The 115,343-nt window shown below is 59.6% G+C and carries 111 protein-coding genes (2 of these 111 only partly in view); 54 read left to right on the top strand and 57 right to left on the bottom strand.

Annotated features, from left to right (window positions below):
* On the bottom strand, positions 1-140 hold the start of the coding sequence (locus tag Q0864_RS02445; protein ID WP_298565795.1) for a UbiA family prenyltransferase. Its footprint begins 1,318 nt before the window's first position; 140 of the gene's 1,458 nt are visible here — the first part of the coding sequence; it begins with the start codon at positions 138-140; its stop codon lies beyond the left edge, outside the window.
* Between the two features lie 4 nt (positions 141-144).
* On the bottom strand, positions 145-954 hold the full coding sequence (locus Q0864_RS02440; RefSeq protein ID WP_298566174.1) for a lytic transglycosylase domain-containing protein: 810 nt from the start codon (positions 952-954) through the stop codon (positions 145-147).
* A gap of 378 nt (positions 955-1,332) precedes the next feature.
* On the opposite strand from Q0864_RS02440, the gene Q0864_RS02435 reads away from it, so the two are divergent.
* From Q0864_RS02435 to Q0864_RS02380, 12 genes are all read left to right on the top strand, one after another.
* Entirely contained in the window at positions 1,333-1,524 is a 192-nt protein-coding gene (locus tag Q0864_RS02435) for a hypothetical protein (RefSeq protein WP_298565791.1), read from the top strand.
* A 34-nt stretch (positions 1,525-1,558) separates the two neighbouring features.
* The gene (locus Q0864_RS02430; protein ID WP_298565788.1) at positions 1,559-1,750 is read left to right on the top strand and encodes a hypothetical protein; all 192 of its coding nucleotides are present in this window, start codon (positions 1,559-1,561) and stop codon (positions 1,748-1,750) included.
* A 245-nt stretch (positions 1,751-1,995) separates the two neighbouring features.
* Positions 1,996-2,832 (top strand): Flp pilus assembly protein CpaB, encoded by an 837-nt coding sequence (gene cpaB, locus Q0864_RS02425; protein WP_298565785.1) that lies wholly within the window; start codon positions 1,996-1,998, stop codon positions 2,830-2,832.
* A gap of 214 nt (positions 2,833-3,046) precedes the next feature.
* A complete protein-coding gene (locus tag Q0864_RS02420; RefSeq protein ID WP_298565782.1) occupies positions 3,047-4,456 on the top strand; it encodes a type II and III secretion system protein family protein in 1,410 nt (469 codons plus the stop codon).
* A gap of 1 nt (position 4,457) precedes the next feature.
* Positions 4,458-5,135 (top strand): OmpA family protein, encoded by a 678-nt coding sequence (locus Q0864_RS02415; RefSeq protein ID WP_298565779.1) that lies wholly within the window; start codon positions 4,458-4,460, stop codon positions 5,133-5,135.
* Between the two features lie 445 nt (positions 5,136-5,580).
* Positions 5,581-6,831: an AAA family ATPase gene (locus Q0864_RS02410; RefSeq protein ID WP_298565776.1), complete on the top strand. Its 1,251-nt coding sequence runs from the start codon at positions 5,581-5,583 to the stop codon at positions 6,829-6,831.
* A 14-nt stretch (positions 6,832-6,845) separates the two neighbouring features.
* On the top strand, positions 6,846-8,324 hold the full coding sequence (locus Q0864_RS02405) for a CpaF family protein (RefSeq protein ID WP_298565773.1): 1,479 nt from the start codon (positions 6,846-6,848) through the stop codon (positions 8,322-8,324).
* A gap of 3 nt (positions 8,325-8,327) precedes the next feature.
* Positions 8,328-9,296 carry a type II secretion system F family protein gene (locus Q0864_RS02400; RefSeq protein WP_298565771.1) on the top strand — a complete coding sequence of 323 codons (969 nt, stop codon included), beginning with the start codon at positions 8,328-8,330 and terminating at the stop codon, positions 9,294-9,296.
* A 15-nt stretch (positions 9,297-9,311) separates the two neighbouring features.
* Entirely contained in the window at positions 9,312-10,286 is a 975-nt protein-coding gene (locus tag Q0864_RS02395; protein WP_298565768.1) for a type II secretion system F family protein, read from the top strand.
* A gap of 131 nt (positions 10,287-10,417) precedes the next feature.
* Positions 10,418-10,957, top strand: coding sequence for a tetratricopeptide repeat protein (locus tag Q0864_RS02390; RefSeq protein ID WP_298566173.1), 540 nt, complete (start codon positions 10,418-10,420; stop codon positions 10,955-10,957).
* A gap of 31 nt (positions 10,958-10,988) precedes the next feature.
* The gene (locus Q0864_RS02385; RefSeq protein WP_298565765.1) at positions 10,989-11,855 is read left to right on the top strand and encodes a tetratricopeptide repeat protein; all 867 of its coding nucleotides are present in this window, start codon (positions 10,989-10,991) and stop codon (positions 11,853-11,855) included.
* A 7-nt stretch (positions 11,856-11,862) separates the two neighbouring features.
* Entirely contained in the window at positions 11,863-12,363 is a 501-nt protein-coding gene (locus Q0864_RS02380; RefSeq protein WP_298565762.1) for a prepilin peptidase, read from the top strand.
* Positions 12,364-12,435: 72 nt separating this feature from the next.
* Here the strand turns inward: Q0864_RS02380 and Q0864_RS02375 are convergent, their stop codons facing one another.
* Positions 12,436-14,130 (bottom strand): hypothetical protein, encoded by a 1,695-nt coding sequence (locus Q0864_RS02375; protein WP_298565759.1) that lies wholly within the window; start codon positions 14,128-14,130, stop codon positions 12,436-12,438.
* Positions 14,131-14,252: 122 nt separating this feature from the next.
* Here Q0864_RS02375 and Q0864_RS02370 point away from each other — a divergent pair, with 122 nt between their 5' ends.
* From Q0864_RS02370 to Q0864_RS02350, 5 genes are all read left to right on the top strand, one after another.
* Positions 14,253-15,566, top strand: a complete 1,314-nt coding sequence (locus tag Q0864_RS02370; protein WP_298566172.1) for an ATPase — start codon at positions 14,253-14,255, stop codon at positions 15,564-15,566.
* A 116-nt stretch (positions 15,567-15,682) separates the two neighbouring features.
* Positions 15,683-18,097: a ligase-associated DNA damage response DEXH box helicase gene (locus Q0864_RS02365; RefSeq protein WP_298565757.1), complete on the top strand. Its 2,415-nt coding sequence runs from the start codon at positions 15,683-15,685 to the stop codon at positions 18,095-18,097.
* A gap of 56 nt (positions 18,098-18,153) precedes the next feature.
* On the top strand, positions 18,154-18,816 hold the full coding sequence (gene pdeM, locus Q0864_RS02360; protein WP_298565755.1) for a ligase-associated DNA damage response endonuclease PdeM: 663 nt from the start codon (positions 18,154-18,156) through the stop codon (positions 18,814-18,816).
* Between the two features lie 73 nt (positions 18,817-18,889).
* On the top strand, positions 18,890-19,333 hold the full coding sequence (locus Q0864_RS02355; protein ID WP_298565752.1) for a PaaI family thioesterase: 444 nt from the start codon (positions 18,890-18,892) through the stop codon (positions 19,331-19,333).
* A 60-nt stretch (positions 19,334-19,393) separates the two neighbouring features.
* Positions 19,394-20,188 carry a crotonase/enoyl-CoA hydratase family protein gene (locus Q0864_RS02350; RefSeq protein WP_298565750.1) on the top strand — a complete coding sequence of 265 codons (795 nt, stop codon included), beginning with the start codon at positions 19,394-19,396 and terminating at the stop codon, positions 20,186-20,188.
* Positions 20,189-20,216: 28 nt separating this feature from the next.
* Here Q0864_RS02350 and Q0864_RS02345 read toward each other — a convergent pair whose 3' ends face one another.
* The 19 genes from Q0864_RS02345 to ruvC form a co-directional block, all read right to left on the bottom strand.
* Positions 20,217-21,266 carry a Hint domain-containing protein gene (locus Q0864_RS02345; RefSeq protein ID WP_298565748.1) on the bottom strand — a complete coding sequence of 350 codons (1,050 nt, stop codon included), beginning with the start codon at positions 21,264-21,266 and terminating at the stop codon, positions 20,217-20,219.
* 198 nt (positions 21,267-21,464) lie between these two features.
* Positions 21,465-22,367: a bifunctional methylenetetrahydrofolate dehydrogenase/methenyltetrahydrofolate cyclohydrolase FolD gene (gene folD / locus Q0864_RS02340; protein WP_298565746.1), complete on the bottom strand. Its 903-nt coding sequence runs from the start codon at positions 22,365-22,367 to the stop codon at positions 21,465-21,467.
* A gap of 104 nt (positions 22,368-22,471) precedes the next feature.
* On the bottom strand, positions 22,472-24,148 hold the full coding sequence (locus tag Q0864_RS02335; RefSeq protein ID WP_298565744.1) for a formate--tetrahydrofolate ligase: 1,677 nt from the start codon (positions 24,146-24,148) through the stop codon (positions 22,472-22,474).
* Positions 24,149-24,348: 200 nt separating this feature from the next.
* The gene (locus Q0864_RS02330; RefSeq protein WP_298565742.1) at positions 24,349-24,933 is read right to left on the bottom strand and encodes an MOSC domain-containing protein; all 585 of its coding nucleotides are present in this window, start codon (positions 24,931-24,933) and stop codon (positions 24,349-24,351) included.
* Positions 24,934-25,020: 87 nt separating this feature from the next.
* Complete coding sequence (locus tag Q0864_RS02325; protein ID WP_298565740.1) at positions 25,021-25,938, bottom strand: DMT family transporter; 918 nt, start codon at positions 25,936-25,938, stop codon at positions 25,021-25,023.
* A gap of 140 nt (positions 25,939-26,078) precedes the next feature.
* Entirely contained in the window at positions 26,079-27,998 is a 1,920-nt protein-coding gene (gene ftsH / locus Q0864_RS02320) for an ATP-dependent zinc metalloprotease FtsH (RefSeq protein ID WP_298565738.1), read from the bottom strand.
* 86 nt (positions 27,999-28,084) lie between these two features.
* A complete protein-coding gene (gene tilS / locus Q0864_RS02315) occupies positions 28,085-29,332 on the bottom strand; it encodes a tRNA lysidine(34) synthetase TilS (protein ID WP_298565736.1) in 1,248 nt (415 codons plus the stop codon).
* A complete protein-coding gene (gene ybgF / locus Q0864_RS02310; RefSeq protein WP_298565735.1) occupies positions 29,329-30,162 on the bottom strand; it encodes a tol-pal system protein YbgF in 834 nt (277 codons plus the stop codon). The genes tilS and ybgF overlap by 4 nt, the downstream gene beginning before the upstream one ends.
* Before the next feature lie 26 nt (positions 30,163-30,188).
* Positions 30,189-30,695, bottom strand: coding sequence for a peptidoglycan-associated lipoprotein Pal (gene pal / locus Q0864_RS02305; protein WP_298565733.1), 507 nt, complete (start codon positions 30,693-30,695; stop codon positions 30,189-30,191).
* A 149-nt stretch (positions 30,696-30,844) separates the two neighbouring features.
* Positions 30,845-32,176 carry a Tol-Pal system beta propeller repeat protein TolB gene (tolB, locus tag Q0864_RS02300; RefSeq protein ID WP_298565732.1) on the bottom strand — a complete coding sequence of 444 codons (1,332 nt, stop codon included), beginning with the start codon at positions 32,174-32,176 and terminating at the stop codon, positions 30,845-30,847.
* Positions 32,173-33,270, bottom strand: coding sequence for a hypothetical protein (locus Q0864_RS02295; RefSeq protein ID WP_298565730.1), 1,098 nt, complete (start codon positions 33,268-33,270; stop codon positions 32,173-32,175). The genes tolB and Q0864_RS02295 overlap by 4 nt, the downstream gene beginning before the upstream one ends.
* Positions 33,271-33,280: 10 nt before the next feature.
* Positions 33,281-33,763 carry an ExbD/TolR family protein gene (locus Q0864_RS02290; RefSeq protein ID WP_298565728.1) on the bottom strand — a complete coding sequence of 161 codons (483 nt, stop codon included), beginning with the start codon at positions 33,761-33,763 and terminating at the stop codon, positions 33,281-33,283.
* 1 nt (position 33,764) lies between these two features.
* The gene (gene tolQ, locus Q0864_RS02285) at positions 33,765-34,460 is read right to left on the bottom strand and encodes a protein TolQ (RefSeq protein ID WP_298565726.1); all 696 of its coding nucleotides are present in this window, start codon (positions 34,458-34,460) and stop codon (positions 33,765-33,767) included.
* A gap of 111 nt (positions 34,461-34,571) precedes the next feature.
* Positions 34,572-34,955, bottom strand: coding sequence for a tol-pal system-associated acyl-CoA thioesterase (gene ybgC / locus Q0864_RS02280; protein ID WP_298565725.1), 384 nt, complete (start codon positions 34,953-34,955; stop codon positions 34,572-34,574).
* Positions 34,956-34,985: 30 nt separating this feature from the next.
* The gene (gene thpR, locus Q0864_RS02275) at positions 34,986-35,522 is read right to left on the bottom strand and encodes an RNA 2',3'-cyclic phosphodiesterase (protein ID WP_298565724.1); all 537 of its coding nucleotides are present in this window, start codon (positions 35,520-35,522) and stop codon (positions 34,986-34,988) included.
* Complete coding sequence (locus Q0864_RS02270; RefSeq protein ID WP_298565722.1) at positions 35,523-36,185, bottom strand: hypothetical protein; 663 nt, start codon at positions 36,183-36,185, stop codon at positions 35,523-35,525.
* A 56-nt stretch (positions 36,186-36,241) separates the two neighbouring features.
* Positions 36,242-37,291 (bottom strand): Holliday junction branch migration DNA helicase RuvB, encoded by a 1,050-nt coding sequence (ruvB, locus tag Q0864_RS02265; protein WP_298566171.1) that lies wholly within the window; start codon positions 37,289-37,291, stop codon positions 36,242-36,244.
* A 35-nt stretch (positions 37,292-37,326) separates the two neighbouring features.
* Entirely contained in the window at positions 37,327-38,004 is a 678-nt protein-coding gene (gene ruvA / locus Q0864_RS02260; protein ID WP_298565720.1) for a Holliday junction branch migration protein RuvA, read from the bottom strand.
* The gene (gene ruvC / locus Q0864_RS02255; RefSeq protein WP_298565719.1) at positions 38,001-38,507 is read right to left on the bottom strand and encodes a crossover junction endodeoxyribonuclease RuvC; all 507 of its coding nucleotides are present in this window, start codon (positions 38,505-38,507) and stop codon (positions 38,001-38,003) included. Before ruvC ends, ruvA begins: the two co-directional genes overlap by 4 nt.
* 269 nt (positions 38,508-38,776) lie before the next feature.
* Here ruvC and Q0864_RS02250 point away from each other — a divergent pair, with 269 nt between their 5' ends.
* The gene (locus tag Q0864_RS02250; protein ID WP_363317593.1) at positions 38,777-39,079 is read left to right on the top strand and encodes a DUF1127 domain-containing protein; all 303 of its coding nucleotides are present in this window, start codon (positions 38,777-38,779) and stop codon (positions 39,077-39,079) included.
* Positions 39,080-39,166: 87 nt separating this feature from the next.
* Here Q0864_RS02250 and Q0864_RS02245 read toward each other — a convergent pair whose 3' ends face one another.
* The 7 genes from Q0864_RS02245 to rpiA form a co-directional block, all read right to left on the bottom strand.
* Entirely contained in the window at positions 39,167-40,615 is a 1,449-nt protein-coding gene (locus Q0864_RS02245; protein ID WP_298566169.1) for a Do family serine endopeptidase, read from the bottom strand.
* A 226-nt stretch (positions 40,616-40,841) separates the two neighbouring features.
* Positions 40,842-41,876, bottom strand: a complete 1,035-nt coding sequence (locus Q0864_RS02240; RefSeq protein ID WP_298565717.1) for a fatty acid desaturase — start codon at positions 41,874-41,876, stop codon at positions 40,842-40,844.
* Positions 41,877-41,989: 113 nt separating this feature from the next.
* A complete protein-coding gene (locus Q0864_RS02235; protein ID WP_298565715.1) occupies positions 41,990-42,175 on the bottom strand; it encodes a DUF2065 domain-containing protein in 186 nt (61 codons plus the stop codon).
* On the bottom strand, positions 42,175-43,044 hold the full coding sequence (gene hflC / locus Q0864_RS02230; RefSeq protein ID WP_298565713.1) for a protease modulator HflC: 870 nt from the start codon (positions 43,042-43,044) through the stop codon (positions 42,175-42,177). Before hflC ends, Q0864_RS02235 begins: the two co-directional genes overlap by 1 nt.
* Complete coding sequence (gene hflK / locus Q0864_RS02225; protein ID WP_298565711.1) at positions 43,044-44,189, bottom strand: FtsH protease activity modulator HflK; 1,146 nt, start codon at positions 44,187-44,189, stop codon at positions 43,044-43,046. Before hflK ends, hflC begins: the two co-directional genes overlap by 1 nt.
* A gap of 143 nt (positions 44,190-44,332) precedes the next feature.
* The gene (gor, locus tag Q0864_RS02220; RefSeq protein ID WP_298565710.1) at positions 44,333-45,706 is read right to left on the bottom strand and encodes a glutathione-disulfide reductase; all 1,374 of its coding nucleotides are present in this window, start codon (positions 45,704-45,706) and stop codon (positions 44,333-44,335) included.
* Positions 45,707-45,873: 167 nt separating this feature from the next.
* The gene (rpiA, locus tag Q0864_RS02215) at positions 45,874-46,656 is read right to left on the bottom strand and encodes a ribose-5-phosphate isomerase RpiA (protein ID WP_298565709.1); all 783 of its coding nucleotides are present in this window, start codon (positions 46,654-46,656) and stop codon (positions 45,874-45,876) included.
* A 169-nt stretch (positions 46,657-46,825) separates the two neighbouring features.
* Between rpiA and Q0864_RS02210 the strand changes: the two genes are divergently transcribed.
* Together Q0864_RS02210 and Q0864_RS02205 are read left to right on the top strand one after the other, a co-directional pair.
* Positions 46,826-47,227 (top strand): YbaN family protein, encoded by a 402-nt coding sequence (locus Q0864_RS02210; RefSeq protein ID WP_363317592.1) that lies wholly within the window; start codon positions 46,826-46,828, stop codon positions 47,225-47,227.
* 80 nt (positions 47,228-47,307) lie between these two features.
* Positions 47,308-48,687 carry an L-serine ammonia-lyase gene (locus tag Q0864_RS02205; protein ID WP_298565708.1) on the top strand — a complete coding sequence of 460 codons (1,380 nt, stop codon included), beginning with the start codon at positions 47,308-47,310 and terminating at the stop codon, positions 48,685-48,687.
* A gap of 3 nt (positions 48,688-48,690) precedes the next feature.
* Here the strand turns inward: Q0864_RS02205 and Q0864_RS02200 are convergent, their stop codons facing one another.
* Positions 48,691-49,353 (bottom strand): thiamine diphosphokinase, encoded by a 663-nt coding sequence (locus Q0864_RS02200; protein WP_298565706.1) that lies wholly within the window; start codon positions 49,351-49,353, stop codon positions 48,691-48,693.
* A 145-nt stretch (positions 49,354-49,498) separates the two neighbouring features.
* Between Q0864_RS02200 and Q0864_RS02195 the strand changes: the two genes are divergently transcribed.
* Positions 49,499-51,724: a hypothetical protein gene (locus Q0864_RS02195; RefSeq protein ID WP_298565704.1), complete on the top strand. Its 2,226-nt coding sequence runs from the start codon at positions 49,499-49,501 to the stop codon at positions 51,722-51,724.
* Positions 51,725-51,831: 107 nt separating this feature from the next.
* Here the strand turns inward: Q0864_RS02195 and Q0864_RS02190 are convergent, their stop codons facing one another.
* Together Q0864_RS02190 and Q0864_RS02185 are read right to left on the bottom strand one after the other, a co-directional pair.
* The gene (locus tag Q0864_RS02190; RefSeq protein WP_298565703.1) at positions 51,832-52,104 is read right to left on the bottom strand and encodes a DUF2842 domain-containing protein; all 273 of its coding nucleotides are present in this window, start codon (positions 52,102-52,104) and stop codon (positions 51,832-51,834) included.
* A 14-nt stretch (positions 52,105-52,118) separates the two neighbouring features.
* Complete coding sequence (locus Q0864_RS02185) at positions 52,119-53,414, bottom strand: adenylosuccinate synthase (RefSeq protein ID WP_298565701.1); 1,296 nt, start codon at positions 53,412-53,414, stop codon at positions 52,119-52,121.
* Positions 53,415-53,609: 195 nt separating this feature from the next.
* Between Q0864_RS02185 and secG the strand changes: the two genes are divergently transcribed.
* From secG to Q0864_RS02130, 11 genes are all read left to right on the top strand, one after another.
* Positions 53,610-53,984 carry a preprotein translocase subunit SecG gene (gene secG / locus Q0864_RS02180; protein WP_298565699.1) on the top strand — a complete coding sequence of 125 codons (375 nt, stop codon included), beginning with the start codon at positions 53,610-53,612 and terminating at the stop codon, positions 53,982-53,984.
* Between the two features lie 247 nt (positions 53,985-54,231).
* The gene (locus tag Q0864_RS02175; protein ID WP_298565698.1) at positions 54,232-55,875 is read left to right on the top strand and encodes a CTP synthase; all 1,644 of its coding nucleotides are present in this window, start codon (positions 54,232-54,234) and stop codon (positions 55,873-55,875) included.
* Positions 55,872-56,549, top strand: coding sequence for a hypothetical protein (locus Q0864_RS02170; protein ID WP_298565697.1), 678 nt, complete (start codon positions 55,872-55,874; stop codon positions 56,547-56,549). The genes Q0864_RS02175 and Q0864_RS02170 overlap by 4 nt, the downstream gene beginning before the upstream one ends.
* A gap of 101 nt (positions 56,550-56,650) precedes the next feature.
* Positions 56,651-57,106, top strand: coding sequence for a TerB family tellurite resistance protein (locus Q0864_RS02165; RefSeq protein ID WP_298565696.1), 456 nt, complete (start codon positions 56,651-56,653; stop codon positions 57,104-57,106).
* A 258-nt stretch (positions 57,107-57,364) separates the two neighbouring features.
* A complete protein-coding gene (locus Q0864_RS02160; protein ID WP_298565694.1) occupies positions 57,365-58,168 on the top strand; it encodes an amino acid ABC transporter ATP-binding protein in 804 nt (267 codons plus the stop codon).
* A gap of 49 nt (positions 58,169-58,217) precedes the next feature.
* Positions 58,218-58,940 carry a transporter substrate-binding domain-containing protein gene (locus Q0864_RS02155; RefSeq protein ID WP_298565692.1) on the top strand — a complete coding sequence of 241 codons (723 nt, stop codon included), beginning with the start codon at positions 58,218-58,220 and terminating at the stop codon, positions 58,938-58,940.
* 101 nt (positions 58,941-59,041) lie between these two features.
* The gene (locus tag Q0864_RS02150; protein ID WP_298565691.1) at positions 59,042-59,926 is read left to right on the top strand and encodes an ABC transporter permease subunit; all 885 of its coding nucleotides are present in this window, start codon (positions 59,042-59,044) and stop codon (positions 59,924-59,926) included.
* The gene (locus tag Q0864_RS02145; RefSeq protein WP_298565690.1) at positions 59,923-60,729 is read left to right on the top strand and encodes an ABC transporter permease subunit; all 807 of its coding nucleotides are present in this window, start codon (positions 59,923-59,925) and stop codon (positions 60,727-60,729) included. Before Q0864_RS02150 ends, Q0864_RS02145 begins: the two co-directional genes overlap by 4 nt.
* Before the next feature lie 146 nt (positions 60,730-60,875).
* Positions 60,876-61,556: a type 1 glutamine amidotransferase gene (locus tag Q0864_RS02140; RefSeq protein ID WP_298565689.1), complete on the top strand. Its 681-nt coding sequence runs from the start codon at positions 60,876-60,878 to the stop codon at positions 61,554-61,556.
* Positions 61,556-62,935 carry a glutamine synthetase family protein gene (locus tag Q0864_RS02135; RefSeq protein ID WP_298565687.1) on the top strand — a complete coding sequence of 460 codons (1,380 nt, stop codon included), beginning with the start codon at positions 61,556-61,558 and terminating at the stop codon, positions 62,933-62,935. The genes Q0864_RS02140 and Q0864_RS02135 overlap by 1 nt, the downstream gene beginning before the upstream one ends.
* A 298-nt stretch (positions 62,936-63,233) precedes the next feature.
* Positions 63,234-64,451, top strand: coding sequence for an aminotransferase class I/II-fold pyridoxal phosphate-dependent enzyme (locus Q0864_RS02130; RefSeq protein WP_298565686.1), 1,218 nt, complete (start codon positions 63,234-63,236; stop codon positions 64,449-64,451).
* Positions 64,452-64,479: 28 nt separating this feature from the next.
* On the opposite strand, the gene Q0864_RS02125 is transcribed toward Q0864_RS02130, so the two are convergent.
* Entirely contained in the window at positions 64,480-65,454 is a 975-nt protein-coding gene (locus tag Q0864_RS02125) for a LysR family transcriptional regulator (protein ID WP_298565685.1), read from the bottom strand.
* Positions 65,455-65,515: 61 nt separating this feature from the next.
* On the bottom strand, positions 65,516-67,567 hold the full coding sequence (locus Q0864_RS02120) for a ComEC/Rec2 family competence protein (RefSeq protein WP_298565684.1): 2,052 nt from the start codon (positions 67,565-67,567) through the stop codon (positions 65,516-65,518).
* Between the two features lie 183 nt (positions 67,568-67,750).
* Here Q0864_RS02120 and gltX point away from each other — a divergent pair, with 183 nt between their 5' ends.
* From gltX to Q0864_RS02105, 3 genes are all read left to right on the top strand, one after another.
* Positions 67,751-69,157, top strand: a complete 1,407-nt coding sequence (gene gltX, locus Q0864_RS02115; RefSeq protein WP_298565682.1) for a glutamate--tRNA ligase — start codon at positions 67,751-67,753, stop codon at positions 69,155-69,157.
* Positions 69,158-69,225: 68 nt separating this feature from the next.
* Positions 69,226-70,521 carry a citrate synthase gene (gene gltA, locus Q0864_RS02110; protein ID WP_298565681.1) on the top strand — a complete coding sequence of 432 codons (1,296 nt, stop codon included), beginning with the start codon at positions 69,226-69,228 and terminating at the stop codon, positions 70,519-70,521.
* A 107-nt stretch (positions 70,522-70,628) separates the two neighbouring features.
* On the top strand, positions 70,629-71,003 hold the full coding sequence (locus tag Q0864_RS02105; RefSeq protein ID WP_298565680.1) for a GFA family protein: 375 nt from the start codon (positions 70,629-70,631) through the stop codon (positions 71,001-71,003).
* Between the two features lie 3 nt (positions 71,004-71,006).
* On the opposite strand, the gene Q0864_RS02100 is transcribed toward Q0864_RS02105, so the two are convergent.
* From Q0864_RS02100 to Q0864_RS02050, 11 genes are all read right to left on the bottom strand, one after another.
* Positions 71,007-71,783 carry an enoyl-CoA hydratase-related protein gene (locus tag Q0864_RS02100; RefSeq protein ID WP_298565679.1) on the bottom strand — a complete coding sequence of 259 codons (777 nt, stop codon included), beginning with the start codon at positions 71,781-71,783 and terminating at the stop codon, positions 71,007-71,009.
* Positions 71,784-71,891: 108 nt separating this feature from the next.
* Positions 71,892-72,353, bottom strand: coding sequence for a cytochrome c-type biogenesis protein (locus Q0864_RS02095; RefSeq protein ID WP_298565678.1), 462 nt, complete (start codon positions 72,351-72,353; stop codon positions 71,892-71,894).
* On the bottom strand, positions 72,350-74,320 hold the full coding sequence (locus Q0864_RS02090) for a heme lyase CcmF/NrfE family subunit (RefSeq protein WP_298565677.1): 1,971 nt from the start codon (positions 74,318-74,320) through the stop codon (positions 72,350-72,352). The genes Q0864_RS02095 and Q0864_RS02090 overlap by 4 nt, the downstream gene beginning before the upstream one ends.
* Before the next feature lie 70 nt (positions 74,321-74,390).
* Entirely contained in the window at positions 74,391-74,813 is a 423-nt protein-coding gene (locus Q0864_RS02085) for a hypothetical protein (protein ID WP_298565675.1), read from the bottom strand.
* A 127-nt stretch (positions 74,814-74,940) separates the two neighbouring features.
* Positions 74,941-75,138 (bottom strand): hypothetical protein, encoded by a 198-nt coding sequence (locus Q0864_RS02080; protein WP_298565674.1) that lies wholly within the window; start codon positions 75,136-75,138, stop codon positions 74,941-74,943.
* Positions 75,128-75,742, bottom strand: coding sequence for a holin family protein (locus tag Q0864_RS02075; protein WP_298565672.1), 615 nt, complete (start codon positions 75,740-75,742; stop codon positions 75,128-75,130). The genes Q0864_RS02080 and Q0864_RS02075 overlap by 11 nt, the downstream gene beginning before the upstream one ends.
* Positions 75,733-76,344 (bottom strand): holin-associated N-acetylmuramidase, encoded by a 612-nt coding sequence (locus Q0864_RS02070; RefSeq protein WP_298565671.1) that lies wholly within the window; start codon positions 76,342-76,344, stop codon positions 75,733-75,735. The genes Q0864_RS02075 and Q0864_RS02070 overlap by 10 nt, the downstream gene beginning before the upstream one ends.
* 67 nt (positions 76,345-76,411) lie before the next feature.
* Complete coding sequence (ccmE, locus tag Q0864_RS02065) at positions 76,412-76,855, bottom strand: cytochrome c maturation protein CcmE (RefSeq protein WP_248369537.1); 444 nt, start codon at positions 76,853-76,855, stop codon at positions 76,412-76,414.
* 30 nt (positions 76,856-76,885) lie between these two features.
* On the bottom strand, positions 76,886-77,914 hold the full coding sequence (argC, locus tag Q0864_RS02060) for an N-acetyl-gamma-glutamyl-phosphate reductase (RefSeq protein WP_298565670.1): 1,029 nt from the start codon (positions 77,912-77,914) through the stop codon (positions 76,886-76,888).
* A gap of 54 nt (positions 77,915-77,968) precedes the next feature.
* Complete coding sequence (murI, locus tag Q0864_RS02055) at positions 77,969-78,781, bottom strand: glutamate racemase (protein ID WP_298565668.1); 813 nt, start codon at positions 78,779-78,781, stop codon at positions 77,969-77,971.
* 148 nt (positions 78,782-78,929) lie between these two features.
* Entirely contained in the window at positions 78,930-82,346 is a 3,417-nt protein-coding gene (locus tag Q0864_RS02050) for an indolepyruvate ferredoxin oxidoreductase family protein (protein ID WP_298565667.1), read from the bottom strand.
* Between the two features lie 166 nt (positions 82,347-82,512).
* On the opposite strand from Q0864_RS02050, the gene Q0864_RS02045 reads away from it, so the two are divergent.
* From Q0864_RS02045 to grxD, 5 genes are all read left to right on the top strand, one after another.
* Positions 82,513-83,406 carry a LysR family transcriptional regulator gene (locus Q0864_RS02045; protein ID WP_298565665.1) on the top strand — a complete coding sequence of 298 codons (894 nt, stop codon included), beginning with the start codon at positions 82,513-82,515 and terminating at the stop codon, positions 83,404-83,406.
* Positions 83,407-83,847: 441 nt separating this feature from the next.
* Positions 83,848-86,007, top strand: coding sequence for a phosphoribosylformylglycinamidine synthase subunit PurL (gene purL / locus Q0864_RS02040; protein ID WP_298565663.1), 2,160 nt, complete (start codon positions 83,848-83,850; stop codon positions 86,005-86,007).
* 4 nt (positions 86,008-86,011) lie between these two features.
* Complete coding sequence (locus Q0864_RS02035; protein WP_298565661.1) at positions 86,012-86,548, top strand: hypothetical protein; 537 nt, start codon at positions 86,012-86,014, stop codon at positions 86,546-86,548.
* Between the two features lie 60 nt (positions 86,549-86,608).
* Positions 86,609-86,851: a BolA family transcriptional regulator gene (locus Q0864_RS02030; RefSeq protein ID WP_298565659.1), complete on the top strand. Its 243-nt coding sequence runs from the start codon at positions 86,609-86,611 to the stop codon at positions 86,849-86,851.
* A gap of 45 nt (positions 86,852-86,896) precedes the next feature.
* Positions 86,897-87,259 carry a Grx4 family monothiol glutaredoxin gene (gene grxD / locus Q0864_RS02025; RefSeq protein ID WP_248369356.1) on the top strand — a complete coding sequence of 121 codons (363 nt, stop codon included), beginning with the start codon at positions 86,897-86,899 and terminating at the stop codon, positions 87,257-87,259.
* A 20-nt stretch (positions 87,260-87,279) separates the two neighbouring features.
* Here grxD and Q0864_RS02020 read toward each other — a convergent pair whose 3' ends face one another.
* From Q0864_RS02020 to Q0864_RS02010, 3 genes are read right to left on the bottom strand one after another with little or no spacing between them, the layout of a single operon-like run.
* Complete coding sequence (locus Q0864_RS02020; RefSeq protein ID WP_298565656.1) at positions 87,280-87,639, bottom strand: MliC family protein; 360 nt, start codon at positions 87,637-87,639, stop codon at positions 87,280-87,282.
* Position 87,640: 1 nt separating this feature from the next.
* Complete coding sequence (locus Q0864_RS02015) at positions 87,641-88,024, bottom strand: cell division protein ZapA (protein WP_298565655.1); 384 nt, start codon at positions 88,022-88,024, stop codon at positions 87,641-87,643.
* Positions 88,017-88,547: a hypothetical protein gene (locus tag Q0864_RS02010; protein WP_298565653.1), complete on the bottom strand. Its 531-nt coding sequence runs from the start codon at positions 88,545-88,547 to the stop codon at positions 88,017-88,019. The genes Q0864_RS02015 and Q0864_RS02010 overlap by 8 nt, the downstream gene beginning before the upstream one ends.
* Before the next feature lie 240 nt (positions 88,548-88,787).
* Here Q0864_RS02010 and tkt point away from each other — a divergent pair, with 240 nt between their 5' ends.
* Positions 88,788-90,812: a transketolase gene (gene tkt, locus Q0864_RS02005; protein ID WP_298565651.1), complete on the top strand. Its 2,025-nt coding sequence runs from the start codon at positions 88,788-88,790 to the stop codon at positions 90,810-90,812.
* A gap of 97 nt (positions 90,813-90,909) precedes the next feature.
* On the opposite strand, the gene Q0864_RS02000 is transcribed toward tkt, so the two are convergent.
* Together Q0864_RS02000 and Q0864_RS01995 are read right to left on the bottom strand one after the other, a co-directional pair.
* A complete protein-coding gene (locus Q0864_RS02000) occupies positions 90,910-91,464 on the bottom strand; it encodes a CIA30 family protein (RefSeq protein WP_298565649.1) in 555 nt (184 codons plus the stop codon).
* Between the two features lie 132 nt (positions 91,465-91,596).
* Positions 91,597-92,559 (bottom strand): DUF808 domain-containing protein, encoded by a 963-nt coding sequence (locus tag Q0864_RS01995; protein ID WP_298565648.1) that lies wholly within the window; start codon positions 92,557-92,559, stop codon positions 91,597-91,599.
* 246 nt (positions 92,560-92,805) lie between these two features.
* Between Q0864_RS01995 and gap (Q0864_RS01990) the strand changes: the two genes are divergently transcribed.
* The 3 genes from gap (Q0864_RS01990) (at position 92,806) to gap (Q0864_RS01980) (ending at position 95,190) form a co-directional block, all read left to right on the top strand.
* Positions 92,806-93,804: a type I glyceraldehyde-3-phosphate dehydrogenase gene (gap, locus tag Q0864_RS01990; RefSeq protein ID WP_298565647.1), complete on the top strand. Its 999-nt coding sequence runs from the start codon at positions 92,806-92,808 to the stop codon at positions 93,802-93,804.
* A 117-nt stretch (positions 93,805-93,921) separates the two neighbouring features.
* On the top strand, positions 93,922-94,065 hold the full coding sequence (locus Q0864_RS01985; RefSeq protein WP_248369338.1) for a hypothetical protein: 144 nt from the start codon (positions 93,922-93,924) through the stop codon (positions 94,063-94,065).
* 126 nt (positions 94,066-94,191) lie between these two features.
* Complete coding sequence (gap, locus tag Q0864_RS01980; protein ID WP_298565644.1) at positions 94,192-95,190, top strand: type I glyceraldehyde-3-phosphate dehydrogenase; 999 nt, start codon at positions 94,192-94,194, stop codon at positions 95,188-95,190.
* Between the two features lie 990 nt (positions 95,191-96,180).
* On the opposite strand, the gene Q0864_RS01975 is transcribed toward gap (Q0864_RS01980), so the two are convergent.
* From Q0864_RS01975 to xdhA, 6 genes are all read right to left on the bottom strand, one after another.
* Complete coding sequence (locus Q0864_RS01975) at positions 96,181-96,603, bottom strand: heme-binding protein (RefSeq protein WP_298565642.1); 423 nt, start codon at positions 96,601-96,603, stop codon at positions 96,181-96,183.
* A complete protein-coding gene (gene guaD / locus Q0864_RS01970) occupies positions 96,600-97,901 on the bottom strand; it encodes a guanine deaminase (protein ID WP_298565640.1) in 1,302 nt (433 codons plus the stop codon). Before guaD ends, Q0864_RS01975 begins: the two co-directional genes overlap by 4 nt.
* Positions 97,902-97,973: 72 nt before the next feature.
* Positions 97,974-99,578 (bottom strand): xanthine/uracil/vitamin C permease, encoded by a 1,605-nt coding sequence (locus tag Q0864_RS01965; protein ID WP_298565638.1) that lies wholly within the window; start codon positions 99,576-99,578, stop codon positions 97,974-97,976.
* Positions 99,571-100,464 (bottom strand): xanthine dehydrogenase accessory protein XdhC, encoded by an 894-nt coding sequence (gene xdhC / locus Q0864_RS01960; protein WP_298565636.1) that lies wholly within the window; start codon positions 100,462-100,464, stop codon positions 99,571-99,573. Before xdhC ends, Q0864_RS01965 begins: the two co-directional genes overlap by 8 nt.
* 4 nt (positions 100,465-100,468) lie before the next feature.
* Positions 100,469-102,793: a xanthine dehydrogenase molybdopterin binding subunit gene (gene xdhB / locus Q0864_RS01955; protein WP_298565634.1), complete on the bottom strand. Its 2,325-nt coding sequence runs from the start codon at positions 102,791-102,793 to the stop codon at positions 100,469-100,471.
* Positions 102,794-102,807: 14 nt separating this feature from the next.
* Positions 102,808-104,265, bottom strand: a complete 1,458-nt coding sequence (gene xdhA / locus Q0864_RS01950) for a xanthine dehydrogenase small subunit (protein ID WP_298565632.1) — start codon at positions 104,263-104,265, stop codon at positions 102,808-102,810.
* Between the two features lie 122 nt (positions 104,266-104,387).
* Between xdhA and Q0864_RS01945 the strand changes: the two genes are divergently transcribed.
* Complete coding sequence (locus tag Q0864_RS01945) at positions 104,388-105,290, top strand: LysR family transcriptional regulator (protein ID WP_248363161.1); 903 nt, start codon at positions 104,388-104,390, stop codon at positions 105,288-105,290.
* A 435-nt stretch (positions 105,291-105,725) separates the two neighbouring features.
* On the opposite strand, the gene Q0864_RS01940 is transcribed toward Q0864_RS01945, so the two are convergent.
* Positions 105,726-107,981 (bottom strand): adenosylcobalamin-dependent ribonucleoside-diphosphate reductase, encoded by a 2,256-nt coding sequence (locus tag Q0864_RS01940; RefSeq protein ID WP_298565631.1) that lies wholly within the window; start codon positions 107,979-107,981, stop codon positions 105,726-105,728.
* A gap of 125 nt (positions 107,982-108,106) precedes the next feature.
* On the opposite strand from Q0864_RS01940, the gene Q0864_RS01935 reads away from it, so the two are divergent.
* The 9 genes from Q0864_RS01935 to Q0864_RS01895 form a co-directional block, all read left to right on the top strand.
* Entirely contained in the window at positions 108,107-108,544 is a 438-nt protein-coding gene (locus Q0864_RS01935; RefSeq protein WP_298565629.1) for a DUF1489 domain-containing protein, read from the top strand.
* A gap of 91 nt (positions 108,545-108,635) precedes the next feature.
* Positions 108,636-109,499 (top strand): branched-chain amino acid aminotransferase, encoded by an 864-nt coding sequence (locus Q0864_RS01930; RefSeq protein WP_298565627.1) that lies wholly within the window; start codon positions 108,636-108,638, stop codon positions 109,497-109,499.
* A complete protein-coding gene (locus tag Q0864_RS01925) occupies positions 109,492-110,526 on the top strand; it encodes an AbrB family transcriptional regulator (protein ID WP_298565625.1) in 1,035 nt (344 codons plus the stop codon). The genes Q0864_RS01930 and Q0864_RS01925 overlap by 8 nt, the downstream gene beginning before the upstream one ends.
* Before the next feature lie 58 nt (positions 110,527-110,584).
* A complete protein-coding gene (locus tag Q0864_RS01920) occupies positions 110,585-111,040 on the top strand; it encodes a universal stress protein (RefSeq protein WP_298565623.1) in 456 nt (151 codons plus the stop codon).
* A 72-nt stretch (positions 111,041-111,112) separates the two neighbouring features.
* Positions 111,113-111,676 carry a NifU family protein gene (locus Q0864_RS01915; RefSeq protein WP_298565621.1) on the top strand — a complete coding sequence of 188 codons (564 nt, stop codon included), beginning with the start codon at positions 111,113-111,115 and terminating at the stop codon, positions 111,674-111,676.
* Complete coding sequence (tsaB, locus tag Q0864_RS01910) at positions 111,666-112,286, top strand: tRNA (adenosine(37)-N6)-threonylcarbamoyltransferase complex dimerization subunit type 1 TsaB (protein ID WP_298565620.1); 621 nt, start codon at positions 111,666-111,668, stop codon at positions 112,284-112,286. The genes Q0864_RS01915 and tsaB overlap by 11 nt, the downstream gene beginning before the upstream one ends.
* 15 nt (positions 112,287-112,301) lie before the next feature.
* On the top strand, positions 112,302-112,724 hold the full coding sequence (locus tag Q0864_RS01905; protein ID WP_298565618.1) for a GNAT family N-acetyltransferase: 423 nt from the start codon (positions 112,302-112,304) through the stop codon (positions 112,722-112,724).
* Positions 112,725-112,901: 177 nt separating this feature from the next.
* Complete coding sequence (locus Q0864_RS01900; protein ID WP_298565616.1) at positions 112,902-113,897, top strand: BMP family ABC transporter substrate-binding protein; 996 nt, start codon at positions 112,902-112,904, stop codon at positions 113,895-113,897.
* 7 nt (positions 113,898-113,904) lie between these two features.
* Positions 113,905-115,343, top strand: partial view of an ABC transporter ATP-binding protein gene (locus tag Q0864_RS01895; RefSeq protein WP_298565615.1) — the 5' portion only. Its footprint extends 133 nt past the window's final position; only the first 1,439 of its 1,572 coding nucleotides appear in the window; it begins with the start codon at positions 113,905-113,907; the stop codon falls past the right edge of the window.

Here is a 115,343-nt window from a genome sequence, read left to right as displayed (position 1 = left end):
CTGGTCTTCAGCGTGGCAAACGGGTTCTTTCCCAAGCCCGCCCAAAAGCATTCGAACAACATGTCGGTGCGCAGAAATGTGCCATCGACATCCAGCACCAAAGGCTTGCGGGCGGGTTTGTTGGCAGAATTGTCAGCCATTGGTCTACACTCCGTTCACGGCAAAAACACAGCCGTCAGACAAAAGCTCTGGCGGGGTCAGGCACAGGCCACGCGCCACTTGCCATGCCGCCAGAACCTTGGGCACATAAGCACGCGTCTCCGCATAAGGAGGCACACCGCCATTGTCGGTCACTGCGTTTTCGCCCGCATTATATCCGGCAAGGGCCAAAATGGGGTCGCCCTGAAAATGGGTCAGCAGCCACTGCAAATAGGCCACGCCACCTTTGATGTTCTGCGTGGGGTCACCGCTATCTGCCACACCAAAGCGTTCAGCCGTCGCCGGAATCAATTGCATGAGCCCCTGCGCCCCTGCCCCGCTTTCAGCGTCAACGCGCCCTGCACTTTCGACCGAGATCAGCGCAAGCACCAGTGCCGGAGATACAGGCGTGCCGATCGTCGCGCTCAGGATATCCTTGCCATACGCCTGCGCGATGCCCTGCAGATGTTGCAGGCGCGGCTGCGGCATACCTTCTTGCGTTGCGACAAGATCCAGCGCCGCGCGCACATTGGCGGGGCCTGCCTTGTCTAGGCGCGGCGAAACGGCGGTCCAGAACCAGTCCCATTCAGGCGAGATCGGCGCGACGCTTGCCACGACCGCGTCCCCGTCACCCGGTTCGGCGCTGTCGGTCTGGTCTGGCGATGTGCGGGGTTTTACGGCAAGAGCTGCGGCTTGAGCAGCCGGGTCGATCTGGATGGTGATCCGTTTGGCCCCAGCATCCGGCACGCCGACTCGCTTGAAGGTAAAGTCAGCAAAGGGCGCCGGCGCGTCATCCGCCTGCACCTGAGACCCCATTACAAGGGTCAGAAATATGCTTATGTTTACGAAGCGCCGCATTTGCGGTTCACTGCTCTGCCTCGGATTGTTTTGCCTTTTGTCGCAGATTTGTGTCTACAGAGCCAGAATTACCTTGAATCGTTTCCAAAACTGATGTCAGAAAGCCCACAAAATTAAGGACTATAAGATTATTTCAATTTTTTTCTCTATGTTTTTCAAAGCATTAAATAGTAAATACATTAAAAAATCGTTAAGCCATAAAAGGTACGAAACCCGCCCAACTCTCGCCCCAATCAAGGGGTTAATTAGCTACATGCCAAGCAGCGCTGCGGACGGCAAACAGTTCAGGCGCCAAGGTGAAAGAAACGAAACAACACCTTTTCGGAGTGACACAAAATGAAACTTTATAACCTGATCAAGACCTTCAAAGCCGACGAAGACGGCGCCGTAACCGTAGACTGGGTCGTTCTGACCGCAGCTATCGTGGGCCTGGGTATCGCAGTTCTGACTTCGGTTTCGGGCGGCACCAAATCGCTGGCCAACAAGATCTCGTCGAACCTGTCGACAATGACCATCATGACGCACTAAGCGTCGCATTAACCAGTAACCAAGGAGTATTACTATGAAACTTTTCAACCTGATCAAGACTTTCAAGGCCGACGAAGACGGCGCCGTGACCGTAGACTGGGTCGTTCTGACCGCAGCTATCGTGGGCCTGGGCATCGCAGTTCTGACATCGGTTTCGGGCGGCACCAAATCGCTGGCCAACAAGATCTCGTCGAACCTGTCGACCATGACCATCATGACGCACTAAGCCCAAAGCTTGTGCAAGAAAGGCCGCGCCCCTCCGGCGCGGCCTTTTTCGTTGTGCATTCTGGTTTTGGTCGATATGCAACAACAACACATCAAATCGGCGAGCTCTAGTATTGTTGCCGCATTTGATGAAATTCACCCTTAATTCATGCTTTGTGCTTCAAATTGCCTCAATTCACGAAGACATATATATCAATTAGTTCGTTTTGGGGATGCTCTCCATTCGGTTGAGGGAAAGGATTCAAGATGCGTTTGGTTTTTGGACTGGTCCTGGTCGTAGGCGTCGGCCTTGCAGGCTTCGCAGTCTATATGGCGCAGGGATTTATCGGCGACTATCAAGCCCAGCTTGAAGCAGAACGCGCCGCGCGCGCAAATGCAGTGCCGACGGTCGAAGTTTTTGTCGTAAATCGCGGTCTGCGATATGGCGAGCAACTGACCGAGGAAGACATTCGCCCGGTGAACTGGCCAGAGAATGCGATCCCCGAAGGCACGTTCCGCGCGATTGACGAGATTTTCCCGGACGGCGAAAAGAAATTCCGCACCGTTTTGCGGGCGATGGAAAAAGACGAAGCCCTGATGACCATTAAGGTCACCAAGCCGGGCGCCGATGCCGGTGTGGCGTCGCGCCTGTCTGCGGGTATGCGGGCATTTGCGATCAATGTTGATGTCAGCTCTGGCGTGTCGGGCTTTTTGCGCCCCGGAGACCGGGTCGATGTCTACTGGACCGGTCGCGGCGTGGATGACCTGGGCAACAACCAGGCGGTGACAAAGCTGATCCTTGCCGGTGTGACCCTGATCGCGGTCGACCAAATCGCGGACAGTGACCGCGCTGCGCCCTCAATTGCGCGCACCGTCACGGTCGAAGTCACGCCCCGTCAGGTGGCCGCGCTTGCGCAGGCCCAATCAAGCGGTCGCCTTTCTCTGTCGCTTGTCGGCGCAAAAGACGAAACCGTTTCGACGGCTGTCGAAGTCGGTCAAGACGAGTTGATTGGTGAGGTTGTCGGTCCGAAAAAAGAGATCTGCACGATCAAAACGCGCCGTGGCGCGGACATCATCGAGACCCCGATCGACTGTCCTGAATGACAATTTCCCTTTGCGGGCCGGCCCCCGGCCCGCAGACTGTTGCGACTTATCCACATGAATAGGAGGCAACAAGGCATTGATTCTTGCATTTTTTCAATTTCTAACGCAGTCTGCGTTTTAATTGGGCAAAAACCCATCACCGGACGTGAAGATCCGGAGCAGTCAAAAGGGGTCGCCCCCTTCTATCGAGACGTGATCAGAGAGGCAGGATCACATGAAATATGATCGTTTTATCAAGGCGGCCCTTTTGGGCCTGACGCTGGGCTTAGGCGCTCCCATGGGGGCATCCGCTGAAACCTTACGCGTCATGAGTGGCGCCCCATCGGGCGCACTAAAGGTTCCCATGAACCGTGCAGTGGTCGTCGAAAGTGACGCACCATTCGCCGAGCTTTCCATCGCAAACCCGGGCATTGCCGACATTTCGACGCTGTCGGACCGCACCATTTACGTGCTGGGCAAGACACCGGGACGCACGACGCTGACGCTGCTGGGTGCTGATGGCAAGCTGCTTACCAATGTCGAGGTGCACGTCGCCCCCGACATCGCAGAATTCAAAGAACGCCTGCGGCAAATCCTGCCCGGCGAACAGATCGAAGTGCGCACCGCTAATGACGGGATCGTCCTGTCGGGTATGGTCAGTTCGATCCAGCGCATGGACCGCGCGCTTGATCTGGCGCAGCGCTATGCGCCTGAACGTGTCTCGAACCTTATGTCCGTCGGCGGCACCCAGCAGGTCATGCTGAAGGTGCGCTTTGCTGAAATGGGCCGCTCGGTGCGTAAAGCGCTGTCCAGCTCTGTCGGGTTCAGTGGTGGGATCAACCAGACCATCGCTGCTGAAACCGGCACATGGCTGCAGAACGGCAACAACGCCGGCAGCTTCCCCGTCATTGTCGATGGCGATCAGGAAGGTGTCTTTGGCCTGAGCTTTGGCGCCGGCAGCCTGCAAGTGGGGATCCTTCTGGAAGCCCTTGAAAGCAAAGGCGTCGTTCGCACACTGGCCGAACCCAACCTGACCGCGTTGTCAGGTCAGGAAGCCTCGTTCCTGGCAGGTGGCGAATATCCGATCCCGGTCAGTTCCGGCGAAGATCGCATCACAGTCAGCTACAAACCTTTCGGGGTCGAGCTGACCTTTACACCAACGGTGCTTGCCGATGATGTGATCAATCTTCAACTGAACGCCGCCGTTTCAGGCATCGACAGCTCGATCAGCTATAACAACGGTGGTCTGACGCTGAATTCGTTCCGCCGCCGCGAAACCTCGACCACGGTCGAAATGCGGGATGGCGAAAGCTTTGCCATCGCGGGCTTGATCGAAGACGACTTTCAGGACGTGATCGGATCGGTGCCTTGGTTGGGTGACCTTCCGGTGCTGGGCGCGCTGTTCAGATCCACGGAATACGAACGCAAGCAATCCGAGCTTGTCATCATCGTGACCGCGCATCTTGTCAGCCCGACGCGCGGCGAAGTTCTGGCAGTTCCGACTGACCGCATTCGCCCGCCTTCCGAAAAAGACCTGTTCCTGTTTGGCAAGACCTCTGCCCCGAACAAACCGCGCACGGGCGCGGCGGGCGAAGTCGCGCAACAGGATTTCTCGGGTTCCTATGGCTATGTAATGGAGGACTGAGATGTCTCTCGCACGGATCAAACCCCTTCTCGCGGCGACGTCAATCATGGCCTTGCTGGCTGGTTGCGCCGACAACAAAACCGCCTTGGCGTTCTGGCACGGCGAAGCTGGTGCCCAAATCGACGAAGGCAATTTCGGCGTGCCCACCGCCTATAACCAAGGGGTGCAAACGGGCAAGATCGACGCTGTCGTCAGCATGGCGCATCGATTCAACCAGGAAACCGCAGACACGGTGAATTTTGAATTCAACCGCGCCAATCTTGATGATCAGGCCCGCAACATCCTGCGCAAGCAGGCCCATTGGATCAACCAATTCCCTGAATTGCGGTTCCGCGTTTATGGGCACACCGACCTTGTCGGGTCGAACGCCTATAACAAGCGTCTTGGTATGCGCCGCGCCCGCGCGGTTGTGAATTACCTTGTTGCCCAAGGCATCAGCCGTTCGCGTCTGGAAGCCGTGGTCAGCTATGGCGAAACACAGCCTCTGATCCCGACGCAACAGCCCGAGCTTCGCAACCGTCGCACGGTGACCGAAGTGACCGGCTTTGTTGGCCGTCACCCTACGGTTCTGGACGGCAAATACGCCGAAGTTATCTATCGCGAATATATCAGAAGCGCAGTTCCGGTGCCGATCATCTCGGCTGGCACGGCTGGCACGGTCGAAGGTGGTGGTGGCTGACGCCGCTAAGCCCTCGGACAAGTTTCAAAAAGGCGCGACACGGTCGCGCCTTTTTGCGTCTTGGTGCCGGTTTGCCGCTCAAATCCGCCCGCGGACCACATTTTTGCCACATTCAAGGGAAGTTGGCGTAATCTTTCCCCCTGTAGGACATCGTGATTTGCCTTATTAATATAGCCAACACACCATATATTGGTCGTCGGTTCCCGTTTAACACGAATGACTTTGCCGTTCCTCAGGTCGAAACAGATGCCATGCCCAGCACAAGATCGTCCCAAAAGAACGAATAATTTGGCCGTTTCAGCCGCAATCTTGCCCAGATTGGCTGGCACTTCTTGGGCCTGCCGGGAGCAGTCCGTGCGCAAATCCGACTCGCGCACCTTCTCCTGGAAAGAGGCCCCGACGGCAGAATGCTTGAATGCGGGCTCGAACTGGAAGGAATGAGTCAATGAGTGGCAGTGTTGCGCTACAGACAGACCCCGAACCGATCGTCGCGTGCACGATCTCTAGGGATGTTCAGAATTTCGATCTTCTGATCGAAGACATGGAGGCCGAACTGGGCGAAGCCTGGGGCGACCTGACGATGGAAGATGCCATCACTTTCTTTGCGCAACCCGATGCGGATGCCTTGGAATTTGTGGCCATCGCGCTGGACGAACAGGACGAAGCTGATCTGTCAAAGGTCGCAGGGGTCATCAAGGCCGCCGTCGAAAAAGATATCAAGGTCATCGTGATTGCCGAAGAGGTAAGCCCGATCGCCTTGCACCAGCTTTTGAAGCTGGGGGCCGAGGAATTCGTCCCCTACCCGCTTCCCGAAGGGGCGTTGCACGATGCGATCACGCGTTTGCGCGCCGCCGCATCCACCCAGCAAACCGATGTGGACGCAGGCGATCATGCCACGACGCTCAAGCCCAAGGGGGACCGCGAAGCTGTTATTTTGGCAGTGCACCCGATGGCTGGCGGCACCGGTGCGACGACACTTGCGGTTAACTTGGCGTGGGAGCTGACCCAAACCAATAAGAAAGACCCACCGCGCGTGTGCCTTTTGGATTTCGGTCTGCAATTCGGGTCCGCCGCCACCTATCTGGACCTGCCCCGTCGCGATGCGGTTTATGAACTGCTGTCCGACACCGAGATGATGGATCAGGACATCTTCATGCAAGCGTTGCTGACATATGGCGACCAGTTGCAGGTTCTGACCGCGCCATCTGACATGCTGCCTTTGGATCTGGTGACAAGTGAAGATATCCAGCGGGTTGTCGAAATGGCGCGTTGCAATTTCGATTATGTCATAATCGACATGCCCAATACGCTGGTTCAGTGGACGGAAACGGTCCTGCACGCGTCCCATGTCTATTTTGCTACGCTTGAGCTTGATTTGCGCTCGGCGCAGAACACGTTGCGGATGATCAAGGCCCTGAAAGCCGAAGAGCTGCCCGTCGACAAGCTTCGCTATGTGCTTAATCGCGCACCGAAGTTCACAGATCTGGCTGGCAAATCGCGGGTCAAGCGTCTGGCGGAAAGTCTGGATATCTCGATCGAGGTTCAGCTGCCCGATGGTGGCAAGCCCGTGACCCAGGCAGGCGACCATGGTGCACCCCTTGCATCGGCGGCGGCGAAAAATCCGTTGCGCAAGGAAATCCAGAAACTGGCCAAGTCTGTTTACGATGTTAATCAGGCCGAAGCGACAGCCAACTGACCCCCGGAGGCACGATGTTTTCCCGCTACAAAAAACCCGCCAAGACACCCGCCAAAGGCACCCCGCAACTGAAAGCGGTGGACGGTGGACGTTCGGCAGAGGCGACGCCTGAAAAGGCGAAGTCGCCCAGCGCGGCGGATTCCGCGGCAAAGCATTCCGTCACGCGCCGTCAACTACCGGCACAAGACGCCAAACCGGTCGCCGGCGACAAGGAACGCAAACGCAAAGAGCGGTTGGGCGACATCAAGACCGAGCTTCACAAAGAGCTTCTGGACAACCTGAACCTTGGTGCGCTGGAATCCGCTTCGGAAAAAGACCTGCGTTCGGAAATCACTGATATCACGTCAGAATTCCTGACCACACGCGACGTTGTTTTGACCCGCGACGAACGTTTGATGCTCAATCAGGAGCTCTACGACGAAGTGAAGGGCCTTGGCCCCCTTGAGCCGCTTTTGCAAGACGACACCGTCAACGATATTCTGGTGAACGGACCGCAGCAGGTCTTTGTCGAACGCGATGGTCGGCTTCAACTGACCGACGTGACCTTCAAGGATGAACGCCACCTTCTGCGCATCATCGACAAGATCGTATCGGCGGTTGGTCGTCGCGTGGATGAAAGCAACCCGCATGTCGACGCCCGTCTTGCGGATGGTTCGCGCTTCAACGCGATGGTGCCGCCGATTGCGGTGGACGGATCGCTTGTTTCAATTCGTAAATTCAAGAAAGACAAGCTGGGCATCGACGAACTGGTGAATTTCGGCGCGTTCTCGGAAGAGATGGCCGCCTATCTTCAGGCCGCCGTCGCCACCCGGCTGAATATCATCGTATCGGGCGGGACCGGTTCTGGTAAAACGACGACGCTGAACGCGCTCTCGTCTTTCATCGACAATTCGGAACGCATTCTGACGATCGAAGACACGGCCGAACTTCAACTCCAGCAGACCCATGTCGGCCGGATGGAAAGCCGCCCCTCGAACGTCGAGGGCAAGGGCGCGGTCAGCCAACGCGACTGTCTGAAAAACGCCCTGCGGATGCGTCCTGACCGGATCATCGTGGGGGAAACCCGCGGCGAAGAAGTCATCGACATGCTACAGGCCATGAACACCGGCCACGATGGGTCAATGACGACGATCCACGCCAACTCGGCCCGTGATGCGGTGTCGCGTCTGGAAAACATGGTCGCCATGGCCGGGATCGAGATGCCGCTGAAAGCGGTGCGCAGCCAGATCGCTTCGGCTGTGAACCTGATCGTTCAGGCCAGCCGCTTGCAAGATGGCTCGCGCCGTATGGTGTCGATCACCGAGATCACCGGCATGGAAGGCGAAGTCATCTCGATGCAGGAGGTGTTCCGCTATGAACGTCTGGGCCTTGCGCCCGACGGCAAGATCATCGGACGCTTCAACGCGACCGGCGTGCGGTCGCATTATTCTGATCGCTTCCGTCAGTGGGGCTATGATCTGCCCGCATCCATTTACGAACCCTGGAGCGAATGATCCATGTCCATTTCCATTGAGCCGATCCTTTATGGTCTGATCTTCCTGGCAGTGCTGCTGTTGGTCGAAGGCATCTATTTGACCGTGTTCGGCAAGTCGATCAGCCTGAACAACCGCGTGAACCGGCGCCTCGATATGCTCGAAAAAGGCGCGGCGCGCGAAGAGGTTCTGGAAAAGCTGCGCAAGGAAATGGGCCAGCACGTTCGCGCGCAGGGTATTCCGTTTTATTCCTTGCTTGCCACCAAAGCCCAGAAAGCCGCAATTGCGTTCACACCGGGTCAGTTGGTGATGATCATGGGGCTGTTGACGGTCTTTGCCTATGTCGGGCTCAGCGTCGCCACTGCGGCGTCGCCACCCGTGCGCATCGGTGTGTCGATCGTGATGGGCATCGGTGGTGTCTACATGTGGATCAACAACAAGGCCAAGAAGCGCACATCGATGATTGAAGAACAGCTGCCCGACGCCGTCGAACTGATGGTGCGCAGCTTGCGCGTCGGACACCCGTTTTCGTCGGCCGTGCAGATCGTCGCAAAAGAGGTTCCCGACCCGCTTGGCACCGAAATGGGCCTGATCGCTGACGAAAGCGCCTATGGCCGTGACGTGGGCGAAGCCCTGTCTTCGATGGCGGAACGCCTTGATAATCAGGACATGCGATTTCTGGCCGTTGCGGTGACCATTCAACAGACCTCGGGCGGCAATCTTGCCGAAATTCTGGACGGTCTGGCCAAGGTGATCCGGTCGCGCTTCAAGCTGTTTCGCCGGGTCCGCGCCATCACCGCCGAGGCGAAATGGTCCGGCAACTTCCTGTCGGGCTTCCCGGTTCTGGCGTTGGTGATGATCAACCTGATCCAGCCCAACTATTACGACAAGGTGCGTGACACGCCTTATTTCATCCCGGCCTGTCTGGTTGTTGCCGGCTTTCTTGTGGCGAACATCTTCGTCATGCGCATGCTTGTAAACATCAAGGTCTGAGGGGGTCAGACGGACATGGAACAGATCAACACTATTCTGACAGACCTGATGGGCCCGATGGGTCCGATGATCGCCGTCGGTGGGGTGGGGCTGTTGTTTATCGTCTTCGCTCTGCCCTTCTTGTTGAAGCGCACCGTTGATCCGCTGGACAAGCTGCGCCAAACCCGTGAACGCGGTGCGAAGGCCGGGCAAAAAGCCGACCTGCGTGTCGCATCCGGCTCCAATAAGCTTGAGAAATACTCGGCCTTTTTGGAACCGCAGGACGCGGAAGAATATTCAGCCATACAGTTGAAACTGCTTCAGGCGGGTTATCCCGGCAAGAACGCCGTGCGGACGTTCCACTTTTCCCAGTTTGCACTTGGCATCGGGTTGCTGATCTTTGGCGTCTTTCTGACCATCCTGAAAACCGCCAACGAACAGGAAATGTCGACACAAGCCCGGATGTTGTGGATCCTCGTGCCAGGTGTCTGTGGCTATCTGTTGCCGAAATACTGGGTCACGCGCCGGGTCGAAGAGCGCAAGGAAGAGATCACCAACGGTTTCCCCGACGCGCTGGACATGATGCTAACCTGTGTTGAGGCCGGCCAATCGCTGGACCAGTCGATCTTGCGCGTCTCCAAGGAAATTCGCGCCTCCTATCCGGCGCTGGCGGATGAATTCACCATCGTCTCGAACGAAATGAAGGCTGGTAAAGACCGCATTCAGGTGCTCCGTGACATGTCTGAACGCTCGGGCGTGCCAGATGTGGCCAGCTTTGTGACCGTGATGATCCAGTCTGCGACCTTTGGCACCTCGATCGCGGATGCGTTGCGGGTCTATGCCGCGGAAATGCGCGACAAACGGGTTATGCGGGCGGAAGAGAAGGCAAATACCTTGCCCACCAAGATGACACTTGCCACAATGATGCTGACAGTTCCGCCGCTTCTGATCATCCTGATCGGTCCGTCGATCTATGACATCTATCTGACCCTCAAGCAGGTCCGGTTCTGACGCCGGCATCGGGCCGCGCGAAGGAGAGCACTTTGACCACGCGCCGCCCTGCCCCACCGGCTTTCATTCGACCGGCCCTTTTCCTGGCATCAACCACAGACCGGCTGCGCGTGCGTGGCGGTCTTGGTGTTTTGATTGTGCTCGCGCTGGCAAGCTGCCAGACGCCCAACGGGTTTCCGGCAAAAGACGGCAATCCCTATGCCCCGACGGCCCTGAAGCGCGGCGAAGAATCCATTGACGGCTTGACCGTTGGCCACCGCCTGACGGCTGCGGGCGAACATGAACTGGCCCTGAAGGCCTATCTGCGTGCCGCCAGCGAACAGGGCATCACCGTCGATGTGCTGTCTGCCATCGGGTCAGCCAACCTCCAGCTGGGCCGTTTGGGACAGGCGGAACGGCTTCTCAGAAAGGCCACGCAAACGGACAGCACCTTCGTTCCCGCATGGAACAATTTGGGCGTTGTGCTGATGGAAACCGGCCAAACGGGCGAAGCGGCCCGTGTCTTTCGGATCGCGTTTGGGCTGGATCGTGGCCAATCTGCCCAAATTCGCGAGAATTTACGCTTGGCGCTCGCAAAAATGGAAAATCCCGACTATGATGAAGCGCATAATGATACATTCGCGCTGGTTCGGCGAGGAACGGGAGATTACCTGCTTCTGTCCGAAATCTAAGCGAAGACACGAGCAGTAAAAGGACGCAAACATGCGCCATCCCATCTTTTTGTCGCTCTGCCTCGGCAGCGCGGTCGCACTTTCGGCCTGTGATAAGTCGAAATCCGGCGGCGAAGACGTCGAACGCGCTATGGCTGATGTCAACGTGATCGACGAAAGCAACCTCAATGACATCATGTTGACCGTGGGCGACCCGAACGAGGCCGCCGCCTATTTCCAACGTGCCGTAAAGGGTGCGCCGGATCGGATCGACCTGAAACGCGGTTTGGCCCAATCGCTGGTGCGCGCCAAGCGCCCGGCAGAAGCGATTCCGGTCTGGAAAGCGATCGTAGCGAGCGCCGAGGGCACGCAAACCGACAGTGTCAGTCTGGCAGATGCCTATATCCGGGCTGGCGACTGGGATCAGGCCGAAGCGGTTCTGGACAAGGTGCCGCCCACCCACGAAACCTATCGCCGTTACCGGCTTGAGGCGATGATCGCCGACAGCAATGAAGAATGGAAGAAGTCTGACAGCTACTATGAAACGGCGGTTGGGCTGACAACGCAGCCCGGTTCGGTTCTGAACAACTGGGGTTATTCCAAACTGACTCGCGCCGATTTCAGCGGGGCGGAAAAGCTGTTCGCGCAGGCGCTGGACTATGACAACAAGATGTTCACAGCCAAGAACAACCTTGTTCTGGCGCGCGGTGCGCAGCGCAAATACGACCTGCCGGTCATTCCCATGACCCAGATCGAACGCGCGCAGCTTTTGCACACCTTGGCGCTGTCGGCTATTAAGCAAGGCGATGTAGCGACCGGAAAAGGGCTGCTGCAAGAAGCCATCGACACGCACCCACAGCATTTCGAAGCCGCGACGCGCGCGCTGGAAGCGCTGGAAAACAACGTCTCGAACGGGTGAGCGGCACATGACGACCGCGTTGACAAGTTGGGCAGCGACCTTGTTTCTGCCCTTCGCCGTTCCGATTTCCTTGTGGGTTGCCTGGTCTGATCTGTCGCGAATGAAGATCCCCAACAAGGCCGTCATGGCACTGACGGTGGTGTTTGCGATCGTCGGGCTGATTGCCTTCGACCTGAACGAATATCTGTGGCGCTGGCTGCACCTCGTGGTGATCCTGGTGATCGGTTTCGTGATGAATATGGGGCGGATGCTGGGCGCAGGCGATGCCAAATTCGCCGCCGCCATGGCGCCGTTCGTCGCACTTTCAGATGCGTATTTCGTGCTGATGTTGTTTGCGGTGATGATTGTGGTGGGCTTCGTGCTGCACCGCATGGCCAAGAAAATCACGCCATTGCGCAACGCGACGCCAAACTGGGAAAGCTGGACGCGGCGAGATTACCCGATGGGGCTAAGCCTTGGCGCGACGCTGATTTTTTATCTTGTGATTGCAGCCTTCGCCGGCGCCTGAGCGCGCCACGATCGAACAAAGCCAAAGCCCCCGCAAGCATCGCTTGGCGGGGGCTTTTTCGTGGGGCCACGCTCAGTCTTGTGCAGAGGTTTCTTCATCCGGTTCTTTCGGTGGCGCGACCTTGATCGGGCGTTCACCGGGCAGGCTATAGAGCGTGTATAGCTCGGTGCGCCGCACCTCTTTCACTGCATCGAACCAAGGCTGGCCGGTGACCTCATCAAGGATTTTCTTGCTGGTGTCAGGTGACAGCGGGCAATGCGGCAACAACAGGTAATCGGCATTCTCGATCCCGGTCAGGTCCCCGTAATACCACGGCGCGCCACCTTCAAGCGGCTTCAGGTCGCCATACATCCAATAGCTGGACAACAGGTCCGCCGTGAACAGCGACTTGTCGCGCCCCTGATCCCATTCAGCGATGTCATCGGCAAGGGTCTTGAACCACGCGACCATGCCAAGCTCCAGTGAACAGAACTCTAACGTGCGGCCCTTGAACGTGACGGTCGTATCTTCGCGCGCCTTTTCATCGTAGTAGGCGGCAAAAGGTGTGTCCGGACCATCCAATGCGCGGCGCACATCGACGCGATAGGCGCGTGGCGCGAAGGTTTGCAGATCCTCGTGCACCCCCGTGCCAGGCATCAAGGCAGCGTAGTCCTCGACGTCCGTGGCAAGGTGGCGGAACGGGCTTGCCGCCATGTTCAAGAAACTTGGCGTGCCAAAACACAACGCCGCCAGCGCCACCGCGGAAATCGCTTTTTGCATATCCCAGCCAAAGCCGCTGAAGACAGGGCCGTTCGGCCGCATGGAAAACAGCAAAATGCCCAGAAGCCAAAGCCATTGCGGATCATTTCCGAAGTTTTGATACGTGACATAGAAGAATGCGGGCACAAGCAGCAAAAGCGTCAGCCCCTCGGCCTTGCGCCCGGCTTGGCGCAGAAAAATCACGGCAAGGACGGCCACCAGCGATCCGCCCAGATAGGCAGGCGCGCTGACCACATCACCGAAGGCGCGACCCGGTTGCGGGCGCACGTCCGACGCCGCCACGTTCAGCAGATCGCGCAGATAGGCCAGCCAGAACAGCGGCGTGCCCGCCCAAAGCGTGACGACAACAGCCGCCACAGCGCCGGTCAGAGCCGCCCACAACACCGTGCGCCACGCCCCCCGCGCCAAAAGCCCAACAAGGATCGGTATGAAAAAGGCTGCGAAATAGGTCACCTTAATCAATGCCATCGCGGCCATCGCCAATCCGACCACCACCCCATCGATGCGCGGATTGTCGCCTTCGCGCCCCGGCAGTATCGTGGTTGTGATCGCCAAAAACGCCGCCGCCCAGGCCCAACGGTTGTAATGCATCGAGATCGAGACGGAATCATGCGCCTCGCCATGCACCAACGCCACCGCGTAAACAAGGATCGTGGCTGCGAAAAGCAGCGCCCATCCCCCCTCGAACCGCGACTTTGCAACCCACCAGGCTACTGGAAAAAACACAATGGCAACAAGGAATTGGCCTGCCAGAATGGCCTGACCGACGCCATAACCTGCCTCAAGAAACACGGTGATCGGCGCAAAGGCCAGAACCCCGATCGGGGTGACAAAATCGAGGTGCGGCCAGTCGCCATCCCCCATCCGCAACAACATCTGAAGCAGATGCAGCGTGTCGCCTTCATGCTTGCCGATGAAGAAACCGCCCTTCGAAAAGGTCACAATGGCAAAGAGCCCCAACAGCCCTGCCATAAAGGCTGCCAAAATCTTTCCTTTATTTGCGCTCATACCTGCCCTCATTCTTTTGTAGCCAAATTAGCGCCAATATGGTGATACGCAACGCTTTGTAATTGTTCGGCCAAGTTAATGGTTGGGCGATTCAAAACCGCAACATAAGATCGAGCATGCCTATGAATGTGCAGAACACGGACATCATCGCCCCCCCGCCCGCCATGAGCTTGGCCGAGACGGGACTGACCAACGTGATGATGCGGGATATCCTGCTGAAAACCATGTTCCGAACCAATCTGGAACAGATCTCTGACCTTGAACGCGTTCTGTGCCTGCCGGCACGCGTCGTGCAGGAACTGATCGACATGAGCCGGGATGGCGGTCTGGTCGAAGCAATGGGCACGCTTCATGCAGGATCGAAATCTTCTGAAATGGGCTATCGGCTGTCTGACTCGGGTAAGGCGCGCGCGCTTGATGCGCTGTCGCAGTCCGAATATTTCGGCGCCATGCCGGTGCCAATGTCGGTCTATGCCAAACAGGTCAAGCGTCAGTCGATCCGCAACATCCACATGTCGCGTGATCAGTTGACCGGTGCGATGGGACATCTGATCTTGCCGCCTGACCTGCTGGACCAGTTGGGCCCGGCGGTCGGATCGGGTCGGTCGATCCTGATGTATGGCCCTCCGGGTAACGGGAAGTCCTCGATCTCGAACGGGATCCGTGACGCACTTGGCGACCGGATCTATGTCCCGCGCGCGATTGAGTATTCTGGTCAGGTGATCACGGTCTATGACCCGATTGTGCATACCGCGGCCGAGGAAACCGCCGATGATCCCGCCGCGCTGCGCCGGACCTCGAAAAAGCACGACCGTCGCTATGTGCTGTGCGACCGTCCCACCGTGATCACCGGGGGTGAATTGACGCTGGACATGCTGGATCTGGTCTATAACCCGACCGCGCGGACCTATACGGCGTCTTTGCAGCTGAAATCTTCGGGCGGCGTCTTCATCGTCGACGACCTTGGCCGCCAAGCTGATCCGCCCCAGGCGCTGATCAACCGCTGGATTGTGCCATTGGAAGAAAACAAAGATATTCTGGCCCTGCAATCGGGTGAGAAATTCGAGGTGCCGTTCGACACGCTGGTCATCTTCTCGACCAACTTCCACCCGAACAAGATCTTCGACAAAGCGGCATTGCGCCGGATCTTTTACAAGATCAAGATCGACGGCCCGGATCAGGAAGGCTTTCTGAAAATCTTTGCGATGGTGGCAAAGAAGAAGGGCTTGCCGCTTAATCAAGATGCGTTGATCCACCTTTTGAAGAACAAGTATCCGACGATTGACAATATCTATGCAAACTACCAGCCGGTCTTCCTGATCGACCAGATCTTGTCAATTTGCAGCTTCGAAAAAATTCCGCCGCAAATGACGCCTGAACTGATCGACCGGGCATGGGAAAACATGTTCGTGAAAGAAGAAGAAATCGTGCACTAGCACGCTGTTCCAGCACGCATTCAGGGGCGACTTGCGGATGGCCGCACGTCGCCCTTTTTTGTGCCCAACCCATTTGCGGCATGTTCACGGCGCAGCGCTTTGCTTATCCTGCCCACATGACCACCCTGCCCCCTCATGTCGACCGCTGGTTCACCCAGCGCGGTTGGACCCCGCATCCGCATCAACGCGGGATGCTGGAACAAGCGAACGACCCGGCCTTGATGCTGATCGCGCCCACAGGGGGCGGCAAAACGCTTGCTGGGTTTCTGCCGACGCTGGTCGAACTGGGCGAGGCCCCCGGTCCGGGATTGCACACGCTCTATATCTCGCCTCTAAAGGCGCTGGCCGCCGACATGCGGCGCAACCTGATGACGCCCATCGAGGATATGGAGCTGGCGATCCGGGTCGAGGATCGCTCAGGTGACACCACCCAAACCCGCAAGAAGGCCCAACGCGCCGACCCGCCGCACATCCTGCTGACCACGCCCGAGAGCCTCGCGCTGTTGCTGAGCTACGAGGATGCGCCGCACATTTTTGCGGGCCTGAGGCGCGTGGTGGTGGACGAGCTGCACGCCTTGGCGGAAAGCAAACGCGGCGATCAACTGATGTTGTGTCTGTCGCGGTTGCAGGCGCTCTGCCCCGACCTCAAACGCGTCGGGCTGTCGGCCACGGTCGAAGACCCGCCTGCGCTGGCTCAATTCCTTGCCCCGCACCCAACCCGGTGCGAAATTATCGAAGCCGACCCCGGCCCCGATCCCGACATCGCAATGCTAACCACCGACACCCCGCCCCCGTGGTCGGGCGGCGGCGGGCGCTATGCGATCCGCGAAGTATTGGACGAGGTCGCAAAACACAAGACCACCCTGATCTTCCACAACACCCGTGCGCAGGCCGAGATTTTCTTTCACGAACTCTGGATGGCCAATGACGCCGCCCTGCCCGTCGGCATCCACCACGGCTCGCTGGCGCTGGAACAACGCAAGAAGGTCGAGGCCGCGATGGTTGCGGGCCAATTGCGCGCCGTGGTCTGCACGGGGTCGCTGGATCTTGGGCTTGATTGGGGCGATGTCGATCTGGTCATTCAAGTGGGCGCGCCTAAGAACGTCAAACGGCTGGTGCAGAGGATCGGGCGGGCCAATCACCGATACAATGCGCCGTCAAAAGCGCTGATCCTGCCCGCTAACCGGTGGGAAGTCATCGAATGTCACGCCGCGATCGAGGCTGTGCTGGCCCACGACCTTGACGGCGATCCGCGCGGCCCCGGCCCGCGTGATGTGCTGTGCCAGCATATCCTGATCACCGCCTGCGCCGCGCCTTTCGATGCCGACGCCCTTTTCGCCGAGGTGACGACCGCCGGCCCCTATGCGGATCTCACCCGTGCCGATTTCGATGCCTGCCTCGATTTCGTGGCAACCGGAGGTTACGCTCTGCGCGCCTATGACCGCTGGCAGCGGCTGATGCAACGCGCCGATGGGCAATGGCAGTTGCGCGACCCGCGGCTGGCCCAACAGGTGCGGATGAATGTCGGCACGATCATCGACACCGATACGCTGAAGGTGCGGTTGAAGGGGCGGTCGCGCGCCTCGGTCGGCAAGCCTTTGGGCGAGGTCGAAGAAAGCTTCGCTGCCTCGCTGGTGCCCGGCGACACGTTCCTGATGGGCGGCCAGATCGTCCGCTTTGAAACCCTGCGCGAGATGGAGGTGCAAGTCAGCCGCGACCGGGGCCGCAAGCCAAAGCTCGCGGTGTTCTCCGGCACCAAGTTTTCGACCTCGACGCAGCTGTCGGAGCGCATCCTTGACCTGCTGCAGCGCACCCCCCTGCCCGACCTGCCCCGCCACACGCTGGACTGGATCGAACTGCAGCGCGAGGTCAGCCAGCTGCCCCGCTCAGGCCGCATCCTTGTCGAAAGCTTCGACCACGAAGACCGGCCCCATACCTGCATCTATGGCTTTGCGGGCAAGAACGCGCAGCAGACGCTGGGCCTGATGGTCACCCGCCGGATGGAGGATATGGGACTTGGCCCGCTGGGCTTTGTCGCCACCGACTATGCCACGCTGATTTGGTCCGTGTCGCATCTGGACAACCCGGCGCAGGCGCTGGACGCCACAGGCCTGCGTGACGGGTTGGACGGATGGCTTGCGGAAAACGCCCTGATGAAACGCAGCTTCAAGGGTGCGGCCACCATCGCCGGGCTGATCACCCGCAACCTGCCGGGCAAGCGATCTTCGGGGCGGCAGGCCACGTTCTCGGCCGACATCCTTTACGACACGCTCCGGAAATACGACCCGGACCACCTGTTGCTGTCGATCACGCGCGACGAGGCGATGCGCGGGCTGATCGGCTTTGGCCGGATTGACGAAATGCTGGCACGCACCGGCGGGCTGATCGACCATGTTCATCCGGGTCGCGTGACGCCCTTCGCCGCCCCTCTGTTCCTTGAGGTCGGCAAGGTGCCGGTGGACGGCGCCGGGGCAGACGCCCTAATGCGCGCCGAAGCAGATCGCCTTATGATGGAAGCCGGGCTGGTATAGCGCACCACGCGTCGTAATAGCTTGCAATAACGCGGGAAATCGACTTTCTAGACTATATGAAGGGGTACGACTTTAATTTGGCTGGGGTGAAGCTGACCTTGCTGCCATCCGGTGCGTTGTGGTGGCCGGACGAGTGGCTTTTGTGCGTGTCCGACCTGCATCTTGGCAAATCGGAACGCATGGCGCGCAAGGGCGACGCGATCCTTCCCCCTTACGAAACGCGCGACACGTTGCACCGTCTTCAAACCGATATCGAGGCATCTGGCGCACGCACCGTGGTCTGTCTGGGCGACAGTTTCGATGACCTTGAGGCGTCCGACAACCTTCCCGAGGTTGAAGCGCAGTGGTTGAACCGCCTCATGGCCGGGCGCCGCTGGGTTTGGATCGAAGGCAACCATGATCCCGGCCCGATTGAGTTCGCGGGCACCCATCTGGCCGAGCTGTTGCACCCTCCGCTGCACTTTCGCCATATCGCACGGGTGGGCGCGGCGGGCGAGATCACCGGGCATTTCCACCCCAAGGCGCGACTGCACATCAAGGGGCGCACGGTCAGCAGGCCTTGTATGTTGTTCGACGGCGACCGGGTGATCATGCCGTCCTATGGCACCTATACGGGTGGGTTGCGGTCCGACCACTCTGTCCTGTCGCGCCTGATGCGGCCAGAGGCCATCGCGGTCCTTCTGGGTGACCCGCCGCAGCCAATCCCGATGCCGCGTTAACCGGGTTTGACGCCGCGTTCCGGGTTCACAATGCGCGGGTTATGTTAGTCTTGGCTGACGCAAAGGATTGCTCATGACCGACATACCCCAAGACACCGTAACAAAAATCCGCGACAGCTTTGCGGCACAGAACCTGATGACGTTGATCGGCGCTGACATAACCGATCTGCGGTATGGCTTTTGTCAGATCACCGCACCGATCCCGGACACGATGCGCCAACAGCACGGGTTTGGTCACGCGGCCCTGACCTTTGCGTTGGGCGACACAGCGGCGGGCTATGCGGCGCTGTCCGTCATGCCCGACGGTCACGAGGTTCTGACCTCGGAAATCAAGATCAACCTGCTTGCGCCCGCCAAGGGTGACAGGCTGGTCGCCGAAGGGTGCGTGTTGCGCATTGGCCGCCGTCTGATCCCGGTCGAAGCCGATGTCTGGGCCGAACAGGACGGCCAGCGCACGCTGATCGCCAAACTTCTGGGCACGATGGTTCCCGTGTCCACACCACCTGCCGCAACGTGACAGTTGGCCCGGCTGCCGACAAACGGCACACTCGCGCCTAAGCCCAATCAGGAGATCCCCATGTCCGACCGCGTCCGCATCACTGAAGACAACCAAGTGGCCACCGTCACCCTGACCCGCGCCGACAAGCGCAACGCGCTGGACCTTGAAATGATCCGCGCCATCGTGGCCGCAGGCGAAACCCTTGCTGCGCGCAAAGACATTCGCGCCGTGGTTCTGGCGGGCGACGGGCCTGCGTTTTCAGCCGGGTTGGATCTGGCCGCGATGCCAGAAATCGCGCAGTTCGCCATGCAGGGCGGCGTGTTTCTGGAGCGCACGCATGGCAATTCGAACCTGTTCCAAGCTGCCGCGATGGTTTGGGCAGAGATGCCACAACCCGTGATCGCAGCCGTGCATGGCTATGCGTTCGGCGGCGCGTTCCAGATCATGCTGGGTGCGGACATGCGTATCGCCGCGCCGGATACGCGCTTTTCGATCATGGAAGGCCGCTGGGGCATCATCCCCGACATGGGGGGCATGGTCCTGATGCGGCGCTTGGCGCGCGGGGATGTGATCCGCAAGCTGACCTATTCGGCTGAACAGTTCGAGGCACAACAGGCGCTGGACTGGGGGTTTGTGACGGAACTCTCCGACACCCCGCAGGCGCGCGCGCAAGCGATAGCCGCCGAGATTGCGCAGAAATCCCCCGACGCCATCCGCGCAGCCAAGGCGCTGATCCGCGACACCGAGTTGATGGGCTGGAAAGACACGTTGCTTGCCGAAAGCCGCGCGCAGGAAGCCTTGATGGGCAAGCCCAACCAGATGGAAGCGGTGATGGCTGGCATGCAAAAACGCGCGCCGAAGTTCAAAGATTAAGGTCGAGCAGCAGCAAAGCTGCCCCTTGTCAGGGATGCGCCACCAACGGCTTTCCATTGTCGACATGGCGCCTGACCAGCGTGTCGATCTGTTTGGCCTTGGTCGGACTGCGGCGCGCCATGGCGGGGGCGTGGGCATCTGTGGCAAGCTCAGGGAACAAGGTCATAATCTCCTCATAGGCTGCACGACCCACGCTTTTGAGCGCCTCCTGCCCGGCAAACAGGCTTTCCGCCGGCGCGCCTTCAGCAAACACCACCTCGTGACTGTCAAAGAGCATGTGGAAATAGGTGACCGGTTCCGCGACGGTGTCAACGGCGATACCCGGCATGCCAACCAGCTTCTTGGCCGCGATCAGCACCTCGTCACCACCAAACATTCTTGCCGCAATCGGCGAACGCACCAACATGCGGTGCTGCGGGGACACCAAAAGGTCACGCTTGGGCAACCCGTCGCCCAAAGCCCCGGCGCAGATCCTGATCGGGTGCAGCTTCGGCGCCAAGGCCAAAGCCCGCAGATCCAACGCGCTGGCACCAATCCAACGTATCGGCTGCGCCCCATTGTCAGCAGTCAACACCATATCACCGACCTGCAACTGCTCGACCTTGCACGCGCCTTCGGGCGTGTCGATCAGCGTGCCAGAAGCAAAGCAGATCACGACGCTGTCTGCTGGGATTGAGGGGCCGTTATTGGTCACCGAGCTAACGGTCAGCGTGGTGTTCAACGGCGGTATGTCACCGATGAAGGCTATGAAATATCCTTGCTCGGGACCGGGCCATTGCATTGTGCCGTTTCCGTTAAGGTCATAGTCCATCACACCAACCTCATAGGTGTTGGTGCCGTCCGTGACCTCGATCGTATAGTCCCAAGTGATCGCACTGCCGCCCAAGGTCTGGGTTGGATCATTGGGGGTTTCGTTGGTGCTGCTGTCACCTGAGATGATCGTGGGATCGGCGCCATCAGTGATGGTGATCTTGCTGTAGGAGCTGATCTGAAACGTCGATCCTATGGTCGCATAGGTCGCCGTGTTGTTTGACATCGTGGTGTCAGTGCGAAAAGCACCATAGATCGAAATAGACATTGCATTCCCGTTGCGGTCTGGCGACAGCGCAACACGTGGCCCTCACAAAAACAGCAGGTCCACGCACGGTGTCACAGGGTCAAGGCCCGAACAGGCCAAGCTTTCAAACCAAGTATACCACAAAGACCAAGGCGCGCGCCGATCAAATCTCTGACATCCGGGGACCGAGTTGTCTGCGCGCAACACTGCGGTCAGGTGTTAAGCCGTCAGGCCTTCGGGTTCGACCAGCCCGTTTGCACGGCAGCACGCCGTCAGGGTGTTGGCCAGCAGGCAGGCGATCGTCATCGGGCCAACGCCACCCGGCACGGGGGTAATCGCACCGGCAACTTTGGCCGCACTTTCGAAATGCACGTCGCCCACAAGGCGGGTCTTGCCCTCGCCCTTTTCGGGCGCGTCGATGCGGTTGATGCCAACATCAATCACGGTCGCACCGGGTTTGATCCAGTCACCCGGCACCATCTCGGCGCGACCGACGGCGGCCACGACGATATCGGCGCGGCCCACAACGTCGGGTAAGTCCTTGGTCCGGCTGTGCGCGATGGTGACGGTGCAGCTATCGCCCAGCAGCAATTGCGCCATCGGTTTGCCGACGATGTTGGACCGGCCAATCACCACCGCATCCAGACCCGTCAGCGACCCGTGATGGTCGCGCAGCATCATCAGGCAGCCCAGCGGCGTGCAGGGCACCATGGACTTCTGACCCGTGCCCAACAGGCCGACATTCGAGATGTGGAACCCGTCCACGTCTTTTGCCGGGTCGATAGAGTTGATGACGAGATCTTCGTTCAGATGGCCGGGCAATGGCAATTGCACAAGAATACCGTGCACAGCCGGGTCATTGTTCAGCTTGTCGATCAGCGCCAGAAGGTCGGCTTCGGACGTGTCCGCCTCCAACTTGTGCTCATAGCTGTTCATGCCAACTTCGACGGTCTGTTTCCCTTTCGAGCGGACATAGACCTGGCTGGCAGGGTCTTCACCCACCAGCACGACGGCCAGACCGGGTGTGATCCCGCTTTCGTCTTTCACCCGTGCCACATGGGCGGCGACCTTTTCGCGCACCGTGGCCGCGAAGGCTTTGCCATCAATGATCTGAGCTGTCATCGCCCACTCTCCTTGTATCGTGTAAATGGGTCTTTGGGCTGACCGGTATCAGAACAGGCCGGGGCGCGGCAACAGGTAAGCCCCGCGCCGCGCCCCATCCTTGTTCAGAACAGACCTTCAATCTCGCCCTCGGCATTCAAACCGATGGACAGCGCCGCGGGATTGCGCGGCAGGCCCGGCATGGTCATGATCTCGCCGCAGACAACGACGATGAAACCCGCGCCCGCCGACAGCCGCACTTCGCGCACCGGGACCGAATGGCCGGTGGGCGCGCCACGCAGGGTCGGGTCGGTCGAGAAGCTGTATTGCGTCTTCGCCATACAGACCGGCAGGTTGCCATATCCGGCGTCTTCCCAGTCACGCAACTGGTTGCGCACTTTGTTGTCGGCCAAAACTTCGTCCGCGCGATAGATGCGCTTGGCGATGGTTTCGATTTTCTCCATCAGTGGCATCTCGTCGGGATAGATCGGCGCGAAGCTGGCGACATCTGCGTCGGCCACCTCGGCCACGCGACGCGCCAGCGCCTCCGACCCTTCCGAGCCAAGTTCCCAATGGCGCGACAGGATCGCCTCGGACCCGTGGCTATCCACATAATCCTTCACCGCCTGCACCTCGGCATCGGTGTCCGTGACAAAGTGGTTGATCGCCACCACAACCGGCACGCCAAAGGATTTGAGGTTCTCGATGTGACGACCAAGGTTCGGGCAGCCAGCCTGAACAGCCGCGACGTTTTCCGCGCCCAGATCGGCCTTGGCCACGCCGCCATTCATCTTCATCGCGCGCACTGTGGCAACCAGCACCACGACAGACGGCGCAATGCCAGCCTTGCGACACTTGATGTTCATGAACTTCTCGGCACCCAGATCGGCCCCGAAACCGGCTTCGGTCACGACATAGTCGGTCAGTTTCATCGCGGTTTTCGTCGCAATGACCGAGTTACAGCCATGCGCGATGTTGGCAAACGGGCCACCATGCACAAAGGCCGGGTTGTTTTCCAGCGTCTGCACAAGGTTGGGCTGCATCGCGTCCTTCAACAGCACCGTCATTGCGCCGTCTGCGCCAATGTCGCGGCAATAGATCGGGGTGCGTTCGCGGGTATAGGCCACGATGATGTCGCCCAGACGCTTTTGCAGGTCTTCCAGATTGTTGGACAAACACAGGATCGCCATCACTTCCGAGGCGACGGTGATGTCATATCCGGTCTGGCGCGGGAACCCGTTCGATACGCCACCAAGTGACACCACGATGTCGCGCAGCGCACGGTCGTTCATGTCGACCACGCGACGCCACGCCACGCGGCGTTCGTCGATCGCAAGCTCATTGCCCCAATAGATGTGGTTGTCGATCATCGCCGACAGAAGCGAATGCGCCGAGGTGATGGCATGAAAGTCGCCGGTGAAATGAAGGTTCATATCCTCCATCGGCACGACCTGCGCGTAACCGCCGCCAGCCGCACCACCCTTCATCCCGAAGTTCGGCCCAAGTGACGCTTCGCGAATGCACACCATCGCTTTTTTGCCAATCCGGTTCAACCCATCGCCCAGACCCACGGTCGTCGTCGTCTTGCCTTCGCCCGCTGGCGTCGGGTTGATCGCGGTCACAAGGATCAGCTTGCCATCTTCGCGGTCCTGCACCGAGTTGATGAAATCCTGACTGACCTTTGCCTTGTCATGTCCGAAAGGCAGCAGATGTTCGGTCGGAATACCCAGTTTGTCGCCAATTTCTTGGATCGGGCGTTTCTTGGCTTCGCGGGCAATTTCGATGTCGGATTTATAGCTCATAGCAGATCCTTCAGATTCGTGCGCTTTTGTTCAGGTCAGGTCGCAGCCCTGTTGATACCGCGATCCTTTTCTTCTCGATACATATCTGCACTGACGGCCCCCCATAGGGTGGAATCCGACATGTTTGCCGCAGAATTCGTCGGAAAGCCCGGCGGCCCTTCTGCGCCAAGGTTGGTTGGGTCAACGGCGAAGCGCCGGTGCTACCCCTTGGGCTGCCACGCCCTTTGGCCGGGAATATACAGACGCAACTGATCCCCCAGCTTCAGCGTGCCCGGATGCTCGACCCAGACCGTGACACCGCGTCTGCCCTTGGCGGCAGGCTTGAAACCAAGGCCGTGGCCTGGCCGCACACGTTCCAATTCGCGGCTGACGTAATTGCAGGGGCGGTTTTCCATATCCACCACCAATGCCGCGCCGTTATCCGCCTGAAGTCGCGCCGAGGGCGGCAAGTGCGTGAAGTCAGGCAGCCCCTTGACCACCATCGACGCGCCCAACCATGCTGGGTCGATCTGGTCTAAATCCAGCGCGCTTGCGATTTCGGCTAGCTCTTCTGCGGACAGAACCGAGATCTGTCGGACATTGCGAATTTCGGTATCAAGCGGATACTGGTTGGTCACGCGCGGGCACGAGGATCGGGTGATGCCAGACCGTGCCTCGCCAATGATGCCCTCGTAATTCAGCTCGACCGCATCGCAGGCGACCGAGGTCAGCGTCGCGTCGCGGTCAGCGGTCTTGCCAAGCCACGTGATCGTGGCCCTGTGGTCGGTGGGGATAAGGGCGGGCATGGAGGCTCCTTGTCTTGTGTTGCGCCTATCCTGACGGGAAGAACATGCTGGCGCAAACCAAAAGCAGTGACGCTACCTTGCGTCGGCTCACCAACGACCGTGCAGCACGGCCAGCAGGCGACCGTCCGTCACTGCAAACCCAATGGCAATGACACCAAAGCCCAGATAGGCGCTGGCTTGCAGACTTTCCCCAAGAAACATCACGCCAAGCGCGATGGCAAAGGGCGGGATCAGCAGCGTGACCAACATCAGGTTGGCCGCGCCCGCCCGCGCAAGGATGGCGAAATACAGCACATATGCCAGCGAGGTGGAAAGGGCCGCGATGCCAAACACCGCCCCCCAGACCGGCAGCGACAGATGCACATTTGGCATCCCATCGACCAGAAGGACAACCGGCACCATCAGAACAACGCTGCCCACCACCATACCCAACGCATTCATCAACGGGGGCTGTCGTGCAAGCTGCGTCTTTCCCCAGACACTGGCGAAGGCATAGGACAGGGCGGCTGCCAGCACCGCAAGCTGCGCCAGATTTGTCAGGTTGAAATCGGACATTGCATCGCGCCCCATGATGATGCCAACCCCGGCGACACCCAACGTGGCCCCTGTGAGTTTGGGCAAGGTGAGCGGCTCGTCTTTCAACAAAAGCCCGGCCACAACCGCACCGAACACTGCCGTCGTGGCGTTCAGAATGGACGCCATACCGCTTTCAATTTCGCGCTGCCCCCAGAATATCAGCGTGAACGGGATCGCGTTGTTCAACGCGCCCATCACCAGATAGCTGCCCCAGATCCGCGGAGATCTTGGTAGCGTGATGCCTTTGGCGCGCACAACATACCACAAGATCGGCGTGGCCCAGAACACCCGATGAAGGGTGATCGTCAGGGGCGACAGCTCGCGCAGAGCGATTTCTGCGAAGAAGAATGACCCACCCCAAATGGCGGCCAGCAAAAAAAGCAGCGCAAAACTAAGGACGTCCAAAGACGGTGCGGTCGCTCGTGTCAAATGTCATTTCCCCCGGTCCAATTCTTGACCTTGCTGCCAGACGTATCTGGCGACAGCGACCCGGTTCTTGCGCGAAAAGCCCGTCACAAAAGAAAACCCCCGGCGCCATTGCTGGGCCGGGGGTTTTTGGCATGCGTTTCTTAGGTTGTCGGCTCGGGTTCCAGCCCGGAGTCACCCGAAGGCTTCGCGCGCGGCTTGGTTTTGGGAATGGCCGCCAGCGACGGGGCGTCACCCTCGTCCGAGGTATCATCCTCGTCATCGCCCTTGGTCGGTGGGTCGCCCTTCATGACGCGCTCGATCTCGGGCCCGGTCAGGGTCTCAAACTCCAGCAAGCCTTGGGCAAGGTTTTCCCATTCTTCCTTCTTCTCAGACAAGATCTTGAAGGCCGTGTCATAGCCGTTCTGAATGAAGCGCTTCACTTCTTCCTCGATCAGCTCTTTGGTGTGCGCCGAAACCGAGAAACCCGCCGTGTTGCCCGAATATCCTTCGGCCGCCTCGGCATAGTCGATATTGCCGACCTTCTCGGACATGCCCCAGCGCATCACCATGGCGCGCGCCAGACCCGAGGCCTGCTGGATGTCACCCGCAGGTCCATTGGACACATTTCCTTCGCCATACTTGATGATCTCGGCTGCCTTGCCCGCCATGGTCATGGCCAGCTTTTCTTCGCATTCCGACTTGTGCCAGTTCAGGCGGTCGATCTCGGGCAGGGATACAACCATACCCAGCGCGCCTCCGCGCGGGATGATCGTCGCCTTGTAGACCGGATCGCACTGCGGCAGCGACATGCCAACCACCGCGTGGCCGGCCTCGTGATAGGCGGTTTTTTCCTTCTGATCGTCCGTCAGAACCATCGAGCGGCGTTCAGCCCCCATCATCACCTTGTCTTTCGCGTTCTCGAAATCTTCCATGGTGACGAATCGGCGACCAATGCGCGCGGCCATCAGAGCGGCTTCGTTCACAAGGTTCGCCAGATCAGCACCCGAGAACCCCGGCGTGCCGCGCGCGATGATGCGCATATCGGCGTCGGGACCCAGCGGCACCTTGCGGGCGTGCACGCCCAGGATCTTCTCGCGACCTTTGATGTCGGGGTTTGGCACGGTGACCTGGCGGTCAAAGCGGCCCGGACGCAGAAGTGCTGGGTCCAGAACGTCACGACGGTTGGTGGCGGCCAGGATGATCACACCCTCGTTCGCTTCAAAGCCGTCCATTTCGACCAGAAGCTGGTTCAGCGTCTGTTCGCGTTCGTCGTTGCCACCGCCATAGCCTGCGCCACGCGACCGGCCCACCGCGTCGATCTCGTCAATAAAGACGATGCAGGGCGCGTTTTTCTTGGCCTGTTCGAACATATCGCGGACACGGCTTGCGCCGACACCCACGAACATCTCGACGAAATCAGAGCCGGAGATGGTGAAGAACGGCACGCCGGCCTCGCCAGCAATGGCACGGGCCAGCAGCGTTTTACCGGTGCCGGGAGGGCCAACAAGAAGCGCCCCTTTGGGGATCTGCCCGCCCAAGCGGCTGAATTTCTGCGGGTTGCGCAGGAATTCCACGATCTCTTCCAGCTCTTCCTTGGCTTCATCAATGCCCGCCACGTCGTCAAAGGTCACACGACCTTCGCGTTCGGTCAGCATCTTGGCCTTGGATTTGCCAAAGCCCATGGCACCGCCGCCCCCGCGGCCCTGCATCCGGTTCATCATGAAGAACCAGAAACCGATCAGCAGAATCACCGGCAGCAGCAAGGACATGAGGCTCATGAACCCTGATTGCTGTTGTGCTTCGGCTTTGACCTCGACACCTTTGGAGATCAACTGGTCGGTCACCTTGGCATCACGCGGCACGATGGTTTGATACATCTTGCCATCTGAACCCTGATAAACGACTTGCTCACCATCAATGGTGGCGGTCTTGACCTGGTCACCATCTACAGCGGCCACGAACTCGGAATAGCTGACCTGCGATGCAGCCAGCCCGGCCTGCCCGTTCGAAAACAGGTTGAACAAGGCCAGGATCAGCAGAAAGAGCACGATCCAGAAGGCGAAATTTCTCGCGTTGCCCAAGGGGGATCTCCTTTGAATGCCATGACGACGAGGCGCAAGCCGGACGGCACAGCGCTGTCTCTAAAATAGGGATGATCTTGGTATGTTCAATGCGATAAAATGGACAGAAGGAAATCTTCCTTCTCGGGTGCCGTCGAAAGGCTCCATCCGTTGGCGTATTCTGCCAAAGGTGCCGCGATCAAACCGGCCTTGGTCCAGACCGCAGGTGAGGCCAAAACCGTCTGGCGCGACAGCCCTGACGCCCGCCAGTTCGGGCAGTCCGAAATCCCCTGCCCCAATGCCGCAATCCACGCATTTTCAATAGGTTGCGCACTTTCTAGCCGCCAGCGACCGTCCCAAAGCGCGTCAGATTCAGCCCTTTGATTATGCACCGCCTCGTATTCGCGCACGACCTCGATCACATCTTTATGCAACGTCACCAGGCAGCCCTGAAGGGTGCGCGCAGTGCCAGACAGAACGTCGGTCTCTAATGCGCAAAGGGCGTCAAAGCGCGGCCGATAAACCGTTGAAGACACGAACATAAGGGCGTGCGCCAGCAACCGATGGCGGGTTTCAGCCGGCAATTGCCGAAACGCGACAGCGTCAAAAAGCACCGCACCCCCTTCGACACGCGCAATGCGCACGGCAGTTTCGTGGGCGAAATATGACAGCGCGCTGCGCGCCTCGCGCATGTGGCGCGCCGTTTCGACCAGACGGGAGCGATCAAGGCCCAGTTTCGCAAGATCCTGCATGGCTTGGCGGACGCGAACCCGGTCAAAGCGCGGATCGTCGTTCGAGGGGTCATCGACCCAGCCATGCCCGCGGTCCTGCAGCCAACCTCGCAGCGCATCGCGTTCAGCCGAAAGAATAGGGCGAAGCCAACGCACCCCCCTGTCCACCCAATCGTCGCGCATTTGCGAAAGCCCATCCACACCCGATCCGCGCGCAAGCCGCATCAAGAACGTCTCGGCCTGATCGTCGGCTGTGTGCCCAAGTGCGACGGCGTCCAGCGCCTGCGCCTTGGACCAACCCGCCAGCAGGTCATAGCGTGCATGGCGGGCCGCGTGTTGCAGATTGCCCGTGACATCCGGCGACCAGCGCAGGATGTCGTGCGGCACGCCAAGCCGGTCGCAGGTATCGGCAACCCGGCGGGCTTCCGCCTCGGCTTCGGGGCGCAAGCCGTGATCGACGGTGGCCGCGCCAAGCGCCACGCCCTGCGCCGCACTCCACCCGTGCGCCATGTTCAACAGCGCCATGCTGTCGCTTCCGCCAGACACCGCCACCCCCAAACGCAGAACGGGCCCGCGCGCGCGGGCCCGGTTCAGGGCATCAGCCAGTGTCTTTTCAAGCGTCATTGGCACCCAAGGCTGGTCCGTGCGGCCTGCGCATCTTCAACGGCGGGTGTGCCGGGGAAACGTTTGCCGACTTCGGTCAGCGTCGCGCAGGCTTCTGAAATCTGGCCAAGCGCACCAAGGGCATTGCCCAACCGGAACAGCGCGTCTGGGGCACGGTCGCTGTTGGGCGCCCCTGAGAAAGCGTTCAGATAGGCGCGGGCGGCGGATTTGACATCGCCCTGACCGGTCAACGCTTCGCCGCGTTGAAAATGCGCCTCGGCGGTGAGCGGCCCACCGGGATAGGCATCAATGAACGCCTCATACATGGTCGCGGCCTGTTCAAAGTCGCCCGCTTCCAACGCCGCACCGGCGGCATCGAAATCCTCTTTCTCCGACACGGCGAGTTCGGTCGTCAGGGGTTGGGCGGGCTCTGGGGCCGCGATGGGGGCGGTTGGCGCGGCGCCCCCGCCCAGCGTCGTGGTTTCGCTCAGCTTGCTGACATCGCCGCCTTCAAGTTCGACCAGACGAAATTCCAGATCACCGATCCGGTTGGTGCCATCCTGCACGATCGAATTGATGCGGAACTCCAGCTGTTCCGTCTTGCCGGTCAGCCGCGACAGCTCGCCTTCCAGCGTTGCCATGCGTTCGTTGAGACCGCCCGCACCCGCCTGCACCGATGCAGCCCCCGTGGTGGACAGTTCGGTCTTGAGCTTCTGAATCTCGACATAAAGCATCGTCAGCTCTTGCCGGATGTCCGCCAACGATTGCGCCCGATCTTGGGCGAATGATGGAGTGACAAGCGTGATGGAAAGACTAAGTGCGACGGCACCTAACCGGGGAAAACGCGGCATCGGGAACCTCCTTGTCCGGTGGGGGATCAGCTGACCAAACCGCCTGCGGCCAGAACGGTCACAGCGCGGCGGTTCTTGGCATAGCAGCTTTCTTCCGAACAGATCTCAAGCGGCCGTTCCTTGCCATAGCTCACAGTTTGCAGCCGGTTCGGGGCGACGCCGCGTTCGATCAGGAAGTTTTGCACAGCCGAGGCGCGGCGGGCGCCCAGTGCAAGGTTGTATTCGCGCGTGCCTTGTTCGTCGGCGTGGCCTTCGATCACGGCGGTGTAGGCGGTGTTTTCCATCAGCCAAGCCGCTTGTTTGGTCAACAGCTCGATGCCCTCGGCGCTCAGCGAAGACTGGTCCACGGCAAACAGCACGCGATCCCCAATCGTCTGTTGGAAATAGGCTGGTGATTTCGGGTCGGACGGGCTGCCCGCCACGAAATCCCCACCCAGCGCACCTGCGCCATATTCATTGTCCAACCGGTTTTTTGAACAGGCCGAAAGTGTCAAAGCGCCCACAACCAGCGCAGCGATTGCAAAAGTTCTCATTGGTCGTTCCTGTGTCCATTCTGAGCCTGCATTATCAGGTGACAGGCTGTTTTGTTGCTCGTTGGCGCAAGTTTAACAGTTTGCGCACCATTTGGAAACGGATCGGAAAACAGCGCCAAAGCTGCCCCGATCCGTGGGCGTGAAAGCGCCTATTTCAAAAGCGGTGACCAAGCTGGGTCAGACGCGGCCCCCTCTGTCACCACACGACGCAGATTGCGCCCCGAAATGTCAACGGAATAAAGCGCAGGCGCCCCGGCTGCCCCTTGGCTTTCGCGCGCGAACATGATCACCCGCCCATTTGGCGACCAGGTCGGACCTTCATCCAGGAACGAGGCCGTCAGAAGCCGTTCTTCCGACCCGTCCGTGCGCATGACGCCGATATGGAACCGGCCGGCATTTTGCTTGGTAAACGCGATCAGGTCGCCACGCGGGGACCAGACGGGCGTGCCATAGCGGCCCTGCCCGAAGCTGATGCGGGTGGCCTCTCCTCCGCCTGCGGGCATGACATAAAGCTGCTGACTGCCGCTTCTGTCACTTTCAAAGACGATCTGGCTGCCATCAGGGGAAAAGCTGGGCGCGGTTTCGATGGATGGGGTCGAGGTCAACCGGCGCGGATTGCTGCCGTTGATGTCCATCGCATAGATGTCCGTATTGCCCCCGGCCGACAGCGAATAGACAACCGTGCGCCCATCGGGCGAAAAGCGCGGCGCGAAGGTCATCGTGCCTTGCTGTTGCGACAACACCTGCCGCCCCACTGTGGCAACATCCAGCACATAGACCTGCGGGAAGCCTGTCTCGTAGCTGGTATAGAGCACCTTGTCGCCGGTGGGCGAAAAGCGCGGCGCCAGCACCAGCGCCGAACTGTCGGTCAAATACTGCACATTCGCGCCGTCGTAATCCATGATTGCCAGCCGCTTGCGCTTGGCATTCTTGGGACCGCTTTCAGACACGAACACCACACGGCTGTCGAAATAGCCGCCCTCGCCGGTGATCCGGCTATAGACAATGTCGGCCACCTTGTGCGCCATGCGCCGCCACGAGGCGGCGGTGCCTGCAAACTGCAAACCCTCGCCCAGTGGCTGATCGGAAAACACGTCAAACACCCGGAACTTGACGTTGATCGTATCGCCCGAGGTCGACACCGCCCCGGTGATCAGCGCCTGCGCATTAATTGCCTTCCAGTCAGCGTAGGCGACCGGGCTCGCAAAGCTTGTCACGTTGGACACGAACGCATCGGCCGGGATTTCACGAAACAGCCCCGTTCCGGCAAGATCAGCCGCGACGACGCGCGCGATCAGACCGGCGTAATCACTGGCCCCGCCATCTTCGGCCTGAAAATCAGGGATCGCGAAGGGCAAGGGTTCGATCACACCGTCGGTGATTTCGATCCTTAAAGGGCCTTCTGCAAGGCTGGTGTTTGGGGCACCAAGAAGCGAAAGCCCCGTGGCAAAAGCGATGGTCAATGTCCTGATAAGGGTCATTTTATCCTCATCTTTTCCGGGTTGAAGGTCATTTCAATTTCCTGCCATTGGCCATATTTTTCGGCCGGCAGATCGAAGCCGCTTGCGCCGCAGCGAATGATCGCGCGCCGCGCGGCTTGAAACGCAGTGTCGGCGGCGCCTTTGGATGGGCCATCCCATGATGCCATCTTGATCCCCTCGGGTTTGCCGTCTCGGCTCATTGTCACCAATACCACAACCGTGGTGGTCATGGCATCGGTCGACGAAGACCCAAGGTTCCAGCAGCGGCTGACAGCCACACGCAGCCCGTCTTTTTCACCCCGGGTCAGGGGCGGGCCTTCGGGCACGTCTTGCGCAGGCGTATCGGTTTCACCACCGGCAACTTGGTCGGCCACGGCTGCGGCGACGGCCGCTGCAGTATTGGCAGGCGCCGGAGTCTCGGCCGGGGTTTCAGCAGGCGTTTCCGGTTCAGCGGTTTCCACAGGTGCAGGGCGGTTGGGACGCGTTTTTGGACGCGACGAGGTCGCAGGGGCAAGCGACGGATCTTCCACCGGCTCTTCGGCTTCGGTCACAATCTCGGTCGAGGTCTCAGGCGGCGCGGTTGGCGTCACCTCTTCGGGCAGAGGCTCGGGCGTCGGCTCTGGCGAGGGTTCTGGCGCTTCAACCACCTCGGGTGCTTCCTCTACAGGTGTTTCCGGCTCTGGCGCGGGGGTCGGGGCCACGCGCGGCGCGGGCGCGGGAGGGGCTGTTTCGGGTTCCGGTTCAGGCGTCGGTTCGGGTTCCGGTTCAGGCGTCGGTTCGGGTTCCGGTTCAGGCGTCGGTTCGGGTTCCGGCTCCGGTTCCGGCGCTGGTGCGGGTTCAGGCTCCGGCGCTGGCGCAGGTGCCGGCTCTGGCGCGGGCTCGGGCGTCGGGCGCGGGGCGGGGGGCGTGTCGCCCTCGGTCGCGGCCTCGCCTTTTGGCGCGCTCAACGCGGCAAATTCAGCTTCCGAGATGATCGAGACATCGGACACCTGCACAAGCTCTTCGTCGCGCGACCAGTTGAAGGCCCCGCCGAAAAGCACCCACAGGATCAAGATCCCGTGGACAGATGCCGAGATGTAAAGACCTCTGCGCATACGCCCTGCCCTAGTTGTCCGTGCCGGTCAGACTTGGCCCGCCACCTTCGGTCACAAACCCGATCGAAGTGAAGCCCGCCGCGTTCAACGCACCCATCACCTTGGCAATCGCGTCCCATTCGACCTGCCCATCGGCGCGCAAAAAGACCTTGTTGTCCGTGCGCTCAGCCGCAATGGCGCGCAGCTTGGTGATCAACTCGCTCTGAGCAATCTCGGTGGTTTGCAGGAAAATCTGCCCCTCTTCGGTGATGGTGATCGCCAAAGGCTCTTCCTCAGGGGCGTCCAGCGATTTGGCGGCGGTTTTGGACAGCTCCACCGGCACACCGACAACCATCAGGGGTGCGGCGACCATGAAGATGATCAGCAGCACCAGCATCACGTCCACGAAGGGGGTGATGTTGATCTCAGCCATCACGCGGCGATGTTTGCCGCGACGACGTCCGCGCCGGGCGCGTCGATCCGCACCCCCGCTTTGTTGCACACCAGCAGCCATATCAGCTGTCCAGCTGACGGCTGAGGATGGTGGCGAACTCGTCTGCGAAGGCTTCGTAGCCCGCAAGGATATTGTCGCTATCCACGCTTAGCTTGTTGTAAAACACGGCCGCCGGGATCGCGGCCAGAAGGCCCAGACCGGTGGCCAAAAGCGCCTCGGCGATGCCGGGGGCGACGACGGCCAGGTTGGTGTTTTGTTGCTGCGCAATCTCGACAAAGGCGTGCATGATGCCCCAAACGGTGCCGAACAACCCCACAAACGGCGCGGTTGACGCGACAGTCGCCAGAAAGCTCAGCCCCTTGTTCAGCTCTTCGCCTTGCTTGGCGATGGCCACATCCATTGACCGGTCAATGCGCGACTGCGCGTTCGCGATCAAACCGCCATCAGCCCGGTGAGAGCGGCGCCATTCCAGCATCCCGGAGGAAAAGACCTTTTCCGCCGACCCGTCAGGCGTCGGTCCGATCTGGTCAAACAGCTCGTCCAGCGGCTCACCCGACCAGAACTTGCGGTCGAACGCCTCGGCGTCCGAACGGGCGCGCCGGAAGGCCATGTGTTTTGTGATAATAATCGCCCACGACCAGATGGACGCCGCAATCAAAAGCAGCATCACCAGTTTGACCGTGAAAGTTGCGCGAATAAATAGGGCGAAGAAGGAGAAATCAATCTCCGCCGCCGCCTGAAGCGTTTCCGTTTCCATATGTCTGCCTCTGTACCGCCGCCTCTTTGTGCAGCTTTTCTGCACGAAGATTAGCCCAATGCCACGGGGAATGCCATCAAAACCGCGTCATCGGCGACAAAGCCCTGTGGTTCAGTGAACCAGACGGCGGATATTTGCCGGAAGCCGGGCGGGTTGGCCGGTATCTGAGACGCAAACAATGGTGACGATGGCTTCAAACAAGCGTTCTTCACCACGTTTCACGACTTGCTCCATCACCAACCGCGCGCCGGTAACCTGCTGAACAGATGTTTCAACCTGCAACTTTTCGTCAAAACGCGCCGAGGACAGGTAGTCCGCTTCGACCCGGCGCACCGCGAACACCTGCCCGTCTTCGCGCATCGCGTTCTGGTCGATCCCAATCTCGCGCACCCAATCAGACCGCGCGCGTTCGATATAGCGCAGATAGTTGGCGTAATAGACGATCCCGGCCATGTCGGTGTCTTCATAATAAACGCGGATGGGAAAACGGTGCATCGGGGCCTCGTGGTTCTGCTCGTCCCGACCCTAGCCGCGAAGGGGATAGTCTGCCAACCGCTCATATCGCGCGCCGTCCGGGCGCAGGTCAGACCGATAAAGCGACAGGGTGTCGAGCGTTACGGTCGGATATCGGATCGCGCCGTGGGTTTCCAGCGCACGGCCCAACGCGGACATGTCATTGGCCGTGGGCGTGCGCGGCAGGCGGGCCAGCGTCACGTGGCCGCGAAACCGCCGATGGGGCAATGTGATCCCGGCGCGACGCACCACCTGTCGGACCTGTTTGTGCAACCCGTCCACGCCCGCAGCGTTGATCGTCAGCACAGAGGGCACGGCCCCGCCCATGGTCGTCAGCCCCGCCAGATCAACGGTCGCGGGCGGAGCGTGCAAGACCTCTAACTCCGCGTTCAGGTCTTCGAGCGCGTCGAGTGGTTGTTCATCCAGAAACACCAGCGTCAGGTGGATGTTTTCCTCAGGTAGCGGTCGCCCGACCTTGAGCCGGCTCGCAAACCCGGCGAGTTGCGCGGCCAGATCGTCCGGCACGGGAAGGGCCAGAAAGCAGCGCATTTAGTGCAATGTGGTGGCAGCGGGACCACCCACCTGCATCCGCGCAAAGATTCTGAGCGCATGTGACGCATCATCTGCCGCCACGGGCAGCATCGGATCATAGGCTGCCGCAATCAGCGCGGCGATTTCTGGGCGCAGGATGGTCTGGCCATCAGGCAGCAGTGCAAGCGGGCTTTTGGTCGAAAACGCCCCTTCACCCCACAGCAGGATCGCTTGCACAGCTTGGGACAGCGCCAACGTCTCGGCCGGTTGGTCCACCATCACGCCTTGCATGCAGACAAAGGTGAAACAGGCTTGAATGGCGTTCTGGTCATCAAAGCGGAAGGCGCGGTATTGCGTGGCCCCGGCCTCTTTCAGCCGGGCCACCAGCGGCTCCAATCCGGGGATCATCTCGCCCAGTTTTGGCACCTCCAGCAACTCGTCCCAGTCGCGGAAAAAGAACACCATCAGGTTCGCGCCCAGTTCCGGGTCAGTCTCGGCCATCTTGTGACCGGCCAGCGTCACCACCGCCTCGATCGCGCCTTTGACAACCTCAAGCGTGGCGTCTTCGACACCGAACACAACCGGCACGATGGGGCGGCCCCAGCGGGCGAAGGTGAAGTCACCATTTGCGCGGGTGAAATGCGCGGTCACGTCTTCGGGGGTCATAAGGGGGGCGGTCATCTGGCGTCTCCTGATCTGCGGGGTGATGTCCCGCAAATGGACGCGCGTTTCAAGGGCTAACCTTCGAAAAGCTGTCCTTGTCCCGCACCGCGCGGTTGAGAAACGGGGGCAGTCAGTCCGAGGTGTCGCCATGCAATCTGGCCCAGCATGCGCCCGCGAGGGGTGCGTTGGATCAAGCCTTGTTGCAAAAGGAACGGCTCGATCACTTCTTCCAGCGCATCGCGGCTTTCGGACAGAGCGGCGGACAGGGTTTCTATGCCCACCGGGCCACCGCCGTAGTGCTCTGCCATCAAGCCAAGATAGCGCCGATCCGCTCCGTCCAACCCCAGATGATCGACACCCAACCGCGTCAGCGCGTTGTCGGCGAGGTCGCGGGTGATCCGCCCGTCGCCTTCGACCACCGCGAAATCAACGACGCGGCGCAACAGCCGCCCGGCGATGCGCGGTGTGCCACGGGCGCGTTTGGCAATCTCGCGCGCGCCATCTTCGTCGGCAGGTGCGCCCAGTTTGACGGCGTTGCGGGTCACGATCTCGTGCAACTCATCGACCGAATAAAATTGCAGCCGCACAGGAATACCGAAGCGATCGCGCAGCGGCGTGGTCAGAAGGCCCAACCGCGTCGTTGCCCCGACCAGCGTGAAGGGTTGTAATTCGATCCGCACGGTGCGGGCCGCAGGCCCTTCGCCGATCACCAGATCCAGTTCGAAATCTTCCAGCGCGGGATAGAGCACTTCTTCGACCACCGGATTGAGCCTGTGAATTTCGTCAATGAACAAGACGTCATTGGCTTCCAGATTGGTCAGGATCGCGGCCAGATCACCGGCCTTGGCCAGCACGGGGCCAGAGGTCATGCGGAAGTTCACGCCCAACTCGCGCGCCATGATTTGCGCCAGTGTCGTCTTACCCAAACCGGGCGGGCCGTGGAACAGCACGTGGTCCATCGCCTCGTTGCGCTTGCGTGCGCTTTCGATGAAGATACGAAGATTGGAACGCGCCTCGGCCTGCCCGATGAAATCACCCAGCGTTTGCGGGCGCAGGGCGCGATTCACATCCTCGGTGTCTTCAGGTCGCGGCGCAGGGCGCAGCGTCGGGTCAGGTGTGTTCAGAGGATCAGAGGCGGTCATAATATCCTTCTAGCCCCCTACCCTTTGGGCGCAAGAAGTTTCAGCGCGGCGCGGATCAGGCCGGAGGTGTCCAGCGACGGATCCTCGCCCAGCGCCTGTGCGACGGCGGACGCTGCTTCACCGGGCGCGTAGCCGAGGTTGGTCAGGGCCGACAGCGCCTCGGATTGAGCAGCGGCATTGCCCGCCGGCGCGGGCGGAGTGATGGGCGTGGCCGGAATGTTCGGCTCGATCACCGCATCATCCGTCGCAGGTGCACCTGTGGCCACCGATGCCTGACCCGACAGCGCCATGACAGATGCCGCCTTGTCTTTCAGCTCCAACACCACGCGCTGCGCGGTTTTCGGGCCAAGCCCCTTGGCGGCTTTCACAGCGTTCCAGTCGCCCAATGCGATCGCGCGGCTGACCCCGTCCGGCCCCAACGTGCCAAGGATCGCCATCGAGGCTTTCGCACCGATACCCTGCACGCTCATCAACAGCCTGTGCCATTCTTTTTCGACAAGGGTGGTGAAGCCGAACAGTTGCAGATTATCCTCGCGCACCAAAAGCTCGGTATAGAGCGCGACAGCTTCGCCCGGTCCGGGCAGGCTGGCCATGGTGCGGTCCGAGACATAGACAAGATAGCCCACGCCGCGCACGTCGATCAGAACATGATCATCGGCACGGTAATCCAGACGTCCTGCGATTTTACCAATCATGCTGTGGCTTTCTTTAACGCGGCTTCCAGACGGCCCGCAGTCTGGGCGTGAAAGGCATGGCAGATCGCGATGGCCAGCGCGTCGGCGGCATCGGCCCCTTTGATCTGAACGCCGGGCAATTGCATTTTCACCATATGCTCGACCTGTTTCTTATCGGCATGGCCCACACCCACTACGGCCTTCTTCACCGCATTGGGCGCGTATTCCCCGATGGGAAGCCCCGCCTTGGCAGGCACCAGCAAAGCGATGCCGCGTGCTTGCCCCAGCTTCAGGGTGGCGACGGCGTCCTTGTTCACGAAAGTCTGTTCGACTGCCGCAGTTTCGGGGGCGAATTGCGCCAGCACGTCGGTCAGTTGGTCGTAAAGAGACAACAGTCGCGCAGCCAGTTCACCGGTGCGCGAATGACAGATCCCGTTGGCCACATGGGACATGCGGGTGCCGTCGGTGTCGATCACGCCCCAACCAAGGTTCCTTAGCCCCGGGTCAATGCCAATAACACGCATGTTGCACCCTGCCCTGTCTGCTCTGCCCGGCCGCTGGCGCATGATGCGCGGCGACCTTGTTGAAAACCGGACTAGCACGAAACAAGAACACGCGCCAGAAAGATTTGCAACACAAGGTGATCACGTGACATCAGACCGAGGCCATCTGATGTGATGCTTTTGCGACACAGTGCATCCCCCGGGCTGCAAAAGAATGACACGTTTCATAGTCGTTTCAGCCTGTTTTCGACCTCGAACAAACCGAAAGCGACCCGTTGCAGAAAACGCATATGAGTCATGCAATTTGGGGCCTTGTTGAACCCGCTATTCGGTTCTACATGCCGGCCAACGCAATGATGCAAACCGCAGTATTCTTTACCGAGAAGGACATGAAAATGGCTGCTTTCGAAACGACATACATCCCCGCAAATGGTGCGTCCTTCGGGGGTCGCCTTTCCACTGTTATTCGGGGCGCAGTCGCCTCGTTCGCGGCATGGAAAGATGCGCGTTCAACACGCAACGCACTGCTGCAACTGTCAGATCGCGATCTTGACGACATCGGCCTGTGCCGCGCGGATATCGAAAAACTCTGAACCGCTCATAAAAAAAACCGCGCCAAACGGCGCGGTCATTCTCCCCCGCCCGGTCAACCGAGCGGGGGTTTTTTTGTTTTTTGCGGATCAGTCCAGCGACAAGGCCACGAAACGAGGGTTGTCGTCGCGCCGCACCAAAAGCAGAACCGACTTGCGTCCACCGTCCTTGGCAGCCTCAAGTTGCGCCTTCAGGTCTTCGATCGACCCGACGGGTTGCTGCCCGGCTTCGGCCACCACATCGCCCGCACGCATCCCTTTTTCAAAGGCTTCCGTGTCCTCATCGATGTCCAGCACGACCAGACCGGTGGCGCCGGGTTTCAGGCCAAGTTCTTCACGGCGTGTGTCGTCAAGTTCGCCCAGCGTCATGCCGAGGATCTTGTCTTCCGCGGGGGCCTCGGGCGTTTCGTTTTCCGACCCCGGGGTCGAACCCGCGACCGCATCTTCGCGTCGTCCAAGCGTGATTTTCAGGGTCTCGGTCTTGCCACCCCGCAACACCACCACGCGCACGGCCTTGCCCACAGGCGCATTGCCAACGATGCGCACCAATTCGCGCGTGTCGGTGACATCGACGCCGTCGAAGGACAGAATGATGTCGTTGGGCAGAATGCCAGCCTCTTTCGCCGGGCCTTCGGGAACATCGGTGATCAATGCGCCATTGGTGCCGTCCAGCGCCATGGCTTCAGCAATATCGTCGGTGATGTCCTGAATGCGCACACCCAGCCAGCCGCGACGGGTTTCGCCGAATTCCTTCAACTGATCCACAACACGTTTGACCACGGCCGAGGACATCGCAAAGCCGATACCGATCGAGCCGCCATTCGGGCTAAGAATCGCAGTGTTCACGCCGATCACCTCGGCGTTCATGTTGAACAGCGGACCGCCCGAGTTGCCCCGATTGATCGCCGCGTCGGTCTGGATGTAGTCGTCATAGGCGCCTGACAGCTCGCGGTTCCTTTGCGACACGATCCCGGCTGAGACCGAAAACCCCTGCCCCAACGGATTACCAACAGCCATCACCCAATCGCCGACACGCATGATATCGCTGTCGCCGAAGCTGACAAACGGCAGCGGGCCGTCGCTTTCAACCTTCAACAGCGCGATGTCCGTGTTGGGATCGGTGCCGATCACCTTGGCGGCCAACTGGTCGCCACCGCCGAAGAACTCGATCATGATTTCATCCGCGCCCTCGATGACGTGGTTGTTGGTCACGATGAACCCATCCTCCGAGATCACAAACCCCGAGCCAAGTGCCTGACTGCGCCGCTGACGCTGAGGTTCGCCGTTGCCGTTCGGCCCACCGGGCTGATTGCGATCAAGGAAATCGCGGAAGAAATCCTCGAACGGGCTGCCTTCGGGCACCATGGGCTGGTTGCCTGTTCGCTGGGCCACAAGGGTTGATGTCGTGATGTTGACAACAGCCGGGCTGACCTGCTCGGCCAGATCGGCAAAGCTTTCGGGCACACCGCGCGCTTCGGCTTTTAGCCCTGATGCCAGGGTCACGGCCACGGCCATGACAAGCCCGACGAAGGCGCGCATGCCCCACATCTGATTATTTTGGGGGGAAATCGCCTGCACTTTCACACCTCTCTCCTTTCAAGAAACCGGTTCGGGTCGAAACCCGATCATGAATACTGTCTAGATAGGGCGGCAAAAGCGCAACGCAAAGTTCGTAACACCCATTCACTGCCATGTGATCTGCCGTCACCGGCGCCACCGTGCTGACAGAGGCGGGAAAATGCCGTCGGCACCCCCCGCTGTCGGGTCAGCCGTAAAGCGCGTTGGCTTGGGAAAAGGACAACAGGCGGTGGCTTTTTTCGTCCCACAGGTGAAGCCGGGCGCACACGAGGCTTTCGCGGATCGTCATGCGGTTCGCCTGTGCCAGATCGGCATGGTCGCGCAGCACTTCCGTCAGCCGATAGAAGGGAATGCGGCTGTAGAGGTGGTGAACATGGTGGATGCCAATATTGGCGCTGAACCACTGCAACACCCGCGGCATGACGTAGTGCGAGCTGCCATGCAGCGCGGCATCATGAAGCTGCCAGTCTTCCTCGCCGCTCCAATGGGTGTTTTCAAACTGATGCTGCACATAGAAAAGCCACATGCCAGCCGTGGCCGCCAACAGGGTCGAGGGCAAGAAGATCAGCAACAGCGCCGGAAGGCCGCCGAAATACCAGATCACCGTCAGCGCCGCGACGATAACCAGATTGGTGCCCATTGCGCTGATCCAATAGCGCAGACCCTTCATCAGGCCGAACGGCAGTCGGTTTTGCAGGAAAAACAAGTAGCTGGGCGCGAAGCCAAACAACACCACAGGGTTGCGATACAGGCGGTATTTGAACTGCTCGAACCGTGACAGGTCGTTGTATTCAGCCACCGTCAGGGTCAGGATATCCCCGATCCCACGCTTGCCCAGATTGCCAGCCGCACTGTGGTGGATCGAATGCGTGCGGCGCCAGACCGCATAGGGGGTCAGGGTCAGCACCCCGATCACCCGCCCGACCCAATCGCTGACCGCGCGGTGTTTGAAAAACGAGCCGTGGCCGCAATCATGTTGGATGGTGAACAAGCGCAGCAGGAACAGGGCGTTCAGGATGGACAGGCCAAGCGTCAGCCACAGACTGACCGACATCGACATCCACGCCAGCACCCAAAGCGCCAAGAACGGACCGATGCTGACGGCAAGCTCGAAAAAACTGCGCCCCAGATCGGGCTCGCGGTAGGTGGCTAGTGTTTTGACCCAGTCTTTCGCAGATCGTGTCGATTCGGATGATTTCGGAAAGTCTGGTGAGTGTTTCATATGCCTGCTTTTTACGATGCCCCATGCATCGATAAACGACCAGCCTGACATATCAAGCAAAATATGGGGTTTGACGCAGATGTCGCACTGGGTCAGCAAGGACGACACAGCCTTTACAGGCGCGACAGCCACACCAGCAAAACGCCCAATGCGATGGCGACCAGCCCCATCATTCGCCGCTGATCACGGCTGAGGGCGGCCATCATGGCCACCAGATCGTCCAAACGCGAAGGGGCCAGTGCGAACACCAGCCCCTCGATCACGAGCACAAGCCCGAACCCTAACAGGATCAGGGACATCAGCGACCCGTATCCGATTTCAGATAGTCGAAGAACTCGCTGTCGGGCGAAATCACCATCGAAGAAGTGCCCCCGACCAACGAATTCTCATAGGCTTCAAGCGACCGCATGAACGCATAGAATTCAGGGTCGCGACCCAACGCATTTGCCAAGATGCCATTGCGGCGGGCGTCTGCCTCACCACGAATGATCTGCGCCTGTTTGCGTGCCTCGGACACGGTTTCAACCACGGTCCGGTCAGCGGTGGCCCGCAAACGCTGGGCCGCTTCGTTACCGCGGGCGATTTCATCTGCGGCCAGACGTTGGCGTTCGGCGCGCATCCGTTCAAACGTAGCTTCAAGGTTCTGCTTGGGCAGATCGGCACGTTTGATACGCACGTCGATGATTTCGACGCCAAGCGACGCCGCTTGGGCACGGGCTTGATCGCGGATCTGGTTCATCAGCAGAACACGGTCAGCGGACAGAACCGCATTCGAGTTCACTTTACCCAAAACCTCACGCAGCTCTGCGTTCAGGATCCGCTCAAGACGCGGTTGCGCACCGGCAATCGAGCTTGCGCCGACTGCGCGGCGGAACTGCTTGGCATCGGAAATGCGCCAGCGAGCAAACGCGTCAACTTCAAGCCGCCGGCTGTCTGCTGGCGTCACTTCAAGCTTGCTGGTTTCCAAAGGCAGGATCCGAGCGTCATATTTGACGATCTCGTGAAACACGGGAATTTTGAAATACAGGCCGGGATCGGTGATCTCGGCTTGCACTTCACCAAACCACAGCCGCAGGGCTGTTTGGCGTTCATCGACAATATAGACAGCCTGCAACGCGCCAAACAGCAGCGCCACAACGGCGATCAGGATGATTTGAGTGCGTTTCATCAGTTCGCCCCCCCGTCCGTTGTTTGCGCCGGTTTGCGCGTCAGTTCATTCAGCGGCAGGTAAGGAACAACCCCCCCTTCTCCGCCGATGCCCTGATCAAGAATTACCTTGTCCACGCTCTTCATCACTTTTTCGATCGTTTCCAGATAGAGTCTCTTGCGCGTGATGTCCGGCGCCTTGGCGTATTCGTCATAAACCGCGATGAAGCGTGCGGCTTCACCTTCGGCTTCGTTCACGACGCGGGCGCGATACCCTTCGGCTTGCTCCATCAACTGAGCGGCTTCACCACGTGCTTCGGCAACGACGCGGTTCGCATAAGCGTCCGCTTGTTTTTGCAACGTGTCGCGGGTCTGTTCGGCCGCTTGCACTTCGCGGAAGCTGTCGATCACGTCCTCGGGCGGGTCGGCCTTGTCAAAGTTCACACGAACGATGTTGACGCCCGACTGATACCCATCCAGCGTCGACTGGATCAGATCTTGCAGATCCTGTTGGATGATACCACGATCCGAGGTCAGGATCGGAGACAGGCGAGAGCGTGCGATAATCTCGCGCATGGCTGATTCCGACACGGCCTGAATGGTGTTTTCTGGGGCTGCCAGATTGAACACGAACTTCTCAAGGTCCGAGATGTTCCAAACAACCTGAAAATCGATATCAACGATGTTTTCGTCACCTGTCAGCATCAGGCCTTCGCTGACCCCGTCGCCGATGTTGATCACGTTCTCACGCGTCACCGGATAGATCTCCCTGGTCACAACCGGCCAAGGCGCAAAGTTCAGACCCTCTTGGCCAACGCCGTAACGTTCACCGAACAAAAGCTCGACCGATTGCTCCGAGGTGTCGACGCGATAAAAACTGGCATATACCCAAACCGCGACCGCGACCAGCGCGATCAACAGGATCGAGCCACGCCCTAAGTTGGGGCCGTTGCCTTCGCCGCCCTGACCAGCGCCGCGACCTTTGTCGCCGCGTCCGCCCATGAGCACGCGCAACTGCTCTTGCCCCTTCTTCATCAACTCATCAATCTCGGGCATTTGCGGGGGCTCTTTGCCGCCGCGATTGCCACCACCATTCGAGGGGGGGCGCCCACCAGAGCCGCCACGGTTTCCACCGCCGCCCCAGGGACCGCCATTATCGCTGGCCATCTGGTCAAATTCCTTCCAAGTCAAACAAGGTATTGCGTTCATACCTGACCCTTTGCAGGGCGGATTTCAAGGTAAAGGCGGCGCAAGATGCCGCCTTTTCGGTTGTTTTTCGACGCGGGCGGCGTAGAGACCCGGATCAAAGCTCAGTCGCTGCGGGTGGGCGACTTCATCAGCACGATTTCTTCGGACATGGTCGGGTGCACGGCCACGGTCCGGTCAAAATCCTGTTTGGTTGCCCCCATTTTTACGGCGACGGCAGCCAATTGGATCATTTCGCCCGCCCCGTCCCCAACAATATGGCAACCCAGAACCTTCTGGCTTTTCTGGCTGACGATGAGTTTGAACAAGACCCTTTCCGTCGAACCGATGAAGCTTTTCTGCATCGGGCGGAAGGCGGCGCAGTAGACATCGATCTTCTCTTGTGCGCGGGCGGCTTCCTCGCTCAGACCGACGGTGCCGTATTCGGGTTGTGTGAACACTGCCGAGGCGACGTTTTCGTGGTCCGGTTTGGTCGGGGTGCCGTTGAACACGGTTTCGACAAAGGCCATGCCTTCGCGGATCGCCACCGGGGTCAGGTTGATCCGGTTTGTGACATCCCCTACGGCATAAATCGACGGCACGGCGGTCTGGCTGTAGTCATCCACGATTACCTCGCCGGAGCGGCCAAGGGTGACACCGACCTCTTCCAGCCCCATGCCATCGGTGTTGGCGACACGGCCCGTGGCAAAAAGCACCTGGTCAAAGACCTCTTCACGCCCGTCCGTCCCCTTTACCCAGATCGCATCACCATTTTCCGTGTTGCGCCGCTCCATCCGTTCGACCTCCAGCCCCACATGCAGGTCCACACCGCGCGCGCTGATGTGTTCGGCCAGGAACCCGCGCACTTCGTCATCGAACCCGCGCAAGATCTGCGCGCCGCGATACCATTGCGCGACATGCGCGCCCAGACCATTGAAAATGCAGGCAAATTCACAAGCGATGTAACCGCCGCCGACAATCAGGATACGCTTTGGGAACGTCTCAAGGTTGAACACCTCATTCGATGTAATGCCAAATTCGGCCGCGCCGGGCGTGTCGGGCAGGAAGGGCCGCCCACCGGTTGCCACAAGAATATGTTTGGCGGTGAAAGTTTCGCCAGTGGACAAGGCGACCGTGTGGGCATCCTTCACCACCGCGCGGGCATTGAAGATATCCGCCCCGGAGTTGCCCAGATTGCGGGTATAGATCGCCTCAAGTCGGTCTAGTTCGGCGTGCAACATCGGCTGGAAACGATCCCAATGGAACTGTCCGCCCTCGTAGTCCCACCCATAGCTGCGCGCATCGTCCGCAGCGGGGCCGTAATTCGAGGCAAAGACCATCAGCTTTTTGGGCACACAGCCGCGGATCACACAGGTGCCACCCATGCGAAATTCCTCGGCAAGTGCCACCGTGGCGCCGCCTTCCGCCGCCACGCGACCGGCGCGCACGCCGCCCGACCCGCCGCCGATCACGAAAAGGTCGTAGTCAAAACCACTCATGTCACTTTGCCTTTCTTCGCCTCACAGGGGGCAATTGGTTCCATTTCCGGGGCAAGCTATGTTCTTCGCCCCCGGCATTCCAGAGCCGAGACGGTAACAAGTGTCACAATGTCGCGTGTGGAGCGCGCGGACCGACCCACCGTGGCCTCATCTTGGCCGCTGCGCCGTCATAGGTCCGCAAAGATGTTGTCGGTCTCGGTGAATTCAATCCGGCCCTCTTCGCGCGTGCCTGCGTTGATGTCGATCACCTCGACCCGGCCGTCACCATGGCCGACCACGACAGTATCACAGATGTCGATGAACAGCCCGTTTTCGACCACGCCGGGGATCTGGTTCAGCACCATCGACAGTTTGCGCGGGTCGCCAATGCGTTTCACGTGCAGATCAAGGATGTGGTTGCCTTCGTCCGAGATAAAGGCCGCATCGCCATTCATCCGCAGGCTCGTTTCCGTGCCCAGAACGTCGACAGCGCCCAGCATTTCTTCGACCAGCGACTTGGTGGTCTGCCAGCCGAATCGAATGACCTCGATCGGCAAGGGGAACGCCCCCAGATGTTCGACCGATTTCGAGGGGTCGGCGATCACGATCATCCGGTCCGATGCGGTTGCCACGATCTTTTCCTGAAGATGCGCCCCACCGCCACCTTTGATCAGGCACAGGTCAGCGTCATATTCATCTGTGCCATCAATGGTCAGATCCAGCCACTTGGCATCGTCCAGGGTTGTCACCTCGATCCCCACTTGCCGCGCCAGGTCTGCGGTGCGCGTGCTGGTCGGCACGCCAATGATCTTCAAGCCGTCCTGGCGCACCATTTCGCCCAAGCAACGCACCATCCAGGCGGCGGTCGAACCGGTGCCAAGCCCCACGCGCATGCCGTCTTCGACAAATTGGACCGCGCGTTTGGCAGCAACGAATTTAGCGGTGTCAATTGGCGACAGTTCCCCAGCCATGGCAGCGATTCCCCTTTGTGGCACATATATGAAGTTCGTGGCGTTATACGGCCAAGGGCGTTGCGTGGCGAGGCCCGATCACACCAGCGCGCGAAAAACTGCACGCTGCTGCCTGCCGCCGTCGCCCCCCCACAGCGCCGACGCGACGTTTTGGCCGGGTGGACAAACTTTGCCGCTTGGCCCAAAGCTTGCGGGCGCAAACCGGGTCGGGTGCAATATGGGCAGGTATTTCTACATCGCGTTAGGCTGGGGCGCCGTGGCCCTTGGGCTTATCGGTGTGGTGCTGCCAGTGCTGCCCACGACACCCTTCCTGCTGGTCGCTGCTTTCGCCTTCGGCAAGGGAAGCCCCAAGGCACGGGCCTGGCTGATCGAACACGCGCATTTCGGTCCCGCCATACAGGATTGGGAAGACCGCGGCGCCATTTCACGACGCGCAAAGACTTTGGCCGTGACCATGATGACGCTGGTCTTTGTCGTCTCCCTTATCCTTGGCGCGCCAGTTTGGGTGCTATTGGCGCAGGGCGTTTTGATGGGCGCTGGGGCTGCATTTGTGCTGACGCGGCCGGACTGACCCGCAAAGTGTCGTTTTCGCGCTGACAAAACTTTTCCGATCGCCCAAGCTGTCCTGAATTCTTGCCGCGCGAGGTCATCATGTTTTTGTCCGTATTCGACATGTTCAAAGTCGGGGTCGGCCCCAGTTCGTCGCACACGATGGGACCGATGGTCGCCGGTGGGCGGTTTCTTGATCACCTGCGCGCTCAACCGTTCAAGGTGGCCGGGCTGCGCGCCTCATTGCACGGCTCACTCGCCTTCACGGGGGTCGGGCACGCAACCGACCGCGCCACGATCCTTGGTTTGGCCGGGGTTCTGCCGGACAGCTATGATCACGCCAAGGCCGAAGCCATATTGGCCGACATCGCGCGCACCGGAACGGTCAGCCCGAAGGGCCTTGGCCGCCTCGCCTTCGTTCCGAAAGACGATCTGATCTTTGACTACGAGACTGCCCTGCCCGGCCACGCCAATGGCATGCAGCTTATGGCGACCGACGCCCAAGGCGACGTGGTCGCGCGCGAGGTCTATTACTCCATCGGTGGCGGGTTCGTCGTCACCGAAGCAGAACAAGCGCGCGAGGCGGCGCTGGATGCGCGCGACGCAAAGGCACATCCCTATCCGTTCGAAACCGCGGTCCAGATGCTCGACATGGCCAAGGCCTCAGGCAACACCATCGCCCAGATGAAGCGCGAAAACGAACTTGTCCACCTTGACCCAGACGCCCTTGCCGCAGGGCTGGACCGCATATGGGGGGTCATGAATGACTGTATCGACCGGGGGATGGCCAATGACGGTATCCTTCCCGGCGGGCTGTTGGTGCGACGGCGCGCCAAAGCCATTCACGACAGCCTGATGGCCGAACAGGGGCTGAACCTGTCGGCCCCGCATACGATCAACGATTGGATGAGCGTCTACGCGATGGCCGTGAATGAAGAAAACGCAGCCGGCGGTCAGGTGGTCACCAGCCCGACCAATGGCGCCGCCGGTGTCTTGCCAGCGGTGGTGCGATACTGGCTGCATCATGTGCCCGGTGCCGCGCCCTCGCGCATTCACGACTTTCTGCTGACTGCGTCTGCGATCGGTGGGATCATCAAGCACAACGCCTCGATCTCTGGCGCCGAAGCCGGGTGCCAGGCCGAGGTCGGGTCGGCCAGCGCAATGGCCGCAGCCGGGCTGTGCGCCGTGATGGGCGGCACGCCGATGCAGATCGAGAACGCCGCCGAGATCGCGTTGGAACACCATCTGGGTTTGACCTGTGACCCGGTGCGCGGGCTGGTGCAAGTGCCCTGTATCGAACGCAACGGGCTGGGGGCGATCAAGGCCGTGTCGGCCGCGTCGCTGGCGTTGCGCGGCGATGGCACTCATCTTGTCCCGCTGGACGCCTGCATCAAGACGATGTTCGAAACCGGGCAGGATATGAGCGTAAAGTATAAAGAGACTTCGTTGGGTGGGCTTGCCGTGAATGTGCCCAATTGCTGACCGTCAGTGCCGACTGAGAGCGGCAATCGCCTGACGCAGCACTCCGCGCGGCAGAATCACCAACAGACCAGCCCGATCCGCCGCAAGCGTGACGCGCGGTGAGCCTGTTTCGTTCGAGGTTCCGATCGTTCCCCATGGTGCCATCGCCAAATCTTCGACCGGCCAGACCAGCCCTGTGCCCTGCGCGATTACCTGCGCCATTGGAAACAGTGACAGACGGGTGCCGACCGGCAGATCAAGCAAGATTTCACGCGACAGGTGAAAGCAGATATCCACCTCTCCGACCAGAATGGCGGGCTTTTCGTGTTGGCGCACAAGCGCATTATAGCAAGCCAATTCATGGTCCAAGCGACCGCCCATAAAGCCGACACCCAGTATAATGGGGGCCTTTACCAGCTCAAGCGCCTTGTCGAAATCGGTCCGATTCTGGTCTGGTGTTTCGTGAAACCGCGCCGCGCCGATTGTTTCGCGTGCTGAAACAGAAACCGAATCCATATCGCCCACAACCGCTGCCGGAACATGCCCCAATGCCAGCGCCTGATCCGCCGCGCCGTCCGCCGCCACCAGATTCGGTGCCAGCGTCAAACATTCGGAAAGATTCTTTGGGTTAACGTTTCCACCGCCCAGAAGGGTTACATTGTGTTCAAAATGTGGAAAATGATGCATTCTGCCTCAGTATTGTCTAAATTTCAGAAACTAAACACATTCCTGCCCGGAAAAAATACCGTGAATTTCGCGGTTTTGTTGAATTTCCCGAGACACCGCATGGTAAACATACTGTTGCTGGATCGGGGGAGAAAGCGAGTTACCTATGGTGAGCAATAGCAAGATTCTCACTGTATCCTACGGCACGTTTTCGTGCACGCTTGAAGGATTCGATGAACCCTTCGGCACGATGAAGTCGATTGCGGAGTATTTCCGCGATCTGGCAGCTGACGATCGCTACTTTGGTGCAGAGCCTCCGACTCCGGATGCTGAAATGCTACACCGTATCGCTGAACGCGAAGTGCAAAAGCGCGTCGAAGCCCGTGTCGGAGACGACGGTATTGTGTTGCGTCAGGAAGGCTCTGCCCTGCCCGCCGTGACCAAGACCGGTGCCACGCTTGTGGCAGGCGAAGCCCTGTTGGATACAGATCAGACCGACGCCGACGCACCCGTTGCGCCGGATGAAACGCCAAGCGCAGAAGCGCCGGTGGCCAAGGCGCCCGTTGCTGAAACGGCTGAGCGTGCTGAACCGCAGGCCGCCGCGCCTCAACCGGAGCCGGTCCCTGCACCTTCTGTGCCCACGGCCGAGGCCATGCCTGACTTGGACGCCGACGCCGCGGCCGACAGCGCAGCCGCCAAGCTTCTTCGCATTCGCGCCGTTGTGAACGCTGAAGAAACCCTGGACGACTACGCCGAAGATGAGGACATCACGTCCTTCTTCCAGGACGAAGACGACACGGATGTGGATCAGATCGAAGACTCGCCGATCCCCGCAGCCGCTCTGGTGTCCGACACCAACGAAGACCTGGTCGAGCAGACCCCTGAGGCTGCTGTTGCAGCTGAAAACACCGTCACGGAGCAAGAAGCTGAAGCTGATGTTCAGGACAGTGTTCAGGCTTTGGCGCAAGACGACGACACCGAAGCCGGTCAGGACGACGTGTCCGATGACGCAGAGCGTGAGGTCGCAGATGATGCGTCCGAACCGCTTGTCCTGTCGGATGACGACAAGGTGAAACTGGACGATACCGATGACGATGTCGACGCTATCCTGTCCCAGATGGACACTTATGACGCGTCCGACGATGACAGCGACGAGGACTATGAAGACGAAGACGACACGCTGACATCTGATGACGAGATCGCCAATGTGCTGGAGCACGCGTTCGACGAAGACACAAGCGACGAAGATGACCCGGCGCCGCTGCGTCCGGTCGGTCGTATCGTCCATGTCAAACGCCTGCGCCGCGATGATGGCAAAGAAGCGATTGCGCTGGACACTGACAGTTCCGACCCGTCGTTGACAGACGAAGATGAAGAGGACTTGTTGGCTGATCTGGCCAAGGCCCAAGAAGACAGCGCAGCGGACGACACCGCATCAGGCGAAGACGCCGGTGAAGATGTGGACGCCGAGGCACTTTTGACGCTGATCGACCGCGAAGTGAAAACCGGAGAGCGCCGTGACCGCCGCGAACAGGTTTTTGACAACGGCGCTGCTGATCAAAGCGATGAAACGCTGAACCGTATTCTTGCCGAAACCAACGACAAGATGGGCAGCCAGGAAGTGTCGCGTCGTCGCAACTCGATCGAGCATTTGAAGGCCGCTGTTCAAGCCAAACGTGCCGACGAAGATGCAGGCGAAGATGACAGCGAAGGACTGGACGAAGACCAGTATCGCGAAGATCTGGCGCGCGCCGTGCGCCCGCGTCGTCCGGGCCGGGCAGATGCCGAACACGCCACGCGCCGTATGGCTCCGTTGGTGTTGGTGTCTGAACAGCGTATCGACGAGGCGCCGACAGAAGTGGCCGCGTCGCCCAGTTCTGACGAGCCAGTCAAACCCGCCCGTGTGGTGCGCCCGCGCCGGATCAATCGTGACCAGTTGGGCGCCACCGAAGCATCGGACGGCACCAGCGCAAAGGACGATGATGCTGCCGATGAGGTGGTTGGCGCGGACCACAGCGACGATCTGGCCCATGACGACTTGCGCAAAGCCATGGTGGAGGACGACAACGTCGCCGCCGCTCGCTCGGCCAAGAATGACGCCAATGTCGAAGCTTTTGCCGCCTATGTGAATGGCGCAGATGCCTCTGACATGACCGGTCTTCTGCATGCCGCCGCCACCTTCCTGTCTGAAGAGCAGGGCGTGACAGAATTCAGCCGTCCCAAGGTTTTACACCTTGTGATGGGACTGAACGTCAATGGCGGTATTTCACGCGAAGAAGGCTTGCGTGCTTTCGGGCGCTTGCTGCGCGAAGGACGGATCGTGAAGCTTGGTCGCGGCCGTTTCTCGCTGGCCGACAGTGCCAAAAAAGAAGGCGGTCGCCAGACGGCCTGATCGCAAACCACACTGAAAAACAAAAGGGGCTCCGTTTCGGGGCCCCTTTTTTGGTTGGGGGCATGCGCGAGGTTCGCGTCTTCGCCCTGTCGTCTCGCTCTGGCCGGCTAGTCCTTGTCGTCGCCCGCCCCCGGATCAACCGGGTCATGCGGATAGCTGTCAGGGTCTGCGTCCGGATCAGCCTTGCCCACCCCCAGAAACACCTTGCGCAGCGGGATCATCCACAAAAACCCCAGCACAATGTAGACCAGCAGTTCCAACAGGATCGGCGGGCGGTCAAACATGCCCACCACCGACACTGCGGCGAGAATATAGAGCGGCAGTCCCACCAGCAAAACCAGCAAAGACAAACGCTTACGTGCTTTGTATCCCAATGCCATTTACCCGCGCCCGATCAATCGGCAAACGGGTCGGTGACAAGAATCGTATCGTCACGTTCGGGGCTGGTGGACAAAAGAGCGACCGGGCAGTCGATAAGTTCCTCCACCCGTTTCACGTATTTGATCGCGTTGGCAGGCAGATCATTCCAACTGCGCGCGCCTTCGGTCGTTTCCGACCAGCCGGGCATTTCTTCATAGATCGGCGTGCAGCGCGCCTGTTGATCCGACGCGGTGGGCAGATAGTCCATCCGCTTGCCGTCCAGCTCATATCCCACACAGATTTTCAGCGTCTCAAACCCGTCCAGAACGTCGAGCTTGGTCAGCGAAATCCCGGACACACCCGAGGTGGCGCAGGTCTGGCGCACGAGGGCGGCATCGAACCAACCACAGCGGCGCTTGCGCCCGGTCGTGGTGCCAAATTCATGGCCGCGTTCGCCAAGGCGTTGGCCGTCCGCGTCGTCAAGCTCGGTCGGGAACGGGCCTTCACCCACGCGGGTCGTATAGGCCTTCACGATACCCAACACGTAGTCGATCGAGCCAGGGCCAAGGCCCACGCCCGTCGCCGCCTGCCCGGCGATCACGTTGGACGAGGTCACAAAGGGATAGGTGCCGAAGTCAATGTCCAGAAGCGCGCCTTGCGCCCCTTCAAACAGAATCCGCTTGCCCGCCTTGCGTTTCTCATTCAGCACTTTCCAGACCGGCGCGGCAAAGCGCAGGATCTTCGGCGCGACCTCCTTCAACTGCGCAATCAGGGCGTCGCGGTCGATCGCTTCGATCCCCAGACCTTTGCGCAGCGGGTCGTGGTGTTGCAGCGCACGGTCAACACGCGCTTCCAGCGTTGTATCATCGGCCAGATCGGCCACGCGGATCGCTCGGCGGCCAACCTTGTCTTCATAACAAGGGCCGATCCCGCGCCCGGTGGTGCCGATCTTGGTGCCCTTGCTGGCGGCCTCTTCGCGCGCGCGGTCCAGTTCGCCGTGGAACGGCAAGATCAGCGGCGTGTTTTCGGCGATCATCAGGGTCTCGGGCGAAATGTCGACGCCTTGCTTGGTGATCGTCTCAATCTCGTTCAGCAGGTGCCAGGGGTCCAGCACGACGCCGTTGCCGATCACCGACAGCTTGCCACCACGCACAACGCCGGATGGCAAAGCGTGCAGCTTGTAGACCTCGCCTTCAACGACCAGCGTGTGGCCCGCATTGTGACCGCCCTGAAAGCGCGCGATCACATCGGCACGTTCGCTGAGCCAGTCAACGATCTTGCCTTTTCCTTCATCGCCCCACTGGGCGCCTACAACAACGACATTCGCCATGGTCTTTTTCCTATCAAAAAGAAAACCCGCACTGGTCATAGCGGGACTAGCCCCTGCGGGAAAGCCGAAAACCGTGAATGGCGTGACAAAGGGCATAAAGGGCAGAATCCAGACGCGCGCCTTCTTGCGCCCCCCCCGCTTTTCCCCTACATAGCCCCGCAGATCAAACGAACCCCAGCCACGGAAGCGTCGCTTATGGAAAACGTCATCCTCGTCATTCACCTGATCCTGGCGCTCAGCCTGATCGGGATCGTGCTTTTGCAGCGCTCCGAGGGCGGTGGCCTGGGCATCGGCGGCGGTGGCGGCGGTGGCGGCATCATGTCGTCGCGCGGGGCTGCCACGGCCTTGGGCAAGTTGACCTGGCTGTTTGCCATTGCGTTTCTGGGCACCTCGATCACATTGACGGTCATTGCAGCCAAGAATTCGGCCGACAGTTCGGTTATTGATACGCTTGGGCTTGAAGCACCGGTCGCTCCGGATACGGACGCGCCTGTTACGCCTGACGTCACGGACCTGCTGCCCCCGACGGGCGGTGCCGACGATAGCCTGACCCCGCCACGCGCAGACTAAAGCGTTTCGAGACCAAGTTGTGTCACAACTTAATCTCAAAACGCGCTAATACCCACAATACCTTGAGGAGGGGCGGATTTCCTGCCCCATCATCTTGCGATCCGGTTGCGCGGGGCATCGGAATCGGTTATCTCTTTAACCCCGTGGAAAGCGGATTCGCTGGGGCCTTTTTTGTGGCCGTTTCGCGAGTTCGAGAGCCAATAATCTAAGGCGCCTTTGCGCCGGTTTCACGGGGGCAGCCTGACGCATGGCACGTTACATTTTCATCACCGGTGGTGTTGTTTCTTCATTGGGCAAGGGGCTGACCGCGGCGGCCCTTGGCGCGCTGTTACAGGCGCGTGGGTATTCGGTGCGGATGCGCAAGCTTGACCCTTACCTGAACGTCGACCCCGGCACGATGAGCCCGTTTGAGCACGGCGAGGTGTTCGTCACCGATGACGGCGCGGAAACCGATCTGGACCTTGGTCACTATGAACGGTTCACCGGCGTCGCGGCGCGCAACACGGACTCGGTCAGTTCCGGGCGCATTTACACAACCGTTTTGGAGAAAGAGCGGCGCGGCGATTATCTGGGCAAAACCATTCAGGTGATCCCGCACGTCACCAACGAAATCAAAGACTTCATCGAAATTGGTGATGACGAGGTTGATTTCATGCTGTGTGAAATCGGCGGCACGGTCGGTGACATCGAAGCCCTGCCCTTTTTTGAAGCGATCCGCCAGTTCAGTCAAGAACGCCCGCGTGGCCAGTGCATCTTCATGCACCTGACCTTGTTGCCGTTCCTTGCGGCCTCGGGCGAATTGAAGACCAAACCCACCCAGCACTCGGTGAAGGAACTGCGCTCAATCGGCATCGCGCCCGACGTGTTGGTTTGCCGCGCCGAACACACCATCCCGGAAAAAGAGCGCGCCAAGATCGCGCTGTTTTGTAACGTCCGCCTTGACGCTGTGATTCCGGCCTATGACCTGAAGTCGATCTATGAAGCCCCGATGGCGTTTCACCATGTCGGTCTGGATCAGGCCGTGCTGGATGCGTTCCAGATCGCCCCCGCCCCCAAACCCGACCTGCGTCGCTGGGAAGATGTCGAAGACCGCATTCACAACGCCGAAGGCGAAGTGCGCGTGGCCGTTGTGGGCAAGTATACCCAGCTAGAAGACGCCTATAAGTCAATCAAAGAAGCCCTGATGCATGGTGGCATGGCCAACCGTGTCAGGGTGCGTCTTGAATGGGTCGATGCAGAGTTGTTTGGTCAGGAAGACCCCGCGCCTTATCTGGAAGGGTTCCACGCCATCCTTGTGCCCGGCGGCTTTGGCGAACGCGGCACCGAAGGCAAGATCAGGGCCGCGCAATTCGCCCGTGAACGCAAGATCCCCTATCTGGGCATATGTCTGGGAATGCAGATGGCGGTGGTCGAAGCGGCCCGGAATGTGGCAGGCATCACCGATGCCGGGTCAGAAGAATTTGACCACGAGGCCGGTGAAACCCGCTTTACGCCAGTTGTCTATCACCTCAAGGAATGGGTGCAGGGCAACTACAAGGTCAAGCGCGCGGTGTCCGACGACAAGGGCGGCACGATGCGACTTGGCGCCTACACGGCAACCCTAAGCGAAGGGTCGAAAGTGGCGCAGATCTATGGCGATACGACAATCGAAGAACGCCACCGTCACCGCTATGAGGTGGACACGAAGTATCGTGAGCAGTTGGAAAGCTGCGGTTTGAAGTTTTCCGGCATGTCGCCTGATGGGCGCCTGCCCGAGATCGTCGAGTGGGAAGACCACCCATGGTTCATCGGCGTGCAGTTCCACCCGGAACTGAAATCCAAACCGTTCGACCCTGCCCCCCTGTTCGCCGATTTCGTGCGCGCAGCGAAAGAGGTCGAGCGCTTGGTATGATCCGGGCGCTTCTGGCAGGAGCGATCCTTGCCGCGCCCCCCGCGCTGGCAGGCAGCGTGACCCCGGTTGAATACGACGATATGGCCGCGCAGTTGTCCGGCCATGTTGATTTTGAGAGCTACCCAACCCTGCCCGAACCTGGGCTGGCGCTGACGGGTCCATTGGTCTTTCCCGGCCTGTCCATTGGCGCAAGGCTGCGTGGCCAGTCCATTGAGTCGACCGACGGGTTCGAACTGCTGACCGGCCAGCCCACCCTGCCGCTTATCGCGGATATCGGCGGCAAGGCTGCGGTTCTGGCCGTGGCCTTCCACGCAGGTTTCGGATCAACAGCGGGTTTTCCCCTTGGACCGGACGGGTTTGCACAGCGGTCCGGGCGGGGCGAAGGGGCGTTGGCCTTTGTCTTTGACGGCACGATCACGGGCTTTGCGCTGAAACTGCATGCGGATTATGCCGACCCGCTGGGCGCGCGCCCACAACCGGGGCCTGTCATGCTGACCTTCTTTGCCCCGTCAGGCCATGAAATCGCGCGCCATACCGTCACCCCTGCACATGGTGTGACGAAGATCGCGGTGCAGGTCACACCGCCTGCTGCGGCGATCACCCTGACGCACCGCGATCCGGGCGGGATTGCCATTGACGACATCCGCTATTCTTTAGACAGTCCGGGCAGTTGACACGTTGCACCGGCCCATTGCACGGCCCGCTGACGCAAAGGTGACTGGCCCCGGTGCCACAACAGTCTGGTTTTTTTCGACGTATCGCATAGGTTTCCCCCATGATCCGATCCCTTCTTGCCAAACTCACCCAGCCCGCGCCTGACCCGTTTGACGATGCAGATGCCCGGTTGGCAATCGCCGCCCTTCTGGTGCGCCTTGCCCGGTCCGATCACCAATATGAAACGGCTGAAACCGACGCGATCACCCATATCCTGTCGCAACGTTATGGCTTGTCGCAGGATGACGCGATCGAGCTTCGGCGCGAGGCGGAGCTTCTTGAGGAAGCCGCCCCCGACACGGTGCGCTTCACCAACACCGTGAAAGAAGCCGTACCGCTTGAGGACCGCCTGTCGGTGGTCGAAGCCGCGTGGTCCGTCGTGTTGGCAGATGGCACGCGTTCGGTCGAGGAAGATGCCCTGATGCGCATGATCCCTCGCTTTCTGGGCATCACCGACCTTGAAAACAATCACGCCCGCTTGCGGGCAGCCGAATTGATTGAGGCCGATCGGGCCTAGGCGCGCGCCAAAGCTGCCAACTGCTCTGGCCCAGCACACCAGATTTCGCCGCAGTCCTTCGCGGCTGAACGCGATGCGCCAGATGCAGACATGCAGCCCGGCGCATTCAACTCATGCGCGCAGGACAGGCGCAAATTGTCGGTTGCACCGTCCATTCGCCCTGATTTACGTGACTTCCCCGCCTTTTCGCCGTTGCAATTCATGTCAAATTGCGCCCTACTCCGATGTCACATCACTTGTTTACCGTCAGGTTCCTACGTGCCACTAGACACAGCTGCCCAAAAATCCTCAGACACGTCCCCCGTGATCGAAATCCATGATCTTCACAAGAGCTATGGGGCGCTTGAGGTCCTCAAGGGCGTCGATCTGGTGGCGGAGCGGGGGCACGTGGTGTCCCTGATCGGGTCGTCCGGCTCTGGCAAATCGACGTTGCTGCGCTGTGCCAATCTGCTTGAAGACAGCCAGCAGGGCGACATCCTGTTCGAAGGCGAGCCGATCAAGTGGCGCGGCCATGCCATGCACCGCCATCCCGCTGACCGGGCTCAGGTGACACGCATTCGCACAAACCTGTCGATGGTGTTTCAGCAGTTCAACCTCTGGTCCCATATGACCATTTTGCAAAACGTGATGGAGGCCCCCGTTACCGTGTTGGGGCGCGACAAGGCCGAGGTTGAAGAAAAAGCACGCGCCTATCTGGCGAAAGTGGGCATTGGCGACAAATGCGATGTCTGGCCTGCTCAATTGTCGGGCGGGCAACAACAACGTGCCGCGATTGCGCGCGCGCTGTGCATGGAGCCAAAGGCGCTGTTGTTTGACGAACCCACCTCGGCGCTTGATCCCGAACTTGAACAAGAGGTCGTCAAGGTCATCCGGGATCTGGCGTTCGAAGGCCGCACAATGGTGATCGTGACCCACGACATGCGACTGGCCGCGGATGTATCGGACCATGTTATCTTTCTGCATCAAGGCCTGATCGAAGAAGAAGGCCCACCCGAAACCCTGTTCGGGTCGCCCAAAAGCGAGCGGCTCCAACAGTTTTTGTCAGCCACCCAATCGAGCTGACCTGTTCAACAACAAAGAAACCAAACAACACCACTAAGGGAGTAAACCAATGAAAAAGCTGATCCTTTCAACCGCAGCACTGGCGCTTACCGCCGGCTTCGCTATGGCGGACAACCACGGCAAGACCGTGCGTTTGGGCACGGAAGGTGCCTATGCGCCGTGGAACTTCGTGAACGATGCCGGCGAGATCGACGGCTTCGAACGCGAGCTGGGCGACGAGCTGTGCAAGCGCGCCGAATTGACCTGTGAATGGGTCAAGAACGAATGGGACACGATCATCCCCAACCTCGTTTCCGGCAACTATGATGCGATCATCGCGGGCATGTCGATCACCGACGAACGCGACGAAGTGATTGACTTCACCCAACCCTACACCCCGCCAGATCCCTCGGCTTATGGTGCGATGTCGGCTGATGTCGACCCGGCAACTGGCGTTGTTGCAGCGCAAGCGACCACCATTCAGGCGGCGTTCGTGGCGGAACAGGGCTGGACCCTTGTCGAGTTTCCGACACCCGAAGAAACTGTCGCGGCCGTAAAAGGTGGCGAGGCCGATGCGGTTCTAGCCGACAAGAGCTTCCTTGACACCATGGTCGGTTCGGACGGGTTGGTGATGCTGGAGCGGATGGAAATGATCGGCGGCGGCGTCGGTATGGGTTTCCGCGAAAGCGACACCGAACTGCGCGACATCTTCGATGCGGCGATCCAGTCCATGAAGGACGACGGCACGCTGAACACGTTGATTGCCAAGTGGGAAGTCGCTTCGCAGTTCTAATATGACCCGTTGGCTCGCGCACATCTGTTGCGCGGGCCATCCCTGCCACCCGGTCCGAGACGGACCGTTCAAGGTGGCACGATCCCCAACCGGTATCTGCAATGTTTTCCTACTGCTCTGATCCGTCGACGCTTGAGGGCCTGAGCTGGCTCAGCTGCTACCTCACCACAGGCAAGCATTTGGGGTTCTATGGCTCGTTCGTCACGGTCATCGTGCTTTTGCTGATCACCGCACCGGTCGCGCTTTTGTTCGGCTTTGCAGGGGCCGCCGCCGCACGGTCGCGGTTCCTACCGCTCAGCCTTTTGGGCAAGACCTACACGGCGATCGTGCGTGGCGTGCCGGACATCGCGTTTTTCATGTTCTTCGTTATCGCGCTGGATCAGGCGTTCGAATACCTGCGCCACAAGGTCAAGTGCCCCGATTGGTCGGAACCAATTCGTCAGGGCAGTGATTTCGTGGTCTGCACGCAGGCCAAGTTACCCTTGTCCACCAGCCCACAATGGGTGCACGAAACCTATGGGTTCTCGCTTGCGGTGCTGACCTTTTCCATCGTGTTCGGCGCGTTTGCCGCCAACGTCCTTTTCGGTGCCATGCGGGCCGTTCCGCGCGCCCAGCTGGAAACCGCAGAAGCCTATGGCATGACCCAGCGCCAGACCTTTTGGCGCATCCTCGTGCCGCAGATGTGGGTCTATGCGTTGCCCGGCCTGTCCAACCTTTGGATGATCCTCGTCAAGGCGACACCGCTTCTGTTCCTGCTGGGGGTTGAGGATATCGTCTATTGGGCACGCGAACTTGGCGGCACCAAGACGGCGCGCTTTTCTGATTATCCGCATGGCAATTGGCATGCGATCTATTTCTTCGGTCTGCTTGTGTTCTATCTGATGCTGACCTCGGTCAGTGAACGGGTGTTCAAACGGATCTCGGCCCGCTTGTCGCATGGACAGGCCACCGCCGCCGGTGAAGCCCAAAGAAAGGCCGCCCAATGAGCTGCCTTCAAACCATTCAGGACTATGCGCTGCGATCAGTTGGCATTGGTGAGCGGCTTCTGCCTCGGGAAGATTTCACCCTGTGCGAGCAGATCACCCTGATCGGATCAGGCATGATCTGGAACATCTATTTCGGGCTGATCGCGATTGCGTTTGGCTTTTTTGCCGCAACCGCCGTGGCGCTGGCCAAGAACAGCCAGCTCTATTGGCTGCGTAAACCGGCCGAATTCTTCGTCTACGTGTTTCGCGGGTCGCCCTTGTTCATCCAGATGTTCTTTGCCTATGCGCTTTTCGTGGTGCTGAAACAGAGCCTTCCATTCCTCGCGCCGTTTACCTCGGCGTGGCTGGGCGCAGCACTTGTGTTGTTTCTGAACACCACCGCCTATACCGCCGAGATCTTCCACGGTGCGCTGCAATCAATCCCAAAAGGTGATCTGGAAGCTGCTGACGCCTATGGCATCACGGGGTGGACACGGTTCAAACGGATCGTATGGCCGTCAATGCTGCGGCTGGCTTGGCCGGCCTATACGAACGAGGCGATCTTTCTGTTCCACGCGACCGCACTGGTCTATTTCTCAGGCTTTCCGGTCTGGCAGCAGCGCGGTGACGCTCTTTATTATGCAAGCTACTTCGCCGACAAGACGTTCAACCCGTTCATCCCCTACCCCATTCTGGCCGGGTTTTTCATCCTGCTGACCTTGGTGGTGATCACGGTTTTCGGAACAATCGGAAAACGGTTGAATCGGCACTTGCCGCAAGCGGTTATTCGTCGTCCCGGGTTCATGCGCACGTTGATGCGGTAGCGGTCCGCCATCGCACATGGCCCCTTCGCAAGCACCGAGATCCAGTCCCACCAAGGGCATGAATGCGACCTTTGATTTTCCCCTCTTGCCCCGATCGAGTGGCTCGGATAATGTCCAAATCATAATTTGATCAAATTTGGTGACTCATGAGGATCGGTATCCTTCAAACCGGCCATTCTCCCGATGAAGTGCGCGACGAACTTGGCGACTATGGCCAGATGTTCACCCGCCTGCTGGACGGATATGGCTATGACTTCACGACCTACAGCGTCGTTGATGGCGACTTCCCCAGCGGACCTGATGCAGCAGATGGTTGGCTGATCACGGGGTCGAAACACGGCGCCTACGAAGACCACGACTGGATCGCGCCCCTTGAGGCGTTGATCCGCCAGATTCGCGATGCGGGGCGCCCATTGGTGGGCGTATGCTTCGGCCACCAGATCATTGCGCAAGCGCTTGGCGGCAAGGTTGCCAAGTTCGATGGCGGCTGGGCGGTCGGGCGGCAAACTTATGACATCGACGGTGAACAGATCGCTTTGAATGCCTGGCACCAGGACCAAGTGGTTGAACTGCCCGAAGGGGGGCGCGTCTTTGCCAGCAATGATTTCTGCGCCAATGCCGGGTTCATGATCGGGGACCGAATCATGACGATTCAACCGCACCCGGAATTCACAGCCAAGATGATCGACGCGCTGATCCAACACCGCGGGCGCGGCAATGTCTCTGACGACATTCTGAACGCCGCTCAAGACAATCTATCCCAACCCGTGGACGCGCCGGCATTTGCCGACCGAATGGCCGACGTGTTGAACAAGGGAGACAAGTAATGGACACGACCAAGCCAAATTCCACGTCGTGGATGAAGAACCTGCCCGAGGCCGCACAAGAATATCTGGACGGCAAACGGCTGGACGAGGTCGAATGCATCATCTCGGACCTTCCAGGCATCGCCCGCGGCAAGGCGGTTCCGGCCCGCAAGTTCGCCCGTCAGGACTATTTCCACCTGCCCGACAGCGTGTTCTACCAAACCATCACAGGCGACTGGGGCGAAGCGGCCGGCGACGAAGGTTTTCTGGAACGCGACATGACGCTGAAGCCGGACATGTCCACCGCCACAGCAGCCCCCTGGACCGGGGACTGGACGCTTCAGGTGATCCATGACGCGTTTGATCGCAACAACAAACCGATCCCGTTCAGCCCACGCAACGTGCTGCGCCGCGTGGTCGAGCTGTATCATGCCCAAGGGTGGGAGCCGATCGTTGCGCCCGAGATGGAGTTTTATCTGGTCGCCCGCAACATCGACCCGGCCGAGAAAATCAAGCCGATGATGGGCCGCTCGGGTCGTCCTGCTGCGGCGCGTCAGGCTTACTCGATGACGGCTGTCGACGAGTTCGGGCCGGTGATCGACGATATCTATGATTTCGCCGAAGCCCAAGGGTTCGAGATTGACGGCATCACGCAGGAAGGTGGCGCCGGTCAGCTTGAGATCAACCTGATCCATGGTGACCCGATCAAGCTGGCGGACGAAGTGTTCTATTTCAAACGCCTGATCCGCGAAGCCGCCCTGCGCCACGATTGTTTCGCCACCTTCATGGCCAAGCCGATCGCGGAAGAGCCGGGGTCGGCGATGCACATCCACCATTCGGTGTTGGACATTGAGACAGGCGAAAACATCTTTGCAGGCCCGCAAGGCGGCGACACCGATGCTTTCTTCCACTTCATCGCGGGGATGCAGAACCACCTGCCCAGCGTGGTGGCGGTGCTGGCGCCCTATGTGAACAGCTATCGACGCTATGTGAAAGACAACGCCGCGCCCATTAACCTTGAGTGGGGCCGTGACAACCGCACGACGGGGATCCGTGTGCCGCTGTCTTCCCCCAAGGCACGACGTGTCGAAAACCGCATCGCCGGGATGGATTGCAACCCCTATCTGGGAATCGCTGCCAGCTTGGCGGCCGGATATCTGGGCCTGATGGAAGAAAAGCGCCCGAAAGCGCTATACAAGGGTGACGCCTACGAGGGCGAAGAAGATATCCCGCGCGATCAGGGCTATGCGCTTGAGCTGTTTGACGAAGCCAAGCAAATGCACGAGGTGCTGGGGCCGGAGTTCGCACGCGTCTACTCCATCGTGAAGCACACCGAGCTTGATGAGTTTTTGCAAGTCATCAGCCCGTGGGAGCGTGAGCATCTTTTGCTGAACGTCTAATACTTGAAGGGCTGGGCGCGTTACGCCCGACATGGTCGCAACTGCCCAGCCTGCCCCTATATTCGACACAAGCGTCACCACAGCCGTTTGTCCGACGCCGATGGCCTTGGTCCGCGCAAGCTCGGCGCTCGGTGATGGGCTATCATAACCACAAGCCCCCGATCTTCCTCATCGAACTCACAGGGAACGGGGGCGATATGGTCTGGTTTTCCGTAGCATTTTGACCTACAGATAATCCGAAGAAGAGTTTCGGCAATTCTGAAATGTTCGAATCTCGCCCATTGAGCAGGACCAGGACATGACCCTCGCCCCGAATGTCTATGACGCCGAACCCATCCCCGACGCCGCACGAGCCGAGATTGACCGGCTGCTGCAATCCGGGGACTTGTTCCGGTATACCGCCCCTGAAGACGCGCCCGTTAGCTTGCTGGAAGCTGAGTTCGCCGAATTGATGGGGGCAAAATACGCGTTGGCTGTGGCAAGTTGCTCGGCCGCGCTGTTCTTGTCGCTGAAAGCGCTGGACCTTCCGCGCGACGCGAAGGTCCTAATCCCTGCCTTCACATTTGCCGCCGTGCCAAGCGCGATCGTGCATGCGGACTGCCAGCCTGTTCTGGTAGAGGTTCAGGACAACTACCGCTTGGATATGGCCGATTTTGACCGCAAGCTGACCGATGATATCCATGCCGTGATCATCAGCCACATGCGCGGTCACACCTCGGACATGGATGCGATCATGGCGCTGTGCGAGGCGCGCGGCGTGCCGGTCATCGAAGACGCGGCGCATTCGTTGGGCACGTTGTGGCATGGCCGCAAGATTGGGACGATTGGCAAGATCGGCTGTTTTTCGTTTCAGTCCTACAAGATGCTGAATGCCGGCGAGGGCGGGATTATGATCACCGATGACGCCGATTTGATTGCGCGTGCCGTCATCATGTCCGGCGCCTACGAGCACAATTGGAAAAAGCACAAAGGCCCGCACGGCGACAACACACCAGCGTTGGAAGAGGCCTTTGCGCGCTGGCAAAACCAACTGCCGCTCTACAACTCGCGGCTGTCAAACCTGTCGGCGGCGGTCATCCGCCCGCAACTGCCCGAGCTTGCGCGCCGGGTCAGAGATGGTTTGATAAACCACGATTATGTGGCCGCAAAGCTGAACCAGAGCCCTTGGATCGACGTGCCCCCTGCCCTGCCAGCTGAAACCCGCGCGCCTGATTCCATTCAGTTCAACCTTGTCGGCATGAGCGATGACGACACGCTTGCCTTTCAAAGTGCGGCGAAGGTGCGCGGCGTGTCTGTTCAGGTCTTCGGGATGAGCACCGACAATGCGCGGGCCTTCTGGAACTGGCATTTCATCGGGGATCAGGGTGACTTGCCCCAGACACGCGACATGCTGATGCGGGCTTGTGACACGCGTCTACCGGTGCGTCTGAAAAGACCAGACCTGGACTTCATCGCCGCGGCGCTGGTCGATGCCGCCGCCGAGGTCAAATCAGCAAAGGCTGAAACAGCCGCCTGACACCCGCACCCAGCACCGGGCCAGACTGTCAGGATTGTTTCCCCAGCAGCCGCACACCATCGCGCAGCCAGGGAAATTCCTTCTGTGCGGGCTGAACGACCAGATCATCCAGAACTGCAGTCAGGCGCCGGGCCATGTCGCGGGGCAAATCGCCCAGCACATCCTGACGGGCCGTCAGATTGATGCGGCGGGTGAAGGGGGCGAAGGGCAGCGGGATCAGATCGGCGGCGGCGCGAAAGCGTTGCGCGCGGAAAAAGCCAAGCGGGGTGATAATGGTCCATCCTGCACCTGCCGCCACCATCGCCATGATGGCGTGATAGCTGTCCAGCTCGAACCGGTTGTCCAGTCGCAGATTCTGGCGCGCCAGATTGGCCGAGATTACCCGCCCCATATGGTGTCGCGCCGTGTATTGCACCAACGGCAGGGCGCGCAGCACCTCCATCGGGTCGGCTTGACCGATCGCTCCCTTGGGCACGGCGGCGACGAAGGGTTCTTCCAATACCGGATGCACCTCCATCCACGGGGCCGAGGCACCGGTGTCGGCAGCGACGATCACATCCAGCGCACGGGCATCCAGTTGGTCGTGCAGCCGGTGCGACGCGCCGGTTTCCAGCAAGAAGCGCGTTCCGTCCAGATCGGCCGCCATGTCCGACAACAGGCGGGGTGTCACGTCTGCGTCGAAATCCTCGATCATGCCAAGGCGCAACCGCGACAGGTGCGACATCGCCCCAAGGGTCAGTTCGGCGCGCGCCTGCTCAGCCTCGTTCAGGATTGTCTGCGCGCGCTTCAAAAACAGCCCCCCTGCGGGCGTCAGAGCCAAGGGGCGTGCGGATCGGTCCACCAACAGGGTGCCCAGCGCAGTTTCAAGGTTGGTGAGTTGCTGGCTGACGGATGACGGGCTGACCCCCAGCCGTCGCGCCGCCACCGAAATCGAACGCTCGTCGGCCGCAGCGACAAACACCTCGACCCCCCAAAGGGTGATCCGTCCTGCTGTTTCGACCATGGTGCGCTCCTTTCACGAAACGCTAGGGGCTTTGCGCGCGCCGGGCAACAGGCATCGGTGCCTATCTGGTCCATAGTCGGTCCCCGGTGCGTGACACTGTTGTTTCAACGCGAAAACCGCCGGGTTCGGGCCAAAGGGCGACGGCACCCGTCTTGGCCAGCCCGGCCCTGTCCAGAAGGACACACCCGGCAGGCGCATCGGCTTTGCGCCACGCGGACAGGATCACCAGATCGGCTTGGGCGCAGGCGCGTGGCAGTTGCGCCTCGGCGCCCCGGCCGCTCAGGTGGACAAGTCGCAATCCGTCAAGGTCTACGCGCAGAAAGCCCTTTTCACCATCGAACCCCGGACGGGCAGATGCCGCGTCCTGGTCCGCAGCGTCGCCATCGTTCTCGAGCCAAGATCGGGCTGCAAAACCTTCACCTTTGGGTTTCGACAAGGCCCGGCCCGATTTGGTCATCACACCAACCAAGCCACCAGAGGCGCTGACCAGAAGTGGCGGGCGTTCGGCCTGCATCCATAGAACCAAGGCCAACCCCAGCGGGACAAGACCGACAAGCCGCTCCTTACCGACCAGTAGTGTGACGAGGATCCCACCCACCGCCACGCAAGGCAGCACAGCGTCAGGTGGGGCCACGACCTGCCCAATGGCTCCGTCCAGCCCGGCCACGCGGCCTGCAACCCAGATGATCCAGTCGATGGGGGGGCCCATCGCCTTGACCGGCACCCAGCCAAGCCCCAAAGGCGCCAGCATCGCAGAAAGCACCGCCAGCGGCATGATCAATGCACCCATAACCGGCACCGACAGCAGGTTTGCCACCAGCCCGAAGTGGCTGACCTGATTGAAATGCGCGGCGCCAAAGGGTGCGGTGGCCAGCCCCGCCACGGCAGACGAGATGACCACCGCCAGAATGGGCCGCGCCCATTTCGGCGCGCGCCGGGCCGTGTCGCTCTTTGCGCGATCGCGCAGCCAACCGAACACCGCAACCAGCGCCGTCGTCGCGGCAAAGGACATTTGGAAACCGGGTTCGGTCAGGGCTTCGGGGTGCAACACCAAAACGATGATCGCCGCCATCGCGACCGCGCGCAGGGTCAGGGCGCGGCGGTCAAACAATATGGCGACGAACATGGTTGCCACCATGATGAAGGCACGTTCAGTCGCGATGTTGCCACCCGACAGCGCCAGATAGAAGGCCCCGGAGGCAATCGCCACGACCGCGGCCAGCTTCTTGACCGGATAGCGCAACGCGAGCCAAGGCCAAAGCCCGAACATTATTCGCAGGGCTTGAAACACGAACCCGGTCAATAGCCCCATATGCAGTCCGGAAATCGCCAGAAGGTGGGCCAGATTTGACCCTCTGAGCGCTTGCAGCGTGGTCTGGCTCATGGCCGACCGATCCCCTGTGGTGATCGCTGCGGCAAAGGCGCCGGTTTCACCCGGCAACACGCTGCGCACCCAAGCCGAGATGTCTTGCCGCATACGTGTGACGGCCAACACTACGCCACGCTTTGGCTTGGCAAGCAACAGCGCAGGCACGCGGGTATAGCCCACCGCCCCGATGTCGCGAAACCAAGCCATGCGCTGGAAATCAAACCCGCCCGGTTCGACGGGGCCGTTAGGACCGGACAAATGAGCCGTGAGCGCCACGCGCTGGCCGATTTCAGGGGTCAGAAACGCTTGGTTGCCATGCAAGGACACGCGCACGCGGCGGGGGTGTTTCCAGGGTGCCACATCGTCAAGCCTGACGTGATCGAGGGTCAGGCGCACCGCATCAGATTGCGACCTGTCGATGGTAACGATGCGGCCTTCGACCGGACCGTAGTAGCGAAAATCCAGAACCGGCGCCGCCACCCAATGCGCACGCGCTCCCGCCCAGCATGTGCCAAAGGCGACCAAACCAAGCGCGACTGCCAAGGGGCCGATGCCCCATGGGCGCAGCCATACCACAACAAGCGCCACCACCACGGTGGCGATCAGCAGCCCATAGGCGGTGGGCCCAAGTTCTTGGGGCGATGCAAAGTAGAGCCCGATCCCAAAACCCAGACACAGCGGCGCCCAATTCAGCAGCCGCCCGCGTTCTTCTTCGATACGCGTCAGGATCTTCTGGACCAGCACCCTTGTTCACGGCCTCCGTATTTCGTAAAGCGATGGGGAATATACCCGAACCGCGCCACTCCCTGACAGGCGCCCGGCCCGTTGCGGTCTGTAGGCTTGTCAGTGTCTCGCGGTCTTGGGCAGACACCCGAAACGCTTTCATACCTGCTTAACTCCTGCATGGTTTCCAAAAGGTTAACGTCCATGGCACCGACCGATCAGATCGTCACCCGCTTCGCCCCGTCCCCGACTGGATACCTGCATATCGGGGGGGCCCGCACTGCGTTGTTCAACTGGCTTTTCGCCCGTGGCCGCGGCGGGAAGTTCCTGCTGAGGATCGAGGACACCGACCGCGCCCGGTCAACGCCCGAGGCGACGTCGGCGATCCTGAAGGGTATGGAGTGGCTTGGTCTTGACCATGACGGCGAGGTGATCAGCCAATTCGACCGTGCCGACCGCCACGCCGAGGTTGCGCATGAGATGCTGGCGAACGGCCATGCCTATAAGTGCTTTGCCACGCAGGACGAAATTCAGGCGTTTCGCGACGATGCGCGCGCAGCTGGGAAATCGACGTTGTTCCAATCGCCGTGGCGCGACGCGGACCCCGCGACCCACCCGGATGCGCCTTACGTGATCCGCCTGAAAGCCCCGCGCGAGGGGGCAACGATCATCGACGATGCTGTTCAGGGCAATGTCACCATCCGAAATGATCAGCTCGACGACATGATTTGTTTACGGTCTGATGGCACACCCACTTACATGCTGGCTGTTGTCGTTGACGATCACGATATGGGCGTGACCCATGCCATTCGGGGGGATGATCACCTGAACAACGCCGCACGTCAGCAGCTTGTTTATCAAGCCATGGGGTGGGATGTGCCGGTTTGGGCGCATATCCCACTGATCCACGGCCCTGACGGCAAGAAACTGTCCAAACGCCACGGCGCGTTGGGGGTCGAGGAATACCAAGCCATGGGCTATCCCGCCCGCGCGATGCGCAACTATCTGGCGCGTCTGGGGTGGAGCCACGGGGATGACGAATACTTCACCGACGCGCAGGCGTTGGAGTGGTTTGACCTGAAGGGAATCGGCAAAAGCCCAGCGCGGTTTGACTTCAAAAAGCTCGACAACCTATCGGGGCAACACCTCGCGGCGATGGACGATGCCGAAGTGATGGCCGAGCTTGAAGCTTTTCTGGCCGCAATCGGGCAAATCCCTTTGCAACCGCAGCAACGTCAACTTTTGACAGATGCGATGTATGTGTTGAAAACGGGGGCGAAGACATTCCCGCAACTCCTTGAAAAGGCGAGCTTTGCAACCGCGACCCGCCCCATCGAACAGGACGAGAAAGCAGCAAAGGCACTGGATGAAGTATCCCGTGGTATACTGAAAGAATTGACGCCGCAGCTGCAAAATGCTAGCTGGGATCGCAACACGCTGGAAGGGATCCTGAACGAGCTTGCCGAAGCTCACGGGACCAAGTTTGGCAAACTGGCTGCTCCCTTGCGGGCAGCCCTTGCCGGTCGCGCCGTGACCCCAAGCGTTTTTGATATGATGCTTGTTCTTGGCCGTGACGAAACTGTTGCTCGCCTTGAAGATGCAAGCGCATAGAACAAACACACGCGTCCGACCCATCCGGGGTGGACGCGGATAGATACGAACACGAAGGGAATAAATAGATGGCCAAACCGACCGGAACTGCAAAGCTTACCTTTGGCGACAAAGATCTGGAGCTGCCGATATATTCGCCCACGGCGGGCCCCGACGTGATCGACATCCGCAAGCTGTATGCAAAAGGTGACGTGTTCACCTATGACCCTGGCTTCACCTCGACGGCAAGCTGCGATTCGACAATCACCTTCATCGACGGCGACAAAGGCGAGCTGCTGTATCGCGGCTATCCGATCGACCAGCTGGCCGAGAAATCGCATTACCTCGAAGTGTGCTTCCTGCTGCTGTATGGTGAACTGCCGACCGAAGCTGAACTGATCGATTTCGAAAGCCGCGTCACCAACCACACAATGGTGCACGAGCAGATGATCAAGTTCTTCACCGGGTTCCGCCGTGACGCGCACCCGATGGCGATTATCACTGGCGTTGTCGGGGCAATGTCCGCCTTCTATCACGACTCGACCGATGTGAACGACGAATGGCAGCGTGAAGTCGCCGCGATCCGCATGATCGCCAAACTGCCCACCATCTGCGCGATGGCCTACAAGTATTCCGTCGGACAACCGTTCGTTTATCCGAAAAACGATTTGGATTACGCCTCGAACTTCCTGCGCATGTGCTTTGCCGTTCCGTGCGAGGAATACGAGGTGAACCCGATCCTGTCGAAAGCGATGGACCGCATTTTCACCCTGCACGCTGATCACGAACAGAACGCCTCGACCTCGACCGTGCGTCTGGCCGGGTCGTCGGGTGCCAACCCGTTTGCCTGTATCGCAGCTGGCATCGCTTGTCTGTGGGGGCCAGCGCATGGCGGTGCGAACCAAGCCTGCCTTGAGATGCTGCGTGAAATCGGTTCGGTCGACAACATCCCGGAATACGTGGCCCGCGCCAAGGACAAGAACGATCCGTTCCGCCTGATGGGCTTTGGTCACCGCGTCTACAAGAACTTCGACCCGCGTGCGAAGGTCATGAAGGAAAGCGCAGACGAGGTTCTGGGCCTTCTGGGCATCGACAACAACGAAACGCTGAAAGTCGCGAAAGAGCTTGAGCGCATTGCGCTGGAAGACCCCTATTTCGTTGAGAAGAAGCTGTATCCGAATGTCGATTTCTATTCGGGCATCATCCTTGAGGCCATGGGCTTCCCCACCTCGATGTTCACACCAATTTTCGCGCTGTCGCGCACCGTTGGGTGGATTTCGCAGTGGAAAGAGATGCTGGGCGATCCGGGCCAGAAAATCGGCCGTCCGCGCCAGTTGTATCTGGGCGAAACGCTGCGCGACTATGTGGATGTTGCAAAGCGCTAAGACGCCATTCGCCAAAACCAGAAAAAAGCCGCCGATTTTGGCGGCTTTTTTTGTTTTCATAGCGCGCATCAAGCTACTGGCTACTCTATCAATCAAGGAGGTTGGACATGTCTCAGTATCTGTCTGGCAGCTGCCTGTGTGGAGCGTGCCAATTCGACTATACCGGCGAAATACGCTTCACAATTCAATGCTATTGCAGAGATTGCCAACACGTGACCGGGGCCGGACACGCCCCACAAATGATGGTTCACCGCGATGCGCTGATGACCAAGGGGCCGACAAAAACCTACCGCCAAAGGGCGGATTCGGGATCAATGTTGGAGTTCATATTCTGTCGCGATTGTGGATCGCCGCTGTTGAAAGCGACATCCCGCATGCCAGATGCCATAGCCATTTACGCTGGTGCACTTAACGATCCGACGCTTTTTGAACGCGGCAAAGATGTCTTTGAAGACGCGCGGCAGCCTTGGGATCAGGCCTAGGCTCTAACGTCCCTCATAGTCGGGGCTACGCTTTTCTAGAAACGCCAGAACGCCTTCCTTGAAGTCGCGCGAGTTGCCGCATTCGCCCTGCAACTTGGCCTCAAGCGCCAGTTGTTCGTCCAGCGTGTTGCTCATCGAGCTGCGCAGAGCTGTCTTGATGTTGCGATACGCCAGCGTCGGCCCCTGTGCCAACTGTGCGGCACGGGCGCGCCAGGTCGCTTCGAACGTATCATCTGCGACGCATTCCCATATCAACCCAGTGTCAGCTGCTTCGCGGGCGGTCATCTTTTCGGCAAACAGCGCGGCGCCCATGGCTTTTGCGAACCCCATCTGACGCGGCATCCAATACGTGCCGCCAGCGTCCGGGATCAGGCCAATGCGCGCAAACGCTTGCATGAAAAAGGCGCTTTCTGACGCGATGACCACATCCGCAGCCAGCGCGATGTTCGCCCCTGCCCCGGCCGCAGCCCCATTTACCGCCGAAATCGTAGGGATCGGGCAGGTATAGATCGCCTTTAACAGCGGTTCGTATTCATCGCGAAGGGTGCGTTCCAGATCCACTTGCGCGGCGTTCGCACGATCCCCAAGATCTTGCCCGGAACAGAACGCACGCCCCGCCCCGGTGATCACCAAAGCCCGAGCAGTATCGCCAGCGTCTTTGACGGCGTGGGTGATTTCAGCGCGCATCTGTGTATTCAGCGCGTTCATCACATCGGCGCGGTTCAGGGTTAGAACGGCCAGCCCATCCGTTGTGTCCAGCGTGATCGTTTCGTAGTCCATTCGGTCCTCCCGGGAATTTGGCACAGCTTATCTGACCCGTTGGTCGGGTAAAGGAGGACGCTCCGTCATTTACCTAAAACCCAAGCGCGACAGGTGAAAATTCACCGGTCAGTCCTTCAAAATCTCCTCAAGCCGCGCTTCTTCGTCGTCAGACAGCGTTTTCGGGCCGTCATTCGCCTGCGAGCGCCGCCGAAGGTAAAGCCCCCCCGCCAGGATCGCCAAAATGAACACAATCGGCCCGGCCGCCCACAAAACCACATTCGCGCCGGCACGGTTTGGCTTCATCAAGACATATTCGCCATAGCGTTCGACGATGAAGTCGACGACTTGTTCGTTGCTGTCGCCTTCTTCCAACCTTTCGCGCACCAAAAGCCGAAGGTCACGGGCGATCGCGGCGTTGCTTTCGTCGATATTCTCGCCCCGGCAGACAACGCAGCGCAGATCAGCCGAAATATCGCGTGCGCGCGCTTCCATCGCAGGGTCGTCCAACACTTCGTCTGGATTAACCGCACCCGCTGGCGTGGCGCACAAGGCGCTGGCGACAAGGCCTGCTAGGATCAGACGTTTCATTCCGCTGGCACTCCTTGCGCGCGCGCCTTTGCGGCGCCTGCTGCGACGCGGAAGCGACGATCAGACAGGCTGATCAGCCCACCAAGCGCCATGATGATTGACCCGGCCCAGATCCAGTTGGCGAAAGGCTTGATAAACGTGCGCACGGCCCAACCACCGTTGTCCTGTGGATCACCGATGACCAAATAGAGGTCACGCCAGAACCCGTTTGCAATCGCGGCTTCGGTCGTCGGCATGGCCTGAACCGGATAGACGCGTTTTTCGGGATAAAGGGTGGTCACGTCCTGCCCGTCGCGGGTGACGTGAATTTCTGCTTTCGTGGTGAAATAGTTCGGACCTTGTTCACGCCCGACCGAAACCAGCGTGACCTCGTATTCAGAGACATCGAACGTTTCACCGATCTGCGCCACGCGGATGTCTTCGACGCTCCAGGCCATAAGTCCGCAGATCCCCATAATGGTGATCCCGAACCCGGAATGTGCGGCCAGCTTGCCCCAGTCGGACCGGGGCAGACGGGTCAACCGTGACAGGCGACCAGACAACGTGCCGCGCCCGGTGCGCGTGGCCAGATCGACCAGCGCCCCCGCAACGAGCCACGTGCCAAGAAACATGCCAATCGGCCCCAGCGCGGACTTGTTCGTCTGGATGGCCCAGACCAGCGCCCCTACGGCCACAGCAAGGATGAACGCAGGTATCAGTGCCTTTACCGCGCGGCCAAGTTTGGCGCGCTTCCAAGGCAACATCGCCCCGATAGGCATAATCAGCGCCAACACCACCATGAAGGGCGTGAAAGCGGCTTCGAAGAACGGCGCCCCGACCGAGATCTTGCGGTCAAAAATCTCACCGATAAGCGGCCATATCGTGCCGGTAAAGACCACAAACGCCGAGACCGCCAAAAGGATGTTGTTGCTGACCAGCGCACTTTCGCGGCTGACGAAACCAAAAACGCCACGTGCCTCCATCGCGCGCGCGCGGGCGGCGAACAGGGTTAAGGCGCCTCCGGTAAAGACCAGTAGAATCAGCAAGATGAATACGCCGCGTTCCGGGTCAGAGGCAAATGCGTGGACCGAAGTAATGACGCCTGACCGCACGATGAACGTACCGATCAGCGAAAATCCGAAAGCAAGGATGGCCAGAAGGATGGTCCAGCTCTTCAGCGCCTCTCGTTTTTCCACGACAATCGCGGAATGGAGCAGGGCCGCGGCAAAGAGCCAAGGCATGAAGGACGCGTTTTCGACCGGATCCCAGAACCAGAAGCCGCCCCAACCCAGTTCGTAATACGCCCACCAACTGCCGAGCGCGATACCGATAGTCAAGAAAACCCAAGCCGCCAGCGTCCAAGGACGCACCCAGCGCCCCCAAGCAGCGTCGATACGCCCCTCGATCAGGGCGGCGACGGCGAACGAGAAGGCCATCGAAAGCCCGACATACCCCAGATAAAGGAACGGCGGATGGAAGGCCAAACCCGGGTCTTGCAAAAGTGGGTTCAAATCGCGCCCGTCAAAGGGCGGCTGCACAAGGCGTTCGAACGGGTTCGATGTGAAGATGACGAAGCCCAGAAACGCCACTGCGATCGAGCTTTGCACCGCCAGCACCCGCGCCTTCAGGCGTATCGGAAGATTGCCCCCAAACCACGCTGCCATGGCGCCAAACAGCGTCACGATCAGCACCCAAAGAAGCATAGACCCTTCGTGATTCCCCCAAACGCCCGACACTTTGTAGAGCATCGGTTTGGCGGAATGCGAATTCAGCGTCACAAGCTTCAGTGAGAAATCCGAGGTCACAAACGCGTAAGTCAGCGCCAAAAATGACGCGGCCACCAGCAGGAACTGGATCGTTGCCGCAGGCACCGCCATCTCCATCCAGCTGCGCCAGCCGTAATGTGCCCCAATCAGTGGAACGATCATTTGTGTGACCGCCACGCCCAGCGCCAATATCAGCGCGAAATGTCCAAGCTCTGTAATCATGAGCGCGACCTTAAACGGAGTCGCAACCGGGGCCTAGCCCCATGCGGCACCACGTCACGTCTTTGTGCAGTCAGACCACCAGATAGATCAACGTAGACAGCGCCACCGCGCCCAGTGCTGGCCAAAGAAAGGCGGCGCCATGGCTTCCGAACGACCGATGAATCACGCTGAAATGCAGGACCGCACCGGTCAGATAGAGCGCAAGGGGCGCAAAATTGGCCGCACTTTCGCTCATCACAACCGGTTCGCCGGCGAGGGCAAAAATCCACCACCAGCCCAGCACCAGACTGGCCCCTGACCAACTGTAGGCCATGCCAAGCGCCAAGGGGGTCGCGCGCTGCACGTAAAGCCACAGAAAAGTCAGCGAAATCATCAGGCCCATCAGCGTGATGGCCCCATATCCGATCTGATAGATCGCATCGTAACCCGCCAGCAGATATCCCAATTGCAGCAAGGCGGCGAGCAACATCATCAAAGCAAACGCTTGTTTCATTTCTGCAAGACCTTTCGCACAACCGCGTCCAATTCGGCCGCAGCATGTTCGTTTCGTTCAAGTGTTTGTCTAAACTTTGCACCCAGCACCGCGGCGCGAAGCCAGCGCGCCGCCCTTTCAACCGCCGTCATCCCCGCCCCACTCCACCGCCTGCGGGCAGTCGTTCGCGAATGATTGTCGTGATCTCGATCAGGATCGACGAGTTCTTGTCCAGAACCGCGCGCGTGGCCTGATCCTTCTGAAGATCGCGATAGAGCAAGTAGAACACCAAAAGCACCCACGGCCCGTGTTCGGCCACCAGTTTGAGAAGAAGATCACCGGCCACGGCGTGTCCTTTGCCAATCCGCAAGCGCTGCATTTGCCGTGGTATCGACGGGTCGCGGAGTATGAATGGGCGCGCTCAGGGAAGCCGCGGGTTTGGGGCGCGGTTGTTTGGGCCGTTGCACCACCGGCATAGGCGCCGTTTCGCCTTGCAGGTCGCGCCGAACCCGCCTCTCGCTCAACGACAAGGACGCCGCCAGTGCGCGTTGCAACTCTTGCCCTTTCATTTGGTGACGCGCGCCGAAATAGAAGCTGACGATCACCCCCATGAGCCACCACAAGGGTTCAGGGACCAACGCCACGCCTTGCATCCGCGCCGCAAACCATGCAGGGCTGACCATCGCGGCGACAAAAAGCCCCAGTGTCGACAGGGCAAGAGCGGGTCGGGGGATACGGTTCAGACCGTCCATGAAGCGGTCAAAGCGACCAGAACGAGAATGTGCAAACTCGGCGGCAAAGGCGTCGATCGCGGCGCGCTGCAAGTCAGTTTCACGGGCCGAGGCCGCCTCAGCGTTCTCGCGAAACACCTCTGCGGTTTCGCGAACGACATTTCCGCCCGACCCGCCAGCCCCGAAAACCATGTTAAAAACGCTGTCAATCAGGCCCATTTTGCGGTCCTCGTGCGATGTTCTTCATTTGAAAAGTGATACTGGGGCGACAGGAATTCCTCGGCGCGGGTGATCCAGCCCCCCTTGCCGCCATCGCGTCGTCGCGCGTATTTGCGCGAACTGGGCCGACGATCGGCAAGCCTGTAGTAATAGTTGCGCCGCTCGATCCCATAGGCGTCCACAAGGTGATCGGGCGCAGCCGTCAGTGCCGCGCGCGCCACCGCAAGGGTCTGCGGGCCGAGCGCGCCGTCTACGGCAACTTTGAACCCCATCTTCAAGAGCAACTTTTGCAAGATGCGAACCGCATTGCCGCCCGCATTCACATACATATCGAACACGGAAGCCTGCAGCGGGCGCGGAAGCTCCGCCAGCCGGGGTTTCTGGAAATAGTGCTTCAGGAAGATGTCGCGGGCCTGATCACGGGTCAGGGCTTTGACATCCTTCGATGTCACCTTCCCGTCGCGATCCAGATCCAACCCAAGGCGCCGCATGGTGTGGATCGTCACGCCGTATTTGGTCGCGCCGCCCGGATCGTCCGGGTCGTTTACATAGCCACCCTCGCGGGCGACAATCTCGGTCGCTATTTCTTCAACGCTTTTCATTTGCGCCTATACCCCGCATGTCAAACATGGGGGTAAGGCTGGTTAAGAAGCGTTAAGAAACCTCAAATCAGGAGGTCGGCTCGACGTAAACGCCGGTTTCCTTGAGGCTGTCGATAACCTCTTTCGGCATATAATCTTCGTCGTGTTTGGCAAGGATTTCCGTGGCTTGGAATGTGCCGTTTACATAGCTTCCAGTGCCGATCATGCCTTGGTTTTCACCAAACAGATCAGGCAACACGCCAGTGTAGCTGACCGGCACAACCGCCCCACCGTCGGTGACGGAAAAGGTCACCGTTTCGCTTTGACCACGCACAAGTGTGCCGTCTGACACCAGACCACCCATGCGAAACACCTCGTTTTCGCTGGGCGGTTCGGCCAGAACTTCGGTCGGGGAACGGTAATAGTTGATCCCGTCTTTCAGCGCATAGCCGATCAACCCTGTGGAGATCCCAAGCGCCACAAATGCCAGAACAATGATCTGGATTCGTCGTGTTTTCTTCAGACTTTTCAAACCGGCCATGGTCGGCTCCTTTTCAAAGACTTATGGAAAGACCGGGGGCATCATCAGCCCCGTCGTCTCATCCTCGCCCAACATGAGGTTGGCATTTTGCATCGCCTGACCGGACGATCCTTTGCATAGATTGTCCAACGCCGACACCACCAAAGCACGCCCCGGAACGCGATCGCCTACAACGCCCAGATGGCATTGGTTCGACCCCATGACATGCCCCATACCGGGCAGTTGGCCCTTGGGTAGCACAGTCACGAACGGTTCGTCTTGATATTGCTCAACCAAGGCTGCGTGGATCTTGTCCGCATCCCCGTCGACATAGCAATCGGCCAGAATGCCGCGGTTCACCGGCACAAGGTGCGGCGTGAACATAATCTGAACCGGACGGCCCGCCAGCTTTGAGAACTCCTGATCGAACTCGCCCAGATGCCGGTGCGTGCCACCCTGCGCATAGCCCTGCACATCGGTCGAACGTTCAGCAAACAGCATGTTTTCCTTCAAAGACCGCCCGGCCCCGGACACCCCGTTCTTCAGATCACAGATGATCCGGTCAAGGTCGATCAGGCCCGCTGAAATCAACGGGCGAAGCGCGTATTGCACCGTCGCCGCGTTGCAGCCGGTGCCGGCCACCAATCGCGCAGATGTGATGTCGTCGCGGTAAAACTCGGTCAGCCCATAGACCGCTTCTTTCTGAAGCTCGGTCGCCACATGCGGCGCGCCATACCATTTCTCATAGTCCGCTGGGTCGCGCAGCCGGAAATCGGCACCAAGGTCCACGACCTTCACCGACTTGGGCAGATCACGCACCAACGCTTGGCTAAGACCATGCGGCAGGGCCGCGAAGGCCAGATCAACATCCGCAAAGTCGATCTGATCCATCTTGACCAGCTTGGGCAGATCAAGGTGGCGCAGCTGCGGATAGACATCTGCCATCTCCATCCCCGCCTTGCGGTCAGCGGACAGGGCGACGATTTCCATCGTCGGATGGGTTGCGATCAACCTGACAAGTTCAGCGCCGGTATAGCCGGACGCACCAAGAATGGCGATTTTGTGGGTCATCATGACCTCCTGAGACTTCGCGAAAGATGTAGTGGTTTTATCGGCCCGCTTCAATCAGGCCGCGTCGAACGTGATCTTTCGTCGCAGAAACTGGGTGGCACGGTCGGACACCCGGTCAGGGTCGCCGGTGGTCAGGAACTTCGACCCCGCGCCCGCGCCCAACATTTCAGGGTGACGGCCAAGGTAGTCGGCAAGGCTTTCGGCCACCAGATTGGCTTGGCTGTAAACCTGCACGTCCTTGCCCAGCGCGTCTTGGAACACCTGTTCCATCAGCGGGTAATGGGTGCAGCCAAGGATCGCAGCCTCGGGCTTTGGCATCTTGCGTTTCAAGGCGTCCACATGGCTGCGCACAAGCGCTTCGGCCAGGATCATGTCGCCCTCTTCAATCGCATCGACGACACCACCGCAGGCTTGCGCTTCCACATCCACGCCGATCGCCCGGAAAGCCAGTTCACGCTGGAACGCACGGCTGGACACGGTGGCGGGCGTGGCAAACAGCGCCACATGTTTCACCGCCACTTCGCGCGGCGGCGAGTTGTCGCCCCAGTTCCGTTCTGTCATCGCCTCGATCAACGGCACAAAGACGCCCAGCACACGCTTGTCGCCGGGAACCCAGCTTTCCTGCATCCGGCGCAGCGCTGCCGCCGAGGCCGTGTTGCACGCAAGGATCACCAGATCGCAGCCCTGATCCCACAAAGCCTGAACGGCGGTGGTCGTCAGGTCATAGATGTCATCGGCGTCGCGCACACCATAAGGCGCATGCTTGCTGTCAGCGTAGTAGACGAAATCAACATCGGGCAGACGTTTTGTCACGGCGTCCAGCACCGTCAGCCCACCCAGACCTGAATCGAAAATCCCTACTGCCATTGTCTTTGGTCCCGTCCGTGTTGCCTTTGCACAAGGCATATGTCTGTTCGCGACGGAAATCCATTGTGGAAATGGGCTTGGGTTGAAAATCCGCCCATCAAGCGGGTGTCGCGTCGCCGCATGGCTTGAGCCAGCGGCGGCGCAATCCTTATTCGGCAGCCCGCACCAGCGGTGCTTGCCCGCTGAACTGAGCCAAAAGCTCTGCCCGACGTGCAGCCGCCTTTTCGACATTTGCCTCTTTCACCGGACCAAAGCCGCGGATCGACAAGGGAAGCTCTGCCAAGTCGCGCGCAACGGACAGATTGTCGTCGGTCAGCCCTGCCAGAACGGTTTTCATGTCGGCCTCAAATTCCGAAATGAGCGCACGTTCCGTGCGGCGCTCCTCGGATCGGCCGAAGGGATCAAGCGGCGTGCCGCGAAGGCTCTTCATCTTGGCCAGCCATGGGGCCGACTTCTCAAACCAGCTTCCAAAGCCACGTTTCTTGGGCCGTCCGTTGGCGTCCGTCCCACTCAGGATCGGCGGGGCAAGGTGATAGGTCAGCTTCAGATCGCCATCGAACTCGGCCTCGGCCTTGGCACGGGTGTCGCACAACATGCGCGCGACCTCATATTCATCCTTATAGGCCAAGAGCTTGTGATAGCTTTTCGCCACCGGCTCTTTCAACGCGTCGGGCATCTGATCGACAAAGGCGCGATAGCGTTTCGCCAGCCGCTTGTTCTGATAAGTGACCAGGTGATTTGCACGGAAGTCGATGATCTCAGCCAGCGTCTTGGGCTTTTCAACAACCTCACCGACAACCATCTTCTCGGCTTCTTCCGGGTGCAGAACGGCCCAACGACCCAGCTCAAAAGCGTGTTTGTTGCGGTCGATCGCCTGACCATTCAACTCGATGGCATACATCAGCGCATCGTGGGTCAGCGGCACGATTCCCGCCTGCCAGCTCGCCCCCAGCACCATCATGTTCGAGAAGATGTTGTCCCCCATCAGCACCCGCGCCAGCTCGGTCGCGTCGAACATCGACAGACGGTCGCGCAGCCGCGCCTCAAGCGATAATTGCAGACGATCACCGGGAATGGCGAAATCGGTGTTGCGGGTGAACTCGCCCGTCACGGTTTCGTGGCTGTCTACGACGGCCCCGGTGCGTCCGGTTTTGGTCAGACCCAAGGTAGTGGACGAAGCCGACACCACCAGATCGCAGCCGATCAGCGCATCGCATTCCCCCGTCGCCACACGAATGGCCGAGATGTCTTCGGGTTGGTTGGCCAGACGCAGATGCACGGTCACCGCGCCACCCTTTTGAGCCAGACCGGCCATCTCCATCATACCGACGCCTTTACCGTCAATATGGGCCGCTTGCGCCATGATCGCGCCGATGGTCACAACGCCGGTGCCGCCAACGCCAGTGATCACGGTGTTGAACGTGCCGTCGATTGCCGGAAGCGTCGGGGCTGGCAGGTCGGGCAAATCGACTTCTGCGGTGGCGGCCTTCTTCAGCTTCGCGCCTTCGACGGTCACGAAGCTGGGGCAGAAGCCGTTCACACAGCTGAAGTCCTTGTTGCAGCTTGATTGATCAATGGCGCGTTTGCGGCCCAGCTCGGTTTCCACTGGCACGATCGAGACACAGTTCGACTGCACCCCGCAATCGCCGCAGCCCTCGCAGACGTCGGTGTTGATGAACACACGTTTATCCGGGTCAGGGAATTGCCCGCGCTTGCGGCGACGGCGTTTCTCTGCCGCGCAGGTTTGGATGTAAAGAATGACCGAGACACCCTTGATATCGCGACATTTCTTTTCAACCGTCAACAACTCGTCACGGGTGTGATGCGACAGTCCCTTAGGGAAGGCTGACAGGTCCACATCCTCTTTGTCGTCATAGACAAGGAAGATGTGCTTCACGCCCATCGCCTGCACCTCACGCGCGATACGCTCGGCATCAAGTCCACCTTCATTGGTCTGCCCGCCGGTCATGGCAACGGCGTCGTTGTAAAGGATCTTGTAGGTGATGTTGGCATCCGACGCCAATGCCGCCCGAATCGCCAGATTGCCCGAATGGTTATACGTTCCGTCGCCCAAGTTCTGGAACACGTGACCGGTTTTCGAAAACGGCGCCTCGCCAATCCAGTTGGCACCTTCGCCGCCCATTTGGGTGAAGCCGACCGTGTCACGATCCATCCACTGCACCATATAGTGACAGCCAATCCCGGCATAAGCGCGCGACCCATCCGGCAGTTTGGTCGATGTGTTGTGCGGGCAGCCTGAACAGAAGAACGGCAAACGGGCGGCGATATTGGGCGCATTGTCCGCGCCTTTCGCCTCGGCCAACATTGTCAGGCCCGCCTTCACGGATTCGGTCCCGCGCCCCTCTTCAATCAAGATGTCTCCGATTTTCTCGGCAATCATGATCGGATCCAACGCATAGCGGGTCGGGAAAAGCTCCAACCGGCGGCCGTTTTCCCACGTGTCGCCCTTGTGCCAGCCATAGACGCGCCGACCGTCGCGATCGTCAAAGATCGCTTCCTTGATCTGCACTTCCATCAGCTTGCGCTTTTCTTCGACCACCACGATCAGGTCCAGCCCCTCGGCCCATTCGTGGAAGCTTTCCATATCCAGCGGGAAGGTTTGGCCGACCTTGTAGGTGGTCAGGCCCAGGCGTTCGGCCTCGGCTTCGTCGATGCCCAGAAGGCCCATCGCGTGCACAAGGTCCAGCCAGTTCTTGCCCGCCGCGACAAACCCGATTTTCGCACCCGGCTTGCCCCACTTGCGCTGGTCAATCCGGTTGGCGCGGGCATAAGCCTCGGCGGCGAAACGTTTATAGTCGATCATCCGCGCTTCTTGCGGCACCGGCTGGTCAGCCAAACGAATGTTCAACCCGCCATCCGGCATGTCGAAATCAGGTGTGACAAGTTGCATCCGGTTTGGGTCGCCATCGACGACCGAGGTCGCCTCGACCGTGTCTTTCATTACCTTCAGACCCGCCCAGACGCCCGCAAAACGGCTGAGGCCATAGCCATAGATGCCGTAATCTAAAATTTCCTGCACACCCGCCGGGCTGAGAACCGGGATATAGGCATCCACCATCGCCCAGTCAGACTGGTGCAACACGGTCGAGCTTTCGCCGGTGTGATCATCGCCCATCGCCATCAGCACGCCACCATGCGGGCTGGTGCCGGCCATATTGGCATGGCGCATCACGTCACCGGTGCGGTCCACGCCCGGCCCCTTGCCATACCACAGGCCAAACACGCCATCATGCGTGCCCTCGCCGCGCAGTTCAGCCTGCTGGCTGCCCCACAGCGCGGTCGCGGCCAGATCTTCATTCAGACCGGGATGGAATTTGATGTCGTTGGGTTCCAACACCTTTTTGGAACGCCCCATCCAAAGATCCACAGCCCCCAAGGGCGAGCCACGATACCCCGTGACATACCCCGCCGTGTTCAGACCCGCAGCCCGGTCGCGTTCCTTCTGCATCAGCATCAGGCGCACCAAGGCTTGCGTGCCATTCAACAGCACCTGCTTCTTGGTCAGATCAAATCGGTCGTTCAGAGTGATGTCTGGCTTGCCCATGACGCACCTCCCGTACGTTAGAGTGACAACTGGATTGAGCGAATTATAGGTCAAAACCTATGACCTATCAAATCATTTCGCATCACAATCCGTGCTGGCAATCATCACGGCTCTGATGATAACACAGTGCAAGTTTTATGCGCTATCAAGTATCGGTAATTTCGCCATGGATTGGGACAAACTCAGAATATTTCACGCCGTGGCAGATGCCGGGTCTTTGACCCATGCCGGCGATGCTCTGCATTTGTCGCAATCGGCGGTATCGCGCCAAATCCGCGCGCTGGAAGAAAGCTTGAACGCCACACTTTTTCATCGGCACGCACGTGGACTGATTCTGACAGAACAGGGCGAGCTGCTGTTTGATGCCTCAAAAGCGATGAGCCACCGGCTAGAAGCTGCCGTCGCCCGCATACGCGATAGCAAAGAAGAGGTGTTCGGCGAACTGCGCGTGACGACGACAACCGCCTTCGGGTCGCTTTGGCTGGCCCCGCGCCTGTCGAAACTCTACGAGAAATACCCCGATCTGAAAATCGACCTGATGCTGGAAGAGCAAGTGCTGGACCTGCCGATGCGCGAAGCCGATGTGGCGATCCGCATGAAAGAACCAAGCCAGGCTGATCTGATCCGCAAGCGGTTGATGGATGTGCACATGCGCCTTTACGCGACGCCCAGCTATCTCAAGAAATACGGCACACCTGAAACCCTTGAAGACTTGTCGCAACATCGGCTGATTTGCCAAAATACCGCATCGGCGCAGGTTAGCGCAGGGGCTTCCTTGGTGCAGGAACTTTTGACCTATGACATCAAGTCGCGACTGACGGTGAACAATTATTTCGGTGTGCTTCAAGCGGTGCTGCATGATCTGGGAATCGGTGTGCTGCCAGATTACGTGACGCAAGACTTCACAGAGCTTACGCGCGTGTTGCCCCAAGCAGAAAGCAAAGATATCCCGGTTTTTCTTGCCTATCCCGAGGAATTGAGGGCATCGAAACGGATCGAAGCCTTCCGTGATTTCGTCATGGAGGAGCTTTTGGCACAGCGCCAAAGCAAAAAGAGCTGATCATTCCCCGGCATCGCGCAGAAAAGTCTGTGGCAAGCGCGCCACAGGTGGAGCATCCGACTTTGTGCGCCTTGGTATACAATTGTCCACAAAGCTTACCTTTAACTCATTCTAAAAACAGGCAAACTTTAGACTCTCTCCAACTTTAACGCGATTACGTCCCGCAACCCGCAGCAAGCCATGCAAAAAATACATAGCTGCAATGCGGCATTTTTCCTTGATCCGTCCCGTCGGCACCCCTAATTCTGGTTCAAAGCCGGCGGTGGAGCATCGCTCTGGTCGGTTTTTACCTCCCTGTTGGACTTGGCCGGGCTTTGCCCGGCCTCTTTTTTTCCGAAACGTCCCAAACAGGCGAACTGCCCTTACCTTTGCCCTTTCCCAATCCCCCCCCTTCGCCTAAAAGTCGCGGCATGGACAGCCTAGCCTAAGGGGGAAACAGGCATGCAAGAGCCGAAGATCACCGAGGACCTGATTTCCGCACACGGTTTGAAGCCGGACGAATACGACCTGCTCCTCGAAATCATAGGTCGCGAGCCGACATTCACCGAGCTTGGCATCTTTTCGGCGATGTGGAACGAGCACTGTTCCTATAAATCATCGAAGAAATGGCTGCGCACCCTGCCCACCGAAGGCCCTCAGGTCATTTGCGGTCCGGGCGAAAACGCGGGCATCGTCGATATCGGTGATGGTCAGGCTGTGGTCTTCAAGATGGAAAGCCACAACCACCCGTCCTATATCGAACCCTATCAGGGTGCGGCCACCGGCGTTGGCGGCATTCTGCGCGACGTGTTCACCATGGGCGCGCGCCCCATCGCCGCGATGAACTCCCTGTCTTTTGGCGAAATTGATCACCCCAAGACCAAGCAACTGGTCAACGGGGTCGTCGAAGGCATCGGCGGCTATGGCAACTGTTTCGGCGTTCCCAATGTGGGCGGCGAGGTTCGCTTCCACCCCGCCTATAACGGCAACTGCCTTGTGAACGCCTTTGCCGCGGGCTTGGCCGACACCGACAAGATTTTCTATTCCGCCGCCTCCGGCGTCGGCATGCCTGTCGTCTATCTGGGTGCCAAGACAGGTCGTGACGGTGTGGGCGGCGCGACGATGGCATCGGCCGAGTTTGACGACACGATCGAAGACAAGCGCCCCACGGTGCAAGTCGGTGACCCCTTCACCGAAAAGCGCCTGATGGAAGCCACGCTGGAGTTGATGCAGACCGGCGCTGTCATCTCGATCCAGGACATGGGTGCCGCTGGCCTGACCTGCTCGGCGGTCGAAATGGGCGACAAAGGCGGCCTGGGCGTCAAGCTGAACCTTGAAGACGTGCCCCAGCGCGAAGACAACATGACCGCCTATGAAATGATGCTGTCCGAAAGCCAAGAGCGGATGCTGATGGTGCTGAAGCCGGAAAAAGAGGCTGAAGCCCGCGCCGTGTTCGAAAAGTGGGATCTTGACTTCGCAATCGTCGGTGAAACGCTTGCCGAAGATCGCTTTTTGATCATGCACAACGGCGAGGTCAAAGCCGACCTGCCGCTGTCCCCCCTATCTGGCCGCGCCCCCGAATATGATCGCCCATGGGTAGAAACACCTGCCGTTGAACCTCTTTCGGACGTGCCCGAAATCGACGCGATTGATGGGCTGAAGGCCCTGATTGGCTCGCCCAACTACGCGGCGAAGCAATGGGTCTATGAGCAATACGACCACATGGTCATGGCCGATACCGTTCGCGCACCCGGTCTGGGCGCAGGCATCGTGCGTGTCCACGGCACTGACAAGGCGATTGCCTTCACCTCGGACGTGACGCCGCGCTATGTGATGGCGAACCCGTTTGAAGGCGGCAAGCAAGCGGTGGCAGAGGCTTATCGCAACCTGACTGCCGTCGGCGCAAAGCCCCTTGCGACCACCGACAACCTGAACTTCGGCAACCCCGAAAAACCCGAGATCATGGGCCAGCTTGTGGGTGCCATCAAAGGCATTGGCGAAGCTGTCGCGGCGCTGGACGTTCCCATCGTGTCGGGCAACGTCTCGCTTTACAATGAAACTGACGGTCAAGGCATCCTGCCCACGCCGACCATCGGAGCCGTCGGGCTTCTGGACAGCCTTGAAGACATGATCGACGGTGTGGCCCGTGACGGCCATGTCGCGATGGTCATTGGCGAGACAACCGGGCATCTGGGCCAATCCGCCCTGCTGGCCGAGGTCTTCAACCGCGAAGACGGCGACGCCCCGCATGTGGACCTTGCGGCCGAGAAAATGCACGGCGACTTCATCCGGGCCAATCGCGAACTGATCAAAGCCTGTTCTGACCTGTCTGATGGCGGTCTGGCGATCGCTGCATTTGAAATGGCCGAAGCGGGTGGCGTGGGGGTCTCGCTCGACACTGCCGACACGCCGACCCTGTTCGGAGAAGATCAGGCGCGCTATCTGGTGGCTTGTAACTTCGATCAGGCCGAGGCCTTGATGATTGAGGCGGGCAAGTTGGGCATCCCCATCGCCTCTGTCGGTCGCTTTACAGGCGATACGGTCAAGATGGGTGGCTCAGAAGCGCCGCTGGATGAGTTGGCCCAGATCTTCCGCACAGGATTTGATCAGGCACATCGATGATCCCATGACAGCCCTACCCGACCCACAGGACATGACTGCGTTGGTGGCCGATTGCGCGTCCTGTGCCGGGCTATGCTGCGTGTCGCCGGGCTTTGACGCGGGCGACGATTTTGCCTTCGCCAAGCCTGCGCTTGCCCCGTGCCGTCATCTGGGCGCCGATAACCTATGCCGCATCCATGAAACCCTTGAAGATCAAGGGTTTCCCGGCTGTGCGCGATTTGACTGCAAAGGGGCCGGGCCTTATGTGATGACCCACATCTTCCCGCGCAAACGCTGGCGCAAAGATCGTCAATTGCTAGAGGACATTTCCGAAGCCTATCGCCGGATGCGCGCCATCTGCGACATGATCGAGATGTTTCGCGTGGCCGAAAACCTGCCGCTCAGCCCGACGCAGGAAGCAGCGCGTCAGAAGATGCTGAACACCCTTCTCCCCAACCCTGCCTGGACGGCACCCGGATTGGCCGATGCAGAGCAAGCGGGGCTATTGTCCGACGCCCGCGCTGTGCTGACCAGCTTTCGTGACGCCGTGACGCGCCGCTAGCCCTTGCGGCGCCCTGCCCCCGATCTTAGATTGAGTTGAAACACAAACGAGGTTCTGAACATGGCCATGGAAGCATCCGCAATCGAAGCCCTCATCCGCGAGGCCTTCCCGGACGCAAAAATCACCATCACCGACCTGGCGGGTGACGGAAACCACTATGCCGCCGAAGTGGTGGACGAAAGCTTTCGCGGCCAGAACCGTGTGCAACAGCAACGCGCCGTCTATGCAGCGCTGAAAGAAAAGATGGCCGGCAGCCAGGGCGAGCTTCATGCGCTGGCACTGACCACGAAAATACCAGAATAAAGGTCCGCTTCGGGCCAGCTCCACAGACACGCAAGGACTTCAAACATGACCGACGCAAAAACTCAGATCCAAGATACCGTGAAAGCCAACGATGTTGTGCTTTACATGAAAGGCACCAAGGACATGCCGCAATGCGGGTTTTCGTCCCGCGTGGCCGGCGTTCTGAACTTTATGGGTGTGGACTTCGCCGATGTGAACGTGCTGGCCGATGAGGGCATTCGCCAAGGCATCAAGGACTATTCGGATTGGCCGACCATCCCGCAGCTTTACGTGAAGGGTGAATTCGTGGGTGGCTGCGATATCATCACCGAGATGACGTTGTCGGGCGAACTGGACACGCTGTTTGATGAAAACGGTGTCGCCTATAACAAAGAAGCCGCGGACAAAATCCGCGAAGCGAACGGCTAAGCCCGTTCGCGCGGGTTGGTTTACCGCGCCTTACATTGCGACAGAAGCGTTTCATCCTCACCGCTTTGGGCAATGCCCCAAGTCAGAAACGCTTCGTCGCCCTTGGTCCACCAGATGTATCCTTGCCCATCCGTCGCCTGAGCGTATTTCGCGCCCGATGCCGACTGGACCTGAGTGAGCCCCACCTGCTGCCCTTCGACCGAAACCACAACAAATGATGCATCCGCGCTGTTGACGTAGGTGGCTGTCACGAGCGCCTCGCGTTCGCAGACATATTGCACAGTCATCAGGGCATCGCTTGACCAAACAGGCGTTGCGGCTGTGGCCAGAACAAGCCCAGCACCCATCGCGCTTGCACGACGCCAAAGTCGCGCCATCATCTCAGGAAGCCCGTTCTTCAACCTCAGCTGCCACCGCCTCAGCGCGGGCGGCGATCTCGGCCAACGTATCCGTGACCGCATCGGGAATAACGGGCACTTCGACCTTCTGAGGGGCCGCGTTCTTCAATGCATGAAGCTCAGCCTCAAGTTCCGCCATCCGTTTGTCGGCAAGCTTCACCTTGTCCTCCATCCCGGCGGTCTTGTCGGCAAGCATCAGGCCCGACATCAGCAACAAGCGGCTTTCCGTCAGGTTGCTCATCTGGTTGACCAGAACCGAGGCTTCGGCATTCAACATTGCCGCTGCTGCGTTCAGGAAATGCTCTTCCCCTTCTTGGCAGGCCACGTCGAACGTGCGGTTCCCAATCGTGATTGTAACGTCAGGCATCAGCCCCCTCCCTTTCGGCGGTGTTTGGGGCGTCTGGGTCATTTTCGGCGATCAGCGCGCCAAGCTCGCCCAATACAGCGTCAAGTTCGGCCCGGTCAGCGGATTGCGCAGCGCGCAGCCCTTCCAATTCGGCCATCATGGATTTGTTGATCAAATGCGGCTCGGCGACGCCAGCGCTGATCGCCGCGCGCAGGGCGTCGTTGTTGGCGCGCAAATCCGCGTTGGCGCGGCGAAGTTTGGACAGACTTTTTTCTTCTGACGCCAGTTGATCCTGCAACCGGTCCACTTCGCTTTGCAACGCGGCAACCTTGCGGCCACGCTTGGATTTAAGGTTCTTGACTCGCTCTTGAAGCTGCGCGTTTGCGGTGCGTTCCTCTTCAAGCGCTGCCCTAAGCTGTTCCAGCTCGGCTTCGGTATCTGGCGAACCTGCGTCGGATGGCTGGGGGGATAGTGCCGAAAGGCCGGTGCTGATCCGTTCCAGCGCGGTGGTGATACGGGTTTCCAGTTCGGAAATGTCGCTCATAATCTGCCCTGAACCATTTTCTTTGCCCATTCTTGTCACAAGCCGCCCTGCGACACAACGCTTTGCAAGGGGCGAATCAGCCCTGTGCGCTGCTTTGCCGATCTTACCCAATGCCTTTGCAAAATGCGCCCCCCTCGTTCTTTTCCAAGCACTTGAGCGGCGACGTGCACGCGCGCTTGACCCTTGGCGGAGGGCTGCTATCAGAGGGCAACCCTGAACTTAGCCAAAGGATGTGGACCGTTGGACATCGCCACACTGCGCGCAAGCCACCCCGATCACTGGAAAAAAGCCACTGCGATCCGTTCGCTGACACTGGATGCGGTTGCTGCCGCGAACTCGGGCCACTCTGGCATGCCGATGGGCATGGCCGATGTGGCGACGGTGCTTTTTGAAAACCACCTGAAATTCGATGCCTCCGCACCGCGTTGGGCAGACCGCGATCGGTTCATCCTGTCGGCCGGACACGGCTCGATGCTGATCTATTCGCTGCTGCACCTGACGGGCTATGAAGATGTGACGCTGCAGCAGATCAAGGATTTCCGCCAGTGGGGCGCGATCACCGCCGGTCACCCGGAATACGGCCACGTCTCGGGCGTGGAAACGACGACTGGCCCACTGGGTCAGGGCATCGCCAACGCCGTGGGTTTCGCCATGGCCGAAGAAATCCAGCGCGCGCGCTTCGGCAAGAAGATCGTGGATCACCACACCTATGTGATCGCCGGCGACGGTTGTCTGATGGAAGGCATCAGCCACGAGGCCATTGGTCTGGCCGGGCGTCACCAACTGGGCAAGCTGGTCGTGTTCTGGGACAACAACGACATCACGATCGACGGCAAGGTCTCGCTGTCTGACCGCACCAATCAGGTTATGCGCTTCAAGGCGGCGGGCTGGCATGTGCAGGAAATCGACGGTCACGATCCCGAACAGATCGACGCTGCGATTGCTAAGGCCAAGACGACCAAGAAGCCGTCGATGATTGCCTGCAAGACGCATATCGCGCTGGGTCATGCGGCGCAGGACACCTCGAAGGGGCATGGCGCATTGACCGACGCCGACCAGCTGAAAGCTGCGAAAGAGGCTTATGGCGCACCGCTTGGAGCGTTCCAGGTTCTTGATGATGTGAAGAAAGCCTGGGAAGCCATCGGCGCCAAGGGGGCCGAGGCGCGTGCTGAGTGGGAAGCCCGCTTTGCGTCGATCAGCGAACGCAAACAGGCCGAGTTCAATCGCGCCTATGCGCTGGATGTGCCCAAGAAACTTGGCGGCGTCGTGCGTGCCCTGAAACGTCAGGTGGCCGAAGGTAAGCCCACGGTTGCCACCCGAAAATCGTCGGAAATGGCGCTTGAGGTGATCAACCCTGTGATGCCGGAAACCGTTGGCGGATCGGCAGACCTGACCGGATCGAACAACACCAAGACCGGTGATCTGGGCGTCTTTGACGTGGACAACCGCAAGGGTCGCTACATCTATTGGGGCATCCGCGAACACGGCATGGCCGCTGCGATGAACGGCATGGTGCTGCATGGCGGTATGCGCCCCTACGGCGGCACGTTCTTCTGCTTCACCGATTATGCCCGTCCGGCCATGCGTCTGGCGTCACTGATGAAAATCCCGACCGTGTTCGTGATGACCCACGACAGTATCGGCGTCGGCGAAGACGGCCCGACGCACCAGCCGGTCGAGCATCTGGCGATTTGCCGCGCGACCCCCAACAGCTACACCTTCCGCCCGGCGGACACGGTGGAAACGGCGGAAGCTTGGGAGTTGGCGCTGACCTCGAAGGATACACCATCGACCATGGTTCTGACCCGGCAAAACCTGCCGACCGTGCGCACCGAGTATAAGCAAAAGAACCTCACCGCTCAGGGCGCTTATGTTCTGGCGGATGCGGAAGCTGGCAAGCGTCAGGTGATCCTGATCGCGACCGGGTCCGAGGTGTCGCTGGCGATGGACGCCCGCGCCGCGCTGGAAGCCCAAGGCATCGGCACCCGCGTTGTTTCCATGCCCTGCATGGAGCTTTTCGCGCAGCAAGACGAAGCCTATCGCCGCAAGGTTCTGCCCCCCGGTCCGGTGCGCGTCGGGATCGAAGCTGCCGTGCGTGATGGCGGCTGGGATCGCTGGCTTCTGGGCGAACGTGGCCGCGAGGCCAAAGCCGCCTTCGTGGGGATGGACAGCTTCGGCGCGTCAGCCCCGGCAGGCGTGTTGTTTGAGAAGTTCGGCATTACCGCCGAGAACGTCGTCGCGAAAGCGAAAGGTTTGCTGGGCTAAGCACTAAGCTTCCGAAAGACAGAACGCCTCGCCGGATCTCCGGCGAGGCGTTTCTTTTTGAAACACGCGACACTGACAGCAGCCCGCAATTAACAGATCAATAGAACCCGACCGCGCGGACAGACAGGTCCGCATCGTGATCCCGCCCGAAAGCCGCGACGGCAAGGCTGCGCACAGCCTTGGCATCGAATGTTTTGCGCAACAGCCCTCCATACGGGGCAAAGTCATCAAAGGGAATGCGCACCTGTTTCCATGTCTCTGACACATCGAAAGAGGCTTGATAGAATTGCCACGGGAGCACTGTCCGCGTAGTGCGCAGGTGGACATAATAGGTTTGATCGTTGCCGCGCACGTTCAAAATCACGCCTTGCGCAGTGGCTGGCAACGGCGCGTCCAGCTTTGTGCGGGCCTGAATAAAGCCACCGCGATTGGCGGTGCTGACCTTTCCAGTCAAGCGAAGGATGGGCTGGTCGCCGCTTGCATCAAACGAGGCCGCCCCCTCTGACACGCCCCCCATGACTTGATCGCTGAAATAGTTCCAACGAGATTGGTCCGATAGCGAAAACTGGATCATGGCATCCTCGGCATAGCTGACCACGGGGGCAGCCAAGACGATGGCCAGAGCCAGACCGCGGAATTTTTTTCGTGTCATCAATCACTCCTCGGTTCCAATTCATATAGGAACTGAGGGATGTCACGACAACGCACCACTTATGAAGGGCGCATTCCAGTCTAAACGGTCGCATTGTTGCCGACCCGCGATCATCAAAGCCGTGGAAACTGACTAGGCCTTCCCCTTGAACACGCTTTGCCAAACCGGCCCGATGACGCGCGTCGCCAAAGGAATGATCAACACGCCCAGCGCAAGTCCGACAACACCATCCAGCGTCGCCGTCACCGCCCATTCTATGAAGCCCGGCATGCTGGGCACTGCCTGTGCAGCCGCGACGGCGATGTCGTGAATGACCTCATACGGTTGATGCACGCCGAGTTCGTGCAGCCCGTGAATGATGATAGAACCGCCGACCCAGATCATGGCCGCCGTTCCAATAACCATCAAAAGCTTTAGAAGCCCCGGCATCGCATTCACGACGCCGCGCCCGAAGGCCCGTGTGGCCGACAGCTTGGCATGTTGCGCCATATACAAGCCAACGTCGTCCATTTTCACGATCAACGCCACCGATCCGTAGACAACCACTGTGATCCCAATCGCGACGACCGCCAGAGTGGCCGCCTCCATCCAGATGTTGCTTTCAGGGATGGCTGCCAGCGAAATGGTCATGATCTCGGCCGACAGGATAAAGTCGGTTTTGATCGCACCGGCAATCTTCTCTTCTTCCAGATGGGCCGGGTCGCCAATGTCGTGTTCGGCGTGGTCCCATGTTTCTTCATGGGGGAACAGGACGTGCCAGACCTTTTCCGCCCCTTCGAAACACAGATACGCACCTCCCAACATTAGCAAAGGGGGGATCAGCCATGGTGCAAACGACGACAAAAGCAAGCCAATTGGAAGAAGGATAATCAGCTTGTTCTTGATCGACCCCCACGCGATACGCCCGATGATCGGCAACTCGCGCTTGGGCTCAAACCCCTGAACGTATTTCGGCGTGACGGCGGCATCGTCGATCACCGCCCCGGCCGCTTTCGCCCCAGCCTTGGCCGCTTGCCCGGCCACGTCGTCCACCGACGCCGCCGCAATCTTCGCAATGCCTGCCACATCGTCCAGAAGCGCGATCAAACCACTCATCAAATTCACCCTTTTCGTGATCTTTCCGGAAAACCTAGTGGCTTTCTGTGGCGGTGAAAAGCACTCACCACGAATTTGCGATGTGGCGCATTGGTCTGGGTCGTTTGCGCTAACGACCGAACGACACGTCATGTTTTCGCTAACAAGCTCGCATCAAACGCGTTTTGCGGGTTGGGACATTGGGCGGCGGTCGTTATATCAGCGGAAAGTTTCCGGGCCATCGGGCCAAACCTGAGGGGAAGACGCATGACCGTCACAGTGGGTATCAATGGATTTGGCCGCATCGGCCGCTGCACCTTGGCGCAAATCGCGGCATCGGGCCGCAATGACATCAATGTGGTCAAGGTCAATGCGACCGGCCCGCTTGAAACAGCTGCCCACCTGTTGAAATACGACAGCATCCACGGACGCTTCCCGAACGAGATTTCGCTGGGCAATGGCACCATGGATGTGGGTCGTGGCCCGATGCAGATGATGTCGACCTATGATATGGGCGAGTTGGACTGGACTGGCTGCGACGTGGTTCTGGAATGCACCGGCAATTTCAACGACGGCGAGAAAGCCAAACGCCACATCGAACAGGGCGCGCGCAAGGTGCTGATCTCGGCCCCCGCCAAGAACGTGCAAAAAACCATCGTTCTGGGTGTGAACGACAAAGAGCTGGAAGCGCACCACAACATGGTCTCGAACGGATCATGCACAACGAACGGCTTGGCCCCGCTGGCCAAGGTGCTGCATGAGGCGCTCGGGATCGAGCGTGGAATCATGACCACCATCCACTCCTACACTGGCGACCAGCCGACACTGGACCGCCGCCACAAGGATCTGTATCGCGCCCGCGCGGCGGCCATGGCGATCATTCCGACCTCGACCGGGGCAGCGAAAGCCTTGGGCGAAGTGATGCCGGAACTGGCAGGCAAGCTGGACGGCACCGCGATGCGCGTGCCGACCCCGAATGTCTCGGCCATCGACCTGACATTTGAAGCAGGTCGCGATACCACGGTCGAAGAGGTCAACCAGATCGTGCGCGAAGCCGCCGAGGGTGCCATGTCGCGCGTGCTGGGCTATGACCCCGAACCTAAGGTTTCAATCGACTTCAACCACACCGAACAAAGCTCGATCTTCGCACCCGACCAGACCAAGGTTGTGGGCGGTCGCACCGTTCGTGTGATGGGTTGGTATGACAACGAATGGGGTTTCTCGACCCGCATGGCCGATGTTGCAGTCAAGATGGGGTCGTTCTAAGCGACCCAACCACTTGAAAATCACCCCCGTCCCCCTGTGTGGCGGGGGTTTTCTTTTCCCCCTTGTCCCGGCCCGACAGGCGTTGCAACAATGCGGCCAAACAGGCAGGAGCAGTCCGTGACAAACCAGATCGCGCTTATTCTTGGCATTCTGATCTTGGTGCTGATCGGAGGCGATCTGTTATTGGCAGACGGCACCAACCTTGTGTTTCTTTCCAAAAAGTTCCTCGATTTCACCGAATGGATGGCATTCTGGAGGTAGCCCGCGTCGCCCTATTCTGTGATCATCTCTTGACCTTTTGGGAAAAATGATGATGTTAGCGCTCACATCACACGATCGGCTTTGCCGCTTCTAACGGCAGGCGACGCTCATGCAAGGAAGATGAAAATGACAGTCAAAGTGGCCATCAACGGATTTGGACGGATCGGACGACTGGTGCTGCGTGCCGTGCATGAAACAGGTCGTGATGATATCGAAGTGGTCGCGATCAACGATCTTGGCTCGGTCGAGATGAACGCCCACCTGCTACAATTTGACAGCGTCCATGGCCGTTTCATGAACGAAGTGAAATGGACCGAAACCACCATTGATGCCGGACGCGGCCCGATCGAGGTCACCGCAATCCGCAACCCCGCCGATTTGCCGTGGGGTGACGTCGACATCGTTTTGGAATGCACCGGCATCTTCAAAGGTGACAAGGCGCTTGTGCACCTTGAAAACGGCGCAAGCCGCGTGTTGGTCTCGGCCCCGTCGTCTGGCGCAGACAAGACCATCGTTTACGGCGTGAACCATGACATTTTGACCGCCGACGACGTGCATGTCTCGAACGCATCCTGCACCACGAACTGCTTGGCACCCGTGGCAAAAGCCCTGAATGACGCTGTCGGCATCAAAAAGGGCTTCATGACCACGATCCACTCCTATACCGGCGACCAGCCGACGCTTGACACACTGCACAGCGATTTCTATCGCGCCCGTGCTGCAGCGCTTAGCATGATCCCAACCACCACTGGGGCGGCCCGCGCGGTTGGCCTTGTGCTGCCCGAACTGGCTGGCAAGTTGGACGGTGTTGCGATCCGCGTGCCGACCCCGAACGTGTCTTGTGTCGACCTGACATTCGAAGCCGCGCGCGACACAACGGTGGAAGAAATCAACGCCGCCGCCATCGCCGCCGCCAACGGTCCGCTGAAAGGCGTTCTTGGCATCGTCGATCGTCCGTTGGTGTCCAGCGACTTCAACCATGACCCCCATTCGTCAAGCTTTGCCCTGGACCAAACCAAGGTCCTCGACGGAAACATGGTCCGCGTGCTGAGCTGGTATGACAATGAATGGGGCTTCAGCGTGCGGATGCTGGATACCGCGGTCGAGATGGCGAAACATCTGTAATCTGACGCACTTAAGCGAAAAAGCCGGGGCCTGAACCCCGGTTTTTTTGTGTGTCGGTAGAGGTTTTCGGTTGGTGCGGAAAGTCTGGTTTGCGGCGCGCAAGCCGCTATTCGTCGCAGATGCAAGCAAGTCTGCTTTGCCACGCTTAGCGGATTTTCACCAAGGTTCGCGCATGAATTGCACTCCTTCTACGGCGAAGACCTTGATCCAACGCCGCGGTCCGCCCAATCCTCCAAGAATAGCCTAGGGTCGAAACCCATAACCAGAACATGACCACGAAGGCGCAGGCATCTTCGCGACAGCGACAGGCATGACCTCTGCATGGCGACGTCCATCTTTGAATATTCTGGGGCCACTGGGATCGTCGGGATCGCACCTTCATTCCAAGACTTTTGCGGTCAATAGGAAGCGCGTGTTCGTGAGGTTCTTCAACTTTGATCCCCGCTCGGCAACTCTGAACACAGAGATGGAACTGATGATCGAAAGCACCAGCATGGCCGAGCGCGTTGCACGGTGGCACGACCTTCTTCAAACGTCAGGCCTTGACGGTCATCGGCTGGTTTCCCGTCGAATGGCTTTTGTAAACAGGCTGTCGTATTCCGCGCACGCCATTAAGCAAGTGGAAGCCTCCCGCTCAATCCGGCAAGCCGAGGTCGGGTCGACGCCAAGGTGAGACCTCCATGACGCTTAGGAAGAACGTCGAGAGGCTCTTCGCACATCTCAAATGCATTCTTGGACTGGGCAGGCTCCGACCACAGGGTCCATGCGGCACAAAACCTTTTCACGCTAGGTCGCAGTTGCAGTCGCCGGCATTTTGCACGGCTTTTCATCGAACTGGTCGACCAAGATCATAGGTGATTAGCCGGTTTCAACCGAGCCGTTCTTGTCAAACTTCGAGAAGCCGAACGTCGCAGTAGACAGGTTTCAATGTGTGGTTCGATTAAACCGACCCAATTGGATCCCTGACAGATCAATGGCTCTCCAAGTCGCTCAAATCTGATTGAGGAAGGCGTCAATTCCTGCCTGTGCGACGGCTCTATCTTGATCTGGCGTGCCTGAACTGACCCCGATCCCCCCGACGACATGGCCGTCAACAATGACGGGAAGGCCGCCGCCGACAACCATCAACCGACCGCCGATGGCGGACCCGATCCCATAAGCGGGTGCGCCCGGTTGGCTGGCGATCCCGTATTCATGCGTCGCTTTCTTGGCACCCGCAGCGGTGAACGCCTTGTCGATTGCGATGGTCGTCGACGTCACTTTGCCGCCGTCCATCCTGCAAAAGGCGATCAACAGGCCCGCCTCATCGGTGATCGCGATACACATCGGCACGCCGATCGCCTTCGCCTGTGCCACCGCACCTTCGATAAGGACGTCGGCATCTGCGATATCAAGTCGGGTAACTGAGATCATGTCGTTTCCTTCTTTTGCGGCACGCCAGCAACGTAGGTTTGCGCAATTGCGCGGTCATCGCCCATCATTTGAACGACGAACAATTCGTCCGACAGGCTTTCGGCCCGGTCCATTCGCACGTCCATTGCTGCGGTCGCGCGTACGTTAATGACGACGATGTCGGCTTCTGTTCCCGCATCAAGGGTGCCGATCTTGTCGGCCATCCCCAAGACTTCTGCGTTGCCGCGGGTGATCCAGTGAAAGGCGCGGAGCGTGTGCAATTTCTGATCTTGGAGTTGAAGGATTTTATAGCCTTCATTCAGCGTCTGTAGCATCGAATAGCTGGTCCCTGCCCCGATATCCGTGGCGATCCCGCTTTGGATGCCTCGCGCGCGCAAGCCCGCGTCATCGAACAGCCCGCTCCCGAGGAAGAGGTTGGACGTCGGACAGAACACCGGATGGGCACCGGTGTCGGCCATCGCGCCGATTTCGCGGTCCTTGAGGTGAATGGCATGTCCCAACAAGGTGCGCGGGCCAAGCAGTCCGTTGCCTTCGTAAACATCAAGGTAGTCGCGGGCATCCGGATACAGCGTGGCCGTATAGGCAATCTCGTCGTGGTTCTCGGACAGGTGCGTCTGGATGTAACACTCGGGATGCTCGTTGGCCAATGCGCCAGACATCTCAAGTTGCTCGGGGGTCGAGGTGATCGCAAAGCGCGGCGTAATTGCATAGGAGGCGCGGCCCCTGCCGTGCCACTTTGCAATAAGTGCCTTGCTGTCGTCATAACCCATTTGCGCAGTGTCCAAAATCGCGTCGGGCGCGTTGCGGTCCATCATGGTTTTGCCGGCAATCATCCGCATGTTGCGGTCTTGGGCTTCCGAAAACAACGCTTCGGCGGATGAGGCATGGACCGAACAGAACGCGACGGCGGTCGTCGTGCCATGATCTGTCAACAAATCGCAAAACCGCCCCGCCATGGCGCGGGCGTGTTGGGCGTTGGCGTATTCTGCCTCGGCGGGAAAGGTGTAACCATTCAGCCAGTCCAGCAATTGACTGCCCCAACTGGCGACGATCTGCACCTGCGGGAAGTGGATATGCGTGTCGATAAACCCGGCCATCAGCAAATGGGGGCGGTGGTCTGTAATCTTGGCACCATCGGATGTGACGGCAACCTCATCATAGTTGCCCGAGGCGACAATCATGCCGTCCCGGATCAACACAGCCCCATCTTCGATGTAGCTATAGGCGTCTGTATCGTCAGGACCCAACGGCTCCTGATGAAACGTCAAAAGGCGACCGCGCAGAAGGGTATCGGACATAGGAGAGCTTCTTTCGTGGGGGTGGAGGTGAACGAGACGGCCTTGTCGCGGCCGCCTCGTCAGATTGTGCAATCAAGCGACGTCGAGCGCCGGGCTATCATCGTCCACGAGGTCAGGCTCGTCAGAAACGATGATGCGATGCTCAAGGTCTTCCTTGGGCGCAACCATCGGATAGATCAGCATGAACGCGCCGATAATCAGGTAGCCGATCGTGACACCGTCAAATTGCGGCATCTGCAAGGTGTAACTGTGGATAATCCCGATCGATGACATCACAGCCGCTGCGATTGCGAACCCGCCTGCCTGCTTGAACCGCCCGTCGATCACATCCGCCGCAATAGCGCCCCAGACAAGTCCGGTGATGATCGCGCCTTGCGACAAGGCAAGGTGGCCTTCGTAATGGGCCCCTTCCATGAGCAGCGCCGCCGTCAACTCGCCATCGCCCAAACCGGGCAGGCCTTCGACACCTGTGTTGCGCAGAGCGTTCATCAACGACCCCCACTTGGTGATCAGGAAGTTCGAGATATGGGGCAAGATCGCAAATGCGACAGCCGCCATGTGCGCAGGTTTCACCGCGTAACCGGTGTTGGTGATCAGGCTCACGGCCACGAACACCAGAACAGGGGCTGCTGCTGCAATCGGGATCAACCCGGCGAGGAACGACAGGAAGCCAAGGAACGCCGCAGCCGCAATGACAAGGGCCACGCCGATGATATATCCAGCGCGTGCATCCATCCGCTTGTAGGCTGGGTGGCCGATATAGACTGTTGTCGGGAAAGGCGAGCCGAACAACGCGCCGATCATTGTGCCCGCACCGTCTGTCACCTGACAGACGGCAACCGGATAGCTGTCGCCCGCGGCTTCGGCGGATTCTACGTTATTCATCGTTTCAATGAAGTTGTAGATCTGCACCGGGATCAGAACGAGGAACAACTCGGGATTGGCAAACAGATATTGAATACCGATGAGCATGTCCCCGAAATAGGGAATGGGCGCGTAAAAACCGATGCCGTCGGTGTTGAAAGACGACTGACCAAGGAAAATCGCGATGAGCGTGCCGACCCCAATCGCCACCAGACCGGCAGGCAGATTGCCCGGCAGGCGGAAGCGACCGATCAGACCCCACAGGATGAACAACAGCGACGTAAAGCCGATCAGGGGATGTTCAAAGATCGTGGCCAGCGGAACCGACCCGATGAACACCAAGGCGATACCGCACAGCGTGCCCAGCATACCCGCGCGCGGCGTGATCCGTTTCAGGAACGGGCCAACGATTGCACCGAACGCTGCGACGATGCCGCCCATGAAGCCTGCGCCAATGCCGACCTGCCAGGCCAGCAGGGAATCGCCCGTCGCCCAGTAGATCGGGCCGATGACGCCGAACAGGTAAACGAACATGACGGGGGTCGAGATACCGTAGGGCAGCGCCGTTACGTCTTTGCCCTGCCTGTTGGCGACCCATCTGGCCATCAATGTGTAAACGACCACACCCGCAAGGATCGCAACCGCAGCACCCGGCACAATACGGCCAAAGACGATTTCGGCTGGCATCTGAAAGACGAACTGACAGATCCCGGACAGGATCAGAAGATTGACAAGGTTGTCGGTGAACAAGGCCCAGAACGCGTTAAAATCGTTCCTGTTGAATAACTTGTAGCTGAAGACTGTATCAGACATTTCGGGTTTCCTCCCATTGGTATTGCTCCGCGCCGCCCTTCTCAGACGATCTTTGCGGAGTTTGGTTCTGTTGGTGTGATGGCGACGTCGGGCGCGGTGCCGGACCGGTCAGCCGTGTCATGACTTCTGCCACAACGAAGGCCGCGATGACCTCGGGGCGCTTGTCGGCGCTTTGTGTCGGACCGATGGGGCAGGTGAGATTGCAGGTGTCTTTCGTGACTGAATTGGAGGCGTGAAAGCGCGAGAACTTGGCCCGTTTCGTCGCGGACCCGATCAGGCCGACATAGGCCGCGTCGCCTCGGTCCAGCGCCTCGGATGTCAGCAGGAAATCAAGCGCGTGATCATGGGTCAGCACGATGAAGGCACTGTTCGGCGGGGCGCAGCGTATGTCCGCCTCTGCCATTGCAGATAGGCGCGTCTCGACCTTCGCATCACACAGGGATAGCTCTTCGTGCCGCGCGTCAATCAGAATGCATTGCACAGGCAAGAACTGAAAGAAACGCGCCAACGCGCGCCCGACATGACCCGCGCCGAGGATGTAGACATGCGGGCGCTGAGCAATATCGCGCATCTCAGCCCCGCACTCTGCCAGTCGATCCGCGACTGTCATCTGGTGCAATGTGACGGCGACCCGGCCCCCGCAACACTGACCGATCTCCGGCCCCAATGGCACGTCCATATCTTCCGCCAAATGCCCGGCACGCAACATCGCGCGGGCCTTGTCGATGGCCATATACTCCAGTTGTCCGCCACCGATTGTCCCGTGCAGGCCATCGGCGCTGACAAACATCTGCGCGCCTGCGTCACGCGGCGATGACCCGCGCACATCCGTCAGGCGGATGTGGACGACGTCTTCGGGTGTTGACAGGAAGTCGGCGAGGGTCATGGTATCAGCCCTTCAAACGCTCGACCGCCATCAACACACGCTCTGGCGTGGCAGGCGCATCCAGACGGGGGCATTCACGGTAATCGGCGATACTGGCGACCGCGTGCGACAAGGCCTCGAACACCGAAATGCCAAGCATGAACGGCGGCTCACCCACGGCCTTGGACCGCTTGATGGTGTGTTCCTTGTTCTCGGACCACGCCGCTAGGTTCGTGTTGAAGATGCGCGGACGATCCGACGCCAGCGGGATCTTGTAAGTCGACGGCGCATGGGTGCGCAGCTGGCCCTGAGCGTCCCACCACAGCTCTTCTGTGGTGAGCCACCCCATGCCCTGAATGAACGCACCCTCAACCTGACCGACATCAAGGATCGGATTCAGGGATTTGCCGACATCATGCAGAATATCGGTGCGTTCGACGCGGTATTCGCCCGTCAACGTGTCAACGGAGACTTCAGAACATGCGGCACCGTATGCGTAATAGTAGAACGGACGGCCCTGCCCCGTTTCGCGATCCCAATGGATCTTAGGTGTCTTGTAAAACCCTGCTGCGGACAGGTGGACACGGGCCATATAGGCCTGCTTGATGAAATCACGGGAGGACATGATCTCATCGCCCACCTGAACCGCATTGGGGAGGAAACGCACGGCATCGGCATCGGTTTTCCAATGCTCGGCCGCAAACGCCACCAGTCGTTCCTTGATCTGCCGTGCCGCGTCCCGCGCGGCCATCCCGTTCAGGTCAGACCCTGATGAGGCCGCCGTCGCGGAGGTGTTCGGCACTTTTTCCGTTGTCGTCTTGGTGATCTTGATCATGTCAAAATCCACCTGAAGCTCATCGGCCACGATCTGCGCGATCTTGGTGTTCAGACCCTGACCCATTTCCGTGCCGCCATGGTTCAGATGCACCGACCCATCCGAATAGATGTGCAGCAATGCTCCGGCCTGATTGTACCAGGTGGCCGTAAACGAAATCCCGAACTTCACCGGGGTCAGCGCGATCCCCTTACGGATCGTGCCACCTTTTGCGTTCCACTCAAGAATGGCCTGACGGCGGGCGCGGTAATCGGCGCTGTCTTCCAGCTCCTGACAGATGCGCGGCGCGATATTGTCTTCAACGGTCTGGTGATAGGGCGTCACATCGCGCCCATTGTCGCCGTAGAAATTGCGCTTGCGCACCTCAAGGCTGTCCAGCCCGCGGTGATAGGCGATCTCTTCCATGATCCGTTCGGCCGCAATCACGCCCTGCGGTCCGCCAAAGCCGCGAAAGGCGGTGTTGGACACGGTGTTGGTCTTCATCGGGTGCGAATTCAGCAGGACGTTCGGGTAGTAATAGGCGTTATCAGCATGAAACAGCGCGCGGTCGGTTACCGGGCCTGACAGGTCGGACGAAAACCCGCAGCGCGCCGCAAAATCTCCGGTCACAGCTTCGATCACACCGTCGTCGTCGAAGCCCACTTCGTAGTCGATCACGAAGTCATGGCGCTTGCCGGTCGCTGACATATCGTCGTCGCGATCCGGGCGGATTTTCACGGCGCGGTTCCATTTTTTCGCCGCCACGGCGGCTACCGAACAGAACAGGTTCATCTGGGTTTCCTTGCCCCCGAACCCGCCCCCCATGCGACGCACGTTGATGGTCACGGCATTCGACGGCACACCCAGAACATGCGCCACCATGTGCTGCGCTTCCGACGGGTGCTGCGTGGAGGAGTGAACGATGACGTCGTCATCTTCGCCGGGAATGGCAAACGCGATATGGCCTTCAAGATACATGTGATCCTGCCCGCCAACACGCAGCTTGCCCGTGATACGGTGGGCCGCCTTGCTCATCGCGCTTTCGGCCTCGCCCCGTTTGAGCGTCAACGGCGGGGTCACATACCCCATGCCGGCCTCTTGCGCGGCTTCGGGATCCAGCGCGTGGGGCAGGTCTTCGTAGGTGATCTGCGCCAGCTTGGCCGCACGGCGGGCCGCATCGCGTGTCTCGGCCACGACGGCGAACATCGGCTGCCCCCAGAACTCGACCTTCTCAGTGGCGAAGATCGGCTCGTCATTGCGCCCTGTCGGGGAGACGTCGTTGACGCCCGGAATATCGTCTGCCGTCAGCACGCCGACAACGCCGGGGGCAGCGCGCACGGCGCTCAGATCCACGTCGCGCAGCAGCGCATGGGCCTTGGTGGAAAGCCCCAGATAGGCATGCAGGGTTCCGATGGGTTCTGCGATATCATCGCAGTATTCAGCGCGGCCTGTGACGTGTTTGATGGCGCTGTCATGGCGCAGATCGGTGTTCACGCCACCCTTGATCGGGGCATTCGCAGATTTTTGAACATTCATAGCAAATCTCTCCCTTACGCGCTGAGGCGGTTGGTGGTGGCGTCGCTTTGCTGGTCCAGCCAGAATTTGCGGAACAGGTTCTTGGACACTTGCAGGCGGTAATCGGACGATGCGCGCCAGTCGCTGAGCGGGCTGAAATCGTCGCCAAGCCGCTGGGCGGCTGCGATCAGCGCAGCCTCGCTCCATGCTGCGCCGACTAGCGCCGCTTCCGCGTGTGCGGCCCGCTTGGGGGTCGCGGCCATACCGCCGAATGCGATCCGCGCGGCGGTGATTGTGCCGCCCTCGACGGTGACGTTGAATGCCGCACAGACGGACGAGATATCTTCGTCGCGACGTTTGGATATCTTGTAGGCCGCGTGAATGGTGTCCTTGGCGGGGCGTGGGACGCTGATGCTTTCCAGAAACTCGCCCTTAGAGATGTCCTGCTTGCCGTAGTCGATGAAGAAGTCCTCGATCGGGATGGTTCGGCGGACGCCACCTTTGCGCAGCGTGATAGATGCACCAAGGGCGATCAGAACCGGTGGCGTGTCGCCGATGGGCGATCCGTTGGCGATATTGCCGCCGATCGACCCCATGCTGCGGATTTGCCAACCCGCGATCCGGTCCCAGAACGCGGCAAGGTGCGGGTAGTCGTCAGACATCGCCGTCCGGCTGTCGGTATAGCTTACACCCGCGCCGATTTTGATCTCGTCCTCTGTGACGTCGAGTTGGCGCAGCTCGTCCAGATGGCTCAGGAACACGACGGGAGAGATATCGCGCAGGAACTTCGTCACCCAAAGACCCACATCGGTCGCCCCTGCGATGATCGTCGCGTCAGGGGTTTCCAGCAGAACTTCCGCCAGATCATCTACAGAAGCGGGCAAGATACAGCGGCTGCCACCGCTTGACACTTCAACCCGTTTGCCATCGCGCAACTGCGCAAGCTTGGCGGTCATTGCCGCCCGTTCCAGTGTCAGCGCGTCATCGGCTGGGCTGCCGTGGGCGGTCACGGCCTTCGCTGCTTTGATGATCGGCTCGTAACCCGTGCAGCGGCACAAGTTGCCTTGAAGCGCGGTTTCAATCTCGGTCTCGGACGGTTCGGGGTTCCCCATCCAAAGCGCATAAAGCGACATGACGAAGCCCGGCGTGCAGAAGCCGCACTGGCTGCCGTGATGATCCACCATCGCCTGTTGGACGGGATGCAGCTTCCCGTTCGGACCGGACAGATATTCAACGGAGACAACATGGCAAGCATCGAGCGACGCTGTCAGCCGGATGCAGGCATTCACCGGCTCATAGCGCAGCACGCCATTTTGCAACCGTCCCACCAGAACCGTGCACGCGCCGCAATCGCCCTCGGCGCAGCCTTCCTTGGTGCCGGTCAGGCGGCGATCAATCCGCAGGAAATCAAGCAAGGTGTCACTTGCGCTCACGGTGTCCAATGTCACGTCGCGGTCGTTCAGCACGAAGCGTATTTCGGATCTGGTTGTCATAATTCCTCCCTTGCCGCAGTCGGGAATCTGCGATCTCAGCAACTATGACTCACTTAACTATCCCGAAATACGGCGCATTCAGCTACGCTCTTTCAACGATTCGTAGATAATCAGAGGTTCCCGTGCCCTATCTTGAAAGCCTGAGAGTATTCGTGAGAGTGGTCGAGCTTGGCAGTATCACAGCCGGTGGGCGCGACCTGCGACTGACACCGGCGGTCGCGAGCAAACGTATCAAAGAGCTTGAACGACGGTTGGATGTGCGTCTGTTCAACCGTACGACCCGAAAGCTGTCCCCCACGGACGTCGGCCAAACATTCTACGATCACGCCCGCCAGGTTGTGCAAACCTTGGAAGACGCCGAGGCCGCGATTTCCGGCTATTCCCAAACACCGCACGGCACCGTGCAGGTGACAGCGCCCCTTGGCGTCGGAAAGCGATTGGTCGCACCGATCATTCCCGAATTTGTCGATATGTATCCGGATGTGTCGGTGCGGCTGCGCCTGTCAGACCGCAAGGTGGATCTGTTGGAGGACGGCCTTGATGTGGCGCTGTTCATTGGCCGGCCGCCGGATTCGAACCTGAAGCTGCGCAAGATTATGGACACGCCGCGGATCCTTTGTGCCGCGCCGTCCTATCTTGAAAAACACGGTGTGCCGCAGACACCCGATGATTTGACGCGCCACAATTGCCTGCTCTTGCGTTACCCACGATCGCCCGAATGGTTCTGGACGTTGTCGACATCTGAAGGCCCTAAGCGGATGGACGTCTCGGGCAGTTACGATTCCGATGACGGTGATGTGCTGACGGCATGGGCCTGTGCCGGGCGTGGTATCATCAACAAGCCGCGTTTCGATGTCATCTCCCACCTCCAAAGCGGGGACCTCGTCGAAGTGCTCCCTGAAACGCCGCCAGAACCCGCGATGTTCGGATGCCTCTATCCGCACCGGCGATTGCAGGACAACAAAGTTCGCCTTTTCATTGATTTCTTGCTTGAGCGCTGCCGTGAGAAGCTGTCCCTGACATAAACTGCGAATAGGTCTCCTATCGGTCGCAAGCAGACCCGGCAAACGCTGGCTCAAATGGCAGGTTTGCCCCGCGATGCTGACCGTGGACTACATTGCGGCGAACGTAAGGTGTCCGCCCATGTTGCGACGGTTCGACCTCATTCCAATACGTAGTCTTCTCCAATTTCGCCGCTCTTGTTGCGATGTCGTCGGAACTAGCGATACGTCTGATGCAGAAAGTGATGATGTTTTCATACCCAAACTGGGTATTTGCCGTATACCAATGCGCCATTCTTTCTGCGCCCAACTCTTAGCCCCGAGATCCCTTCGGCCAGCCATCATTTCGCGTTTCGGCAAGTAAAAATGACCAATGGCAAACCTATTGGACCAAAAATGGCAATCCCTGGAGTCAAATTGGCAAGACTATGGGAGCCTCCACCTGACGCTCGATCTGACCTAGCCGCACTTGGAATGGCCACAAGACGCACAGGTCATGCAGCCTTCGATCATCCGCATGTCATATTGCCCACAGCTTGGGCAGGCCGGGCCGCGTGGGGCGTTGCCAAGGTTGACGACCTCGGCGTGGGGGTCGGTTTTCAAGCCCATCCCCTCGCCTTCGATGAACCCTGTCAGAACCATGTGACGTTCGATCACGCCACCGATGGCTGCGAGGATTGAGGGGATGTATTTCCCTTCCATCCACGCGCCGCCGCGCGGGTCGAAAACCGCTTTCAGTTCTTCGACGACAAAGCTCACATCGCCACCGCGCCGGAACACCGCCGAGATCATGCGCGTCAACGCAACCGTCCAGGCGAAATGCTCCATATTCTTCGAGTTGATGAACACCTCGAACGGGCGGCGGTGACCGTTCAACACCAGATCGTTCACGGTGATATAGATCGCGTGCTCGCTGTCAGGCCATTTGACCTTGTAGGTATGACCCTCCAGAGATTGCGGGCGGTCGAGCGGCTCGGAGATATAGACGACATCCGCGCCGGTGTCGGCCTCGGGCGCATTCTCGCTGTCCTCAGATACGGACAGGACCGACCCCGTCACCTCGTTCGGTCGATAGGTCGTGCAACCTTTGCAGCCGCTGTCCCATGCTTCCATATAGACCGTTTTGAACGCCTCAAAACTGATATCTTCCGGGCAGTTGATGGTTTTCGAGATCGAGCTATCGATCCATTTCTGCGCGGCAGCCTGCATCTTCACATGCGCCAAAGGCTCCAGCGTTTGGGCGTTCACGAAATAGTCGGGCAGTTCCTTGTCACCAAACTTGTCGCGCCACATTTGAACGGCGTAGTCCACGACCTCTTCTTCCGTCCGCGAGCCATCTTTTTGCAGCACTTTGCGGGTGTAGGCATAGGCAAAGACCGGCTCGATCCCCGACGACACATTGCCCGCATAGAGGCTAATCGTGCCGGTGGGGGCAATGGACGTCAGCAGCGCATTGCGAATGCCGTGTTCACGGATCGCATCGCGCACGTCGTCGTCCATATGGGTCAGCGAACCGGACGCGAGATATTTTTCTGCGTCAAACAGCGGGAACGGTCCCTTCTCTTTCGCCAGTTCCACTGACGCCAGATAAGCCGCCCGTGCGATCTGCTTCATCCATGCTTCGGTCTGGGCGGCGGCCTCGTCCGAACCGTAGCGCAGACCCAGCATCAACAACGCGTCGGCCAGCCCGGTCACACCAAGGCCGATCCGGCGTTTGGCTTGGGCTTCCTGCCGCTGTGCTTCCAACGGGAAGCGGCTGGCATCGACCACGTTGTCCATCATCCGCACAGCGGTCGCGACCAGTTCGGTCAGCGCGTCGCCGTCCAAGTGGGCCGCGTCCTCGAACGGGTCCGCAACCAGCCGCGCAAGGTTGATCGAGCCTAGCAGGCACGCGCCATAGGGCGGCAGGGGCTGTTCCCCGCACGGGTTTGTGGCGGCGATTGTCTCGCAATAGGCGAGGTTGTTCATCTGGTTGATGCGGTCGATGAAGATCACGCCCGGCTCGGCGTAATCATAGGTCGCCTTCATGATCTTGTTCCAAAGATCGCGCGCTTCGACGGTGTGGTAAATGGTGTCTTCGAATTTCAGATCCCAGCTGGCGTCGTCTTTGACGGCCTGCATGAAGTCATCCGTGACCAATACCGACATGTTGAACATACGCAGCCGTGCGGCGTCGGATTTCGCGGTGATGAAGTCCTCAATGTCGGGGTGATCACAGCGCATCGTGGCCATCATCGCACCGCGACGCGAGCCTGCCGACATGATGGTGCGGCACATGGCGTCCCACACATCCATGAAGCTGAGCGGGCCAGAGGCATCGGCCGCCACGCCCTTCACATCCGCGCCACGCGGGCGGATGGTGGAGAAGTCATAGCCGATCCCCCCGCCCTGCTGCATGGTCAGCGCGGCCTCTTTCAACATATCGAAAATGCCGCCCATGCTGTCGGGGATCGTTCCCATGACAAAGCAGTTGAACAGCGTCACCGCCCGCCCTGTCCCTGCGCCCGCGGTGATCCGGCCTGCGGGCAGGAATTTGAAATCTTCCAGCGCGCTATAAAACGCGTCTTCCTGCGCTGGTTCAGCCTCGGCCAGCGACCGGGCAATCCGGCGCCACGTATCCTCGACCGTTTTGTCTACCGGCGTGCCTTTGGCCGTTTTCAGACGGTATTTCATGTCCCAGATTTGTTCGGCGATAGGGGCAGCAAAGCGGCTCATTCGGGCGATTCCTGTGCGTGTTGGAAGGCCTTTCAGACTAGGCGATCAGGTCGGGGAAGGTCAATTGCCAAAGGACGAGATTCGGCGTAAAGTGGCAAGCTAACCACAACATCTGGGGTGCTGCTTTGGTTGACACCATAAATCTTGTAAAACTCTGCGTCGGTGCCGAGCGGGTCGAAGACCTTGAGACATGGCAGGCCGCCCGTATGGGGACAGGCGGTCAGCCAAATCCGCGCCATGTCACGCGGATGTGGCCCAAGCGTGAGGAAATGCTGCTGGCCGGTGGATCGCTATACTGGGTTTTCAAAGGGCTTGTCCTTGCCCGACAGCGCATTGTGCGGCTGGAAGAGGTGATCGGCGACGACGGAATTCGCCGCTGCGGTATCGTGCTTGACCCAAAAATCGTGCGCACCGAAAGCCAGCCGCGCCGCGCCTTTCAGGGCTGGCGTTACCTTGCGCCAGCAGATGCGCCGCGCGACTTGTCGACCGAAAGCACCCACAGCGACGACACTCCCTTGCCCAACGAACTGGCCGCGGCGCTGGCCGATATTGGCATCCGCTGACCGCCCAGCACGCCGCCCAGCACGCCGCGCAACGGGTCTGGACACCGGTCTTTTGCCTGATACTGTCTGCTTGAAATTGAAGGAGGCCCCGATGGCGACCGGCACCAACATTCGCACCTATTTCAACGGTACATGGCACGCGGGCGACATTCCGGTCATGAATGCTGCCGACCATGGCGCTTGGCTTGGCACGACCGTTTTTGATGGGGCGCGGTATTTCGAAGGCATCCACCCGGACCTTCAGCCACATTGCGCGCGGGTGAACCGATCAGCCGAAGCCCTGATGATCACGCCCACAGTCTCCTCCGCCGACATGGTCGAGATCGTCAAGGAAGGGCTGGCCGCCTATCCCAAGGACGCCGCCGTTTATATCCGGCCCATGTATTGGGCACTGGAAGGGGGCGATCTGGGGATCGTGCCGAAAGAGGGCGCTACGGGCTTCGCCGTCTCGCTTGAAGAAATCCCGATGGCGCCGAAGACGGCCTCGACCACGCTGACGACCACCCGCTTTCGCCGTCCGGTGATGGAGGACGCGGTGGTCAACGCCAAGGCCGGGTGCCTTTACCCAAACAACGCGCGGATGCTGGCCGAAGCACGCGCAAAGGGATACGGCAACGCGCTGGTCGCCGACGCGCTGGGGAATGTGGCGGAAACGTCATCTGCCAACGTGTTCATGGTGCGCGACAAAGAGGTGTTCACACCCATCGCAAATGGCTGTTTCCTTGCAGGCATCACCCGTGCGCGTCACATCGCCAATATGCGCGCGGACGGGATAAAGGTGCATGAAGCGGTATTGACCTTCGATGACTTTCACCGCGCTGACGAGGTTTTCCTGTCCGGCAACATGATGAAGGTCACACCGGTCAGCGAGTTTGACGGCACCATGTATAACTCCGGCCCAATGACGCAACGAGTGCGCGAATTGTATTGGGACTGGGCACATTCCAATGCGTGAGCCGCTTCGTACGGTTCTGACACTGTGTGTCGGGTCCGTTGGTGCGGCGATTGCCTGGGCGATCAACATGCCGATGGGGCTGTTGGTCGGGCCCGCTCTGGTGGTTGCAATTGCCAGCTTGCGCGGGATGGACACCGACATTGCCCCACCGCTGCGCAACGTAATCTTCATTCTGGTGGGGATCACAGTTGGGTCGATGGTCACCCCCACCAGCATTGAGGCGGTGCTGCGCTGGCCCGTTGCCTTTTCAATGCTCGCCGCGCTCACCCTCGCAACGCCATTTGCCGGACGCTGGGTGCTGACGCGCACGATGGGGTTTGACCGGGACGAGGCTTTTTTGTCGGCCGCCCCCGGCCATCTGAGCCTCGTCGTCTCCCTGTCCGACAGCCTGGGTATTCCGGTCGCACGCCCCGCGATCCTCGCCTCGTTCCGTGTTCTGGCGCTCAGCCTGTTCGTGCCACTGGCCGCGCGCCTGTCGGGGATCGACCTTGGTCCCGGCCTACCGGTTGGCCGCGCCACGGCACCGTGGCTGATGCTGGGCGCCGAACTGGCCGTCGCACTGGCCCTGACGCCGCTGCTGATCCGCGCGCGCCTGCCTGCGCCGGTTTTGCTGGCCGCGATGATTGCCGCCGCAGCGTTTCACCTGACCGGGGCGGTCGATGGCAACCTGCCCCCATGGGTCAGCCAGGTGGTGCTGGTGATGATGGGATGCCTGATCGGCACCCGGTTTTCAGGCGTCACATGGCGCGACCTGAAACGAAACGTGGCGGCCGGCGGGATCGTCGTCGCATTGACCGGGCTGATGGCCGCCGCGGTTGCCATTCCAGCGGCCTATCTGTCCGGCCTTCCGATGCTGGATCTGCTTGTCGGGTTTGCCCCCGGCGGGCTGGAAACCATGATCATTGTCGGGGTGGCGATGGGCGCTGACCCCAGTTTCGTCGCCGCTGCTCATGTGGGTCGGTTGGTCCTTCTGGCGATCCTGATCACCGCCTATGCCGCCCGAATTGCCCGGCGCGTGCCGCGTTGAAAACCATAGACAGCCTTTCGCCCCTGATGCAGACTGGCCCCGTTTTGGGAGGTCCAACATGCGCAAGTTCCTTGTTATCCTTGATGACAGCCATGAATGCCTGAATGCCATGCGCTTTGCCGCGATGCGGGCAGCCAATACCGGGGGCGGGGTCGAAGTTCTGTCGATCATACCACCAGATGAGTTCAATCACTGGATCGGCGTCGGCGCCCTGATGCGCGAAGAAGCGCGTGAACGGATCACCGTGCATTTCGAGGTGTTCGCAAAATGGATGCGTGACCGTCAGGGCATCGACCCCGAACTTGTCATCCGCGAAGGCGAACCCGTGCCTGAAATCCTGTCTCAGGTGCGCGAGGACAAGGAAATCGGCGTGCTGGTGCTTGGGGCCGGCGAAGGCAAACATGGCCCCGGACCGCTTGTCACCCAGCTTACACGTTCCTCGGCCGACCTGCCGATCCCGATCACCATCGTGCCGGGCAACATGACCAAGGAACGGCTGGAAGCGATCACCTGAGCGACCTTTTGACCACCTTGACTTCACGCGCGCCGAGGCCCATATCAAACCTGACAAAAAAGGTGCGCCAACATGTTTATCCAGACCGAATCAACACCGAACCCCGCCACACTGAAATTCCTTCCCGGACAGGCTGTGCTGGGCACAGGCACAGCTGACTTCCCGTCGGCCGACACGGCTGGCAGCTCTCCTTTGGCCGAACGCATTTTCAAAGTGCAGGGCGTCACAGGTGTTTTCTTTGGTGGTGACTTTGTCACCGTCACCAAGGGCGAAGACATCGACTGGGATCACATCAAGCCAGCAATTCTTGGCGCGATCATGGAACATTTTCAGTCCGGTCAACCCATCATGGCAGGCGAAGCCACGGCCCCGGCAGGTCATGCGGAACACACTGGCGAAGATGGCGAAATCGTCGAGCAGATCAAAGAGCTGCTGGACACGCGCGTGCGTCCCGCCGTCGCTCAGGATGGCGGCGACATAACATTCCACGGGTTTGATCGCGGCATCGTCTACCTGCACATGCAAGGCGCCTGTGCGGGGTGCCCCTCGTCGACGCTGACGCTGAAGATGGGCATCGAAAACCTGCTCAAGCACTATATCCCCGAAGTGATCGAGGTCCGCCCTGTTGCCGCGTGATCCTTTGATCCTTTCCTTCGACACATCGGCCGCGCATTGCGCGGCCGCTTTGCTGTCTGGCGACACGATCATCGTTCATCGCGTCGAAGACATGGCGAAGGGTCAGGCCGAACGCCTTATGCCATTGCTCGAAGAGGTTCTGGCCGAGGGCGGGGTCCACTGGCGTGACCTCAGCGCCATCGGCGTCGGGATTGGGCCGGGCAACTTCACCGGCATCCGCATATCGGTTGCCGCCGCGCGGGGTTTAGCCCTGTCGTTGGACGTGCCGGCAATCGGCGTATCGTCACTGGAAGCGCAGGCTGGCGACGCCCCACGCCCGGTCTGGTCCCTGATTGATGCGCGCCGCGATCATGTCTATGCCCAATTCCTTGGGTTGGACGCAGAAGACGACGCCCCGATTCTGATCCCCCTCACCGAAGCGACAGCACTGCCCGGCCAACATATCGGCCCCGATGCTGTGACGGACATTGCCGTTAAAATCGCGCGCATTTCTGCCCGGCGATTTTCACACGCTGATCCACAAAGCCCCGTGCCGCGCCCTGCCCCGCTTTATGTTCGCGCGGCTGATGCTGCTCCACCCCGTGACCCTGCCCCCACCATCTTGCCATAAGGAACAGACCCTCGCATGCGCGGTGCCACACCCGACACCTTGGCGGATATCCATGCCACGTCGTTTCACCCCGCGCGTGGCTGGACCACGTCCGAGATCGCTGGACTTCTCGCCTCGCCCCATGTCTTTGTCGTAACCGATCGCGCGGGCTTCGTGATGGGACGTGTCGTCGCCGATGAGGCCGAGCTTCTGACGATTGCCGTCCTGCCTGCGGCGCGGGGCACTGGAATGGGCGCGCGCCTTCTGCGCGGATTTGAGGCCAACGCCACGGAACGCGGCGCGAAACGGGCATTTCTTGAAGTTGCGCAGGATAATACCAAGGCGCGTGCGCTGTATTCCGGCGCAGGGTGGCACGAATCTGGTCGTCGCAAGGGATACTATGCGCGGTCCGGGAAAGAAAACGTCGATGCGATCTTGATGGAAAAGCGCTTTCCCTAACGTGAAGCGCCTGAATTTCCGGCGTTTTCAGGTCGACGCTGAAAACTTAATATTGACCGCGCTCTTGCCCTTTGCCCAAAATCCCGGATGATCCTAGTCAGCGATCTGCTCGCAGAATTTGGGAATCGGCGGACAAGATGTCCAGCCGCCCCAGCAACAACAACCGGGAGTGTTCAAATGACCCTGATGAAAACCTTTCTTGGTGCCGCTGCTTCAATGGCACTGACCGCAGGCGCAGTGATGGCCGAGCCGGCGATCATTTTCGACCTTGGCGGCAAGTTCGACAAATCGTTCAACGAAGCGGGCTTCAATGGTGCGCAGAAATGGGCGGAAGAAACCGGCGGCAGCTATCTTGAGATCGAGCTTCAGTCCGAAGCCCAACGCGAACAGGCCCTGCGCCGCTTTGCCGAAACGGGTGCTAACCCTGTGGTCACATTGGGCTTTGCCATGTCCGCAGCCCTGTCTGAGGTTGCTCCGGATTTCCCGGAAACCACATTCGTCGCCAATGACGGCTGGTCTGATGCCCCCAACGTGCTGAATGTGGCATTTGCCGAGCACGAAGGCTCGTATCTGGCGGGTATCATGGCTGCCATGGCCTCCAAGTCGAACACGGTCGGCTTCATCGGCGGCATGGACATCCCGCTGATCCGCAAATTTGGTTGTGGCTACGCTCAAGGCGTTCTGGCGACAAACCCAGATGCCAAGATCATTTCGAACATGACTGGCACCACCCCGACCGCGTGGAATGACCCGGTGAAGGGCGGCGAGTTGACGAAAGCCCAGATCAGCCAAGGCGCTGACGTGATCTATGCCGCAGCAGGCGGCACCGGCATCGGCGTTCTGCAAACCGCCGCCGACGAAGGCATCCTGTCGATCGGTGTGGACAGCAACCAGAACTACCTGCATCCCGGCAAGGTTCTGACCTCGATGGTCAAGCGGGTCGATGTGTCCGTCTATGAATCGATGAAAGAAGGCGAAAACCTGAAACCGGGCATGCGCGTCATGGATCTGGCACATGATGGCGTCGGACTGGCAATGGACGAGCACAACGCCGATCTTGTCACGGACGAGATGAGGGCCGCCGTGGACGACGCCAAGGCCAAGATCATCTCAGGCGAGATCGCGGTCCACGACTATCAGTCGGATGACAGCTGCCCTGTCATCAACTTCTGATCCGGCGATGTCTGGTCTGAAAAATGGGGAGCAACAGTCGTCTGTTGCTCCCGCTATCGAACTTCGCGGCATCTCGAAGGCGTTTGGCCCGGTGCAGGCGAACAAGGACATCTCGATTTCCGTGCAGCCGGGGACGATCCACGGGATCATCGGCGAAAACGGCGCGGGCAAATCGACGTTGATGTCCATCTTGTATGGGTTTTACAAAGCCGATGAAGGGCAGATCTTCATCCACGGCAAAGAAACCCAGATCCCTGACAGCCAGGCCGCCATTCGCGCCGGTATCGGGATGGTGTTCCAGCACTTCAAACTGGTTGAAAATTTCTCGGTGCTTGAAAATGTGATCCTTGGAGTCGAAGAGGGCGCAATGCTGCGCCCGTCCTTGGCAAAGGCACGCAAGTCACTGAAGTCGCTTGCGGAAGAATATGAGCTGCATGTCGATCCAGACGCCCTGATTGAAGATCTGGGCGTGGGGGTTCTGCAGCGGGTCGAGATTTTGAAAGCGCTCTACCGCGAAGCTGACATCTTGATCTTGGACGAGCCGACCGGCGTGCTGACCCCCGCCGAAGCTGACCACCTGTTCCGCATTCTCAACGGGTTGCGCGATCAAGGTAAGACGATTGTTTTGATCACCCACAAGCTGCGCGAGATCATGGAGATCACTGACACCGTTTCTGTCATGCGGCGCGGTGAAATGACCGCGACGGTCAAGACGAAAGACACGGACGCCGAGCATTTGGCCGAATTGATGGTGGGCCGCAAGGTGTTGCTACGGGTTGACAAAGTGCCCGCTCAGCCGGGCGAAAAAGTGCTTGAGGTGGATGACCTTCACATGGTTGACGATCATGGGGTTGAACGCCTCAAGGGTATTTCGTTGCATGTGCGGGCGGGCGAGATCCTTGGCATCGCTGGCGTATCCGGCAACGGACAGTCCCAATTGCTCGAGGTTCTGGGCGGCTATGCAACAGCAACCGGCGACATTCGCATCAACGGTCAACCAATTGATCTGACGGGAAAGTTTTCCGACGGGCGATCCCGACGCGCGCGTGGCATTGCGCATGTGCCAGAGGACCGGCAGGATCATGGGCTGATCATGGATTTCCCTGCTTGGCAGAACATGGTGTTTGGTTACCACCACGAACCAGAATATCAGAAAAACAAATTTCTGATGGATAATGCGAAGATGATCGAGGTTGCGCAGGACAAGATGGACCGCTTCGATGTCCGGCCACCGAATCCGTATCTCGAAGCCAAAAGCTTCTCTGGGGGCAACCAGCAGAAAATCGTCGTCGCCCGTGAAATCGAACGCAACCCCGACCTACTGTTGGTCGGTCAACCCACGCGCGGTGTCGACATCGGTGCGATTGAATTCATTCACCAACAAATCATCGCCCTGCGCGATCAAGGCAAAGCCGTGCTTTTGATCTCGGTCGAGCTGGAGGAGAT

It is taken from the genome of uncultured Aliiroseovarius sp., from assembly GCF_947497285.1.
In the GTDB taxonomy this organism is placed as follows: Bacteria; Pseudomonadota; Alphaproteobacteria; order Rhodobacterales; family Rhodobacteraceae; genus Aliiroseovarius.
Note: the sequence above shows the minus strand (reverse complement) of the source record. Positions and strands in the feature narration are given on the sequence as shown.

Coding starts and splice junctions, on each gene's coding strand:
- Q0864_RS01995 (WP_298565648.1), bottom strand. CDS start 92,559: ATGAGTGGTTTGATCGCGCTTCTGGACGATGTGGCAGGCATTGCGAAG.
- Q0864_RS02095 (WP_298565678.1), bottom strand. CDS start 72,353: ATGAAACGTCTGATCCTAGCAGGCCTTGTCGCCAGCGCCTTGTGCGCC.
- Q0864_RS01905 (WP_298565618.1), top strand. CDS start 112,302: ATGCGCGGTGCCACACCCGACACCTTGGCGGATATCCATGCCACGTCG.
- Q0864_RS01925 (WP_298565625.1), top strand. CDS start 109,492: ATGCGTGAGCCGCTTCGTACGGTTCTGACACTGTGTGTCGGGTCCGTT.
- tolQ (WP_298565726.1), bottom strand. CDS start 34,460: ATGGAAACGGAAACGCTTCAGGCGGCGGCGGAGATTGATTTCTCCTTC.
- Q0864_RS02290 (WP_298565728.1), bottom strand. CDS start 33,763: ATGGCTGCTGGTGTGCAACAAAGCGGGGGTGCGGATCGACGCGCCCGG.
- Q0864_RS02035 (WP_298565661.1), top strand. CDS start 86,012: ATGACAGCCCTACCCGACCCACAGGACATGACTGCGTTGGTGGCCGAT.
- gap (WP_298565647.1), top strand. CDS start 92,806: ATGACCGTCACAGTGGGTATCAATGGATTTGGCCGCATCGGCCGCTGC.
- Q0864_RS02170 (WP_298565697.1), top strand. CDS start 55,872: ATGATCCGGGCGCTTCTGGCAGGAGCGATCCTTGCCGCGCCCCCCGCG.
- ruvA (WP_298565720.1), bottom strand. CDS start 38,004: ATGATTGGTAAAATCGCAGGACGTCTGGATTACCGTGCCGATGATCAT.
- Q0864_RS02135 (WP_298565687.1), top strand. CDS start 61,556: ATGGACACGACCAAGCCAAATTCCACGTCGTGGATGAAGAACCTGCCC.
- Q0864_RS02070 (WP_298565671.1), bottom strand. CDS start 76,344: ATGAAAAGCGTTGAAGAAATAGCGACCGAGATTGTCGCCCGCGAGGGT.
- folD (WP_298565746.1), bottom strand. CDS start 22,367: ATGACAGCTCAGATCATTGATGGCAAAGCCTTCGCGGCCACGGTGCGC.
- Q0864_RS02355 (WP_298565752.1), top strand. CDS start 18,890: ATGACCGACATACCCCAAGACACCGTAACAAAAATCCGCGACAGCTTT.
- Q0864_RS02030 (WP_298565659.1), top strand. CDS start 86,609: ATGGCCATGGAAGCATCCGCAATCGAAGCCCTCATCCGCGAGGCCTTC.
- Q0864_RS02335 (WP_298565744.1), bottom strand. CDS start 24,148: ATGAGCTATAAATCCGACATCGAAATTGCCCGCGAAGCCAAGAAACGC.
- Q0864_RS02145 (WP_298565690.1), top strand. CDS start 59,923: ATGAGCTGCCTTCAAACCATTCAGGACTATGCGCTGCGATCAGTTGGC.
- Q0864_RS02385 (WP_298565765.1), top strand. CDS start 10,989: ATGCGCCATCCCATCTTTTTGTCGCTCTGCCTCGGCAGCGCGGTCGCA.
- Q0864_RS01915 (WP_298565621.1), top strand. CDS start 111,113: ATGTTTATCCAGACCGAATCAACACCGAACCCCGCCACACTGAAATTC.
- Q0864_RS02235 (WP_298565715.1), bottom strand. CDS start 42,175: ATGTCCCTGATCCTGTTAGGGTTCGGGCTTGTGCTCGTGATCGAGGGG.
- Q0864_RS02010 (WP_298565653.1), bottom strand. CDS start 88,547: ATGAGCGACATTTCCGAACTGGAAACCCGTATCACCACCGCGCTGGAA.
- Q0864_RS02090 (WP_298565677.1), bottom strand. CDS start 74,320: ATGATTACAGAGCTTGGACATTTCGCGCTGATATTGGCGCTGGGCGTG.
- Q0864_RS02185 (WP_298565701.1), bottom strand. CDS start 53,414: ATGGCGAATGTCGTTGTTGTAGGCGCCCAGTGGGGCGATGAAGGAAAA.
- xdhC (WP_298565636.1), bottom strand. CDS start 100,464: ATGACCCTCGCCGACTTCCTGTCAACACCCGAAGACGTCGTCCACATC.
- Q0864_RS02345 (WP_298565748.1), bottom strand. CDS start 21,266: ATGTCTATTTCGATCTATGGTGCTTTTCGCACTGACACCACGATGTCA.
- thpR (WP_298565724.1), bottom strand. CDS start 35,522: ATGCGCTGCTTTCTGGCCCTTCCCGTGCCGGACGATCTGGCCGCGCAA.
- Q0864_RS02015 (WP_298565655.1), bottom strand. CDS start 88,024: ATGCCTGACGTTACAATCACGATTGGGAACCGCACGTTCGACGTGGCC.
- murI (WP_298565668.1), bottom strand. CDS start 78,781: ATGGCAGTAGGGATTTTCGATTCAGGTCTGGGTGGGCTGACGGTGCTG.
- Q0864_RS02375 (WP_298565759.1), bottom strand. CDS start 14,130: ATGAGCGCAAATAAAGGAAAGATTTTGGCAGCCTTTATGGCAGGGCTG.
- Q0864_RS02440 (WP_298566174.1), bottom strand. CDS start 954: ATGGGGTCTCAGGTGCAGGCGGATGACGCGCCGGCGCCCTTTGCTGAC.
- Q0864_RS01965 (WP_298565638.1), bottom strand. CDS start 99,578: ATGTCTGATACAGTCTTCAGCTACAAGTTATTCAACAGGAACGATTTT.
- ruvC (WP_298565719.1), bottom strand. CDS start 38,507: ATGCGTGTTATTGGCATTGACCCGGGGCTAAGGAACCTTGGTTGGGGC.
- Q0864_RS02430 (WP_298565788.1), top strand. CDS start 1,559: ATGAAACTTTTCAACCTGATCAAGACTTTCAAGGCCGACGAAGACGGC.
- Q0864_RS02370 (WP_298566172.1), top strand. CDS start 14,253: ATGAATGTGCAGAACACGGACATCATCGCCCCCCCGCCCGCCATGAGC.
- Q0864_RS02085 (WP_298565675.1), bottom strand. CDS start 74,813: ATGAAACAAGCGTTTGCTTTGATGATGTTGCTCGCCGCCTTGCTGCAA.
- Q0864_RS02150 (WP_298565691.1), top strand. CDS start 59,042: ATGTTTTCCTACTGCTCTGATCCGTCGACGCTTGAGGGCCTGAGCTGG.
- secG (WP_298565699.1), top strand. CDS start 53,610: ATGGAAAACGTCATCCTCGTCATTCACCTGATCCTGGCGCTCAGCCTG.
- grxD (WP_248369356.1), top strand. CDS start 86,897: ATGACCGACGCAAAAACTCAGATCCAAGATACCGTGAAAGCCAACGAT.
- Q0864_RS02295 (WP_298565730.1), bottom strand. CDS start 33,270: ATGCGCAGAGGTCTTTACATCTCGGCATCTGTCCACGGGATCTTGATC.
- argC (WP_298565670.1), bottom strand. CDS start 77,914: ATGACCCACAAAATCGCCATTCTTGGTGCGTCCGGCTATACCGGCGCT.
- Q0864_RS02105 (WP_298565680.1), top strand. CDS start 70,629: ATGTCTCAGTATCTGTCTGGCAGCTGCCTGTGTGGAGCGTGCCAATTC.
- ybgF (WP_298565735.1), bottom strand. CDS start 30,162: ATGCCGCGTTTTCCCCGGTTAGGTGCCGTCGCACTTAGTCTTTCCATC.
- Q0864_RS02195 (WP_298565704.1), top strand. CDS start 49,499: ATGGTGAGCAATAGCAAGATTCTCACTGTATCCTACGGCACGTTTTCG.
- Q0864_RS02140 (WP_298565689.1), top strand. CDS start 60,876: ATGAGGATCGGTATCCTTCAAACCGGCCATTCTCCCGATGAAGTGCGC.
- Q0864_RS02415 (WP_298565779.1), top strand. CDS start 4,458: ATGTCTCTCGCACGGATCAAACCCCTTCTCGCGGCGACGTCAATCATG.
- gap (WP_298565644.1), top strand. CDS start 94,192: ATGACAGTCAAAGTGGCCATCAACGGATTTGGACGGATCGGACGACTG.
- tolB (WP_298565732.1), bottom strand. CDS start 32,176: ATGACCCTTATCAGGACATTGACCATCGCTTTTGCCACGGGGCTTTCG.
- Q0864_RS02205 (WP_298565708.1), top strand. CDS start 47,308: ATGTTTTTGTCCGTATTCGACATGTTCAAAGTCGGGGTCGGCCCCAGT.
- Q0864_RS02380 (WP_298565762.1), top strand. CDS start 11,863: ATGACGACCGCGTTGACAAGTTGGGCAGCGACCTTGTTTCTGCCCTTC.
- rpiA (WP_298565709.1), bottom strand. CDS start 46,656: ATGGCTGGGGAACTGTCGCCAATTGACACCGCTAAATTCGTTGCTGCC.
- cpaB (WP_298565785.1), top strand. CDS start 1,996: ATGCGTTTGGTTTTTGGACTGGTCCTGGTCGTAGGCGTCGGCCTTGCA.
- Q0864_RS02410 (WP_298565776.1), top strand. CDS start 5,581: ATGAGTGGCAGTGTTGCGCTACAGACAGACCCCGAACCGATCGTCGCG.
- pal (WP_298565733.1), bottom strand. CDS start 30,695: ATGAGAACTTTTGCAATCGCTGCGCTGGTTGTGGGCGCTTTGACACTT.
- purL (WP_298565663.1), top strand. CDS start 83,848: ATGCAAGAGCCGAAGATCACCGAGGACCTGATTTCCGCACACGGTTTG.
- Q0864_RS02420 (WP_298565782.1), top strand. CDS start 3,047: ATGAAATATGATCGTTTTATCAAGGCGGCCCTTTTGGGCCTGACGCTG.
- Q0864_RS01975 (WP_298565642.1), bottom strand. CDS start 96,603: ATGATCTCAGTTACCCGACTTGATATCGCAGATGCCGACGTCCTTATC.
- xdhB (WP_298565634.1), bottom strand. CDS start 102,793: ATGAATGTTCAAAAATCTGCGAATGCCCCGATCAAGGGTGGCGTGAAC.
- Q0864_RS02270 (WP_298565722.1), bottom strand. CDS start 36,185: ATGACCGCCCCCCTTATGACCCCCGAAGACGTGACCGCGCATTTCACC.
- Q0864_RS02130 (WP_298565686.1), top strand. CDS start 63,234: ATGACCCTCGCCCCGAATGTCTATGACGCCGAACCCATCCCCGACGCC.
- Q0864_RS01900 (WP_298565616.1), top strand. CDS start 112,902: ATGACCCTGATGAAAACCTTTCTTGGTGCCGCTGCTTCAATGGCACTG.
- xdhA (WP_298565632.1), bottom strand. CDS start 104,265: ATGACAACCAGATCCGAAATACGCTTCGTGCTGAACGACCGCGACGTG.
- gltX (WP_298565682.1), top strand. CDS start 67,751: ATGGCACCGACCGATCAGATCGTCACCCGCTTCGCCCCGTCCCCGACT.
- Q0864_RS01930 (WP_298565627.1), top strand. CDS start 108,636: ATGGCGACCGGCACCAACATTCGCACCTATTTCAACGGTACATGGCAC.
- Q0864_RS02100 (WP_298565679.1), bottom strand. CDS start 71,783: ATGGACTACGAAACGATCACGCTGGACACAACGGATGGGCTGGCCGTT.
- Q0864_RS01920 (WP_298565623.1), top strand. CDS start 110,585: ATGCGCAAGTTCCTTGTTATCCTTGATGACAGCCATGAATGCCTGAAT.
- tilS (WP_298565736.1), bottom strand. CDS start 29,332: ATGACGCTTGAAAAGACACTGGCTGATGCCCTGAACCGGGCCCGCGCG.
- gltA (WP_298565681.1), top strand. CDS start 69,226: ATGGCCAAACCGACCGGAACTGCAAAGCTTACCTTTGGCGACAAAGAT.
- hflK (WP_298565711.1), bottom strand. CDS start 44,189: ATGGCCAGCGATAATGGCGGTCCCTGGGGCGGCGGTGGAAACCGTGGC.
- Q0864_RS02395 (WP_298565768.1), top strand. CDS start 9,312: ATGGAACAGATCAACACTATTCTGACAGACCTGATGGGCCCGATGGGT.
- Q0864_RS02250 (WP_363317593.1), top strand. CDS start 38,777: ATGAGTCATGCAATTTGGGGCCTTGTTGAACCCGCTATTCGGTTCTAC.
- Q0864_RS02435 (WP_298565791.1), top strand. CDS start 1,333: ATGAAACTTTATAACCTGATCAAGACCTTCAAAGCCGACGAAGACGGC.
- Q0864_RS02045 (WP_298565665.1), top strand. CDS start 82,513: ATGGATTGGGACAAACTCAGAATATTTCACGCCGTGGCAGATGCCGGG.
- Q0864_RS02165 (WP_298565696.1), top strand. CDS start 56,651: ATGATCCGATCCCTTCTTGCCAAACTCACCCAGCCCGCGCCTGACCCG.
- Q0864_RS02050 (WP_298565667.1), bottom strand. CDS start 82,346: ATGGGCAAGCCAGACATCACTCTGAACGACCGATTTGATCTGACCAAG.
- Q0864_RS02400 (WP_298565771.1), top strand. CDS start 8,328: ATGTCCATTTCCATTGAGCCGATCCTTTATGGTCTGATCTTCCTGGCA.
- Q0864_RS02175 (WP_298565698.1), top strand. CDS start 54,232: ATGGCACGTTACATTTTCATCACCGGTGGTGTTGTTTCTTCATTGGGC.
- Q0864_RS02190 (WP_298565703.1), bottom strand. CDS start 52,104: ATGGCATTGGGATACAAAGCACGTAAGCGTTTGTCTTTGCTGGTTTTG.
- Q0864_RS02125 (WP_298565685.1), bottom strand. CDS start 65,454: ATGGTCGAAACAGCAGGACGGATCACCCTTTGGGGGGTCGAGGTGTTT.
- ybgC (WP_298565725.1), bottom strand. CDS start 34,955: ATGCACCGTTTTCCCATCCGCGTTTATTATGAAGACACCGACATGGCC.
- Q0864_RS02350 (WP_298565750.1), top strand. CDS start 19,394: ATGTCCGACCGCGTCCGCATCACTGAAGACAACCAAGTGGCCACCGTC.
- Q0864_RS02245 (WP_298566169.1), bottom strand. CDS start 40,615: ATGCGCGCCTTCGTCGGGCTTGTCATGGCCGTGGCCGTGACCCTGGCA.
- Q0864_RS02075 (WP_298565672.1), bottom strand. CDS start 75,742: ATGGGCCTGATTGACAGCGTTTTTAACATGGTTTTCGGGGCTGGCGGG.
- Q0864_RS02200 (WP_298565706.1), bottom strand. CDS start 49,353: ATGCATCATTTTCCACATTTTGAACACAATGTAACCCTTCTGGGCGGT.
- hflC (WP_298565713.1), bottom strand. CDS start 43,044: ATGAAACGCACTCAAATCATCCTGATCGCCGTTGTGGCGCTGCTGTTT.
- guaD (WP_298565640.1), bottom strand. CDS start 97,901: ATGTCCGATACCCTTCTGCGCGGTCGCCTTTTGACGTTTCATCAGGAG.
- Q0864_RS02020 (WP_298565656.1), bottom strand. CDS start 87,639: ATGATGGCGCGACTTTGGCGTCGTGCAAGCGCGATGGGTGCTGGGCTT.
- pdeM (WP_298565755.1), top strand. CDS start 18,154: ATGAAGGGGTACGACTTTAATTTGGCTGGGGTGAAGCTGACCTTGCTG.
- gor (WP_298565710.1), bottom strand. CDS start 45,706: ATGAGTGGTTTTGACTACGACCTTTTCGTGATCGGCGGCGGGTCGGGC.
- Q0864_RS01940 (WP_298565631.1), bottom strand. CDS start 107,981: ATGAGCCGCTTTGCTGCCCCTATCGCCGAACAAATCTGGGACATGAAA.
- Q0864_RS02330 (WP_298565742.1), bottom strand. CDS start 24,933: ATGCCCGCCCTTATCCCCACCGACCACAGGGCCACGATCACGTGGCTT.
- Q0864_RS02000 (WP_298565649.1), bottom strand. CDS start 91,464: ATGACACGAAAAAAATTCCGCGGTCTGGCTCTGGCCATCGTCTTGGCT.
- Q0864_RS02405 (WP_298565773.1), top strand. CDS start 6,846: ATGTTTTCCCGCTACAAAAAACCCGCCAAGACACCCGCCAAAGGCACC.
- Q0864_RS02240 (WP_298565717.1), bottom strand. CDS start 41,876: ATGAAACACTCACCAGACTTTCCGAAATCATCCGAATCGACACGATCT.
- Q0864_RS02365 (WP_298565757.1), top strand. CDS start 15,683: ATGACCACCCTGCCCCCTCATGTCGACCGCTGGTTCACCCAGCGCGGT.
- Q0864_RS02155 (WP_298565692.1), top strand. CDS start 58,218: ATGAAAAAGCTGATCCTTTCAACCGCAGCACTGGCGCTTACCGCCGGC.